Here is an 88,282-nt window from a genome sequence, read left to right on the forward strand (position 1 = left end):
TAATCTTTGAGCCATTTCAACTCCCGGAACTTCGCCTTCTTGATCAATCGAGCCTGTTTTGCTTTCTGACGGAACGACAGCTCCAACGCCAACACATCACGCAAAAACTGTTCCTTGGTCTCGTAGGCCACCTCCTCGAATCGATCCGCGATGTACGCCAAATGCAGGGCTTTACAAATCTCTTTTAAATCCATCTTCATGCCCGGCTTCCCCCTTCCCTTGACGGACAAAGACGTTGATCATACACATGTAAATCGGTTTCATAGTCGACTAAAACGGAAGGGGTATAGGCTTCTTCCCATTTCGCGGGATACTCCGAACGCTTCGCCTCCATCAACACCCCGATCTCATGGGGCGCCAAATCCCACCGTTGATACTTGTCAAGCCACTGGGTGATCTCATAGACGGTGTACCGCTCCAGCAGCTTCTGCACCCCTCGAATGCGTGATGCCGTCTGTTTCGGTTGTTCCATGAAGTATTTCCTAATGGCCTCCGGCAAGTAAACTCGAAACCGCGAATACTCCACCACCCGGGGCTTTTGCGCCCATTCCGCCAAAATGTCCTTCCAAGGGAGCTCCCGTCGCTTTTTCGTGTACGGCCTTGGCGCTTCCAGGTACACCTCCCCTTCCTGGGACAAAACCATGAAACGATCCCATTCCTTTTTGACAAGGACACGGTTGGGAACCGGGATCCCATGAACCACAAACGCCTCCCCATCCACCGTTACTTCCCCGTATTTATTGACATTAGCGTGGTGGAAGGAGAAGATCGGGAGATCTCTCTCCGGCAGGACAAGCAACTCCTTTTGTTCTTCCTGCCATAATTCCTCAATGGTTCTCCCTTTTTCATAGTGGGGGCGGGCTCGATCTTCGATCATCTTGCGATGCAGCCACTCCGCCAGTTCTTCATCCCCCTCGATCAACGGAGCAGGGACAAAGCAGTGTTGACGAGTATAGTAAACTTTCCGTTCGACATTCCCTTTTTCGTGTCCGCTATACGGATTGCACGCCTGTACGTCAAACCGGTAATGAAGCCGGAATCGCTCAAATGCTTCAGTATATTGACGTTCGCCTCCTTTTCGAATCGAAACCACCGCCGCCGCCAAATTGTCGATGCGCAGTTTTCTCGGGACGCCTCCGGCTTGGCGAAACAGCTGAGTGAGCCCGTAAAGAAAACATTCGCTGTTTTCCGCCGGCAATGGATACGCATACGCGGCGTTGCTGTACGGAAAGCTCAAAATCAGAATTGATCGGTCTTCCTCTTTTCCCTCCTTCGTCACAACGGACATGGTGCCGAAATCCACCTGCGCTTCCCCCGGAGGGTGTTCCAGCCTCTCGTAACGCTGTTCCTTCTCCAGCTTAAGCGGAGGTCTTCGTTTTTGAACGTAGGCGCAAACCGTTCGATAAGACCCTTTAAAGCCATGTTCCTGCTTTAATTGTTCGTACATCTTCTTGCTTGTCCGCCGTTGTTTTCTTGGCAGTTTGGCGTCCTCCTCCAGCCAGTCATCAATGATTTGACCGTATCCTTCTTCCTCCATCATTCCCCGTTTTCTCTTTATTTTTTGTCTGACCGAAATGTCTCCATCCGCATATTTCTTGACTGTTCTCCAGTTAAATCCCGTCCTACGGACAATTTCGGAAAGCGATAACCCTTTCTTTTCACGCAAATGTTTGATATGATGAATTTCAGGCATTGCTAGCATCCTTTCTTTACCTCCACTGTTTTGTTCTTCACAACCTTAACAGTAGAGGGAATTTTAGGAGCTGGCAAGCCTTTTTTTATGCCATGAAGCTCTGCACTTTTTTGTTGCAGAACTCTGTACTTTCATTTTGCACTAAACAAGCTAATCCGTTCTTCCATGCGAGCTGAATGAACTTATCTAGTCCCATCAACAACAAGGTCTGCTCTTTCGTGTGGTTTGTGTTTTTCAACATAAATATCTTCAGAAATCATCCAATTATTTTCCCACATATCACGAGCTTTTTCTCCGTCTCTTTGCAAACCTCTCGCAAGCCGTATTTCTCTTGGACAATCAACCCAAATTGTGAAATCATATTTTTCTGATAATTCTTTACGAATGGAGTACACACCTTCTATTATCACAATGCCACCAACAGGAACCATACGCCATTCTGCTAAACTGTCAGTTTTCCAATCATATCGTTGATAATACCCCTCTTTATCTTGGCTAATGGGTTCAAGCACTTGATTTAATACACGTTTCCAATCAAAATCTGCACCGACAGGCTTTTTTGTTGGGTGCGTATTTATAATTTGAGCAGAAGGAAGATAAAAATCATCCATATGAACAATCGTTACATTAGAACATTCTTCTTTTAATTTATCAGCTAATGTGCTTTTTCCTGAGCCCCCACAACCATCTATTCCGATTAGAAGCGTAGATTGTTTTCTGGGAATTTTGTCTATAGACCTTACCAATTGTTCGAAAGTTTTAAATTTACCTTTTTTTGTTATAAAATTCACTAAATCACCACCTTTCAATCCGCTAAAATATTACGATATTCTATGTTTAAAGCAGGATTACTCGCGTAGCATTACATTAATGTTAATAAATTAGGTAGCAGCAGTAACAAGAACTAAACTTCCCGCAAAAATATTATTGCTTCATTATGTAACAAATAGCTCTGAACGGAAATTTGGCAAAAATTTTTTGTGTTTGAAGGGCTTCCTACACAAAATACCAATCAAATTTACATCTGGTGCCAGCTTCGGCGGTTGTTTTCACTAAGCAGATCAAAACTTTTATAGTTGTCGTTCCCTATTAAATGATAAGTAATGCATCCCTTTGGATCGTTACATTCACCGGAGTTTTCATGAGAAACTCGCCATCGCTTTGTACAATAACAGGAAATTCAGAGATAACTTCTACTTGTTTTCCTTTGACCATGGTTACACCAGAATGAAAAATATGTTTGCCTTTATACGCCTTTGGAAAAGTGCGTAACAGATCCCATTTTGTCATGCTGTGTACGATACAAATGTCGAAAAGTCCATCATTATAACAAGCATCTGGACATATTCGAATACCTCCGCCATAATTGGGAATATTAGCAATAGCAATTAACCATACATTAAAAAAAACTAGATTCTCCCCATCAACCTTTAATTGAATGTTGACAGGGCGATATTTTAATAAAACATGCAAGAAACTAAGCCCATAGGAAAGACCGCCTAATCTAATGAAATTCAACCATTTTTTATATTTGGAGGCATTATTTACCTCGGCCACTTTACCATCAAAACCGATCCCCGCTACAGTGACGCAATATTCTTCGCCAATTCTTCCAATATCGATTTTTCTTTGCTTTCCCATTAAAATACGTTCTAGTGCTTTTTTATAATCCATTGGTATATCAAGAGCTCTTGCAAAATCATTTCCCGATCCTGCAGGAATAACACCTAAAGGTATATTCGAACCGATTAACCCGTTAGCAACATCATGAACTGTACCATCTCCACCTACGGCGACAATTGCATAACATTTTTCAGAAGACAGCTCCTTAGCGATTTCCACTGCATGTTTTGGACGTTCGGTAAAACGGACTTGATAATTTACCCGTTTCTCTTGAAGCAACTTCTCAACTTTTTTCCAAACTTTTAGTCCTTTTCCGTTTCCCGAGATTTTATTGACGATAAAATAATACATAAACAGATCTTTCCTTTTTATTAGAAATCGCAACAATTTCGCAGGACATGCGAAAATCGGTTTATGGTGCCATTCCATAACTAGGATTGTTTTCATTCATTTTACCATTTCACCATCTATTTTTTAATAACAATTTTTGAAAAAACCAATTGGCAATACGTCGCTGAAACAGTTCCTTCTTCGCTAAAAAATGAATTTTTCGGTTAAAGATACTGAAAAGAATAACAGGATCATAATTGCTTGTATGGTTTGCTGCTACAATGACTGGACCAGTTTTAGGGAAATTTTTGATGCCAATTACTTCAATTCGAAAAATGAAACATAAGATTATTTTGGAAATCCATTTCATGCTTGTATAGAACATGCTTCTTCACCCATTACCATAAGAAAAACGTTGTTTAAATTTGCTATTATGTATAATTTGCTGCTCCAAAGTACACATTATACTTACTAACCAAAATATTCTATACCAGGGGGTGATGTAACAATGAATTCCATTCAATTTGAATACAGCGTGCCTCGGTATGCCTTAAGTAAAATAATGGGTAAAGTTTCAAAGTCTTTTTATTGGAACTCCAAATTATCCTGCGTTCGATTACGCCGTGTTGAAGTACCCAAACTTCCAAACGATGAATGGGTAAAAGTAAAGGTAAAGTACGGAGGAATCTGTGGAAGTGACTTAAATCTCATCCTTTTAAAGGATAGTCCAGTCACTTCTCCGTTTGCGTCTTTTCCATTTACGATTGGACATGAAGTGGTAGGAACGATTGAAGAAGTTGGTGCAAAGGTGGAAAACATGAATGTCGGAGACCGTGTAGTCATTGACCCAATATTATCATGTATAACAAGAGGAATTGCAGACCCTTGTCCTAATTGCCGGCGCGGTGATTACAACCTTTGCCATTTTATGGTCGAGGGAGAAATTTCGCCGGGGTTGTTAATAGGCACTTGCCGTGATACCGGCGGAAGCTGGGGATCTTATCTTGTTGCACATAAAAGCCAAGTATTAAAGCTTCCTGATAATGTAAATGATTTAAACGGAGTGCTGGTAGAACCTTTTAGCTGTGCCCTGCATGCTGTTTTGCGAAATCCTCCGAAAAAGGGTGATACGGTACTTGTCATTGGAGCCGGTACAATAGGGATTTGCGTTGTCGCCGCGATTAGAGCGCTTGAATTTCCCTGCCGAATTGTGGTGTTGGCAAAACATGGCTTTCAAGCACAGCTTGCTTCCCACTATGGTGCAGATGAAATTATTTATCTTACAAAAAATAAAAATTATATTTACGAAACGGCCAAATCTCTTCATGCAAGCGTGTTAGAGCCGTTCTTTGGCGATCCGGTTGTACAAGGCGGAGCCGATCTTATTTTTGAATGCGTCGGCAGTAAGCAAAGCATAAACGATGCACTCCGTTTTGCTAGAAATGGAGGAAAAGTTGTTCTATTGGGATTGGCAGGGATCATGGACGGCGTCGACTGGACGGCCGTTTGGCTTAATGAGCTGGATATTAAAGGAAGCTTTGCATACAGTACGGAAGAATATAAAGGAAAGAAGATGCGGACGTTACAAATTGCCATTGAATTAATGAGCGATGAAAAGGTGGATTTATCGCCATTAGTAACACATCGTTTTCCTTTGGAAAATTACCGTGATGCCTTGCAAACCGTTATTAACAAAGGAAAAGGTCCCATCATGAAAGTAGTATTCGAACCTTAAATCCTTTTTTAATACAAAAACATTAGTTCGGAGGGGAAGATCGTGAGAATTTTCACCATTAGCGGAAACAAGCAAACGCCTTTTTTAAGTTGGCTTGCAGAAGGAATAAAAGAGGAGTTTTTGTCAAGAGGTTATACGTTTTATGACGTTTCGGAAGAAAATATTAAACTTGTTTTCCATTTTATTGATCCTGAAAAGCCGCGGCCTTACCGGAGGCAGGCTCAAGCAACGTTTGTCGTTTCCGTGATGGAAACATCGGAAAAATCGGAAAACATCCACAAATCAGCCTATCCATATTTAATCAGGTCTTTAGCCGATCATTTGATGTATATCTTACATAATGAGGATGGAACGACGGATATTTATTTTCTTACACCTGAACAAGGGTTTTACAAATTGACGTATCGAAAAGGAGAAGAAGAAACATTTTTCAAACGTATTTATGAAAGATTAGAACCGCTTGCGGCTTCGCAGCTAGTGATTGACAATGATTTTTATGATGACCTTCCAGAAGAATTATGGAACGGTGATGAGATTACGAAATCATTAAGCGAATCTGGAAAAAAGCTTGACCGTATGAATTTGCTCCCTGCTCCATTTCCCTTGGAAGAATATCTTACACCTCGCGATATGCGTCATCTAAAAAAACTTTACGGAATAGGAGGACTAAGCTATGGAAACCTCAGTGCGAGACGGGACAGCGAAAGCTTTTGGATGAGTGCAAGCGGAATTAACAAAGCAAATATGAAAACGGTTGGCGAAGATTTCCTTTTAATAAAGGGGTATGATTCTGATAAAAATGCCATGAAAGTAAGCGTTCCCCCAAATATAACACCAAAAAGGGCATCTGTTGACGCGATTGAACACTGGATGATTTATCAAGAACACCCGGAGGTAGGAGCGATTGTACATGTTCATGCTTAGATGGATGGCGTAAGAGCTACAGAGATTAATTATCCATGCGGAACGATTGAACTTGCAAAAACAGTAGCTGAACTTGTCAGAAATTCGGAGGATCCTTCTAGAGCGATTATTGGGCTTAAAAACCATGGTTTAACGATCACTGGTACGGATTTAGACGACATCTTTGCACGTATCGAAGGCAAAATTATTCCTCAAGTACCAATGTCTTAACCCATTCGTTTCTTAAGATGACGAGAAGAGAAAAAACGGTAAACATCATCTGCAAGCGAAATCATTACGACCGATTTGGGCATTTGCTTAAAGGCTTGTTTGCGATCGTGCTGAGAGAAATTTTATTACTGTAGATGAGCAATTTTCATAACAATAATTACTATACAAAAAGAGACAAACAGGGTACCCCTTATGCCACATGGAGCTGTTTTTTTGACAACATCAATGGGAATATCTTGCTTCGCTGCATGGTAAATGAACTCGACGAGACGATGCCCTTTCTTCGTTCGGAGAAGGTCAAGCCCAGTAGAGAAATCCCGGTTGGACTCGACCATACTGTACACATAAGCGAGTTGCACCAAGATCCAATACCGTTTCACCACCCGACGTTGACGAACGCAGTACCCATCGAGCTTCAGCTGGTCTTTCGCTTGTCGAAAAAAGCATTCGATCGACCAACGCTGGGCATAGTAGCGCAAGATCTCTTCATCGCTTAGCTCCCGGTCGGTGCTCAAGACGCAGTGAAGATGTTCGGGTGTCATCGGCTGATCGGCTTTCCAAGCCAACAACACAACGGCATCATCGAGACCTTTCAGCGCTCCCTCGTAGCGATACACGCGATAACGCTCTTCTCCCACCGTGACGAGGTGAGTGTCTTTCGGTTCGATGTAGCGGGCAAACTCCCTCACCTGAACCGCAATGCCTTTTGGATAAAGAAGCCGATTGGCCTTGAGCATTGCGATTACGTGGAATCCCTTTTTCAGACAAGCTTCCACGAGCGTTTGCGATGGATACCAAGAGTCCATCAGCACATAAACAGGACGGTGTACATCCAAAGAAGAAAGCATCTCGATCGCGAGTTCCCCCTTGCTTTTCCCAGCCGCCTTGTCGTAGAGGCGGAACGCAAAGGGAAAAGCCTGGGTCATCGTATGAACCATGAGCCAAACAAGAGAATGTCCCCAGATCGACTTTTTCTCTGTGTGAGAATAGTGCCAATCACACCCTTGAATGGCGTGCGTTGCCTGTGACGAAGGCTTGGTTTTTTGGCAAATCGTATCATCGATCGAAACAAAAAGGGGTTGATTCTCCTGTTTGGCGATCCGTTCGACACGACGAAGCATCCACTGCTGAAGTTTGCGAAGCAGCGTCTCTTCATCCCAAGGGCTTTTCGTGAAAAAATGGCTGAGTGTCGTGCGGTGGTTCGGATGAAAGCTCCAATGATGAAGATCGGTCAACGTTCCAGAAAATCCTTTCGTGATCATCGCATCCACGATATGAACGAGATGCTTCATGACAGGTTTTGAAAAATAAAGTGCCAACCCCAACATCGTGAAAAACTTGTGGATTCCTTGATGATGTGCTAATCTATTCATGAGACATGAACCTCCTTGTGTGAATGGTTTGTTGGCACATCTATTCTAACCAAGGAATCGGGTTCATGTCTCCTTTTTTGTTTCGATGTAAATTTATGTTAGTGATTTTGCTCATCTACAGATTTTTATTGAACAGGAACATGCCCGTAACCAATCCCTCACCGCGCCGGCCAATTTTGCCGTCCGGCCCGCTCGGCAATGGATATGGTTCCACGACCGCCCCCGGATTATTTTTCAGCGCATCTGTGATCGGCCATCCAGCAGCCCAAGGAGGAGCGGAAATAATCCCCGATTTCCCAGCGACAAAACTTTTAATCGCTGTCTGTTCGTCCAAAATGCCGACTTCTTTGTCCAAGTATCCTTTTTGATACCATTCATGAAGCTTGGCCAACGCTTTTTTCATGGATGGCTGAATAGACCCGTAGACAAGCGAGCCATCTTCGCCTTTTGACCATGAACCAGGTTCATAATTGCCATAAGCTCCGAAAATAAAGCTTCCATCAGCCAACCAAGTCGCCAAGCCATTTTTGCTGGCTAGTGTCAAACCAATCGTGTCTTTTTTGCCGTTGCCATCAGGATCTTTATTAACAAAAGCGTCCATGATTTTTTCCAGATCTTCAATCGTTTTTGGCGGCTGCAACCCCAACTTATCAAGCCAGTCTTTACGGATCCAAAGCAATGAGTCAGAACCATTCCCCCCGGAAAACCGCGGAATGCCATAACGCTTTCCATCGACAGTCGCTGGATAAAACGCTTCCGGGAATTGCTCATAAATCTTTTTCAATCTTGGCGACGCATATTTCTCAATGGCTTCATCGACCGGCATCACTTTTCCAGAACGAATTAAATCGTTGATTAATTGCCCATCAGACACCTTAAACACATCAGGTAACTCCTGACCAGACGACAGAGCAAGGCGAATTTTGTTATTAAATTGCTCGTCATTTGGCACAGTCCATAGTGTCTTCCATTTAATCCCCAATTCCTTTTCCGACCATCTCGTTACTGGGTTGTTGTTAATATCTTCCCCTTCCCGGAACTTTGTATCATCTTTTAATCCCCGCACGGTCGTAATGGTGACTTTTCCATCTTTCGATTCACTGGAGCCGCCGGATGAGGCCGGTTCATTATCCGTGCATCCCGCAAGCATTCCGACTACCAGTGTCGTTGCGGTTAAAACGGCAGAAATCTTTTTTAACACCATATACCTCTCCTCCCTTTTTTCTAATCCCCTTTAGATCATAACTGCCGTAAAGAAAAACGATAATGAACCTTCTCTAAAAACAAATCCCCCCTTTCACATTCCAAACCGTAAACGATTTCAAAAACAAACACTACAATGATGCCCTGATCAACCCCCACCGGCTTCGGGAATGCCTCACAATGCTCAATGGAATGGTTCATGTGGAGTTTTCATAGAACTTTTGACGCTACCGCCTCATCATGAATGTTCTAGTATGTTAGTCTAGAAGACTGGTAATTTAACAAGAAATGCAACTTAGCAATGGCATTTCTCAAATTGATAAAACTTATAAATGTCGCTCTTTTCTTCACTCCAAAACCATCGATTTAAGGGAAATGGTTGTTTTTCACACCCTTCTAGAAACAATGCATCTTCATCTCCTTGGAACCGCGGGATGATCCGTGTTTATTAGTAATACTAGTATACTAGTTCATCTATGATTATAAAAGAAATAAGATGGATATTCAACTATTTTTTCAAAAGTTTATGTCAATTCGCAAAGAGGAAAAAATCCCATACCCGTCAAGTTTAGTGGTGTAAAATTTTTAAGACAATACTCGTGCTCAACACCCCCGGTGAATGATAGGAGTAACATCCATAATTTTGGACATGCCAAATATCCCTCCTGAAGAGGGTTATTTGGCATTATATCCATATTTAATCCTACCATATCTCCAATTTCGTTAAGATATCCGAGGCCGTTTCCTCCCCTCTCCTTCGATCCTTCCGGGCATGTTTTCGTAACAGGGAAAGGAAAGCGGACGAATCCATTTCTGCTTTAGAAGGACTCAAAAGAAACTGATGCCAATACGATTGGAGAAGATCGAGCGCTTTCTGTTCACTGATTTGAATGTCTTCCCGTTGATGCCAATACATCCGGGCTTGGAATAGAAACGTCTGGGTGACCAAAATGGCAATTAACGTTCCGTATAAATGACATTCGAAACGTTCTTTCTTCATCTCCTTGACTTTATCCAAATCAAATACGGATTTCCAGGCTTTAAACAATAACTCGATTTGCCAGCGCAAGCAATAAAGTTCATAAACCTGTTGCCCCTCAAACGACTCTTGTGGTAAATTAAGTCAGTAAGATGTGATATTTCTTTTGTTCGAGGGTTTGGCGTGCCAGCGCCTTCCCTTTTCTTTTTTCCTTTTTTCGCACATACGCCAGCCGTTTTTGCCATTCTTCCGCTGTCAGACGGCGGAAAATCAACCGTGGAACATACACGCGTTCATGGCCGATGTACACGTGTTCCACTTCCACCGATTCCCCTTCCTTCAATTGATTTCCAAGGGATTCCCAATCCCATTCCTTCCACTGGTCCTTCTCCTTGAGGTAGACTTTTAGATCAGAACGCAACCGGGTAATATAATAGGCGCCGCGGGAATCGATCTCAGCCAACGTGGCGACAGAGAAAAAGCCCAAATCTCGGATGCACAGGTCATTCGGTAAAATGGTGTGCTGGGCATGGTAGGCAAAACGAGCGTCCGAATCATTGGCCTATTGGACGCATAGTTGAAGGCAGGCGCCGGATAACAACTCATATTCAAACTGGATTTTCGCCCCCGACGAAACAGAACCCTGATAGTCTTCCCCGTAGTCGGCAGGAACCAAAAAGCTGGTTGAGTCCAAAATCCGCAGGCGGGTAAAACAAGTTCGATAGGTCTCAATGGCCGACAAAAGCAAAGGACGTTGATGCAGGAGGAGAAGAAAAAACACTTCTCGCAAAAACGCCACAGCCCGATCGGTAAAACGCTGATTCAGGCCTTCACTCGAAAGCGAACAGCCGTGCCAGAGCGTCAAGGCCACACATAACCGCTGAAGCGATTGTCTGGCCAGCGAGCCATCGCCCCATGCACAAAGAGTCAGAAAGGCTTCCGCCGTTAACGAACGCTGCCGCCGGATGAAGCCTGTTTTCCGTGCGAGACGGGTCAATTCTTTGGGAGAAAAGAGTTGACGAATCGTTTGAATCCATGCTTGCATTTGCTTTTCCATGAAAAAAATCCTTTCTAACGAGGAGTGTTCGTTAGAAAGGATACCATGTTTTTGACGATGCACAAAGACCAAAATTCTTAACTTGATGGGTATGGGAAAAAATCCCCTCTTTGCGAATTCTCAAGCGGTTTACCCGTTGACGACCCTCCAAAAAGCCGGCTTTGGTTTGTGGTGCTCGTCGAACAAAAACGGCCAGTTTTTTCTCCCTTTCACTGGAAAGTTGTCAAGCCATGTGTAATCATCAGCGATTCCCCAAAATGTGACACTTTGAATAACATCGCGATACTCCTTAAACAAGGCGAAAATTTGCCCATATCGCTCTGCCTGCTGTTCGATCATTTCTTTCGTCGGGACAGCCAAATCGGTTCGACGATCGTGAAACTCAAACATGGATACATCGAGTTCCGTAATATGGAGAACAACGCTAAGAGATGCATATCGTTCAATGGCTGCGCGAATTTCATCGAGCGACGGACGGGTCAAGCTCCAATGCGCCTGCATGCCGATGCCGTGAACCGGGATGCCTTTGTCGCGCAACGATTTCACCAGTGAATAAATTTTCTCCCTCTTCTCTGGAAAACATTCATTATAGTCGTTATAAAACAACAATGCATCCGGATCAGCTTCATGCGCATAGAGAAATGCCTGTTCAATAAAATCGTCTCCGATGATTTGCCGCCACTTTGACGAGCGCAACAGCTCGCCCCCTTCGTCAACCACTGCTTCGTTAACAACATCCCAACAATATACCTTACCTTTGTACCGCCCTACCACGGTGGAAATGTGTTGCTTCATCCGTTCCAAAAGCACATCCCGGCTGACCATATGACCCTGGTGGTCATAAAACACCCAATCCGGAGTTTGGTTGTGCCATACAAGCGTGTGCCCACGGACTACCATCTGATGGGAATGGGCAAAATCAACGATTTGATCGGCTTGCTCAAATGTAAATTCCCCTTCTTTAGGTTGAAGGTGTTCGAACTTCATATGGTTTTCCGCTGTCACACTTTTTACATGATCGATTAGCAGTTGTTTTTGTGTTTCAATGGCAACGGGATTGACCGCCGCCCCAATGCGAAAATCGTTCGCAAATACGTCGCGGAGAGAAGGAAGCGAGCTGCTCATGTTTACTCCCCCTCCTCCAACCATAAAATGCTTGTCACGCCGCGCGGATAATATTTGCTGCCGCTGATTTCACCGGCAATGATTTGATCGCTCCAACTCCAAATCGAAAGCGTCGGGTGAGTAAGCCAAGCAACATGTGCCGCATCAGCCCGTTTTCCTTGCTCGTCCCACTCCCATCCTAAAATATGGCGAGCGATAAACTGGCATAAGTAAATTTTGCTTAACCACGAGTTGTTGCTCGTCGAGGAAATTTTCCATCCCCCGTCCGGGAACAGACAAATTCCTTCTTGCAGCACATAGCGCAAATGTTGGCGCAACGCTTGGATGTACTCCCCAAAACGTCCGTCTTCACGCAATGCCTCTTGACAGTTCGTGAAGTAAGGGAATACGAGTCCCTCGATAGCCGGAATGATTTTCGAATCGTTTCCTTCCCCCATTACGGCCGGGATATACCCGTCATTAGTCACATAACTGACGATGGTCGCTGCGCATTTTTCCGCCTGCTTCCCAGCCAACGCAGCTAATTCTTCCTTACCGACATCGCGGAACAATTTCTCGAGCGCCACATAGGCCGCCCAACACTTTCCGGCTAAATACAGATTGTTGCGGGCTTGACCGAGGGAAACATCCAAACTGTCATACGTTGTAATTTCTGCTCCACCCATCGTACGGGTGCTGTCAAGCCCCATCACGCCATTCCGTTTTTTCGGATCCGGATGATCGCGACGAACCATACTTTCGAGACATTGCTCCAAAATGGAAAGCCGCTCGTCGCGCCATGCCCAATCTTTTGTTTGTTCGATGTATACGGCGGCGCAAAGAACCCAGTTGACGAGCTGCTCATGCGTCATATGAGAGAAGCAGCCACTAATTCCATATAACTCATATGACGAGTAATGCGGGCGCGAGAACGTGTTGGCGACTCCCATGTCGTGCGTAAAGCTGATGCCCCCTGGATATTCCGTCTCTTCTCCTGGGAAGCGGACGCGATCGTCATAGCTATACCGCTCGACATATAAATCAAGCACATTTTTGACCGTCCACGGATTCATTTTCAATTCAAAAAATAGCTGGTCGACGGTCAAATCAAACGTATTCATCATCCGGTACTCTCCTTCGTTCACAACCCAAACCGGCTCCCCTTTGTGCTCAAGCAGCTGCGTATTGCCATAATAGCTGCGAATCGCATGCGCCATCATAAACTTTTGATCATCGGAGAGCCATTTTTTTTCGATGAGCGCATTCGAGCGGAATGACTGCTCCTTCAACACTTCCGCCTTCTCCAACGCATAAAGGCCAACTTCCTCAATATTGTGGAAGAAGCGGGTATAGAAATAGGAAGCATCCATCCCTGCTGTCACATAACCGCCGCGGTAAAAACACACGGCAAATTGATATGTTTTCTTTTCTCCTGCAGGCACATCGGCAATCAACGCACCGACTTTTCCAAGCCCAAACGTCCAGTTTTCTTCAAGCTGTGCTGTCAAAATATCTTCCATGCTAAAATGCAAAGCTGAGCGAACATCCTCATCTTTGGAAACGATGCCCATAATCCGGCCTTGACCGACCCCGCGCAGCCGCGGGCATGTATCATCGATTCGCCGCATCGAAGTGTACGGATCGGTGCCTTCAAATCCGAAAAACGCCCGCCGTGTTCTTGTTCCGTTTGTATTGTCAACCGTCATCTCCACGATTACTGCAGGCACGAGCGCCAATTTCAACTCTTCATCACTTGCCGTTTCTGGATCGGGCACCGCCTTCACTGGAGAATAAATCGTAAATGTTAAGTCTCCGGCTTTCCATGTATCCGTTGCAACATGGAATTCACGTTGAATCGCCTCTTTCGCAAACGGGATCAGGATGTTCGGCTTTTGCGGATTTGGATCCGGATTTTCAATGTCATACCGTTTGCTTTCATCCTCGCCTGCTGTCTCCGCGAATGGAAGGACATCATACAGCCCAAGCTCATGCGGCGATTCTACGCCAATAAATATGTTTTGCCTCGGCGGTCGGGCCAACTCGAGATCCAATCCCCCGCTTTTTCCCGGAAACCCTAACGTAAAGCTGGCAAACGCGCCGACCGGTGAATGGTGGGCGTTAAAAAACATGTTGGTTGGCATGAACATCACTCTCCCCTTTGATCACATGGACAACTGTAATTCACGAAAAACGATCGAGCATGCAGTGAGTCTCAAAACACCGCATCTATGTTGTCTGACCTTCATTCTTAACACTAAGACGCAAAATTCACCAGCTCATCAAGTCCTGTCGTCCCATCCTCATTCTATAACTTCAACTTCAATAGCTCGCTGACTGTAACCAACTCATAACCTTGCGAGTGCAGCTCGGAAACGAGTATTTTGACCGCTTCAACCGTTTGTGAACGATCCCCAAATCCGTCATGGAAAAGTAGGATGCTTCCATTTCTTATATGACGGCGAGTTTTTTGGACAATATGATCCACACCGGGCTGTTCCCAATCCAACGCATCCGTATTGAGCGCACCGATCATCTTGTAGCCCAAACGGCCGCACACAGAGACCACGGGCGCATGATAGTCCAAATAAGGCGGACGGAAGAGGGAGGCCTTCCTTCCGGTCATCGCCGCAATCATCTCATCCACTCGTTCAATTTCGCGCAAACAATCCTGTTTGTCCAAGGAAGTCAATCGAGCGTGGGAATACGTATGGTTGCCGATTTCATGCCCTCGCTCTTTCACAGTTTGGACAATTTCCGGATACTTCTCCATATGGCGCCCGATCATGAAAAAAGTCGCTTTTCCAGATGCTTCTTCAAATATGTCCAATACCTTCAGCGTATAAACCGGACTCGGTCCATCATCGAACGTGATGGCAACTGCTTTGCGAGGCGTCTCAACATGTTCAATCATTTCCAGACGAAGCATACTCTCTCCTCCATTTTATTCAATTACGCCAAACCGATAGACCGTCGTTGACACCCAATCCTTCCCGACAGGCAATACGATCGACGGAAACTGCGGATGATGAATCGCATCCGGCAACCCTTGCGTTTCAAGGCAAATGCCGAGATATTTCCGCGACGGTGTCCCGCCAAGGTCAAGTCCGTCCGGCAATTGGTTCGATGTGTACACGACCACCCCGACTTCATCCGTTTCAACCGTCAACACTCGCCCACTCTCCGAATCAGAAAGCACTATTTCCCTGTCATGATGCCGATCAAGCCAAAACGGATGGTCGTATCCCCCGCCGACCAGTTCGATTTGCGGATGTCCGGATTCGACTGCCTCCCGTATTTTCTTTCCTTGCCGCAAATCAAATGGGGTGTTGGCGACATCGAGGACATGTCCCGTCGGAATCAACTCCTCATTCAGCTCTAGCACACGCGAGCTTTGGATCGTCAACGTATGGTCCAAAATATCGCGTTTGCCGTTGCCGCTTAAGTTAAAATACGTATGGTTCGTTAAATTGAGCAATGTCGTTTTGTTCGAACGGGCCCGGTACGTAACGGTCCATTCGTTTTCATTGTTCAGCCAATATGCCACTTGAACATGAACCGTTCCGGGATACCCTTCTTCCCCATCCGGGCTCGTATAAGAAAAGATGACCCCGACCGCATCATCGCGCTGAACAGGCATCGCCTGCCAAAGCACGCGATGGAAGCCGTTCGCCCCACCATGCAAGTGGTTGTTGTTTTCGTTTTTTGCCAACGAATACGTGACGCCACCGAGTTCGAAACTTGCCCCTTGAATGCGCCCCGCCACCCGGCCGATCACCGCCCCAAAGTAAAAGGTGTTCTCTAAATACGGCTCAAACTGACCAAACCCAAGCACAATGTTCTCCATGTTTCCCTTTCGATCCGGAACGATCAGTTTCGTTACGATGCAACCGTAATTGGTCACCGATAGTTCCACGCCGTGATCGTTCGTTAACGTAAACAAAAGAACGTCTTTTCCGTTGAGTTGGGACCACGTCTTTATGGAAATCTCCAAAATACCTCATTCCTTTCCTAAAAGGCTGATGAAAAACAATCATTTCTTCATAAATTGGCGGGTCTCGAATGAAGAGAAAGACAGCATTAATGAGATTTCTCAAATTGAGAAATCTCATTGTTGGCCGTATTTTCTGTTAAATCACCAGCCTTCTAAATAATCAAGAACAAACCTTTCTAGTTTATATAATACTTTCAATATAGTTTGTATATAACACAAACAAACATTATATAAATTCTTTATAACAATCAAACGACAGGTGGAGTGTATAGAAGAGAATGATAGAAAAGAGATAAATTCGTTGTTTAGAATTTCCCCACATTGCCGTATGAATATTACCCTTTCACCGAACCAGCAACCAATCCTTCAATAATCCGATCACTCAAGAATAAATAAACAATCAAAATCGGTAAAACGCTAATAACGAGAGTGGCGCCGATGGCTCCCCAGTCCGTTAAGTACTGCCCAATAAAATTGTTCACCCCTACCGTAATCGTTTTCCATTTTTCCGAACTAATGAACGTGTTAACAAACACGAATTCATTCCAATTATAAATCATATTAATGATGGCGGTCGTGGAAAGGACTGGCGCCGTCATCGGCAATGTAATTTGGAAAAAGATTCGATGAATAGAGCAGCCATCCATAATGGCGGCTTCCTCTATTTCCCTTGGCAACGATTGATAGAAGCCCAATAAAATCATAATAGTAATAGGCAAGTTAAAGGTCGTATATGACAAAATAATAGAAATAGGATTATTAATCAAATTGATTTTATTGTAAATATTAAACAACGGAATTAATGTCGAATGCACCGGAATCATATAGGCGACCATAAACAGCGCCAAAACAATCCCCTTTAATTTCCATTCCATTCTTGTCAACGCAAAGGTCACAAAACTAGCTAAAATCAACGTTAATAACACAGCGACAACCGTATACCAAACACTATTGAAAAAGTAATGATTAATGCCGCCATCAAACCACGCATTAATATAATTTTCCCAACGCGGAGATTTAGGCAAAGCGAACGGCGACATTCCAAAAACCTCTTGGTTCGTTTTCAGCGATAACTGGAACAGCCATACTAACGGATATAGTTGAACAAGCGCTACAATAACCAATATGAAATAAAGAATCCCCATCCCAATCCGTCTTAAGGGTGAGCGATGGTCGGATGTTGAGCGGATTTGCCCTTTCATGCTCCATATCCCCCCTTTTATTTATTCGTGTTGAGCAGTTTTTGAATGATCCATGTTGTTCCCATACTGATAATCAATAATCCGAAACCGATAGCGCTTCCGTATCCGAAATTAAACTTTCCGAACGCTTCTTTATACATATAGGAGGCGATTACTTCGGTCGCATCCCCCGGTCCTCCCCCCGTCATTACGTAAATGAGGTCGAAATATTTCAAGGAACCGACAACGGCCAAAATGATCAATACTTTCAGCACTCCGGAAATGAGAGGTACCTTAATTTTATAGGCAATTTGAAACGCATTCGCGCCATCAATTCGCGCTGCTTCAATGAGTTCTTGGGGAACGTTGATTAATGCCGCATAAATGATAATGATATAAAACCCCGCATACTGCCAAACAATGGGAACAAAAATCGCATACAGCGCCATATTAGGATCTGCCAACCATAGCGGAGTATTTTTCATTCCTAGCATTGTTAACACACTATTAATTAACCCGTTCATCGGATCAAAAATTTTGACCCAAAGTTGGGCAATGGCTACAGACGACATTAGCATTGGTATAATGTAAATTTTGCGAAATATATTGGCCCCTTTGATTTTGCTAGCTAATACTAACGATACAATTAAATATCCAACTAGGCTGAGAACAGAAAATAGCGCCAGCAAGACGGAATGCCATGTACTTTTCCAAAACAGCTTGTCATGGATGAGCTTCTTATAGTTTTCCAATCCGATGAACTTCATTTGGCCTACTCCATCCCAATCCATTAAACCATAATAACCTGTTAATACAATTGGGATATAGATGAGGAACAGTACGAGAAAAAGAGCAGGGAGTACATACAGAGCAATAACGATTTTATTTGACATAACATTTTTCATGTGGCTAATAGCCCCCTTCTCGGTTACAAATTAGGGGGCATCTCTCGCACATCTATGCCCCCTAATCAAAGATTCAACTTTCTGCTTGTTTTTTGTGAACATCATTCGTCCATGAACCGTGATGTTCATCCTTGGGCGGCGAGCAAAAATTTGCTCACGGTTGTTTATTTTTTTTCGCTTCTTCAGCAAGAGCCTCATCATGCTGTTTCGCAAATTCTTCTGGAGTAATTTGCTTACCAAACAGAGCGGTGATCAAATCGTGGTGCAGCTCGGAAACGTTCGGGCTGGCTTGGGTATCAAACCAAGTCGTAATGTTTGTTGCATTGTTAATGTCATTTAATACATCTAGGTACATTTTCGGCACGTTTAAGCCTTCTGTATTGACTTTTGTAGCCGGAAGAATGCCTGCTTCTTCCACCGAACGTTTGCCCCACTCTTTCACAAGATAGGCAGCGAAATCTTTCGCTTGTTCTTTATGTTTCGAGTTTTCCGCGACAAACGCGCCTAATCCCGGACCGCCAACATAGCTGTTGATATCTGTTCCTTTTCCACCTTCATAAATCGGGAATTTAAAATAACCGACTTTCTCTTTAAATTCTTGCGGAACGTCAGGGCTTGTCGTAAAGTTCGGCAATTCCCACGTAGCCGTTAAGAACATCGCTGCTTTTTCGTTTAAGAAATAACCTTTCGCATCATCATTTGAAAATGCCGTATTCCCTTTCACAAAAAATCCCATATCAACAAGGTTTTGAATTTCTTTCGCTGCTTTCACAATCGCCGGATCAGACATTTTTACTTTTCCTTTAATGACATCGGTCAAAATCGTCGGACCGCCAATTCGATCTGCAAGATACATGAACCACATCGAGGCTGGCCACCCATCTTTCGATCCGACCGTTGCCGGGATGACACCATTTTTAATCAACGTTTTCCCTATCTTTTTCAAATCCTCAAATGTTTTTGGTACTTCGAGATTATACTTTTTAAAAATTTCTTTGTTGTAAAAGATGTACGTAATGTTCATTTCCATTGGCAATGCATACGATTTGCCATTAAACGAATACGATTCGACCGTACCAGGTACAAACTGGTCTTTAAACTCTTTTTCAATAATGTCATCTAACGGAGCGAACTGTCCTCCAGTCGCATATGGCTCGGCAAAACCGTTGGACCAAGTTAACCCAACATCTGGCAATTCATTCGAAGCAGCCAACACTTTTAATTTATCGCGATATTGATCAGGGTTTAGTACCTCCACATCAATTACAACATTTGGATTTTTAGCTTCATAGTCTTTAATAATTTCGTCTACAAGACTGTAGTAAGCGGTCGAGCTTCCTTTTGGCCAATCGTGCATAAACTTCAAATGGATTTTCCCATCTCCCGATTTGCCTTCGCTGGCCGATTTGTCGGACGAAGAACAACCAGACAATGCCAAACCAATCACAAGAGTTAATAAGACCAAATATGATAGCGCTTTCTTTTTCACTATCTTTACCCCCTTTTTAATCCTATATTGGTCAATTTGGTTACGAATACAGTCTATCATTAGAGTGGAGGGAAAAAAAGGTAACAACCATCAGGAAAAATACCAGTATTTTTAGATAATTGAAAACTCTTTAGTTTGTCGTTTTCGATAGCTGTTCGGCGTCTCCCCTTCCATTTCTTTAAACAGCTGAATAAAATATTTCGTTGTTTTGTATCCACATGCTTCGGCAATTTCCGATACGGTCATCTTCGTTGTAATTAATAATTCTTTCGCTCTTTGCATTCTTCTTCTTGTGAGATATTCGCTGAATGTCAGTTTTACCTGTTCTTTAAACAGCGTGCTAAAATAACTTGGGTTCAAATGAATATGGTCTGCTACATCTTTTAACGATATCTCTTCCTTTAAATGCTGGTCAATAAACTGAATAGCTTCGCGAATCGGTTCACGAGTTGGATAATATTGATCAAGAGCGTTTATTAGCTTATCATCGACCACTTTTTCGATTACTTTTTCCCTCTCTTTCTTATTGGAAACTTGTACGGCTTTTTCCACCGTTTCAATGAGTTCACTTTTTTTAACGGGCTTTAGCAAATAATTCAATACTCCAAGACCGATCGCTTTTTGTGCATAATCAAAATCAGGATAGGCTGAAATGATAATCACAACCGGGGAAACATCTTCTTTCATCTTTTCTAACACTTCAAGACCGGTGATTTCCGGCATTCGAATATCGGTCAATAATACATGCACCTTTTCATGTTGTAAAATCGTTAACGCCTCTTTGCCGTTGGAAGCCGTTATAATTCGATGTTGTCCAGAAGCCCACTTTTCTAGCAACCTTTTAATTCCTTCCCTCGCTCTTGGCTCATCATCCACGATCAAAATCGTTTTGTTATACATTATTGTTCACCTCCGTCAACTGGAATTTTAATGATTACTCTCGTTCCTTTGTTTTTATAGCTGCAAATCGTAATACTATCGCTCATTTCTCCCTTATAATAAAGTTGAAGACGTTTTTTCACATTGTATAGAGCCATTCCTTTTCCTTTTTTCGAAATAATATCACCGGTATCCATAGCCATTTTGACCGCCCGCAGCTGTTCCTCGTCCATCCCGACCCCGTCATCTTCTACAATGATTTGAAGGTAATGATCCGAAATCGGCTCGACCGCTACAGTAATGGTGCAAGAAGCTAATTGATTTTCCGAGCCATGTACGACTGCATTCTCTACTAATGGTTGAATTAAAAGCTTAGGGATTTTTACATTCTCTAGCGCTTGTGGCAACCGCAAGCGCCATTTGATCCGCTCGCCAAACCGAAATTTGATAATTTCCATATAATTTTCAATATGACAAAACTCCTCTCTCAATGTGACCCAGTCGTCATTCGAATTTCTGCTAATCGTGTAGCGAAATAAGTTCGACATGGATACGACGACGTCCGCTAAGTCTTCTTCCCCCGCTTCCTCCAATGACCAGCGTAACGATTCCAACGTATTGTATAAGAAATGAGGATTGATTTGTGCTTGCAACGCTTTTAACTCGCTTTGGCTGCGAATAATTTCTTTTTGGTACACCATTTTTATAAGATGGTTCGTTTCCCTAACCAATTGGTTATAAGTACTGTTCAGTTCATTGATTTCATTGACGGTGACAACTTTTGGATTAATGGCTAATAATCCTTCATTGGCAAGTCGCATCGTCTTGGTCAAATTGATAATCGGCCTCGTAATGATATTCGAAAGGAATAAAGAACACAAAAAGTAAATCAAAAGGCCAATCATGCCAGCTAAAATGATCCCGAGACGAATGCTGTTCATTCCTTTTGTGAGAGCGCTAACAGGAGTTAATATAAAAACGGTAAATCCTTTATTGGAAGATTTCTTCGTCACCATATATTCAGTCTGATTGATCATGGTGGTCGATTGATTCTTTAAGGAAAGAACATCTATAGGTTTAGGAAAGTTAGAAAAAATCGGCTTCAATTCGCTATCTAACACAAATAAATATTGCTGCGTATTCACCTCGGTAATGGAAAAGTACGTTTTATTAATCCGGACCAATAAATACCCTGCATTGTCAAAATTATGCTCCATCAAGACGATCCTTCTGATCGCTAAATAAAAGCTATCGTTTTTTGGATCTTCCCCTATCCAAACGAGCCTGCCTTTCGCTCTGTCGGCCTCATAAATCCATTTTACGTTGACACGCTGGAACATCTTGCTCGAATCGTTTAGCGGAAACACTTGCTTCAAATCTTCCGTATATAATTCTACTGAATAAATCCCTTCGGAGTTCGCTTGAATATTATTCACCACACTTTTCAACCTTTGCAATTCCCGAAACGTCACCTTCTCCCCTACATGCATTCGTTCAAATAATCTTTGAACTTCACGGTTCGTCATAATAAACTTTGTTGCTGTATTCAATTGCTCGAATAACGAATCAATTCGCCCGCTTGCCTCGGCCGCTGTCTGTCTAATTTGAGCTTCGGCATTATTTTTAATCAGCAACGATACTTGCCTAAGCGTAATCATACTGACAATGGACAAGACAATAACCATAACAAATAAGAAGATTACTAATATTTGATTGCGCAATGTATTCCATTTTTTTATATAGCTGAGCATCGCGTTACATACCTTTCTGAATAATTGTTTGAAAATCTGATCGAAACAATATTCTTTTTTGACGATATTATCATACATCCCCTTTCTTGATATATAGTATAATCATTTTTTTATTGTTTGTATATAATACAAACAAAGATGATCGAGTCAAGACTTTGTGGGAACTTTTTTGGTTCGCTGAAAACAGGTGTAAGTCATAGGTTAGCGAACCATTTTTTTGAATTTCGTGCGTAAGCGCTTTCGGACTCTCATCCCTTGCCATGACAGACGAATATGTATACCTTTTTTACCCTCCCTTGAGTTCAGACAGGGCATGATAGATCGGTGTCCCGGACGATTGCTGTAAATATGGCACGTTATTCCGCGTGATCTCCGGCCAAAGACGGCGGACATGTTGTTTCGCCTTGTTCACGATCGTCTGTTTGGTAGATGCCGTCGACACCGTTTCCTCTGCCGGATGCGACAGTTCTTCTCCTAAATGACGTCCGAAAAGACGAATCCCATCCATCCGGGCAATCATTGCCTTGAAAAACGCCCCGAGTCCCTTGTCTGTCCAACTGCGGCGGTATTTCACCCGATAACGCCAGCTGGCTCATCACCGGATACCCGACCATCTAGGCAAGCGTACGAGCCGCTTTGCGATAAGAAGAGCACGCCACCGCCAATCCCACCGCCGTTTCTTCTAGACAAGGGCTGATTGACTGTGATCCATCAAACGCTAGAAAAGAGTCAAACAAAAACGTGTAACGGTTTTGTTCTCGGTCTAGATAGTAGTTGCGTTCGATGGCGATTTCGCCAAAAAGAGTTTGAAGCGTGGTGCGCCGTTTGTCCCGATTCTCTGCCAATTGCCGGTCGATGTCCTCCAACAGAGCCTTAAACAACTCGGTGAAGGAGTTTTGCAAGGCTCGAAACAAATCAAGTTCGATCTCTTTCCATGCCAACGAATTTGTCGCAAGATGTTGTTGAATCTTCATGGACTCTCTCCTCCTGTTTGGGTGTTTTGGTCAATCATTATCATAATAGGGAGAGAGTCCTTTTTCATGTTTTGGACTTCGGATCCTACCGCGGCTTCGCTTGGTGGCCCCGATGAGAGAGATTGCGAACATATGTCCCCAACCCCTCATCAGGGAATTCTAGGAATTTCTCCCACAAAAATTTTACTCACACTTTTGGTGATGAATCTACTTTCTTAAAAAATAGAACCGTCCATCGCTTGACATAGCAATGCGCCGGCACGATGCGTGCTGGCGCATATAGAATGAATGTTAATTTCGAAATGCTTTCAACTTTTTCGTGATCTCTTTTAAACAACCGTAGATAACATTTGATAGCATGAGCTTTTTAATCATATGTTATGAATCCATTTATCTGCTCTATCGTTTCCCAGACCTCCTCCACCAACAACCTTACAATCTCCCCCGCCGGCATGTCTTTCGCCAAGCGGTATCCTTGCCCGGCCCATAATGACATCGCCTGCGGATCGTTTGCCTGAGCAGCCGCTTTGCGAAGCTGCTTGGTCATATGGTGAACGTGCGGGTATGCCGCAGGGGCCAGCTTATCATATTCGAGCATGAAGCGGTTCACCAATCCGCGGGCAGGGCGCCCTGTAAACGCGCGGGTGACAGCGGTAGATTGAAAATTCGGATCGACTAATGCGTTTTTATGAAGCGGATTGGCCCCGCTTTCCGGGCAGCGCAAAAACGCCGTGCCTAACTGAGCGGCGCACGCCCCCGCGGCAAGCACCGCGGCGATATCTCGCCCGCTCATAATTCCTCCGGCGGCAATCAACGGAATATCGACCGCTTCGCGAATTTGTTGCAATAAAACAAGCAAGCTGGCGTTTTCATGGGAAGCGGCGTTATTGCGAAATGACGCTCGATGTCCCCCCGCCTCCGGCCCTTGCACACATAATGCGTTCGCCCCCGCCTGTTTGGCGATCAACGCTTCTTCCGTTGATGTCACAGTCACAATGACAAATGAACCGTTGTCTTTCAATTTTGCGATGATGTCAGGCGAAGGACAGCCAAACGTAAAGCTTACTACTGGAACTTTTTCTTCATACAAAACAGCGAGCTTTGCTTCCCAATCATCATCATCCCATTTCGCCTCCCCAAGCTGCACGCCGAATCGTTCCGCTTCTTTCTCCAACACTTGCCGATAACGAAGCAGCGCTTTCTCGTCTACGTCTTCTTCGCTTGGGACAAAAACGTTAACGCCAAACAGCTTATCAGTCAGCTCCCGAACCGCGGCAATTTCTTTGCGCATTTCTTCCGCTTTTTTATAACCGCCTGCCAAAAAACCAAGCCCTCCTGCATTCGATACAGCCGCAGCCAGCGCTGGAGTGGAAACACCTCCAGCCATCGGCGCTTGAATAATTGGAACAGAAATGGTATTGAGCACTTTCCTCACCTTTCTCCATAAAGTGATTCATATAAAATCTTCCAAAAATGCACGCAAAATTCCTGCAAAAAAAATAATTAAATTTCGTTAGGTCCAAGACAATAAACCAAGTCCTAAACTCCCAAGCTTATGTTCCCGGAAAATAAAACCACTTTGTGCCGTTTCTTTTTCCATCATCCCTAGCTTCATCGATTCAGTTCCGGAAGCTATATAAAAAAAGCGGCAGTTTTCCAGTGATCCATGCTTAATAGACTTCATCCGTTTCCACACCATGTATGCTGATAAATTGTTTTTGCGGCCATATTTTTGAAAAATCAGTGCCAGTTCCGGAAACATAATGAAAACGAATAATCGTCGTTTATAATATAAACAAGAAGCGAAAACAAAAGAGGGAGGATGTTATTTGTGAGCCTGCCGAAAAAAAATTTTATCTCTCTCGAAGAATTTTACAAAATGAGAGAAAATACAGAGAGGATATTAGAATATGTGGACGGTGTCGTTTTTCTATCGCCATCTCCTTCTACGAGACATCAACGAGTTTCCGGAAGGCTTCACGCCAAATTATTCAATTTTTTAGAAGGAAAAGATTGCGAAGTGTTCCACGCGCCTTTTGACATCGAACTAAAAAACGATAAAATGGAAGGAACGAAAATAGTGGTTCCTGATTTATCGGTAATATGCGATAAAAACGGATTGCTGGAAAATAAATTTGTCGGAGTGCCAACACTCATTGTCGAAATATTAAGCCCTTCTAATCAATCGCACGATCTCGTTTTTAAACTGAACTTATATATGCAATATGGCGTAAATGAATACTGGATCGTCAATCCAATGTTAAACATCGTGCAAATTTATTCCCTAAACGATGAAGGGCAATATCAACAGCTGGACGCGCTGAAGGAAAAAGGAATCGCTCGATCTGAAGTGCTAAAGGGATTTCACATCAACTTAGAAGATCTTTTCAAATGAAAAACCGACCTTAACATCTGGCCGGTTTTTTTGTGCTACTATCCGCTTTAAAAGATGAAATCCTAGGTTTTGTGTAAAAAGAAACGGCAAAAAGCTGTTTAATTTTCCTAATGTCTAAATTCGCTGGACCAAGAGCGAAATTTTACACAATAATCAGGACTTGACCCTTTAAAAACTCCTGTTTTTTAGATGGTGAACTAATCTAATGCTTCGATCATGCATATCACCGCTTTTTGCAAGTCTTCTTGCGACCAGCTTGGGAGAGTTGGTTTCTGAATGGCTAATTCGTGCGAAGCAGGAAGATGAACAAACCCAGCTTTTACAGGCATGTTTTCGCTCTGCACTTTATGCAAAACGGAATACATCACATTGTTGCATAAATAGGTTCCCGCTGTATTGGAAATTTGCGCAGGGTATCCTTTTTCATTTAAAACATTGACAAAACGGCGGATCGGCAATGTCGAAAAATAGGCTGCTGGTCCATCCTCGACAATCCGCTCGTCTTGCGCCTGCATCCCCCGATTATCAGGACCCCCGTCTTTACAATTAATAGCAATTCGTTCTGGAGTAATTTTTGTACGCCCTGCCGCGAGCCCAAGGGAAATCACTACATCTGGTTGGATCTGTTCCAAGTATTCCAAGCATTTTGCCGCAGATTCCGCAAAGTCAACCGGAAGAATACGCCCATAAACTTGATAATCTCCAATGATTTTTTCATCGAGATTTTTGGCAATTCGTTCCGTCGGATTAATAGGAAATTCTAAAAACGGAACAAAACCTGTCAATAAAAGTTTTTTCATTTTCTCCTTTGCCTCCTGAAATTCTTTTTATTTAATAGTAGAAAAATAAATAAGTCAAAGACATGCATATAGAACCTGTGCCAATGCCTAGCAGAATTTTTTTGGCATTACTAAGCGTTCGGCTTCTCCATTCTTTCAGCCACGCATCATTAGCCAGCCTTTCTTCTTCACGAATTAACATTTTTGGTTTAGGCACAATCAACTGATACATTTGCCGAAATCCTTTGAAGAAAAAATGGAAGAACCCTGTTTGGTAAACAAAAATGCATGCCCCAACCGCCAATATAGTGAGTCCATATAAAAAACATTGATTAATGAAAGTAAGCGTATTCACCCCATATATCATTTTCGTCAGCAGCAAAACAACGGCAGTGCAAAAAATGGCGCTGAAATACAGCAGCATATTACTATCTCCCCTTTATGAGGTGAAAGGGAAGAATTATCTTCCAAGAAAATAATTCTTCCCTTTTTCATCAATTATTCAGCGATTTTTTTCGCCCAGCGTACATCCGGATAACGGTTGACAGGATACACAATGCCTTTGAATTTCGGCGACGTCAAGTAGTTTTGCGAGTAGAAATAAACAGGGATAAATGGCATATCTGTCATCAAGACTTTTTCTGCTTCATGGAGAAGTTCATAGCGTTTTTTATCATCTTGCTCTACTTTCGCCTGAGCCATCAAATCATCAAATTGTTTGTTTACCCAGTTAGTGCGATTGTTCGGGCTATCGCCTAAGTAGAAGTCTAAAATAACAGTTGGATCGACAAAAATTCCTACCCAACCCATACGCGCCAGTTGGAAATTCGACTGATCCGTTGTTTCCAAATATGTTTTCCATTCTTGGTTGGCCAGCTTAATTTTCACGCCAAGATTTCTTTTTAGCATTTCTTGAACTGCTTCAGCAATTTTTTTATGGTTTTCGGCCGTATTATAAATTAAAGTAACTTCTGGAAGCTTGCTCCAACCTTCTTCTTTCATTCCTTCTTGCAATAATTTTTTCGCTTCTTTAACATTTTCTTCAAAGTACGCGCCGCCTACTTCGCGGAAATCACCATCTGGAGTGTTCGCCCCATATGGAACAAACGCATACGCTGGCTTTTCTCCTGATTTCGTGATGTTTTCTACAATTGCTTTGCGATCGATGGCCATGGCAAATGCACGGCGGATTTTTGCGTTATTGAACGGCTCTTTATCTACGTTAAACATGAACATATAAGTTCCAAAGTACGGAACGACTTTGTATTCTTTATTATTTTTTTCTTGTTCAATCGCATCTGTAGGCAATGTTGCAATTAAATCGAGCTCTCCTGTTTTGTACATTTGATAATATGTCGTCGCATCATTGACCATCTTCCATGTTACTTTTTCCATATTGATCGTGTCTTTGTTCCAGTAGTGTTGGTTCTTTTCAATCACTACTTCGCTGTTATGTTTCCACTCAGTCAATCGGTAAGCTCCGTTGCTTACATATCCTTTTGCTTCGGCAGCCCATTTTGGATTCGATTCGACGAGCGATTTTTTCACTGGATAAAACGTCCACATCGTTAATAGCTTGTCAAAATAGCCTAACGGCGACTTAAGCTCCACTTGCAATGTTTTATCATCTAATGCTTTAACCCCTACCTGATCGGCGCTTCCTTTTCCTTTGTTATATTCTTCGGCTCCTTTAATGTAGTACATGTAAAAAGCAAATGGGCTTCCTGTCTTCGGATCGAGCACGCGTTTCCAAGCATATTCAAAATCTTGGGCTGTCACCGGATCGCCATCAGACCATTTTGCATCATCGCGAATCGTAAACGTATAAGTTTTTCCATCTTCAGATACTTTTACATCACTTGCGGCTCCTAATACAGGTTCCCCTTTTTGATTTTTCGTGTACAGTCCTTCAAACAAGTGATCAATCACCCATCCTGATGTTGTATCCGATGCGATAGCAGGGTCTAAGCTTGGAGGTTCGCTCATCGCGTTTAACGTAATTTCTTGCTTAATATTTTTGGCTGCCCCGTCTTCGGCATTTTCCTTGCTTCCGCAGCCAGTCAACACGGCGGAAACTAATAATAGTAATGCGAATATACTTGCAAAAGCTTTTTTCATGTTTTTATCCCCCTTTGAATGGTTTATTGATTATACAAATGGCAAGCTGTCCAATGGTTTTTCTTTACTTCTTTCCAAGCTGGCTCCACTTTGGAACAAATGTCCGTTGCATATGGACATCTCGTGCGAAATCTACAGCCGCTTGGAGGATGAACAGGACTAGGTGGATCTCCTGAAAGAACGATTCTTTCCCTTTTCCTAGCCAGTCTTGGATTTGGGATCGGAATTGCCGACAAAAGCGCTTGCGTATAAGGATGCAACGGTTCTTCAAATAAATCGGAGCTTTCTGCAATTTCCATCATTTTTCCAAGATACATCACCCCTATCCGATCGCTAATATGTTTTACCATTCCAAGGTCATGCGCAATAAACAAATAAGTCAAGTCTTCTTCTTGTTTTAAATCATCAAGCAAGTTAACTACTTGCGCTTGAATCGAAACGTCTAAAGCGGAGATCGGCTCATCGGCGACGATAAATTTCGGTTTTACCGCCAATGCGCGCGCGATGCCGATCCGCTGTCTTTGTCCCCCGCTAAATTCGTGAGGGAATCGCTCTGCATGTTCAGGACGCAATCCTACTCTTTCAAGAAGGTGATACACTAATTCTTGTCTTTCTTTTCCTTTTGCTAAATGATGGGCATCAATCCCTTCCGCAATAATGTCGCCCACTCTCATTCGCGGATTTAATGATGCATGCGGGTCTTGGAAAATCATCTGCATTTCTCGATTCAATTTTCGCTGCGTCTGTCTGTCTAAATTCCCCAATTCATGGCCGTCGAAGCGAATCTTGCCCGAAGTGGCAGGATAAAGACCAACAATCGTTTTTCCTAATGTCGATTTTCCGCTTCCACTCTCGCCAACCAATCCGAACGTTTCTCCTCTGCGGATGGCGAAGGAAATACCGTCTACTGATTTCACGGTTTGATTAGGGCCGATTTTAAAATACTTTTTTACATTTTCTACTTGAAGAATCTCCTCAGACATCCATTACTCCCTCCCTTCTGCAATGAACGCTTCCACTTTGGGAGCTCTAGGGTCATTCAACCAGCAATTTGCTGTATGCCCATTAGAAATATGGAATGGTGTCGGGTTTTTTTCTACACAAATTTCCATCGCATATGGGCAACGCGGGGCAAATGGGCATCCTTTTGGCGGCGAAAAAAGATCCGGAGGGGAGCCCTCTATCGGCACTAGACGTTTCTTCTCTTTGTCATGCAAGTTTGGAATGGAGCGCAATAGCCCCCACGTATACGGATGTTTCGGATTTTCGAATATATCGAAAACGGTGCCCGTTTCCACCACGGTTCCGCCATACATGACGATGACCCGTTGCGCCATTTCAGCCACTACACCTAGGTCATGCGTAATTAAAATAATCGACATTCCCATCTTTTTTTGCAACTCTTTCATCAAATCAAGAATTTGCGCTTGAATCGTCACATCCAGCGCCGTTGTCGGCTCATCGGCAATGAGCAGTTTCGGATTACACGCTAAAGCAATGGCAATCACTACTCTCTGCCTCATTCCCCCGCTAAATTCATGGGGATATTGATGATACCTTTCTTCCGCATTAGGGATTCCTACTAGACGCAACAATTCAATCGCCTTTTGCTTCGCTTCCGCTTTCGACAGTTTTTGATGTTTCCGTATCCCTTCTGCAATCTGTTTTCCGATTTTCATTGTCGGATTTAATGATGTCATCGGGTCTTGGAAAACCATTCCTATTTCTGAACCTTTTAATTTTCGCATTTCCTTTTTCGACAAATGCAAAATCTCTTTTCCGTTAAAGCGAACGTTTCCATCCTTAATGTTTTTCGCGGGAATTAATCCCATAATCGTTTGAACGGTTACCGTCTTGCCGCTTCCGCTTTCCCCGACAATAGCGACAACTTCCCCTTGATCGACATAAAACGAAACATCGCGAACCGCCTGAACTTCGCCGCCATATGTTGGGAATGTCACTTTTAGATGCTCTACTTCTAACAAATGGCTCATGGAGACAATCACCTCCTATTTTCTAGTTCTTGGATCTAACGCATCTTGTAATCCGTCCCCAAATACGTTAAAGGCAAACATCGTCAAAGCGATCATAAATCCTGGGAAAAATAACCTCCACCATTGACCGTTTAAAATAACGCCTAAAGCGTCATTTGCCATCGTTCCCCAGCTTGCAAACGGAGCTTGTACACCTAATCCTAAAAAACTTAAAAACGATTCAGCAAAGATGGCTTGGGGAATCGTAAAGGTTAAATTGACAATAATAATTCCTAATGCATTAGGCAACAAATGGCGGAAAATGATTTTCGCATGTGACGTTCCCAATTTTTGTGCTGCCATCACATACTCTTGCTGCTTTAGCTGGAGGATTTGGCCTCTAATAATTCGGGCCATTCCTACCCATCCTGTAATCGAAAGTGCAATAATGATCGTCCATAATCCCGGTTCCATAATGACCATGAGCAAAATCACAACTAATAGATACGGAATGCCGTACAGTATTTCCACAATCCTCATTAAAATATTGTCAATGCGATCCCCAAGTTTTCCTCGTCCTGCCATATATCCTGATATTCCGCCCACAAGAACTCCTATCACTAAATCGATCAACGCAGCGACGAGCCCGACGGTCAGCGATATACGCGCCCCATACCAAGTACGCGACCACATATCCCTTCCTAAATCATCTGTTCCGAACCAATGCTTGCTAGAAGGAGGTTGGCTGCCATTCGCCAAATTCTGATCAGAATAGCTGTATGGAACTAGATGGGGACCGACAATCGCCATAATGACAATCGCTAATAAAAGAATCGCTCCCAGCATCGCCATTTTATTTTTTACAATGTTGATAAGGACCTGTTTCCCAAAGCTGAGACTTGGTCTTTCAATGACGTCAGACGCAAGCCTGCTGCGATCAATGGGGCGAAATAAAGCATCTTCTTTTTGTGAAATCATGCTTAGTCCCCCTTATTACTCGTTAACTTAATTCTCGGATCAATCAAACGGTAAGAAATGTCGACAAGAAACAACGTAATGACTAGAATCGTGCTAAAAAACACAGTCGTTCCTAAAATAACGGGATAGTCACGGTTAAAAATGCTGTCGACAAAATATTTTCCAAGCCCTGGTATAGCAAAAATTTTCTCGATCACAAAGGTGCCTGTAATTAAAACCGCAAATAATGGACCAATAAATGTAATGACTGGCAAAATCGCATTTCGGATACCATGCTTAATAACAATGGTTGCAGGAGACAGTCCTTTTGCTTCCGCCGTTTTGATATAATTTTGCTGCATTACTTCCAGCATGCTAGAACGCATAAAACGGGCGATGACCGCCATTGGGGTAGTGGCTAAAGCGATCGATGGCAAAATCGAATGAGCCCATGTTCCCCAAGATGCTACAGGTAATAATTTCCATTCAACTGCAAAATATTTGATTAGCAAAGGCGCTAAAATAAAACTAGGAACGGAAATACCGATAATCGCCAAAAACATGGCTAGTCGATCAAGCAATCTATTGTGATTTAACGCGGCGATAATGCCTAACAATATTCCAAACAGAAGCGCAATCACCAACGATTGCAATCCGAGAACGGCAGAAACAGGGAACCCATCAGCAATCAATGTATTGACATCTCTTGTTTCCGATTGAATCGATGGCCCTAAATCAAAGGTTAATAAGTTTTTCATATATAGCACATATTGGACAGGCAACGGTTTATCCAAGTTATATTTCGCTCGAATATTTTGCAATACTTCCTCCGGCAATACGTTGGCATCTGAAGCAAACGGATCGCCAGGAATAGATTTCATGATAATAAATGTCAACGTAGCAATGAGCCAAATCGTAACAATCATTGTCAACAAGCGCTTGACAATGTACATGCCCATCCCTCCTTCTTTGAGTGTTTCACGGATCATTAAGCATTCACATGGCCTAATACTCCATTCGTCGCCGTCATCGCAATGATGACACATCCCCACATATGCTTATAAGCGGTGACAATATCATCACACGTAAATGTAATGGTCCGAGGCCCTATTAATTTAACCGTTGGAAGTGTTGTCGTCATCGTTGCTTGGTTTGGCCCTTTAAATTCAATTTGGAATGTGACAGGCCCTTCGATTTTCAACGGCGGACATTGCTTTGCTTTTTGTACGGCCTTTTTTGCTTTTTCCTTAATCAACTCATGTGCTTTGACAGGATGGAGCAATTCTGCCGCAAAACGATCAATCCCGCGTTTTACTACCGCCGCTTCGACATGTGGCAACGTTTTGCGGACTTCATTGACATACGCATCGTCTCCTGAAATAAAAATGGCAGGAACGTCGTAATAACCAGCTACGAACGCATTCATCTCCGTTTCGCCCACAACGCGGCCGTTGATCTTTATTTCGTTCACACAAATTCCCGCTAAACTGTGGCTGATGACCGTTCTTTCCGAACCATTCTCACGCCCATGGTGGCCGACAAACATAATGCCGTCAAAACTGTCGTCAAGACCTTCAAGCTGGCACATGACTCGATTGCTCCCGGAAATAAGCCGGGCTCGTGGATCCAACTCTTCAATGAGAATGTTAGACATGTTTCCATGCCCATCGGCAACTACCACTTCCGTTGCTCCTCCAAGAAACGCTCCCTCAATGGCTGCATTCACGTCTTGCGTCATAAGCTTACGGAACCGCTGGTACTCGCTATTTGTTTTTAGCTGCTGGTTAGTCGCAACTCCTGAAATTCCTTCCATATCCGCTGAGATAAAAATTTTCATAGTATTCACACCTCTTTACTTAATATTTAATTAAAAAGTTGGATGCCCATTAAACGTTAGAACAAGCGTTTACTATCGTTGTTTTCCAATCTCTTCAATCAATGACTTTCGTGAGAGAATGACCATGTCTAACACGATATTAAATGTAATCAAACGTATTTTTATACACCTCTAGTTGTATAATGGTATTCATTTCAATAATTCCTTGAATGTTATTTAGCGTCTTTACTACATCTGTAATTTCATCTTGACTCGGAACCGCGATTTGGATTAAAAGCTGATAACATCCAGAGGTTAACGTAATATAGCGGACCTCTTTCATTTCTTTTAATCGATCAATGACATCGGACAATTTTTGCGGCTCCACTTTTAATTGAATGATGGCTCCTGCTCGAATTCCTAATGCAATCGGGTTGACTACTCCGACTACTTCGAGAATGCCATGATCAATAAGATTTTTATATCTTGTGCGGACTGTTTTTTCTGTGACATTCAATTTGTTAGCAATTTCCGTAAACGACATTCTTCCATCATTAGAGAGTAACTTAATAATCTGTCTATCTAGCTCGTCGATATCGTACTTCATAATTACCCCTTTTCTATACTATTTTTTTATTTTTGTATTTTAAAAAGTTATTAAAATTGAACTTAACTACCGATTTACAATACAAAAAATATAATTTATTATCTTAATTAGGACTGTTTGATTTTTTATTATAATTACAATTATTTAAAAATTCAATAGCATTTTTTATACTTATTAGAAAAAAATTTTTTTATAGAAAAAATTTTTTTATAAAAGGAGAGATTATCGATGATGATTGTTATTCATGGCGGAACATTGTTAGTAGGGAACGGGCAAAAAATCGAAAATGCTTCCATTGTAATAGAAGATGGGAAAATTAAGGGAGTCACAACAAAACTACAAGATCCGTCTCTGTTTGATCATGCTGAGACTATTGATGCATCTGGAAAATTTATTACACCTGGATTGATTGACGTTCATACCCATCTTGGCATCCATGAAGAAGGCATTGGAAAAGAAGGACATGACTTTAATGAAATCAGCTCTCCAGCTACTCCCCACGTTAGAGCGATTGATGGAATTAATCCAAGAGATAAAGGATTTGATGATGCAAGAAGAGCGGGAGTAACCACTGTGCAAGTGATGCCGGGAAGCGCTAACGTCATTGGCGGAGAAATGGTGGTGATCAAAACGGCAGGGCAAACCGTTGATGAAATGGTTGTGAGAAATCCATCAGGAATGAAAGCCGCTTTTGGAGAAAATCCAAAACGAGTCTATGGAGACAAAGGAAAACTCCCAACAACAAGAATGGGAATTGCCGCGCTGTTTCGCGAGCAGTTTATTCAAGCACAAACGTATCTGCAAAAAATAGAGAGTGGAAAAGAAGTCGATCGTGACCTAAAAATGGAAAATCTAGCAAAAGTATTAAAAAAGGAAATACCGCTGCGCGTTCATGCACACCGTGCGGATGACATTATGACCGTGATTCGTCTGGCGAAGGAATTTGGATTTGATTATACGATTGAGCATTGCACTGAAGGACATCATATTGCCAATTATATTGCCGAAAGCAAAATACGGGTATCTGTCGGTCCAACCATGTCTACCCGTTCAAAAGTCGAGCTTGCCGATAAAAGTTGGCATACACTGCTTGCTTTACGTGACGCCGGAGTGTCTTTTTCGATTACCACTGACCACCCTGTTGTCGGTATTGAACATTTAATGACGAGCGCGATTCTCGCGGTCAAACATGGATTAGAAGAGTCTCTTGCCCTTCAGGCGATTACATTAAATGCCGCAAAGCATCTAGGTATAGAAGATCGTGTCGGCTCGGTGGAAGTCGGGAAAGATGCGGACATTGTCATTTGGAGCGGCGATCCATTCGATTTGCGGCAAAATGTAGAAATGACCATGATTAATGGCCGCATTGTGTTTCAAAAAGATTAATTCCATACCTAATGAGGAAATGGTGGATATCCAACATCTTTGGTGCAATATCTTTGTATGCGTTGAAGAAAAAAAGGAGTAACCAGATCCACGGTGCTTAAGGGATTTCAAATCGATTTAGAAGGTCTTTTCCGTAAAAAATTGACCGATTCTGCTCTAGTCTTATTTTCCACCGAAAACGGCTCTGGCCTAAAAAATTTTCTTAGGCGAGAGCCGTTTGGCATTTTCGTTTATTTTCCCTGAAACTTCGGCTTCCGTTTTTCTAAAAAGGCGCGCACTCCTTCGCGATGATCTTCCGTTTGTCGCATTTTTTGCTGTGCCTCTGTTTCGAGCTGAAGCACCTTTAACAATTCATCTTTTGTCAAATTGACGTACAACTTCTTTGTCGCGATCATCGCCTGCAGCGGTTTTGCTTGCCATTCAGCGACTTTTTCCTCAGCTTTAGCTTCATCGTCAACAACTATGTCGACAATGCCGAGTTCGTATGCTTCTTCAGCGTTCATCAGTTTTCCTTCCCAAATGATATGCTTCGCCTTGACTTGCCCGACTCGCTTCGCCAAAAGAAAATGTCCGCCTCCATCTGGAATCAGTCCGATGCCGATAAAGTTCATCGCCAGTCGCGCCGCTTTTGTCGCAATAACGTAGTCGCTAGCTAGCGCAAAACTTAGTCCCAATCCCGCCGCTGGTCCATGGACGACAGAAACGACGATTTTTGGCATGCTGTATAACGTCATAATCACTTCTTGAATGGTGTTCATGATCTCAGGAAATTTTTCTGGATCGTCTACACTTAACATCGTTTTAATATCGCCTCCGGCGGAAAATCCTCTTCCTTTTCCGCGAATGAGAACGATCAGTGCATCGCTTTGTTCAATTTGCCGCAGCGCTTCGAGCAACTCCTTTAACATTTGTTCATTCATCGCGTTTAACGAATCCGGGCGGCTCAGCTCCAATACCGCCACATTACCTGAAAACGAAAGAACGACAGTTTCCATGTCCATCCCCCTTGTTTGGCCATTATTCTTTTATTCATTTCCCCATATACCCGCCAAATTCCTGTTTTTTGATGAAAAAACACATGCATCAAATTCCTATGTTGCAACGCTTGATGTAGAACCGATTCCCCACATCTCTCAAAAAAAGGGGACTGGCCACTTCGCCAGTCCTTTCAGCGTTTATTTGTTTTTATTAAAAATGACTAGTTTTAGTTCTGTCATCTCTTCAATCGCATAACGAAGCCCTTCGCGGCCAATTCCGCTTTCTTTCACGCCGCCGTATGGCATATGGTCAACACGGAATGTCGGGATGTCGTTAATGAGCACACCGCCGACATGCAATTTTTCCACTGCTTCCCAGGCGATATGCACGTTATCCGTATAAACACCTGCTTGCAATCCGTAGCGAGAGTCGTTGACGAGCTCAATCGCCTCTTCGATCGAACGAACGCGGTTAATAAGGACGAGCGGCGCGAACACTTCTTGGCACGATACTTTCATCGTTGGTGTTGCGTCTAAAATAACAGTTGGAAGCAGAATGTTTCCGTCCCGTTCGCCACCAAGCGCGACGGTTGCTCCGCCTTGTTTGGCCTCCTCGATCCATGCAAGCGCCCGATCGACGTCTTTTGGAGTAATCATTGCTGAGACATCCGTGTTTGGATCCAATGGATCGCCCACTTTCAATTGCTTCGCAGCGGCAATAAATTTTTCGACAAACTCCTCATACCGCTTTTCATGCACGTAAATGCGCTGAAGCGAAATACATACTTGACCTTGGAATGAAAACGCACCAAACACGCAGCGCGGAATAATGCGATCCACATCGACTTGTTCATCAACTATGACTGCGGAGTTGGAACCAAGTTCGAGCGTCACCCGCTTCAATCCCGCTTTGTTGCGGATGCCGATTCCAACTTCCGGACTGCCAGTAAAAGTGATCATGCTGATGCGCGGATCGGTGACAATTTTATCGCCTACTGTTCTGCCGCTTCCCGTTACGACGTTTAACGCCCCTTTTGGAAGTCCTGCTTTTTCAAACAGCTCGGCGATAAAGTAGGCGGAAAGCGGCGTTTGGCTGGCTGGCTTTAACACGACCGTATTGCCCGAGGCAAAGGCTGGACCGAGCTTATGTGCCACCAAGTTCATCGGGAAATTAAACGGTGTAATCGCACCAATGACCCCAATCGGTTCTCTGATGGTGAATGCGACGCGGTTTTCCCCGCCCGGCGCCGCATCGAGAGGAATCGTTTCTCCGTGAATTCGTTTTGCTTCTTCCGCGGCAAATTTATACGTTTGAACCGTCCGTGCTATTTCTCCTTTTGCCGTGGTGATTGGCTTTGCCGCTTCGAGCGCAATGATTCTCGCTGCTTCTTCCGTACGCTCTTGCAGCTGTGCAGCCACTTTTTCTAAAATCTCCGCACGCTTATGTGCTGGCATGCTAGCCATTTCTTTTCTCGCTTCATACGCTGCGGAAATTGCCTGTTCGACTTCCTCTTCCGTCGCTGCAGGAATTTCCGCTAACGCCTCGCCGGAGTATGGAGAGGTCAGCGTTGTATATGATTTCGCTTCGACCCACTCACCGTTAATGTACAATTTCTTTTTATCAACAGCTGTTTTCATCTCGTTCTCTTCCTTCCTTCATGTTTTTGCTCTGTGATCCTTTGCCAATTGCCGTGTAACCATTTCCACACACTTTAAACATTGCTTTAGTCATTCTCTCATCCCCCGATGTGAAGCGCTCCACCTCCTAAATATAATTATAGGAAAAAATATATTTATCTTCATCGCAGGCGCCCTCTCATCTATAAAAATTTTTGTTTTCGTTCGGACCAAACCCTAGTTTTAAAACATTGCAAAAGCGCATGTCACTAAAACATAGACTAAACTCCATCTGATTAGGTTTATGTAAAAATTGATTTTACTGACCCGTATATTATCGCGCTTCCCCTTTATTTGCCGGAATGTGACGGCTCGCCGGTGAGAGCGGTAGCGGTGGAATTGGATTCATGATATTAAACCCGCGAAAAAATGTTTTGTTCATTGGTGAAGGAAGTCTATGAACCTCTCATGGCTTTAGTGATGAGAGGTTCACATTTCAATTTGTTTTATTATCTTTGCAGGATTTCCGGCAACTACAACATGATCCGGTACATCTTTTGTAACTACAGCACCGGAAGCTATCACGACATTGTCGCCTATTTTCACGCCAGGGTTGATCACAGCTCTCCCGCCGATCCATACATTATTACCGATGCTCACCGGCATTCCGTATTCCAGCCCTGAATTTCTTTCCTGCGGATGTAACGGATGCATAGCTGTATATATGTGCACGCCAGGACCGATAAAGCAATTATCGCCGATCCTCACTTCACATACATCCAAAATGACACAATCAAAATTCATATAAAAGTTTTCACCGACGTGAATGTTATAGCCATAATCGCAACGAAAATTCGGTTCAATATGCAGATTGTTTCCCGTCGAACCAAACAGTTCTTTTAAAAGTTCCGTTCGTTTTTCGTATTCGTTTTCTAAAGTTTGGTTATATAAACGAGTTAGTCGTCTCGCGCGTTCCCGCTCTTTTACTAATTGGGGATCTGCCGGGTTGTACAGTTCGCCATTTAACATTTTCTCTTTTTCTGTTTTCATTGATATACCTCCATTTTCTACCACAGATCTAATTGCTGTCATCACTTCAAGTGCTTCTTGCCAGCGCCCATTGCTAATGACAAACAGATGACGCTGCAGTATATGTCCGCATCCATGCACAACGCCTCAAATGAATGGCATATGGCAAGTTAACACCGTTCATTCTCTATTCGGCGCTTCGCCTTTAAAATCCTGCACCGATTTCGCCTGCCGTCGTCTTAAAATCATGTCGTCTTAAACCGTGTTTTCGTTTCCATTATCAAACAGAACATATATTCCCGTGAAATGGTGTGTCGCCCTTATATATTGTATAGGAAAAAACACGTTCTTCTTTATCACTAGCGCCATCCTGCAAATATTTTGTCGCACTGGACCATTGTTTCACGCATTGCAATCACTCACATCAGGCCTCTATCAGAGACATGAAGAAACAAAGATACCTTATCTCCTGTATGATAAAATTAAGTACAAATTACAACAAGGAGTGTCAGGAGCATGAACATTATCCCTACCCATCATCTAGACCGCATAAAAGTACAACAATTTTTTATCAATCATTGGGAAAGCCCGCAAATGGTCGTTTCGACGGGAGTGTATGATTGCAGCGAGCTGGACGGTTTTGCCGCGGTCCAAGGCAGCGGAAAAATAGTGGGCCTCATTACTTATATGATCAACGTGGAAGAATGCGAGATCGTTTCGCTAGACAGTGTAATCGAAAACCAAGGAGTCGGCAGTGCTCTTTTGCAACAAGCGGAAGCATTCGCCGAGCAGCATGGATGTAGCACGGTCCGCTTAATCACGACGAACGATAATTTGCACGCTTTGCGCTTTTATCAAAAACGAGGCTACCAGATTGTCAAAGTCTTCCCAAATGCCGTAGAAAAAGCAAGACAAATTAAACCGAGCATTCCGCACGTTAGCCCAGATGGCATTCCGATCCGGGATGAGCTGTTGCTTGTCAAACAACTACTGTAAATAACGGATGAAAGTAGTGACGTTTCTAAATGTCTACCATCATCCTTCTTCTACACAAAAATTGATCTCGCCTATTTCGAAATGGAATATATATTTCATGATATTGCGATTTGCGAAAAACACCCGTTTATGTTTGTATTTTAGCCACGATAACAAAAACCATCCCCTTCTCTCCTTTGAAAGACGGGGATGGTGCATATGTTTAAAATAACAGTCCTTCTTCTATACCAATGTGATACACATAGTATAAACCATATACTATACTAACTAGCGAAACTACTTTTACAATGAACTGATAAATCGTTTGCTTCTGTTTCATCCAGATAAACGGCAGCCCTAGAAAAGTAGTAAATAACATCATGCCAATGATCGTTCCCATGCCAAATATAAGTATAAATAGCAGTGCCTGAAATCGATTATCAACGGTTGTTAACGTTAAAAGTACCATTCCGGCACTGCCAGCTAGTCCATGAACAATACCAATGAATGTCGACTTTAAATGAAGGTGGTTTATCTTCACTTCCTTTTTAGCAGGAATTGTATAAGTCGAGCGAAAACTTGCACCCCCTAAGATGACGATCATCACTCCAACGACTAGTTCCAGCCACATTGCTGTGGTTTCTGGTATTTGTTGTTCCATCCCTATCATAACCATGCCAATGACAAATAGGGTTACGGTATGGCCGATCCCCCAAAAAACCCCTGCGAGCGACGAAAGAGAAAGCTTATTTGTTCGGCTGGCAATGGTGGATACAGCAATGACATGATCCGGTTCGGTTGCATGTTTGATACCCAAGACAAATCCAAAAAGCAAAACCGGCAATATGGCACTCACCAGCACTCCATCTCCTTATCTTTTTTAGTACTTTCGCAGAAAAATAGGTTCCTCTTGAAAACATTCTTCGCGAATAAACTGATGAATCATTTGAAAAATCGTTTCAATCACATGCGTTTCGTGAGCTAAAACACGAACAATCAATCCCGGAATCATAGGGATAGACCACCCAAGGTGAGCAGAAACAGGAAAACGCGTTGCCAGCCATTCAAATTTTTGAAGAATATCCTTTGTAATAAAAGGACTAATCACAAAAAGAGAACCAAGATGAGTATATCCTTCCATCTGAAGAATTCCCGTAATCCCTTTGCCCGGTTCTAAATAGAGATGATCAAATAACATTAAATTGCCCTCATAATATATCTTTAATTTAGAGCGGATCCAATCGTAACGAAACAACTCACCGCTTTCTGACCACCCCGGTGTAATAATATCACCATAAATGAATGTAGAACTTTCTTTCATATAAACGGTCGTTTCTTGATAAAATTGTGCTTTTTCATAAGCAATGACTGGGTCGGGAAAAAATTCGAGCACGCTTTGATCATCCAGGTAAAATGACGTATATTGTTGTACTGGCGTATTGACTGTTTTATATATTTTCGTTGCCGATTGCGTGGTGGCAATCAGATGCGCTCCTTCTTGCAGCATTATTTCCGTCTTATATCGATCTCCGTCTACATACCCTCCTCCTACATGAATCAAGTAAATCGTCGGCTGAGAAGGATGAAGGTATATCGGCCGGGTCAACTTCAACGCTCCCTCATAATAGCAATCGGAAATAACGGTACGGCCGTTTTTCTTTACGGCCGTACACCGCAACAGACCTGACCAGCTCATTCTTCCAACCCTACCAACATTACTTGCTTGTGAATCCACTCCACTACTTCCGCTAATCCAATTTCTTCTTTTAAATTGGTAAAAATAACCGGTTTTGTTCCGCGCGCCGCTTTTGCATCCCGCTCCATCACTTCTAAACGTGCACCTACATAAGGGGCGAGGTCGATCTTATTAATAACTAACAAGTCGGATTTAATCATTCCTTGCCCGCCTTTGCGCGGAATTTTTTCCCCTTGCGCTACATCAATGACATAAATAGAGAAATCAACGAGCTCCGGACTGAATGTGGCGGCCAAATTGTCGCCGCCGCTTTCGATGAAAATAATCTCTACATCAGGATGGCGTGCTTTCAGCTCATCAATTGCCGCAAAATTCATCGAAGCATCCTCGCGAATGGCGGTGTGTGGACATCCCCCCGTTTCCACACCGATAATCCGATCTTCCGGCAGCACACTATGTTTTATTAAAAACTGCGCATCTTCTTTTGTATATATATCGTTCGTGACCACCGCTAGGCTGAATTTGCCGTACAACGCCCGAGTGAGCTTTTCGACAAGCATCGTCTTTCCCGCACCGACCGGTCCGCCGATTCCGATTCTTACTGGTTCCATCTCCATTTTCTCTCCTTTCGAAAAATTAAGACATAAATAAGCGAACGGAAAGTTGTTCATGCTGCATTTGCGCGATTTCCAATCCCGGCACTGCCGCTCCCAGATCCTCTTCTGTTAACGTATCGATCTTCTGCACCGCTTTGATCAAATGCGGCCGTATCGAAACGAGCAGCCGCTGCCCATCGGTCTGTCCGAGCGGAATAGCGCGAATCGCATTTTGCACAAGAGCTTGGACAGAAGTATATAAATACGATAAAACCGTCGTCTCTTTCAGAATTTCCAAATGATAACAAACGATCGCGAAAACAAGAGCAGGATGCATATATCCTTGTTTCTTTTCATCGTCATTCCATATGTCCAAAGGATAGATTGCTTTGCAAATTTTCCACATTCGTTCCCCGATCATCCGCGTTCCTTCTCTTGTTTCCTTTGCCAAACAAAGCGCAGCCAGCATTTCATTTAACCGCCATACATCTTCTTTTGATTTTTTCTCTAAAAAATCGTACGTTAACCGGCACGCCAAGCCGTCGGTATACGTCAGTTGCGTTTGAATATAAACAGAGAGCGCATCGCGAAACGTTTCAACGTTATTGATCTTTTCGTTGAAAATATATGTTTCAAATCCGAAGGAGTGGGAAAATGCTCCGGAAGGAAAGTTCGAATCACAGAGCTGCAATAAAGGCAACAGCTTATCCATCATGGCGATGGCCGATATAACGAAACGCTTGCTTTACTTTTCGTTTTTCCCGCTGGTACGGGATATGCAATTGTTTTAGCAGCTCTTCTACTAAGTAATCATATTGAACGAGCATTTCCTCCCCTTCGAACTGGGCGGGCAGATGGCGATTCCCAAGCTGGTGCGCAATTTCTCCCATTTGTTTCATTGATGTAGGCCGAATGACAAGCAAATCATCAGGCAGCACGCTCACAACAATCATATTTTTCTCATCCATCCATAAGATATCGCCATCCGTTAATTCCTTTGCGTCTTTTAAACGAATCCCTAATTCTCTTCCATGGTCGGTGACAACGCGCTGAATTCGTTTAACTAAATCATCGCTGCTTAAATATACCCGCTCTATATGCGGAGGCAATCGATCTAACATTGCAATATTTCCGACGATTTTTTCGACAATCATTTTTATCACCTCAAAATAAAAAATATCGTTGCGCCATTGGAACCACTTCGGCTGGTTCACACGTAATAAGGGTCCCATCGACTCTTACCTCGTACGTTTGTGGGTCGACATCAATCTTTGGCATCGCATTGTTATACACCATATCGTTTTTCGACAAGCTGCGAATGCGCTCTACCGGTCGAATGATTTTTTGTAAATTCAATTTCTGCGGGATTCCAAGTTCAAAAGCTGCTTTCGATACAAATGTAATCGAAGTGTTATATAAGGCTTTTCCATAGCTTGCGAACATCGGTCGATACATGGCCGGCTGCGGAGTTGGAATGCTGGCATTTGGGTCTCCCATGACGCTGTAGGCAATCATTCCCCCTTTCAAAACAAGTTCTGGTTTTACGCCGAAAAACGCAGGATGCCAAACAACTAAATCGGCCAATTTGCCCACTTCGATCGATCCGACGTACTTCGCAATCCCATGGGTAAGCGCCGGATTAATCGTATATTTGGCAATGTACCGCTTGACGCGAAAATTATCTCCATTTCTTCCTTTATCTTCTGGTAATTTTCCAAATTGCTTTTTCATCTTATCCGCCGTTTGCCATGTGCGCAAAACCACTTCCCCGACGCGGCCCATCGCCTGCGAATCGGAACTGATCATGCTAAAAGCACCTAAATCATGGAGAATATCTTCCGCCGCAATCGTTTCTTTGCGAATGCGAGAATCCGCAAAAGCAATATCTTCGGGAACAGACGGGTCTAAATGATGACAAACCATCAACATGTCTAAATGCTCATCTAACGTATTTTTCGTATAAGGCCGCGTTGGATTTGTAGAAGAAGGCAGTATATTTGGAAAACTCGCTACTTTAATAATATCAGGCGCATGCCCTCCTCCTGCTCCTTCCGTATGATAGGTGTGAATGACGCGACCGTTAATCGCCCGCAACGTATCTTCGACAAATCCTCCTTCATTCAATGTATCGGTATGAATGGCCACTTGCACATCATATTCGTCCGCAACTTGCAAACTCGCATCAATGGCTGCTGCGGTTGTCCCCCAATCTTCATGAAGCTTTAGGCCAATGGCTCCTGCGCGGATTTGCTCCGCTAACGGCTCTTTCGCCGATGCGTTGCCTTTTCCTAAAAATCCAAGATTCATCGGAAACGCTTCGGCCGCTTCTAGCATGCGATAGATGTTCCACTCTCCAGGAGTGCACGTCGTCGCATTTGTTCCCGTTGCCGGCCCGGTTCCTCCGCCGATCATCGTCGTAATCCCCGATGACAAGGCCGTTTCGATTTGTTGCGGACAAATAAAGTGAATATGAGCGTCAATTCCTCCTGCAGTGACAATTTTTCCCTCCGCTGCAATAACTTCTGTCGCTGCTCCGATGATGATATTGACTCCATCCATTAACAGCGGATTACCCGCTTTCCCGATGGCGGCAATCTTCCCGTCTTTAATCCCGATATCTGCTTTATAAATTCCGGTATAGTCTACAATAATCGCGTTCGTCAGTACTAAATCTACCGATTCCGCACGCATGGCAAGCGGATGTTGCCCCATTCCATCGCGAATGACTTTTCCGCCGCCAAATTTCACTTCATCGCCATAAACGGTAAAATCTTTTTCAATCTCAATCCATAAATCGGTATCCGCTAAACGAACACAATCTCCTGTTGTCGGTCCAAACATGTCCGCATATTGTTTCCGTGACATTTGAAAACTCATCCATTTACTCCCCTTTCTTGTCTCGATCAAGCGGTCCGTTGACAAAATTATTCAATCCGTAAACACAACGTTCCCCAGAAAAAGGAACAAGTTCTACTTGCTTTGCATCCCCGGGTTCAAAGCGCACCGCTGTTCCTGCAGGAATATTTAAATGCTTTCCGTACGCCGCTTGGCGGTTAAATTCAAGAAACAAGTTGACTTCAAAAAAATGAAAGTGTGAACCGACTTGAATCGGACGATCCCCGCGATTTTTCACAATGATTTTTGTAGTCGGCTTATGTTGATTGCAAACAATTGCTTCTTGTTTTAACAAATATTCCCCTGGGATCATCAATTTTTCTCCCCCTTTTAGCGAATCGGATGATGAATCGTAACGAGCTTCGTGCCATCCGGAAATGTCGCTTCCACTTGTATGTCTTCGATCATTTCCGGCACTCCTTCCATCACATCATCACGAGTTAAAATCGTTGTCCCGTATTGCATTAACTCCGCCACCGTACGCCCATCGCGCGCACCTTCTAAAATTTCATATGTAATTAAAGCGACCGCTTCCGGATAATTTAGCTTTAACCCCCTCTCTTTGCGGCGACGGGCAAGATCCGCCGCTACAACAATAAGCAATTTCTCTTGTTCGCGAGCGGTTAATCTCATTGTTCTCTCCTTCCTTTTTATTTTTAAACAGTTAAGAACTGTTGAATGTCATTCATATTCGTTTCGCTAACACGCCCCTGTGCGACAACGGTGCCGCGATCGAAAATGTAAAAGTAGTCAGCGCATGAAAAAGCCAAATCTAAGCTATGCTCGACAAGCACAATGCCAACCATTTTTTCTTTGGCGATTTTGACAATAACATCACGAATGAGCTGTACGATCGATGGCTGGATTCCCTCCATCGGCTCATCAAGCAAAAGCAATTTTGGCTGCCCAATCAGCGCACGGGCAATGGCAAGCTGTTGCTGCTGCCCGCCGCTTAAATCTCCCCCTTTTCGATGCAACATTTCTTTTAATATAGGAAATAATTCATAAATTTCTGCTAAAATCTGTGCTGGATTGACTTTCTTAGAAAGTGCCTCAAACCCTAGCAATAAATTTTCTTCCACCGTTAACGTAGAAAAAATTTCCCTTCCTTGTGGAACATAGCCAATCCCCTTTCTTACTCTCTCTTCAGGCGGCAATGAGGTAATATCTTCATCTTCCCACTCGATTTTGCCGGCCATTGGTTTGATTAACCCGATGATGCTCTTGATGAGCGTCGTTTTTCCGACGCCATTTCGCCCAAGCACCGCTGTCACAGCGCCTTTTTGTGCGTTAATGCTTACGTTTTCCAACACAACGCTTTGTTCATATCCCGCCGTAACGTTTTGCACGCTTAACACGCTTTCTCCTCCCTTCCCAAATAAACTTCTACCACTTTTTCATTTTTCTGAATGTCTTCCATTGTCCCCTCGCATAATACTTTCCCTTCATGCATAACCGTTACTTGTTTGGAAAAGCGGCGCACAAAATCCATATCATGCTCGACGATGACGACGGCGCAGTTGCGAGCGATTTCGTGGATCAACTCCCCTGTTCGTTCCCGCTCCGCTTCGCTCATCCCAGCAATCGGTTCATCAAGCAACAACAGCTGAGGAAATTGGATAAGCTGCATACCAATTTCAAGCCACTGCTTTTGGCCGTGTGAAAGAGAACCAGCCTTTTGCTCAGCATAATCGAATAATTGGATGCGTTGCAGCACCGCGATAATAGTATCCCGATCTTCTCGCGACAACTTCGCCCGTAAAACAGCGAACAAGCCGCGGTCTTGCTTTAAAGCTAATTCCATATTCTCCCATACCGTCAACTGGTGAAAAATCGATGGACTTTGAAATTTTCGCGCAACGCCTAGCCGGACAATTTTGTGCTCCGGCATTTTCGTAATATCGTGTGAGTAAAATAACACTTTCCCTCTGCACGCTCTTGTTTTGCCGCAAATCACATCTAAGAGCGTCGTCTTTCCCGCTCCGTTTGGCCCGATTAAAAAGCGGACTTCGTGCGGATAAACTTCCAAATTCACCCCTTGCAATGCGTGAAATCCGTCAAAATCCACCGACACTTCGCGACACATGAGAACCGGCTTCATGTGTTTTCCCCTCCCTTTGTCCTTTTCTTTGCTTAAAAGACTGGTATACGCCTGCAAGTCCGTTTGGCAAAAACATGACCACACCGATAAATAATCCTCCTAAAAATAGCAGCCATATATCAGGATAATTTTCGCTAAAGAAGCTTTTCGCACTGTTCGTCACAATAGCACCTATCACAGCCCCAATTAATGAACTTCTTCCCCCGACAGCAACCCACAATACCATTTCAATCGAAGGAATAATTCCCATCATCGCCGGAGAAATCAGCCCGACTTGCAACACAAACATTATGCCCGCCAGCGCGGCAAAAGCCGCGGAAAGACTATAGACAAACACCTTGTACGTTGTTGGATTAAACCCTAAAAAGCGGACCCTATTTTCACCATCCCGGATAGCTACAAGCACCCGGCCGAAACGGCTCACCGTTAACCAACGGGAAAAAAGGAAAATAAGCAAAAGCAAACAAACGGTGATCCAGTAAAGAATAATTTGAGTAAAAGGAGAAGATAAAGGGAAACCGAAAACGGTCGAGAAATTCGTTAATCCATTCGTTCCCCCTGTCCATTCCTGCTTGCCGATGAACAACGTAACAAAAACAACAACTACAGCTTGTGATAATAAAGAGAAATAGACGCCTTTAATCCGATTTTTAAACGTAAAATAACTCAGAAATGCCGCTAATAGCACTGGGATGATGATGGCGGAAGAAATAGCAACTAGCGGATGTTCAAACGGTTTCCAAAACCACGGGAGTTGGTGTACACCGCTCCACTCCATAAAATCAGGCAAACGCCCATGCGAAGACTCTAACTTCAAATACATCGCCATACAGTAAGCACCTAAACCAAAGTACACGCCATGACCTAAACTTAAAATCCCGGTATAGCCCCAAATCAAAGAAATTCCAATTGCAATCATCGCAAAGCAGAGAAATTTTCCGAGCAGCGATAAACGAAATTCTGTTAAATAAAACGGCGCTGCAAACAAAGCGAGGAAAAACAGCCAATAAAGCCAGCCTTTTTTTGTCATCTTTGACACCTCTCAATCGAGCGATCTTGTTTTCACACTGACAAGCCCCGAAGGCTTCCATTGCAAAAAGGCAATAATAAGCGCAAACATCATCACTTTTGCCATCGTCGCACTTGTCGAATACTCCATCAACGTGCTAACCAATCCGATTCCGAACGCTCCCAACACCGTGCCGATGAGTTTTCCCACCCCTCCTAAAATGACAACCATAAATGCATCGACAATATAGTACGTTCCAATCGTTGGACCAATCGGACCGAGCAATGTCAACGCACATCCTGCTAAACCGGCAAAGCCGGAACCAATCGCAAAAGCATATGCATCGACTTTTCGAGTAGAAATCCCAAGACAAGAAGCCATATCTCGGTTTAACGTAACCGCTCTTATTCTGCGGCCGGCTGGCGTTTTCGTTAAATAAATATAAAGGGCAAAAATGGATAGGATGACAAATACTAAAATAAACAGCCGTTTGTACGGAAACACCACTCCCGCAATGCGAACCCCTCCATCCAACCATTCAGGAGGAAGCACCGCTACATTTGGCGCCCCAAAAATCGTGCGCGCGATTTGCTGCAAAATCAAGCTGACTCCCCATGTCGCCAACAAACTATCCAACGGCCGATGATATAAGTGCCGGATTAATATTTTTTCCAATCCCCAGCCAAGGAGAGCCGAAACAAAAAAGGCAACAGGAATGGCAATGAAGAAATAATATCCCATCGACTGCGGCGCATATTTTGCAAATATTTGTTGAACGACATATGTCATATACGCTCCCACCATAATCAATTCGCCATGGGCCATGTTGATGACACCCATTAGCCCAAAGGTAACCGCCAGCCCTATAGCAACAAAAAGCAAAATCGAACCTAAGCTGAAACCGTTAAAAACTTGCGTAATAACGACGGACAACAAAGCCCCCTCCTTTCTTGGAAATGGAAAGGAGCCTAAACTCCTTTCCGCAACGGATATTTTTCATTTAATTTAGATCTTTCGCCCATGGATAGCTTTTTAAATAAGGATCTGGCTTAATTGCCTTTCCGGAATTCCACAGCTCTTTAAACTGTCCATTTGGCTGGATTTCTCCTATTCTCACAATCTTCCACGTGTGCTGCGTTTCCCCATCGATTTTTACCGTTCCGCCAGGCGCTTTATATTCGATGCCATCCGCTGCTTTTTTCACCTTATCGACGTCAAAAGAGCCCGCTTTCTTTACTGCTTCCGCCCATAAATGGACGGCGAAATACGCTGCTTCAATCGGGTCATCGGTGACTCGATCTTTCCCGTATTTCTTTTTATATTTTTCTACAAACACTTTATTTTCCGGCGTATCCGTTGACTGGAAATAATTCCACACGGCAAGATGCCCAGCCAACACATCGCCGCCAATTCCGCGAATTTCTTCTTCTGCAATGCTGACAGACATCACCGTTACATCTTTTGCAGTAATCCCAGCATCTTTTAACTGCTTAAAGAAAGCGACATTGCTGTCTCCGTTTAATGTGTTAAACACAACATCCGGCTTCATTTCTTTAATTTTGCTAATAATCGTGCTATAATCTGTATGGCCAAGCGGTGTGTACTCTTCGCCAACCAATTGTCCGCCTTCCGCCCTTAACTGAGCTTTAATAATTTTGTTGGCTGTACGCGGAAACACATAATCCGAGCCAAGCAAGAAAAATTTCTTTCCTCTGTTTTCTAGCAGCCAGCTAACCGCTGGAACGATTTGCTGATTCGTTGTCGCACCTGTATAGAAAATATTTGGCGAAGACTCCATCCCTTCATACTGCACAGGATACCAAAGCAATCCATTATTTTGCTCTACGACAGGAAGCATCGCTTTTCGGCTTGCCGATGTCCATCCGCCAAAGATCGCCACCACTTTGTCTTTCTGTAGCAGTTTTTTCGCCTTTTCTGCAAACGTCGGCCAATCGGAGGCACCATCTTCGACGACCGGTTCAATCTTTTTGCCGAGCAGTCCTCCAGATTCATTAATCTCCTCAATCGCCATTAATTCCGCATCGCGTAATGATACCTCGCTGATTGCCATCGTGCCGCTCAATGAATGGAGAATACCTACTTTGACCGTGTCACCCGTTTCTGATGTGTTTGTTTCTTTCGTCTTTTCTTTCATCTCGTCGACTGCCGACGATGCAGCACATCCGCTTAATGCAAACACACCCCCATATAAAAGCAAAGTCAGCAGTTTAAAGGTTTTCCATTTTAATTTATGCATGTAAACACTCCTTACAAAATTATTAAGATATGATTAGATAAGGCATATAACTGCACACATCATATACTGCTTGTTTTAGCGTAAATTTCTCATGACTATGATGAAGTTTTCGTCCTCCTTTCTCTCAATATGTAATATTATATAACATAATATGTAATATTTATATACAAATATTATACATAATCTTTCCTTTATAAGCAAGTTGAAAATCAAAAAACACAATATACTTTGTCAGGAATCCTTACATATTTTTCGGATTCAAAGGTTGCAAAATGTGAAAAAACGTCAGGACTTGTTAAAACAAGCGCCTGACGTTTTTCTTCTATGCTTAAACGACTAAGTTCAGTAATACGATCAACAAAAACGCGACAACGGAAATAATCGTTTCCATTGCTGTCCATGTCATCAACGTCTCTTTGACGGTCATGCCGAAATACTCTTTGATCATCCAGAAGCCGGAGTCATTGACGTGCGATAAAATGAGCGATCCCGCTCCTGTCGCTAATACGAGCAATTCTGTGTTCGTGCCTGGAATGCTCGCAGCAATTGGAGCGACAATGCCGGCTGCGGTCATCATCGATACCGTCGCAGAACCTGTCGCGATCCGAATGAGCGCAGCGATCCCCCAACCTAACAGCAGCGGAGACATATGCGAATGTTTGGCTAAGTCGGCGATTTGATCGCCAATGCCAGAATCAAGCAACACCTTATTGAACGCTCCACCAGCGCCAATGACAAGCAAAATATTGGCGACAGGACCAAGGCATTCGTTGGCAAATTTCAACACTTTATCGCGATTGAATCCGCGCGCATAGCCAAGGCTAAAGAACGAATAAATCGTCGCGATCAACAAGGCGATGATCGGATCCCCGATAAACCGCAACACTTTGGACGCTTCCGACGCTTGATCTAGCGTGACATTGGCAATGGAAGCAATCAGCATTAAAATGACCGGAAGCAAAATCGTAAATAACGTGTTGCCAAAGCCAGGAAGGTCTTTCTCTTCTTTATGCTGCACAAGCTGCTCGGCGATTTCTTCTGGCACTTTTTTATACATGCGCGACCCGATCCATTTGCCAAACAGCGGTCCAGCGATCATAGCTGTCGGTAGCCCGACAATAAGCGAATAAAGAATCGTTGTTCCGACATCGGCTTTAAAAATGCCGACGGCGGCCATCGCTGCCGGATGCGGCGGAACAAGCCCGTGCACGACCGACAATCCGGCAACAAGCGGAATGCCAATCGTCACAAGTGACATTCCCGTTTCCATCGCAATCGTAAACACAAGCGGAATTAATAGCACGAATCCTACTTGGAAAAACACTGGGATCCCCACTAAAAATGCGACGACCATCATCGCCCAATGGACGCGTTTTTGGCCAAAACGGTCAATCAATGTTTTCGCGATGCGTTCGGCGCCCCCGGACTCCGCCATCATTTTGCCAAGCATCGTCCCGAGCGCCAATACGATCGCTAAAAAGCCAAGCGTGTTGCCAAGACCTGCTTTAATCGAATCAATAATTCCCGGCGTTTCCGGCGACGGCGCGATCAACGGCATGCCCATTGCCAGCCCGACGCCAACGGATGTCAAAATCAAAGCGACAAACGGATGCATTTTCGCAACCGTGATGAGCAGCAATAATACAACAATAGCAGCAATAACAATCGCGATTCCCATATTTCCATGCCCCCTCTGTTGTTCTTGATGTCAACTAAACCGATTTAGTTATGGCGCATAACTATGAATCCTTCCGTTGAAACGAAGCGATCACATCAAATTCATCTTTTAAACGGTCATATAAACGCGTATACATATCAAATAGTTCGGAATAAACAAGCGTATTTTTCTCATTTGGCACATGGCGCGATAAAATATGAATCCACGTTTTCACCGTATCTAATGATGGGATGTCGCCAAGTGCGTACAACGCCAATGCCGCGGCGCCTAACGCCGACGCCTCATGCGTTTCCGGTACTAATAGCTCTTTTCCCATCATATCGGCAAGCATTTGCCGCCAAAACGGGGATTTGGCAAAACCGCCCGATACGCGAATTTCCGAGAGCGGCCCCGTGACATCGCGAATCGCCAAAGCGACGGAAAAGACGCTCATGCATACCCCTTCCATCACCGCGCGAATAAAATGTTCCCGTTTATGATGGAGGCTGATGCCAAAAAACGTTCCTCTCGCGTTCGCATTCCAGTACGGCGCACGTTCTCCTGACAAAAACGGAAGAAACAACAACCCTTCCGAACCTGCCGGAACCTTTTCGGCGTATTTTGTCAGCAAATCATACGGATCAATGCCGAGCTTTTTCGCCACTTCGCGCTCCTGGCTGCCAAATTCGTCACGGAGCCATCGTAATAAAATACCGCCATTGTTCGTCGGCCCCCCGACGACCCAATGGTTTGGCGACAACGCATAACAAAACGTCCGCCCTTTTTCATCCGTTTTTTGCACAGGGGAAATCGTACGCACCGCGCCGCTTGTTCCGATCGTAATCGCCGCTTCCCCCGGCAAAACCGCCCCGACTCCGACGTTGGCGAGCACCCCGTCGCTAGCTCCGACAACGACAGGAACGTCCGGATCCAAGCCCATTCGTTCAGCCCATTCTTTCTTCATCCCCCGCAATATATGCGTCGTTGGTACTAAACTGGATAACTGCGCTCTTGTAATCCCGAGAAGTTCAAGAACATCCGCGTCCCAGTCAAGCGTATCTAAACGAAACAGACCAGTTGCCGAAGCGATCGAATAGTCAACAACGTATTGTCCATATAATTGATACAGCACATATTCTTTCATCGACACAAACTTATGCGCCTGACGGAATAAATCCGGCTGTTTTTCTTTCAGCCAAAGCAATTTTGGAAGCGGCGACATCGGATGAATCGGTGTTCCTGTTCGTTTATAAATGCTGATGCCGTTCCATTCATCGAAAAGCCGCTCCGCTTGTCCAACACTGCGGTTATCCGCCCAAATGATACAGCGAGTAAGCGGGCGACCTAATGCATCGAGCGCCATTAAAGAATGCATCGCCGCGCTGAATCCGATCGCCTTCACTTGGCTAGCATCAATATTTAATTTAGAGATGACAGCGTTTACAGTTTGGACAACAGCCGCGAAAATCTCCTCTGGGTCTTGCTCCGCCCAACCTGGATGCGGCTGGATGATTGGATAATCAATCGCGTGGGAGACAAGCGCTCGCCCTTGTTCGCCAAACGCCACCGCTTTCGTGCTTGTCGTTCCGATATCGACGCCAATTACAATCTGTTGTTTTGCTTTCATGTTACTTCCCTCTTTCTTATGACGTTTTTTTCTTTTGCCGACCCTCGTTCAATAAACGTAGGCGAAAAGCGAAAAATTTGCGGTTGATGTTCGCTTTTTTTTGCAATTTGCAAAAACAGGCGCTCGGCCGCTTTTTTCCCCATGGCAAACGTCGGCTGCGCGATCGTCGTTAGCGTCGGTGTATAAACATGGGCGAATGGAACGTCATCGATGCTGATGATCGCCAGTTCGTCAGGAATTTTAATATGATTTCCTTTAATAAAATACAAAACTTCCATCAACGTTAAGTCATTGATCGCAAACAACGCTTCCGGCAGGCGTCCAGATGCAAACAACCTCGCTAATTCGTTTTGAATATATGGAATTTCCGTCGTAATAAAATAATCGTCAACAATTGGAAGCCCCTTTTTCGCTAACGCTTGCCGAAATCCTTCAATGCGCTCCATCCTCGGAATGATATGGGAAACAGGCGGCGGTGCAACGACTCCGATGCGCTTGTAACCGCGCTCGGCGAAATATTCGACCGCCAAGGCAGCGGCTTTTTGATTATCAAGCAAAATCGCGTCCGCTTTGACCCCCGGAACCATCCGGTCAATGAACACGAGCGGAAACCGTTCTTCGACCATTTTTTGATATACATCAGCATTTTTCCCTGTCGGAAAAATAATCAAGCCATCGACTTGTTTTGCCCGCAGCATCTCAATATATTTCCTTTCTTTTTCCGGATCGTCATCGGAATTAGAGACGATGACATGGAAACCGCGCTCTTGGCACGCTTCCTCAATCGCATGCAACACCTGCGTCGTAAGCATGTGCAAAATGTTGAAGACAATCACTCCGATTGTCATCGTTGTTTTCTGTTTTAAGCTGCGGGCGATAATATTCGGTTGATATCCCAACTCTTCAATAGCCCGGGCAATTCGTTTTCTCGTTTCTTCGCTCATATATTCATAACGTTTATTTAAATATTGCGATACCGTGCTTTTCGAAACATTCGCCAACTTCGCGACGTCAGCCATCGTCACTTTTTTCAAAGGGATCCCTCTTTCATACTAAATCGATTTAGTAATTATAAACGCTTTCATAAACCGGTTTAGTGAAATTATAAAACAAAATGAAACCGTTTTACAACTATTTTTATAAAAAAATTTTTGCTTTCAAAAGATTAACATATTTTCACAAAATATTTATCTGATCGCAAAACATCGTTAATAAACCGATTTTATGATCATTATATAGATACATAACCATTTAATTTATTGATGAAGGAGGAGGCAAAATTGAAAAACATCGGCCAAAAAATTATCAGTTTTGCGTTAATCGGCTCGCTCACCGCCGGATCTTTTGCTTTCGCGGCACGCGAAGAAGCAAAGGAAAAGCAAAAATCCAAACCAATTAAAAATGTCATCATGATGGTAATGGATGGAACAAGCGCAGGAGCAACGACACTGGCAAGATGGTATAAAGGAGAACCGCTCGCTTTGGATGAAATGGCAAGCGGCGCCGTGCGCACATACTCGGCGGAATCAGCGATCACCGACTCTGCCCCGGCTGCCACCGCGATGGCAACAGGATTTAAATCCAATGACAAGTACATCGGCATTCTTCCAAGTGTAGTGAATTCTCCGGGCGTACAGTCCATTTCGAAAGAACTCGCCATGAAGCCGTCCGCAAATGTGCTCGAAGGCGCCGAATTGATGGGGAAAGCAACGGGAATTATCGCAACATCGGCGATTCAACATGCTACGCCGGCAGGCTTCTCCGCCCATGTCCATCACCGAAACTTGTTTCCGGATATCGCTGAACAACAAGTGTATCAAAATATCGAAGTCGTCTTAGGCGGCGGAAAAGAAGCGTTACTCCCGGGCAATGGAAAAAACAACCGAAAAGACAATGAAAATATGCTAGAAGTCATTAAGAAAAAAGGATATGACGTCGTGGAAACGAGAGACGAACTGCTTCGTTCAACATCCGACAAAATTTGGGGCGTGTTTGCCGATGACGCGCTTGCGCAAGATATGAACCGTCCTTATACAAGACCTAATGAGCCAACGCTGGCGGAAATGACGAAAAAAGCGATCGATACGCTTTCAAAAGATAAAGACGGATTTTTCTTATTTGTGGAAGGCAGCCAGCCGGATTGGGCGGCCCATGCCAATGACCCTGTAGGGATGATCAGCGAAGTGCTAGCCTTTGACAAAGCAGTCGCAGAAGCGCTTTCCTTCGCGAAAAAACGCAACGACACGCTTGTGATCGCCGTAGCTGACCACGGCAACAGCGGCATTACGATCGGCAACCGCAACACCGATCAATCGTACCCTGAAACTCCTGTTTCCGCATATATCGATCCGCTGAAAAAAGCGAAAATGACGCTAGAAGGAGCAATGAGCCAATTAAAAGCGGACAAATCCAATTTAGAAGAAGTTGCTCGTTTATACGGATTAGACCCATTAACAGCGGAAGAGAAGAAAAAATTAAACGAATCCAACGATCTTCGCAAAACATTGACGGAATTGCTGGCCGCGCGCGCGAATCTTGGATTTACCACTGGCGGACATACAGGGGAAGATGTATTTCTCTACAGCTACGGCCCGAACCGGCCAATCGGCACATTTGAAAATACGGATTTAGCCCGCATCATGGCAAAAGCGATGGGCTTTCAATTAAACGACTTAAATAAACGGTTATTTGTCAACGCGAAAGAAAAATTTGCAGCGATAGGAGCGACCGCCACTATCGACAATACGGACGCACAAAATCCTAAGCTGATCGTGAAAAAAGGAAAGATGGTCGCCGAATTCCCTGCAAACAAAAACATCATGATCGCCGGAAACAAAACGTATGAATTAGAAGGGCTTGTTGTTTACAGTGCAGAACAATTTTGGGTTCCAAAACAAGCGATCAAGTTGTTTAAACAAATTCAATAGCATGGCAAACGGCGCGAAACCTCTAGTTCGCGCCGTTTTCTGCATTCACAAAAAATGGATTAGAATAAAATTTTGGAGAGATAGACGATCATCGTCACCGTCACCGAACTAAACAGCGTTGACATCAATACCGCTTGCGCCGCATAATCTGGATGGTGGCCGTATTCCCACGCGTAAAGCGCCGTGTTTCTGGAACAAGGATACGAGCTTGCGATAAACAACGCTTGGGCGGTCACCCCATCAAGATGCAATGCAAAAATAATCATAGCGGCAAGCGCCGGCGAAAGAAGGAGGCGCCCGAAAACGCTAACAAACAATAGCGATGGGAACCGTTTGAAATCAATATAGGCCACTTGCGCTCCCAATGTCAGCAGCGCAACGGCCAAAAACGCATTGGCAACGTTTTGAAAAGGATTCCAAATAAACGATGGAACCGGAACATCTAACGACCGAAAAAGCAGCCCAAACAACAGCGCATAAATAATTGGGTTTTTCAAAAATTCCGCCGTCACCTTTCCTTTCTTTTCACCAGCAGATAAAAAATTCCACACGCCGTATGTATTGGTAAGGAAGTTTTGGAAAATCGTCACGACGATTTGAATCGACAGCCCTAGCGGCTGCTGATGAAACACAAGCTGGCTTACCGGAATGCCAAAATTGCCGGAATTGTTGAGAACAATCGTATTTTGAAACGTAGCGGATAGGCTCCGATCAAGCTTTAACAGTTTTGCCATGACCGTACTGATAGCGATTAACACCCCATTTTGCACCACCAAAAACCCTAACACTTTCATCAACACATCCACATCAATGTTACTTTCCTGAACCTCCCAATGGCTAAAGCCATGGGGTTCTTGTGTACTATAGAGCTTCTTCCATACCTTCGCATGGACACTGACTCTAATTCCACAAGACTTTCATGGACAAACACCTCACTGGTGCTTATCGCCCTGTGCGCCCGGTTCAAGACGCTTTTTGTTATTCAAATTCCCATACTACTTAATAATTTATTTCCTTTGCTCTTTAACCGTTCTATTTCTTTATCGTGTAGTTGCTTAAATTTTTCCCATGTCGTAAAACATTTTTCTCTATCAATTTCTTTTAGATTATCTTTAATATTCATGATCAAGAAAGCTGAATATAAATCCCGTTGAATTTTAAAATTACCAAAATCATTCCAACGTTCTGATAATTTCTTTTTATTGTATTCATCTGTAAGATGATTATATTGACTTGCTTTTACAGAAAATGTATCAACAAATTTCAATCTTTTGCCTTCATAACTTAATTTTCTATCTAATATAGTTAAAAACATGCTTGGAGCTTTGTTTCCTATACTTTTACCAAATCGCTTTTTACTTTTAAATTTTCCATTTTTATCTTTTATTGTTTCTTTAGTTCTTGCTTGTAAACCTTTATAATTCATTGTTTCCACTTTAATATCATCTCCCAATGACAATATCCAATTAGCCAATTTATTATGATCTTGTTTACGTTTTTCAGCTAATTTTCTTTGTAATTCTGCTAACTGATTTTTCGTTTTAATATAATTTTTACTCCATATCCATTTTAGATTATTTTTTTTAATTGTTCCATCTTCGTTATATTTATGTGGATTATTTGCCCGTCTTTGACGATCTAACTTACGTTGCAATATTCGTTTTTTTCGCTCAATATTTTCAACACTTGGAGCAAGTTCTAATAATTTTATTTCTTTTTCGGAACATACAGCAATCGTTTGAGTGCCAATATCAATTCCCACTTTTCCTTCATTTCTAGGATGTTTAATTTCTCCTGTTTTTGGATTAATTTTCTTTGGTGGTATTCCTTCAAGAATTAATTGAAGATAATATTTAATTTTGCCTCTAATTAATTTACGAACAATGCGGCAATATTTAATTCGATCTTGTAACGCCATATGAGCATAAATATCATTTTTCTTTATAATTACTGGAATATTTAATCCATTCCATTGTAATTTATTATTTTTAAAACGAATTCCTGTACTATTAGATTTACCTTCTAATGAATCCATTTCATTATATTTTTTAAACTTTACTTTTTCTGCATTATCAAATATTAATTTTTCTATTGCTTGCCATGCTCTTGTTGCTATCTTTTGAACTGTAAATGAATCAATATTTTTCTTGAAGTGTTGTTGCATTGGCTTAACAAATAAATGCATAGCATATTCATTTAATCCATATTCTTTATGTAAATTATTTAATAATTTATTTCTTTCTTTAGTTTTTTCTTGTTTTATAAGTTCCCTGTAATTTTTATCGTTTTGCAATTTTTTATAACGTTTTAATAATTCACGTAAACAGGCATTATATAACTGCCTACCTATTTCAAATCGTTTTTCTAAAATATGTTCTTGCCACGGTTCAGTTTTTAATTTTAATGTTAATACATAACTTGCAGATTTTGTTTTAGCCAATACAACACACCTCTTTAAACATTTTTCTGATTTTCAATATATTTCATTACTGCCTCTTCTGAAATATGACCGACTGTACAACAAAAATAACTTCTAGTCCAAAGCGAAGGAAGTCTACTCTTTAATGACGGGTATTTTTCTCTTAATATTCGACTACTTCTCCCTTTGAATGCTTGTATTAATTTATGGATATGTTGTCGTGGATCAAAAGAAATAAACATATGAACATGATCTGGCATAATTTCTAACGCTTTAATTTCAACATCATTTTCTTTCGCTACTTCATACAAAATCTCTCTTAAATCTTTTTCAATATCTCCAACTAATACTTTACGTCTATATTTCGGACAAAATATAACATGATATTGATTTAAATAAACAATTCCTTTTTTATGAGTATACTTATCGTTTGACATTAGATAATTACCTCCTATCTAATGTCTATTATACAAGTTATTAGATATATTGCAAGTATCTAATGGAAATGCTTTGAAATTTTAATATCACATTATTTCATCCCAATGACTAAAGTCATGGGCTTTCATAATGCAGTTTTCGTAACTTAACAAAGCCTATAATAAAAATGAATCCGCAACAATTCGCCTGCTTAAATACTGGATCAAGTCCGCGAAATTGTGTAAAAAAGCGATTCTATTTTCCCGTAATTCAAGTCTACTGTACTGGCAATGGAATTTTACACAATAATTTGGATTTGACCTAAATACTGCTGTACAACAAAAAAAGGACTGAGTCTGTTGATTCAGTCCTTTCCACCTAACTATCATAATTACGGCATTACGGCTTCAATATCTCGCTGTCACCATTTTTTTGCGCGTATAAAATTCGACGCCGTCGCGGCCATTTGCATGAAGGTCTCCGTAGAAAGAGTTTTTATAACCGGAGAATGGAAAGAAAGCCATCGGCGCCGGAACCGCCACGTTGACACCGAGCATGCCGGCGTCAATTTCTTCGCGGAATTGACGGATCGCTTTCGCGCTGTCGGTATAAATGCACGCACCGTTGGCAAATTCGGATTGGTTGGCGATTTGAATGGCTTCATCTAAATCGCGCACGCGAACGACCGACAAAACAGGCGCAAAAATTTCATCTTTCCAAATCGTCATGCTCGGTTTCACATGATCAAAAATCGTCGGGCCGATAAAATAGCCTTCCCCGCTTGTCGCAGCGTCACGACGTCCGTCACGGACAAGCTGCGCTCCTTCTTTTTCACCGATTTCAATATATTGGATGGTCCGTTCTTTATGAGACTGGCGAATGACGGGGCCCAAAAAAACATCTTTCTGCAATCCGTTGCCGATTTTTATCTCATCGGCTGCTTTCTTTAAACGCTCCACAAGTTCATCGGCAATATCGCCGACGGCCACTACTACTGCGCACGCCATGCAGCGTTCGCCTGCCGAGCCAAATGCAGCATTAATAATGTTTGCAACGGCATAATCCAAATCAGCATCTGGCATAACAATGGAATGGTTTTTCGCACCTGCCAAAGCTTGCACCCGTTTTCCATGAGCCGCTGCCGTTTTATATACATACTCAGCGACCGGCTGAGATCCGACGAAAGAGACCGCTTTAATATCTTTATGTTCTAAAATGCCATTGACGACATCATGCGCCCCATGAACGATGTTTAGGACACCCGCTGGGAGACCGGCTTCCGTAAATAGTTCAGCTAAGCGATTGGCTAACATTGGCGTACGTTCAGACGGTTTCAGCACAAACGTATTTCCGCAGGCAATCGCCAAAGGAAACATCCAGCATGGGACCATCATCGGAAAATTGAAAGGCGTAATTCCCGCAACGACGCCAAGCGGATAACGGTACATGCCTGATTCGATTCCCGTGGCGATGTCTGGAAGCTGCTGTCCCATCATTAAAGTAGGAACTCCCGCAGCAAACTCTACGCATTCGATCCCGCGTTGAACCTCACCATACGCTTCATCATAGCTCTTGCCGTTTTCTAATGTAACAAGACGAGCTAACTCTTCCCAATGCTCAACAAGGAGCTGCTGGTAGCGAAAAAGAATGCGGGCGCGACGCGGTACAGGCACTTTGCTCCATGTTTCGAACGCTTCTTTTGCTGCCGCAACCGCTTGATCTAATTCTTTCCGTGAAGAAATCGGAACATAAGCTAACGCTTCTCCCGTAGCCGGGTTAGGAACGAGTTCTACCTTTCCTGAAGATGAGTCTACCCATTGTCCACCTATAAAGTTTTTCAATGTTTGTACAATAGTCGCTGAAGCCATCATTCATTCCTCCTTCGATTTTGTTTTTAAACAAGTCCGGTTAAACTGTACACAGCAATCACAAAGAAACAAGCAATGCTCTTAATGATAGTGATCGCAAAAATATCACGATAAGATTGGCGGTGAGTTAACCCTGTAACTGCAAGAAGTGTAATCACTGCTCCGTTATGCGGAAGAGAATCCATGCCCCCGGAAGCCATCGCCACAACGCGATGCATCACTTCTAGCGGAATACCGTAATTTGTTGCCATTTCCACATACTTCTCTCCCATAGCACTAAGAGCGATCCCCATTCCACCGGAAGCAGAACCGGTAATCCCTGCTAAAACGTTCGTTGTTACCGCCCCATTTACCAACGGGTTTGTAAATGTGTGAGAAATCCCTTCACGAACCACGCTAAAACCCGGCAACGCTGCAATGACGCCGCCAAATCCATACTCTGAACCTGTATTCATGGCAGCCAATAAAGCGCCGCCAATGCTAGCATTTATACCGCTTTTAAACCCTTGCACGATACCTTTCCAATTATAAGCAATCGTAGCGATAATGCCGATCACCAGCGCCAGTTCGACAGACCAAATTCCAACCACTTTAGAAATTTCAACCATTCCAAATTCTTCTAAACCGATCTTGGTAAAATCAAAGCCATTAGGATACCACTTTGGAATATTTACCGTAAAAAACTTATTCATCACACCTACTAAAATAAGAGGCAAAAATGCTAACCATTGACGCGCTTTGCTTGTTGTCCCTTCTGTAGGCAAATGGACGGCAAGCGCCTCCGCTTCTGCCGCAGCAGCCATTTCTGGACGTGGATCGTCAAACCCGTCATACCCTTCGCCAGCCGCTTCTGCTTTTTTGCGCCGAGATTCCAAATACACCATGCCAAGAACGAAAATGAAAATGGAACCGATGATCCCTAACGTTGGGGCAGCATAAATATCCGTTTTGAAAAAAGATGTAGGAATCACGTTTTGAATTTGCGGTGTTCCCGGCAGAGCGTCCATCGTAAACGATAAAGCCCCTAAAGCAATTGTTCCGGGAATTAACCGTTTAGGGATATTCGCTTCACGAAAAAGGTTGGCAGCAAACGGATAAACAGCAAATGCGACAACAAACAAGCTGACCCCGCTGTAAGTTAAGATGGCGCACATTAAAACAATAGCTAAAATAGCGCGTTTTGCACCAACTAATTGAATAATGATTTTGGCAATCGATGATGCTACCCCTGACATTTCAACTAACTTTCCAAAAATAGCCCCTAATAAGAAAACAGGAAAATATAGTTTAATAAAACCAACCATCTTTTCCATAAAAATATTCGAGAAGAACGGAAGCGCGTAGCTAGGTTCAGTAAGAATGACCGCCAGCAATGCACACAGCGGTGCAAAAAGAATAACAGAAAATCCTCTGTAAGCAATTAACATTAACAACGCTAAAGCAAGAACAATAACAAGAAGATCCATCACCTTTTCTCCCCTTCCCCCTTGACCCCTTTCTTTGACTAAAACGATATAGAGTGCGTTGAACGAAAATCATAATCATAGCAAACATGATAAAGTTGAACAATTTCTTCATGGGTCGGAACTCTTGGGTTATTTCCCGGACTGCCGCTCGCTAGCGCATCGGCTGCCATTTTATCAACGGCCTTGTCAAACTGTTCTTTTTCAATTCCCCATGTTTTCATATTTGGAATATGAAGATCCAGGCAGAGCTGCTTCACTTCCAAAATAAGCGCATCGGCCGCTTCTTCATCGGAGGCGTTCTTTAATTCCGGCTTGATCAGACGGGAGATTACTGCAAGTTTTTCTACCGCGCTCTCTTTTGTAAATTCCAGCACCCCCGGCAGCAGCATCGCGTTCGACACGCCGTGCGGAACATGAAAAAGTGCGCCGATCGGCCGTGACATCCCGTGGACAAGCGTCACCGATGCGTTGGAAAATGCAGCACCTGCCACCATCGCACCGATTGCCATCTTCTCGCGCGCATCAATATCGTTGCCGTTTTCATACGCTTGGCGCAAATTCCCCATAATCGCTTCGATCGCCGATAGCGCCAACACATCGGTCACTGGATGGGCGCGCCGCGAAATATACGCTTCGATCGCATGGCATAGCGCGTCTATCCCAGTTGCCGCGGTCACAGACGGCGGACATGATGCGGTTAGAAGCGGGTCGACAATCGCCACAGCCGGCAATAGTTCGGGCTGGGAAATCATCATTTTGACGTCCGTTTGCGTGTCAATAATGACGGTAACTTTCGTGACCTCGGAACCGGTGCCTGCAGTCGTCGGAACGGCGATAAGCGGAAGCGGTTTGTTCGCAAACGGCTTGACATTGCCAACATAGTCGCTAATCGTTCCTTCATTCGTCATCATCACCGCCACCGCTTTCGCTGTATCAATGTTGCTCCCTCCACCAATAGCAACGATGACATCGCACTGCTCTTGACGGCAAACTTCGAGCGCTTCCTTTACATGAATATCGGTCGGCTCCGTATCTACCCCTGTATACTTGGCAAATGGAAGCGCTTTTTTTCGTAAATGTTCTTCACAAATCGCGACATTGCCGAGCTTCTCCATGACTGGATCACTGATAATAAGCACTTTGTTCCCAAGCAGACGCGCCTGATTCCCAATTTCGTTAAATGCACCGCGTCCATATAAAATCCGGCTCGGCATGAGAAGTTGATACACTTGTGACATCGTTCTTCCTCCTTTTTTGATAACGCTTTCAATATAATGATTATGCAAAAGTCATGCCAAGCCGGAACTACCACTATTTTTCTGCTAGTTTAAATATTCAGTTTTTTATTACTACAATGATGCACCGACAATTATCCGACATATTCCAGACATATTTGTACATTATTCCAACGTGTTTATAGATTATATTTTTTCAGTTTTTCATAAAGTGTGGACCGATGCATGCCAAGTTTTCGCGCTGCCGCTGTTTTATTTCCCTTCGCCTCAATTAATGCTTGCTTGATTCTTTCACGTTCATAATTATCGACAATATCCCGCCAATGAACATCTGTTTGTTCGATGATATGTTTTCTTTCTTCCATTTCACGACCGTTTTTCATAAACAGAGCGGAAGAAAGAATATGAGAAGGCAAGTGCTCCTTTTCGATTTTTTGCCCGTCCACCATTCCAACCAACCATTCCACTACATTGACAAGCTCGCGAATATTCCCCGGCCATGAATAATCCATAAGCGCTTGCATCGCCTCTTTTGTGAATTCTTTTTGTTTTAAGCCGAACTGCTTACAAATCCTTTCCATATGGTAGGCGAGCAAATAAGGGATATCCATTTTTCGCTCCCGCAAGGCAGGTATATGAATGCGAATAATATTGAGGCGGTAGAAAAGGTCTTCGCGAAACTCACCTTTTTGTACCATTTCCTCTAAATTTTTATTCGTAGCGGCGATGATGCGAACATCAAGTTCCATTTCCGCCACGCCGCCGACTCGCTCCACTTTTTTCTCTTCTAACACTCTCAGTATTTTCGCTTGCATATATAGCGGCATATCGCCTATTTCATCTAAAAATAACGTCCCTTTATGGGCAAGTTGAAACTTTCCCGGCTTTCCACCTTTTTTCGCTCCGGTAAACGCTCCTTCTTCATAGCCAAACAATTCTGCCTCGAGCAGCGATTCCGGAATTGCTGCACAGTTGACGCTGACAAAATTGCCATCAACATACGGACTCGATTGGTGAATCGCTTTCGCCAACACTTCTTTTCCCGTTCCGCTTTCTCCAGTAATTAACACAGTAGATGGCACACGCGCTGCTCTTCTCACCATTTGCTTAATTTTCGCGATCGCTAGGCTGCGGCCGACAATGCTATCCGCACCTGAAATTTGTTTTTTTGGAGAAGCCGCACGTTTTACTTGCTTTTCTTTTTGACTAGCTTGACGCGATAACTCTTGTACTCGCTGAAAAATTTGATACACTTCCGAAACTCCTTGAAAAATAAGCATTCCAATTGCCCCGACCACTTTTCCTTCGCGCCAAATTGGAATGCGATGCACAATCATCGGCTGATCAAAAATTTTTTGAATAAATCCTCTTTCCGGAATACCCGTTTCGATGCAAATATGTAATCTCGTATTTTCAATGACTTCTGTCACATGTTTTCCGATCGCATCTTCCCGGCGAATGCCGAGAAACTGACAATACGCCTTGTTTATTTCCCGAATAATGCCTCGCGCGTCCACGACAGCAATTCCTTCATATGCCGAATCAAGAACAGTTTTCATCATCTCCACCATGCTATGCGCCTCTTGCAATTCCAGTTTCAGCCTCTGAATCTCGGTGATCAACTCCGAAACGGACGTATGGCTTTTAGGCGGAACATCGGCCGGCTGTTCTTCTGTATGTTCCACTGTCGTTTCCTGCGCGTTCCATAACGACTCTATTGTTTCGTCATCATCCCATTTGTCCGCCAACGCTTTTAGCAGCATCCTGTATGTCAACCGACCCATTTCCCGGCGCTGACGGTCGATTACCGGAATTTCGTTTATCTCATAGCGGATAAACAGCTGCACCGCTTCTTTCAACGTCTGATCGACACGCAACACGATTTCTTCATATCCATATACGCTGCTGCACATGCAAAGTCCCTCCTTCACCTTCCTTTTTATCTATTTTCATATTTTTCGCTGCTGGCAAGAGAAATCCTTTGCATCGACCTACCGCCATAAAAAAAGAGGCAATCTTTTCGCTTGCCTCTTTTTATAAATGTGGATATATCAACGATTGTAGCCGTTTTAGGAGCGTTTTTTCGACATCCTTTCTAACATTGGAGAAAGTGTATATGATATACCATAGATCTCAAATAAAGAACTTTGTATAAAAATAAATGGCATAATGTGGCTTTATTTCCCAGATATCTAAGTTCGCTGGACAGGAGGTGGATTTTACGCAATCATTGGGCCTCGACCGATCTCCTCATCATTCTTTTATACCTATGCAAGAATTTGCTCGATTTTCTCCAGCACATCTTCCGTTAATTGGACGTCGACGGCCTTTACGTTTTCTTCGACTTGTTCCGGCCGGCTTGCGCCAATTAACGCGCTTGCGACGTTCGGCTGGCGCAATACCCAGGCAAGCGCCAATTGGGAAAGGGTGATGCCGAGTTCGGCGGCTACCTTTTCCAATTGCTCTACTTTGACGAGAACTTCCTCTTTTAATAAATCGTTCATAAACATATTCGATTTCGGATCGCTCGCCCGGCTTCCTTCCGGCGCTTTTTGCCCGCGTTTATATTTTCCGGTCAGCACCCCTTGCGCCAGCGGCGAGAAGACGATTTGGCTAATGCCGTTTTGTTCGCAGACCGGAATGATTTCTTTCTCAATGTAACGGTGAAACATGTTATATTGCGGCTGGTTGACGACGATGCGGTCCAATAAATATTTATCGGCCGTGCCAAGCGCTTCTTGAATTTGCTGGGCCGTCCATTCACTGACGCCGACATACAATACTTTTCCTTGACGGACAAGGTCATCAATCGTGCGCAATGTTTCATCAATTGGCGTTTCCTTATCATAGCGGTGGCAATAATAAATATCGACGTAATCTAACTGCAGGCGCTTCAAGCTGGCGTGAAGCTGCTCAAACACATGTTTTCGCGACAAGCCTCGGTCGTTTGGGCCATCCCCCATCGGCCAATACACTTTCGTCGCCAATACATACGATTCGCGCGGATACTTGCGCAATGCTTCTCCGACGATTTTTTCCGCTTCCCCTTTCGCGTACACGTTTGCCGTGTCAAACGAATTGATTCCCAACTCATACGCTTTATCAATAACGCGGATCGCCGTTTCTTTTTCAACCGAATTGCCGTATGTAAGCCAGCTGCCTAAACTAATTTCACTCACTTTTAACCCCGTTCTCCCAAGCTTCCGATATTTCATCTTTTTCGCTCCCCTCTTAAGACAATTCAATAACATACATAATCATTATAATACTTCTTCTATTCATATAAAAGGAAATTTTGTAAATAAATTTAAACATCTTGCCGCATCACATTGATACGCAGAAGATTTCCGTCGATTTCGGTAGATTTCAGTAGACGATATTTACAATAAATTTAGAAAAAATAAACATTTATTTACAAAAAGGAGGGGGGTTTATTGATTTATTTTCATCAAGTGAACAAATATTACGGAGATTTCCACGTGCTGAAAGATATTAACTTAACCATTCATCAAGGGGAAGTCGTCGTCATTATCGGCCCGTCCGGTTCTGGAAAAAGCACGTTAGTTCGTTGCATCAACCGCTTGGAAACAATTACAAGCGGGGAATTAATCGTCGATAACGTTAAAGTCAATGACAAAAACATCGACATTAACCAGCTGCGGCGCAACATCGGCATGGTATTCCAACATTTCAATTTATACCCTCATATGACCGTATTGCAAAACATTACGCTCGCGCCGATGAAAGTGCTTCGCATTCCGGAGAAAGAAGCGAAAGAAACGGCGATGTACTATTTAGAGAAAGTAGGGATCCCGGACAAAGCGAACGCCTACCCATCCGAATTGTCAGGCGGCCAGCAGCAGCGCGTCGCGATCGCCAGAGGATTGGCGATGAAGCCGAAAATTATGTTATTTGACGAGCCGACATCGGCGCTTGATCCGGAAACGATCGGCGAAGTGCTCGACGTCATGAAACAATTGGCAAAAGAAGGAATGACGATGGTCGTCGTCACGCACGAAATGGGATTTGCCCGTGAAGTCGCGGACCGCATCGTCTTTATGGACCAAGGGCGCATTTTGGAAGAAGCTCCTCCGGAAGAATTTTTCTCCAATCCGAAAGAAGAGCGCGCCAAAGTATTTTTGCGCCGCATTCTCAACCATTAATAAAAACGCTGCGAATCAAACAAAGGGGGTTTTTTCATGAAAAGAAAAACGGTTTGGAAAATGTGGATCACGCTTGCGCTTACCGCTCTATTAAGCATCACTGCATTAGCCGGATGCAGCAGCGAATCGTCAACGACCAACAATGGGGACGGGGCAAAATCGACGGAAACGTCGTCTGATACCAACACGTTAGAAAAAATTAAAAAACGCGGCAAACTGATTGTCGGCGTCAAATATGACTTAAACTTGTTCGGTTTAAAAAATCCAGAAACCGGAAAAGTGGAAGGATTTGATATCGATATTGCCAAAGGATTGGCGAAAAAAATTCTCGGTGACGAAAATAAAATTGAACTAAAAGAAGTAACATCCAAAACGCGGATTCCAATGCTGAATAACGGCGAAATCGACGCGATTATCGCAACGATGACCATCACCGAAGAGCGGAAAAAAGAAGTCGATTTCTCTGATGTGTATTTCATGGCCGGACAATCGTTACTTGTCAAAAAAGACAGCAAAATCAACAGCGTGAAAGATTTGAAAAAAGGAATGACCGTGCTGACGGCAAAAGGTTCTACTTCCGCGCAAAACATCCGCAAAGTAGCGCCGCAAGTCAACGTATTAGAATTTGAAAACTACGCTGAAGCGTTCACGGCGCTAAAAGCCGGGCAAGGCGACGCCCTTACGACAGATAACGCTTTGCTTTTGGGAATGGCAAAACAAGATCCAAACTACCGCGTTCTTGACGAAACGTTTACCGAAGAACCATATGGCATCGCCGTCCGCAAAGGGGACACGGAATTTTTGAAAGTCATTAACGAATACTTAAAGGAAATTAAAGAAAACGGCGAATACGACAAAATTTATGAAAAGTGGATTGGAAAAAAACCGCAACAACAATAATCGTGAAAAAACAGATGAGCGGATCCTGTTTCGCTCATCTGTTTCATCTTAAGACAGGAAAGAGGTGGAAGCATCGTGCTCAGATATTCGATTTTGTTCGATCATTGGGATATGTACATGCAAGGGTTTGTCAATACGTTAAAAGCAAGCGTCCTCGCTCTGATTGGAAGTTTAATTATTGGCATCATTATCGCTATTTTTCGGATTGCGCCGATCCGTCCGCTAAACTGGCTTGGAGCGGCCTATGTCGAATTCATCCGCAACATTCCGCTCGTTTTAATCGTCTTTGTCTTTTTTGTCGGCCTGCCCGCCGTCGGCATCCGCTTTGATCCGTTTACTGCGGGCACGTTAGGCTTGACGGTGTACACCGCCGCATTTATCGCCGAAGTCATCCGATCGGGAATCCTCGCTGTTCCAAAAGGGCAAATGGAGGCAGCACGCTCGTCCGGATTGACATATTTGCAGACGATGCGCTATATCATCTTGCCGCAGGCGATCAAAATGGTCATTCCGCCGCTTGGCAACCAATTTATTAATCTTGTGAAAAACTCGTCCGTTTTAGGCGTCATTGCCGGACTTGACCTCATGTATTTCGGTGATTTAATCTCATCGGAAACGTTTGTTACGTTTGACGTTTACATTTTCGTCGCATTGTTTTACCTTGTGCTAACAATACCGCTAAGCCTTGGCGTTGGATATTTGGAACGCCGCTTAGCAAAAAGCCGATAATTCAAGGAGGTAAGGACAAATGGACTTTATCGGCGCATACTCCCCAGCGCATCTCACTTTTTTACTGCAAGGATTTTTGGTGACATTGGAAGTTGCGTTTATCTCGATTATTTTTAGTTTTATCTTCGGAATTATCATCGGTGTGATACGCTATACAAAAATTCCTGGCATTTCGCAAATTTTCGCTATCATCGTAGAAACGATTCGCAATCTTCCACTTCTCTTAATTATTTTCTTTACGTATTTCGCGCTTCCTGAAGTAGGATTAAAGCTTGATAAATTTTACGCGGCCATTGTCGCCCTCGTTGTTTTTGAATCGGCGATGCTATCGGAAATTGTCCGCGGCGGGTTAAACTCGATTGACAAAGGACAAATCGAAGCGGCGCGCTCATCTGGACTCACCTATATCCAAACGTTATGGTATATCGTTTTGCCGCAAGCATTGCGTCGCATGGTGCCGCCGATTGTCAGCCAATTTATTTCGCTGTTAAAAGACACGTCGTTAGCGATCGTCATCGCGCTCCCAGAACTGATGAACCATGCGCAAATTATTAACGGAAGAAATGTCAATTATGTGATACCAATTTTTATCCTTGTCGCGCTCATGTATTTTGTTGTCAATTATTCGTTATCCCTTGTTTCCAGAAGGCTCGAATATAAGCAGCGCTGAACAAAAATTCATATCAACAATCTTGTTTGTTCGCCCAAAAAATAAAACCAATAAATAAAATTCCATCCCAATCTGTTATATAATAGAAAAGGGGGGATGGTGAAAGATGTGTGACAAAGGGGAAAACGACGCGCGAACAGTTTTTGATCGTAGTGTTTCTTATATTGGCTATCGCTTTCCTTGGGGAAATGAAAGTAAATCCGTTTAATAATTCGTTCCGCTTTTCGTTAGGTAGCGCTGTATTTTTTTTCGTGCTTATTTCATTCGCGACGATTTCGCCAATTTTTATTGGTGTTTGTGCAGGATTTTTCGTGGCTGCATTTCGCATCTCTCTTGACATGCTGACAGGACAAGCGGCATTGTCCGATAGCCTTCTTGTCCATATACCGGCTGCATTTTACTACATGAATTTCGCGTTGCTTGCCAGAATCATCAATTTCCGCCGTTTTATGGAGTTTCCGATTCGCGCCGGATTGCTTGGCGCCGTGCTTGATTTTACTTCCAATGCCGTCGAACTTTTCTTTCGCCATTTCTTTGGCGAGCCATTCGCATTGACATACCAAACCATTGCGATGATATTGTTGTTTAGCATCTTGCGGGGATTCTGCGTCATTGGCCTATACAATATTTTGATGATAAGGCATTTGCGAGCCTTAGGTGAAGCACGCCAACAAGAACTTGAACGTCTCGTGATGATCAATACGGGACTATATGAGGAAACGTTCTACTTGCAAAAATCAATAGCATACATCGAAGAAATTACTCGGAAAAGTTATGATCTGTACTCACTTCTCGTGGAAGGAAAAAAAGTCGAGCCACATTCCGTGCTCTATATCGCCGAGCATATTCATGAAGTAAAAAAAGATGTGCAGCGCATTTTTTCAGGCTTATCGAAGTTAATTGGACAAGAACCGTTGCGGCGTCGCCTTCCGATCAGCGAACTTTGCGGAATGGTCATGCGCGCTAACAAAAAATACGCCGAATTGTTAGGAAAAAAGATTCAGTTTACTCAAGCGTGCCATGTTGATTTATCGACAGATCACGTTTACGCCTTGCTCTCCGTATTAAACAACTTAGTCGCTAACGCCGTGGAAGCCATTCCGTCCTCTGGCTCGATTCATCTGCAAGCAAAATTGGAGCAAAGCAATCTCGTTTTTGAAGTGACAGACTCCGGAATAGGCATTGCAAAGGAAGATGCTGACTGGATTTTTCATCCTGGCTTTACAACAAAATACGATCAACACGGAAACCCATCAACAGGAATCGGTCTCACCCATGCGCGCGACATTGTGCAAAGCCTTCATGGACATATACAGCTTGTCGGCAGTAAGCCCGGACAAACCACATTTCGTCTGGTCATTCCTACTTGTCAGCTGCTGCGAAAGGAGGAACGCAAGTAATGCCACTTCGTTTTTTTCTGATTGAGGACGACGCCGTCGTACGAAAAATGCTTGAAAAAATTATTACAGAAAACGAGCTTGGGGAAGTCGTTGGACAAGCGGAAGACGGCTTGGACGTATCAGCAGACCAATTATATTCCGTTGACGTGGTGCTTATCGACTTGTTAATGCCGGGACGCGATGGCATTCAAACGATGAAAAAACTAAAAGAGGAAGGGTTTACTGGACAATTCGTCATGATTTCCCAAGTGGAAAACAAAGAGATGGTTGGACAGGCATACCTTCACGGCGTCGATACGTACATTCAAAAGCCGATTAACCGTCACGAAGTGGTGGCGGTGTTGAAGCGGGTAGCGGAACATATCTCGATCTCTCACTCGCTTGATTCGATTCGACAGCTTTTGAAAACGTTAGATCAAGCAAATACTCCCCCTTCCTCTTTACATCAAAACGAACAAACACAATTGGAACAACAAGCACAACATCTCCTTCTTCTGTTAGGTATTGCTGGGGAGGCAGGTGCGTCAGATTTATTGCTTATCATGCGCTGGCTGGCGGAAAGAGAAAAACAAGGACAGACGATTCACGAACTGCCTGCTTTAAAAGAATTATATACAGAACTTGTGCAGCAAACGCTCGATCTTCATCATGATGAATCAACAATACAAAAAGAAGTTCGCGCTATGGAACAACGCATTCGCCGCATCGTGTTGCAAGCATTCACCCATTTATCTTCCCTCGGGCTCACGGACTATACGAATCCTACTTTTGAGCACTTCGCTCCCCGGCTGTTTGATTTTGCTGAAATCCGCAAGCGTATGAAAGAGCTCGAAGCGGGAGAAAAAACGACGAAATGCCGAATTAACGTGCGAAAATTTTTAACTGCCTTTTATATGGAAATCAAAAAATAGCTGGGCCTTGAAGGCAAGTTTTGGAGGGGCCATTATCCCTCCTGTTAGAGGCACTCCAGCAATAATTCTGCGGTAGACAGTCTCCCCTCTCATCTTATTTCCTTCCATCCCCATCCTTTTTTCTAATAAAAAAAGAGGATAATCAGAACTTGATCGACAAGCTAGTTGATATTCTATTTGTTATATTCCCAAAAAAATCCTTTTTCTAATAATAGTTTTCATCATTCATTCTTTTAACAATTTTTCGATTTCCTGTTTTAGTGTTGGGATTTTATTGATTACCACATCCCATACAATGCGATAATTAATAAAAAAATAACCATGAATCATCATCGCGCATTCCAGACATTTTTCTCCATTCGATATGCGGATTTGCCTGTCTGATTTGTTCTGGAATGTTTTTTGTCGCTTCACCAATCACCAATATATTCTTAATAACTGCATCACATACAAGTTCATTATCTAGAAATGCTTCATAGCCCATGTTTTTCGTATATTTCTGTATTTTATTGGCTGCTGAAAGAATATCTTCTAAAAAGACTTTAGGATTCCTCTGCATACTTAGCACTCCTTAAAATACTCGATTTTAATGCTGGTTTAATGTCATCTAAAATGACTAAATCCACCGGCTTTTGAAAACGATCTTCGAGATGAAATTTTAAATCCATATAGTTGTCGAATGTCATAGCATTATCCACAAATTCCACTAACACATCAATGTCACTAAAATCCTTTTGTTCCCCCCGGCTATACGAGCCGAACAAACCAATACGCTTTACACCGTATTTTTCTTTCCATACTCCTAAGTTTTTGGACAATTCATCAAGTATTTCTTGTTGTGATAACATATTTATCACCGCCATTTTCTTGATATCTCCTATTTTCATTATAGCATCGTTCTTTTTCATTATTCTTCATTAAGATTTGCCAATACGGTAGAGATTCTCTTTCTTCTATCAGCTATTTTTTTACGTTTGTTTTATGAATTCCTCCGTTTAGAGGGAAGAGAGACTTCGACTTCTATGAAAAAAAGTGAAAAACCACCGATATCGGTGGTCATGCGCTTTATATGACTTGTACAAGGCGAAACCGTTGCCCTCCTCCGACGTACGCAAGGAGAGGAAGGTCTTCTGCGATAATTCGTCCAATCACATTGACTTTATCATCTGCCGGAAGATCCGTTAATGTGATTTGCAGTTCGCCAGCATATCTTCCATATCGAATATTATCCATTGTAACACTTCCCTTTTGTCTTTCGATCGTACATGCTGGCTCCATCAAATGCTTTGGCCACAAGAAAGATAAACGGGATTCGAGCGAGCGAATGACATCCCTTGCCGCATCGCGCCGATTCGTATGAACCGTTTCAATCATGGAAAGCAGTTCATGTTGTTGTATGAGCGGCCGATAGCGAAGCGGAATAACGCCATCGCGAAACTCCTTCATTCGCATAAGCGCTTCATCTGTCATGGAACCATCGCCAACAAATACTTTATTTACGCCACAATCCCGCACTAATTCCGCGTACGCGCAAAGCGGATCAATGTTCCGGTGCGCCTCCAACGTCGGGAGACCTTGATGAAGCGGACCCCGCTTTTCTTTATTTCCCGGGATAAACGCGGCAATCGTTCGAATTCCTTTTCGGCGCAACATCTTGTTTTTTCGAATGACCGTTTCTTTTGATAGCCCCGTTTCCGGACGCGGATAAAAATTGTGCCACGCTTCAAGATGATTCCAGTTGACGTCACAAGCAACAAGCTTGTCACATTCTTCCTCCGTCACCGTACTCGCATTGAAAACGACCTTGATCTGATGGGAAAGCTGCGCTGCTTCTTCAACGGAAAACCCGTCATCCAACCGGAGCCCTCGGATTCCTGAGCGAACAAGCAAATCGAGATTGTCGCCATCCATTCCTATTTTGACCAAAGAAGCCGGGGTAACGTCAGCGACGATCCCGACTTCGTACCGTTTTGCTAACTCCCCAATTTCCTGTAACCGCTTGCGATAAATGGCAAGATCATCTTCTGGAATGTGAAGCGATGTAAAAAGTTCCCGACATCCGAAACGATTTGCCTGTTCAAACCTTTTTTCAATTTGATCGATCTGTTCTGTGAAGTAAAAAGATAGATAAAACATAATAGCCTCCTGCTTTAAATGTTTTCTGCCATTTCTTCTTTGAAGCCGAAGAAATACGTAAAAATGAAGCCAAACACGTACGAAATGACTAACCCTATGAAATAAAGAATATATTTATTTCCAGCAATTAACGGAATAAGCGATAGCCCTGATACACCTATCCCAAGCGCGGCCGTTTTCATCACCGCTTGAAACGCGCCGCCGACCGCCGCGCCGAGGCACGCGGTTAAAAATGGTCTTCCCAATGGCAGCGTGACCCCGTACAACAACGGCTCGCCAATTCCTAAAAATCCAACTGGCAACGCTCCTTTAATAATGTTGCGAAGCCGCTTGTTTTTCGTTTTGACGAAAATCGCAATCGCCGCTCCCACTTGGCCTGCACCTGCCATCGCCAAAATCGGAAGAATGGGAGTAGAACCGATTTTATTAATAAATTCCATATGAATTGGTGTCAAGCCGTGATGCAGCCCAACCATCACGAGCGGTAAAAACGTTCCCGCCAATACGGCGCCAGCAACCGCACCGCCAATATCCAATACCGCTTTGATTCCGTCCGTAATTCCTAAAGACAACCATCCGGCAAGCGGTTGAACGGCAATGAGTGTAAACAAACATACGACTAACACGGTGACAAGCGGCGTTACAATAATATCCACCGCATTCGGAACAAATTTGCGGACGCGCTTTTCAATGACCGCCATCAGCCACGCTGCCAACATCACTGCAAACAATCCGCCACGCCCCGGCGTAAGCGCTTCCCCAAATAGTTTCACATCAGCAAGCGCCGGGTTAAATACTAAAATTCCGGCGATCGCTCCTAGCACAGGTGTTCCGCCAAACTCTTTTGCCGTATTGAATCCGACTAAAATGCCAAGCGAAGCGAAAATGCCACCACCAATAATCAATAATAGCTGCAGCCATGTTTCCGTTGGATCGACACCGGCGTTTTTTGCAAAGTTAGCGATTCCGTTAATGATTCCTGATGCAACAAGCCCAGGGATAAGCGGGATAAAAATGCTGCCGATTTTGCGCAACAATCGTTTAAACGGCGTTTGGTTACGCTTTTGAATCTCGGCTTTTTTCTGCGCTGCCATATCTTCTTCGATCACTTCCCCAAGCTCTAACCCCGTCAATTCGCAAAGCGCAGCGGCCACTTTGTTGACCACTCCCGGACCGACAACGATTTGCAACGTTTCATCTTCAATGACTCCCATAACACCATCAATCTTCTTAAGTCCTGCAATATCGGCCTTTTGTTGATCATATAGCGACACTCTCACTCTCGTCATGCAATGAGCAATGCGCGCAATATTTTCTTTTCCTCCAAGCCGTTCTAACATTTCAATGGCCATTTGTTGTTCCTGCTTCATTTCGACCTCTCCCTTTCATTTTTTATTGAAGCGCCCGGCGGACAAATCCATTCGCTTTTTGCAGCCGCTCTGTCGCTTCCTCATAGCTGCATTGCAATAAAATCATGATAATCGCCGTTTTCACATGCCCTTGCGCCGCTTCGTAATATCGCTCCGCCGTTTCGGCATCGACATCGGCAGCCTGCATAATGATTCGTTTGGCGCGTTCTTTTAATTTCACGTTTGTCGCCTGCACGTCAACCATTAAGTTTTTATATACTTTTCCGATTCCAATCATGGAAGCAGTGGAAATCATATTTAATACCATCTTTTGTGCCGTACCTGCTTTGAGACGGGTCGACCCTGTTAAAATTTCCGGACCTGTTTCCACTTCCACACTGATATCAGCGTATTTACTCATTTCCGCACCCTTATTGCAGGCAATGCTTCCTGTAGCTGCACCGATTTGTCTGGCGTATCGAAGCCCGCTTATTACATACGGTGTCCGTCCGCTCGCCGCGATGCCAATAACGATATCTTTCTCCGTTAATCCGATCGACTGCAAATCTTTTACTGCTAATTCTTCATTATCTTCCGCTCCTTCTACTGCGTTTGTGAACGCTTCCAAACCTCCCGCGATCAACCCTTGCACCATTTCTTTTTCCGTCCCGAATGTCGGCGGGCATTCTACCGCATCTAAAATTCCAAGCCGGCCGCTTGTGCCAGCTCCCATATAAATGAGTCGACCGCCTTTTCGAAAAGACGCAATCACTTTTTGCACAAGCTTTTCAATTTGTTCTAGCTCTTTCGAAACAGCAATCGCCACTGTTTTATCTTCTTCGTTCATCACTTGTAAAATTTCTTCTGTCGTCATTTCGTCTAAGTTCCGTGTTTTGTTGTTTCGTTGTTCGGTTGTTAAGTGTTCTAGCAATCTTGTCACCTTCTTCGTCTTTTTTTGAAATTTAATTTCTTAATTTTATTATATAATTATGAAATAAAATATCAATGTATTCTTATATTTTCAAAAAATTTTATATAAACAAAAAAACGGGCATCGACTGCCCGCTTCCATAAACGCAATTTATCTCCGCAACCGAACCACTTCTTCTCTTGTTTCATGAAATTTATCCAAAACAAGGCTTCCCATTCGGTGGAACGTAATTAAATAAAGCGCGTCAATGATATTCAGTTGCGTCATTCGTGATGCCATACTTCCGATGCGATGATCTTGCTCGACATCCGGAAGGCATAGCTTGATATTCGCCTCCTTATACAATGGTGACGACGTATCGAGTTTAGTGATGGCAATCACCGTGGCATCTTGTTTTTTGGCGAATCTCGCAATTTCCAGCACATCTTTTGTTCTTCCTGATGTGGAAATCGCGACAAACACATCCCCTTTCTCTAAATTCGCGACAAGCGGAAGCATTGTATGAAAATCGGGAGACATCGCCGACACATAGCCTAGTTTCGTAAATTTGTAACACGCATCCATCGCGGAAGCTGCCGAACCCCCGACGCCGTAAAATAAAATTTTGCCCGCCTTCGCAATCGCTTCCGCCGCTTTTTCCAACTCGCGTTTATCAATCGTCGTCGTCGTCGCTTCGACCGCCGCTTTGTTGACATAGGTCACTTTATTGAATAAGTCGTACGGAGTATCTTGCTTTTCGATGATCGAAAAATCGTTAATGTTCATATCCGCAATCGTCAATTCACGTACAAGCGCCAGTTTTAGCGCCGTAAAGCTGCCGATGCCGATCGCTTTGCAAAAGCGAACGACGCTTGCTTCACTCGCTCCCGCGTTTCTCGACAATTCCTTCGTCGTCATATTCGGCACAAGTTCCGCATGTTCCATAATATACGTTGCAATCTTTTTTTCCGCCCGTGAAAATCGTTCCATTTGATTTTCAATTTTCGCTAAAATACTCAGCTGCTTCATCATGTTTATTCTTCCTCTCTATCCGGCGTCACATTTAATTTAATGTTACCATGCATCCGCTATCAAAAGAAAGCGGAACATGATGTTTGGAAATACTTAGAAACATCGCTAAGATGAAGATGGAAAAAGAAAAGAATATACTTGTTTCCTCTGTTTCATGATTTCTTTTCGGAACTAACGCATTCTTAACTCAAAAAATTTTTATTTTAAATAAAAAATATTTGAATTCAAGATACTTTTCGGTTATGATTATATCAAAACAAAAGGAGGAAAACGAAACATGGCAAATTTTCAATTAGACAAAGTTCATAGTTCCATATCTTTTCAAGTAAAGCATATGATGGTTGCTAAAGCAAAAGGAGAGTTCAACGAATTTGATATTAAAGTGGAAGGTGATGTCAATCAGCTTGAATCTTCAAAAGTGGAAGCAACTATTCAAGCCGCTTCGATTGACACAAAAAACGAAGACAGGGACAACCACCTTCGTTCAGCTGACTTTTTCGATGTGGAAAATTATCCAACGATTACGTTTATCAGCGATTCAGTTAAAAAAGTTTCCGATCATGAGTATGAAGTAACAGGACGATTAACGATTAAAGATGTGACAAAAACAGAAACGTTCAAAGTTGAGTTCAACGGACAGTCCAAAAATCCGATGACTGGAAGCATCGTAGTTGGCTTTGATGTCGAAGGAAAAATTAATCGCGAAGATTACGGCTTAACATGGAATGCGGCTCTTGAAACAGGCGGATTTCTAGTCGGAAAAGAAGTAAAAATATTCGGAAGCTTCGAATTTATTATTAGCTAACCTCTTCTGCCAAACGCCCTTAGCCTTGACAGTCGAGCTAAGGGCGTTGATTGTTGTAAGTTCTTCCCTATTAATTCAATGTTTTAACAAACAGAACGGGCTCTTTGGCATTCGCCCATCAAAATGCATAAGCTACTCGCATAACATTTGTTTATTGCAAAAATTAAAGTGCAGAGATGTGCAAAATTTTTATACAAATGGTTATGCAGAGGAGCTTTACATGGAGGGGCAGTCGTGATAACCTGTTTGGGGTGGCTGCAGAGGCTCCATGTCAAGCCCTCAATAGCGAGAATTCAAATTGAATTTTTATGCAATATAAACGAATTTATATACTGCAATACTCTGCACTTTTTCCTTGAAAAAAAACATCCTTAGGTTCACTCCCGTTCATTCCACGCATTCTTTGTTGTTTCGCGAAATATTCCAGTTTGTCGTTAATGAATGGCGTCCGTTTTCTCCTTTTTTCTTACGAAAAATGAAGGGAGCCAGTCCAACTCCCTTCATTTTTTTCCTCTTTTTCCTTAAACGTTTGCTTCTTTCACTTTTCCCTCGTGAGGAATCCCCTCAATTGGGCATTCCGCAGTGCCAACCGTTTTTCTTGTAATTTTTTCTACATTTTCTCTTGCTTTTTCCGCATCCATCACCCATGTGCGGTAGAAATCAAACGGACATTCGGCAACCCCTTTGTCGCCTTCGCCAGATTGAATTTTTCCAGTATATCCGCGATGCAAAAGTTTGAAAAGGTGGTTTTGAGACTGGGCGTTTTTGCGAAAGTCGCGAATTTGGGAAATCGAAATCTCCGCATATTGGATGCCGTTTTCCTCTTCGCCGCACTCACCGAGAGTCCGACCATCGAAACCAATGATCGCCGAATGGCCAAAATAGGAATATACCCCGTCAAAGCCTGTGGCGTTTGCGACAGCGACATATACATTGTTTGCCCATGCCATTGTTTTGGCCATCATGATTTGCTGTTCTTTCGCCGGATACATGTATCCTTGGCATCTGACGATCAATTCCGCACCTTTCATTGCGCAATCGCGCCAGATCTCCGGATAGTTTCCATCATCGCAAATAATCAGGCTGATTTTAATCCCCTTAGGCCCTTCCGTCACATACGTTGTATCTCCTGGATACCATCCCTCGATCGGGCACCATGGGATGATCTTCCGGTATTTTTGTACGATTTCCCCTTTGTTGTTGATCAATACAAGCGTATTATAAGGGTTCTTATGCGGATGTTCTTCGTGTTGTTCGCCCGTTAGCGAGAAAACTCCCCAAGTATTAGCTTTTCTGCACGCTTCAGCAAAGATCTCCGTCTCTGGGCCAGGAATGGTCGTCGCTGTTTCAAACATTTCTTTTTTGTCGTACATGATCCCCATCGTGCTGTATTCAGGGAAAATGACGAGATCCATTCCCGGCAGTCCCTGCTTCATTCCAATGATCATATTCGCGATGTTTTTTGCATTTTCAATTACTTCTTCTCTCGTATGCAGACGCGGCATTTTATAGTTAACGACCGCTACCCCCACCGTATCGTTGCTGCTGGAAATATCTCCGTGTCTCATAATATTATTTTCCTCCTTCTTTTAGTTTTTTGATGGAATGAAATAAAAGACGTCTTTTGACGAATCTCCTTTCTTTCCCCTCGAGCATCCCCTCCCTATGATCAGCTTCTTATAAGTTATTCTTGCTGCATCTTCCATTGGGCAAGCGATGCCGATGATCATACTCTCATATTCGGTTCAACATCCTCCACAAGAACCTTTTGTAATATCTGTAATCCTAGTTGTAAATTTATGCATTTATAGCAACACGTTCATGTGTAGACTGAAAAGCATGAGCAACACGCAAAACAGTGTCATCTTCACCATGTCTTCCAACGATCATCATCCCGACAGGCAGACCTTCAGATTTTCCGCATGGGACATTCATTGCTGGGTGTCCTGTAACATTGAATGGTGCAGTATTATAAATCATTTCTAAAGCTCTCGTAATAATTTCTTCCTTTGAAGCATCTGAAGAAGGAATTTTTGTTGCTTTCATCGGTGTAGTAGGCATAATCAGCACGTCATATGTTTTTAGTGCATTATCATAAGCTTGTTTTAATTTTCGAGCTAGGTTTTGTGCAATAGCATAATATTTCCCGTTATATTGATCCTGCATATACTGTCCAAGTAAGATTGTCATTTTCACTGTATCCGAAAATTCGTTGGCTCTTACTTTTCGTGCTTTACCATAGGCATCTAAAAGTTTAGTACTATAGTGCCCCTTCCAATTCGTTCCCATGCCATTTCCCTTGACCATTAAGGAGGTAAGACCCTCTATACCAATTCCATTCCAGATGTGAATACCATCCCGATGCATTGGAATAGATACTTCTTCTACTTTTGCTCCACTATTTTCCAAAGAATATGCGGCTTCTCTCACTAAATGATCTACATCTTCTTCGGACAGCCCGTCCCAGCCAAAGCCTTCCGTTACGATTCCGATTTTAATATCCTTAGCATGACCAACAAGTGATTCTGTATATGGCTTCACTTCCAACCCCGACTGTCTTGGATCTAAGCCATCTTCACCAGCTATCACTTCAAGTAACAAAGCGACATCCTCAACAGTTCTAGCAATAGGTCCAGTGTGATCTATCGTCTGTTCAATTGGAAAAATGCCGGTATAAGGAACAAGCCCGTATGTAGGCTTTAGACCATAAACTCCACACCAAGAACTAGGAATCCGAATAGATCCTCCTTGATCGCCGCCTATGGCCATGTCAACTTCACCTGCAGCAACCAATGCTGCACATCCACTAGAAGAACCACCTGATGATCTAGCAGGATCGTGTGGATTTAAGACGGGGCCTGTTGCAGAAGTATGGCTACCGCCAGATAGGCACAAATCTTCGCAAACAGCTTTGCCTACAATTTCTCCACCAGCATCAAGTATTCTAGTTACAATGGTAGCATCTTCGTCAGGTACAAAACCCTCTAGAATAGCTGAGCCATTCATCATAGGAACACCTGCTAGACTTATATTATCTTTTAGAACAATTGTTTTTCCCGCTAATTTTCCAGTACTATTTCCTTTTATGCTAGTTTTCCAATACCATGCATTGTACGGGTTTTCTTCAGCACTTGGACGATACCCTGGAGTGCGTGGATATTTTACTGGGAGACTAGGCTCTACAAGTTGATTTAAACGATTGTAGGATTCAATCGTGCTTTCCATTAATTCTTGATATAAAGATAATTCATCGTCCGTGAGAGTGAGATTAAACTCCTCTGCAATTCTTTTTAATTGTTCAATCGTCGGTTTTTTTACAGCCATAGCTTCTCTCCTCCTTCAGTAAAGTACTTTTGCTTCACAAAAAATAGGTTCTTGATCATGCCTAACGATTGGACCAAAATCGCATTTTCCACCTAAATCATAAGGACTGTCATCACCCCTTTTAATAACTACTTTTTCAGTTCCAATCATATGACTAGCATTAGATAACCAGAACAAAGAAGAGGATATGTAAAAAAAGAAAAATCCAGCAATATTTAATTGTTATATTTTATTACATAATAATGAATTAAAATATTACATATACCCATTTATGTCATTTTTCTTAACTTAAATATAAATATAATTTGATTATATTATTTTTGTCAACAGAAAAATTAGATTTTTGCGACATTTTATGTAATAAAATATTACATAAAAACTTCTTGAGTTTTCATGACGGTAGCTACCTCCGATCACTCCTTCTCCTCCCTATAAATTACCAACCATCTTTATGTTGCAAACTAGAGCAAAAAATCGAAGCTATGCATAGTTTTTCCTCTTCCAAACTGGAAAATGTTTGCGATTCCACACTTCCCATTGATTTTACAATAACTTGTCACATCGAACTCTCTTGACCCATTGTGTAATCTAGACATCACTCTTGATTCCAAAATGTTCACGGTGCCGCCAATAAGACCATCCCTCTTCCAATTTCAAATGAACGACTTACCGTTTCAGACATTCGAAATAGGTGTTAAAAGTTTGTACTTTCTTTGCCATAAAAAATCCCTTTCCAGGCAGACTCCTAAGAACAGCATATCAAATGTCTCCGTTCTCTTTTTTTCGCTGTCTACCTGTAAGGGTTATATACTTATCCCCTCTAATTCCTTCCTCTTAAGGGATTTTATACTATGTACCTGTGGTGCGTGCTAGATAAAATCAGATAAGCATAAAAACGGCCCTTGCATGAGGATTTCCTTAAAATGAAAGTGCAAAGGAGAATTCCCATGCAAGAGCACTTTCATTAACAGATCGAGCCAAATTTCAAAAACAATATGGAGCGATTTTGTGTTTTGTATCCACTCAACTATCGAGCATCCAGATTCCTCTTCAACGCCGCAATCGTCATTGGTTGAAACAGAAGGACGAGGTCATCATCGCCGTCCATGTCCTTGGAAAGTTACTAGGCTTCATTTCCGAACGGATCTAGGAAATTTGTTTTCCAAGGCTTTGTTCCCTGAACGTTCTCACAACCGTCGCTGCCGGGCGCTTGGCTTTGCGATCAAGTGGATACGGCGCCAGCTGGCCAAGCGCGGGCAACACCGTGCGTATACGGTCATGGACAGCATGCCGATCGAACTGTGTCATTCACCCCAAATGTATCACACCAAACGGTTTCGTGGAATTGCCGATATTGGCTATTGTGCTTCGAATCAGTTGATAGAAATTTATACTAAGTTTAAATGGATGTTATTTTAAATTGCCCGGAACAGATTTTGAAAGTCTTCCTGAATTAGACGCTGTGACTGGAGATACAGCTGGACGCAAAATCTGCATATCATTCACCTCCTCCCTCTTTTTTGTCCCCGTCGCCCTTGACGTTCCTTTCGCACCTTTGGCGGGTGTTGGCCAAGGGCGAATCCGGCTCCAAGGATGCCTCAAGATGCTCCATGGGATGGCGGAGATAGAGTTTTCATAGAACTTTTGGCGCTACCCTTTGTTGGGAAATGTTTTTTATACGTTGCGCTGCTCCCGTCAAGCATGAAAGCGTTTTATAGCGCCCTAAATGGTCAAACCATGATGATTGTGTAAAAATTCGCTCTCGGTCCAGCAAATTTAGGCGTTAGGAAAATTAAACAGCTTTTTGCGCCGTTTCTTTTTACACAAAATTTCGGACTTCATCGCCCTACATCTTCACACCACTGTTACTTTGTTTTAGACTGTTGGCATAAATTAGGCGCAACACTTGTTTAATTTTCCGTTTTTCATAAGGGCAAGGACGTTTTCCTTTGCGTATGCGGTACATCGGACAATGATTCCCTTGGCATGCCGGCCGAAAAAAACAAGCTTGGCAATGTTTATCTTGTTCTTCTCCTGACGTGACCCACAAAGCTAATTTATCGAAATCAACTTCCATTGTTCCATCAGCATGAAGCCATCCAACATGGTTGTATTCCTCATGAAGGAAACAAGTGCATTTATACACTTGACCATTGGCGCCAACGACAAACGAGTGTGGCTTAGCTGCATAACAAACTGCCCCAGTAGGCATTAACATCGATTCAATGATCGAACTCATATTTAATCCACAATGAATGCCAATTTCCGTAAACTCCCATATTTTTGTCTCTGCGGTGCGATGGTCGCAGATCAGCAAATCTTCATCGTTCGCTCCACCCCATTTTCCAACAGGGCGACAAAAAATTTGAAAGCGCGAATCTCCCGCAAAATAACCAGCTAACTCTTCTAAAAAACGCGGAATGTGTGAAAGATTGTCTTCATCAAAATTAATGCGAATGTAAATTTCAAAAGAATCATCTAATGTCTGGATATCGAGCAAATGGTTTATTATCGTCTCATACGTAGGTCCTCGATTCGTAAGGGATCGGCGCGAATCGTGTACGTCTTTGCTTCCGTCAAGTGTCACCATAAAGCGGCTCACTCTATATTTCAACAAATTTTGAAATGTTTGTTTAGATAAAAAATAGCCGTTCGTAGACATTTCTGCTTGATAGGCTACGCCATGGCGATCGGTCCATTCTACGATCACTTCACTTAATTCTTCGATAATATCATACGCTAATAGCGGTTCCCCACCAAACCAACTGACAGTAAGATGCTCCAATCTAGGGATTTTATTTTTTAAAAAACGTTTTAGCCCATTCACAACATTGCGGGACATCTTTCCACGCGAAAAATCTTGATAGCAGTATGTACAGCGAAAATTGCATGCCTCTGTAGGAAGTACAATGAGATGCATCACATCCGTTCGATGTAAAGTTTGGTGCAAAAATTGAGCGCGCTTTTCTTCGTTTACTTGCTCCGGAACAAGAAATCCGCATTCCACAAGCATTTTTTCGACAGGCAATAATTCTCGATCGATGCCGCTCCGCTTTAATGCTTGCAACACTGCTTTTTTCTCTTCTTCTCTCACAACACCGATCGCGCCTGTATAACTATTATAAAGAATGAGTTCTCCACTTTCTGTTTGTGAAATGGCATTAAATCGAGATGGAAACCATTTCATGTTGCTCATTGTTCTACACCCTTTTTTGTAAAATCATAATAAAGAAATAAACCTTTTGTCTGTTACATATATCACAATATAAGCATCCTTTTGGCCATTAATGCCACGAAATTAGTGTAAAAAAATCCATCTCTTGAACGTTATATAAATATTTTTCCATGAAAATGCGCGCGCTTGGAGCGGCTATTTCATGCCAGGCGGAGAGCAAAGCGCGCTCATGGAACTTTTCTGAAATTTTACAGTGAACAAACAGAATAGAGCGCAAATAACGCGCTCCATTCCGTTACAAAAAACATTTCTCAATCATTCCCTTTACGCACGCAAGTCAATGACATTAAGGGGCTGTTCCCCAATTTTCGAGATTCAGCCCCCTGCCTCCATTTCAATTATGAAATTCGGCCAATTTGAATATGCTTCAAGAAGCCGCACCCATGTCACGGTTTAGATGGAATTGCGCGAACCATCATCGATTGTCCGAGCCTTCAGCCTCTCATGCCGTATGTTCCCTGTCTGTTTTAAAAGAAGGGTGGTCGTCATTCTTTTTTTCATTTTCTTTTTCAGCTTGTTTTATCGCTTTTAGTTTGGCGGACAGTTCCATAAACCAGCTTTCATCCTTCGTTTGCAAAGCAATATCAATTAACGCCTTAATCTGTTCCTCATCCTCAAAGGCCGATATAGGGAGTTTTTTCACCCAATGCTTTAACGTTTCAACGGTTTTTCCAACGATTTCTTTATTATCAGAATCCATCACTTTTATTTTGACGATTTCTTGCAGTGGATTTGCTGTTTCAATATAACCGTATACTAATTCTCCGTTTTTTGTTTTCCCTTTTACCCAATCCCCTACTTCTACTCTATCCATCGAATTCACCACCACTTAAAGTGTTTCTAATAAAATTTGCAAAAAATGCGCAACGATAGATAGCTCGTCTTCTGTAAGAAAAATTATTACATTTTATTTAAAGAAAATCAAACATATTTATCCGTTGATTTATGTCTGAATACTTTTGTGCCCCCCGCATCGTCCAACCAACATTTCATACACTCCCCATAATGGAATTGTACACATAAGGTTTTACAACACTTTTCTCGATTTCCACCAACATCTAACTAAAAAAATAAAGGAATCCAGCTAAAAATACGTATTTCGAAAGCGGATTCCTTCGTCCTAATTCATTATAAAACGCCAAACTGTTCGTCGCGCAAATTGGTAATAAACATATGGCCAGGCGCATGAGTGATCATCAATTCCGGCTTTACTTGCATTGCCACTGCCTGTGGTGTCACTCCACACGCCCAAAACACCGGAACTTCCCCATCTTTTATCGGAACAGGGTTGCCAAAATCCGGTTTTTGAAGATCTTGAATGCCAATGGATTCCGGATTCCCGATATGGACAGGAGCCCCATGAACAGCTGGAAAACGGCTCGTTACTTGAACGGCCCGCACGACGTCTTTTTCCGGAATCGGACGCATGCTGACAACCATAGGGCCTTCGAAGCGCCCGGCCTTGACACAAGGAATGTTCGTTTTATACATCGGTACATTAGTGCCGCATTCAATATGGCGAACCGGAATTCCGTTATCCAGCAAAGCTTTCTCGAAAGTAAAGCTGCATCCAAGCAGAAAAGCAACCATATCATCTTCCCAATAAGAAATAATATTATCGACTTCCTCCACTAATTCTCCATTTCGATAAATTCGATATTTCGGAAGATCTGTCCGCAAGTCAGCATCAGGAGCAACAAGCTGTGGAACCGGAGACCCCGGCTCTGTCACATCGATCACCGGACATGGCTTAGGATTGCGCTGGCAAAATAATAAAAATTCAAAAGCCAATTCTTTTTTTAAAATGACTAAATTCGCTTGGGTAAACCCGTTGGCAAGACCGGATGTGGGCTTTCTCCATTCATTTCTGCGAATATATTCGCGGACTTTAGCTGGATGGGCATTCGATAATTCCTTCATTTTTTATTCCTCCTTCATAGATGGAAACATTATCAGCGGACTAAATACAATTATACCATTCTTTTAAATTAAAATTATTTTCTTAACTTTCTACATACTTGTACAGCCAGCTATTTTTTTCAATACAATTTTTCGATACATGCCGCGCATCATTACATCGGAATCTTCAGTGACGCAGCATTCATGTTTGATAGCCCCATAAACCTTTTCAAATGAAACGCCTATGTCCGTTCCAAGCAGCTTTATGACAGGGCGAATGATTTTTTTCATGACCGAAAGTTCTTTATGTTTAGGCGCAAATTTGTCGAATATAATGATGGTTCCCCCTTTTTTTACTACCCTTGCCATTTCTAATATTGCTTTTTCCGGATTTGGCACAACACTGACAATTAAACTTGCGACAATCATGTCAAACGAACAAGCTGGAAATGATAAAGATTGGACATCCATTTGCATAAATTCAACCCGTGGTGCTAGATAAACTTGATCAAGCATAAAAATAGCCCTTGCCTGGCGGATCTCCTGTAGAATGAAAGTGCAACCTACCATTCGAAAGGAGAATCCCCATGCAAGAGCACTTTCATTTTACTACAGATCG

78 protein-coding genes and 11 pseudogenes are annotated in these 88,282 nt (G+C 43.1%); 16 read left to right on the forward strand and 73 right to left on the reverse strand.

Annotated elements, in window-relative coordinates:
• The 5 genes and pseudogenes from BM278_RS02765 to BM278_RS02785 all read right to left on the reverse strand — a co-directional run.
• Positions 1–200 (reverse strand): annotated as a pseudogene (locus BM278_RS02765) (ATP-binding protein); the annotation flags it as partial.
• Positions 197–1,702, reverse strand: coding sequence for an IS21 family transposase (gene istA / locus BM278_RS02770; protein WP_090947854.1), 1,506 nt, complete (start codon positions 1,700–1,702; stop codon positions 197–199). The gene istA and the pseudogene BM278_RS02765, both read right to left, overlap by 4 nt.
• Positions 1,703–1,875: 173 nt before the next feature.
• A complete protein-coding gene (locus BM278_RS02775) occupies positions 1,876–2,439 on the reverse strand; it encodes a uridine kinase family protein (RefSeq protein WP_425272957.1) in 564 nt (187 codons plus the stop codon).
• Positions 2,440–2,782: 343 nt separating this feature from the next.
• Positions 2,783–3,763 carry a diacylglycerol/lipid kinase family protein gene (locus BM278_RS02780; RefSeq protein ID WP_341871178.1) on the reverse strand — a complete coding sequence of 327 codons (981 nt, stop codon included), beginning with the start codon at positions 3,761–3,763 and terminating at the stop codon, positions 2,783–2,785.
• A 13-nt stretch (positions 3,764–3,776) separates the two neighbouring features.
• Complete coding sequence (locus BM278_RS02785) at positions 3,777–4,031, reverse strand: lysophospholipid acyltransferase family protein (protein ID WP_341871179.1); 255 nt, start codon at positions 4,029–4,031, stop codon at positions 3,777–3,779.
• Positions 4,032–4,154: 123 nt separating this feature from the next.
• On the opposite strand from BM278_RS02785, the gene BM278_RS02790 reads away from it, so the two are divergent.
• From BM278_RS02790 to BM278_RS19100, 3 genes and pseudogenes are all read left to right on the forward strand, one after another.
• A complete protein-coding gene (locus tag BM278_RS02790) occupies positions 4,155–5,381 on the forward strand; it encodes a zinc-dependent alcohol dehydrogenase (protein ID WP_090947856.1) in 1,227 nt (408 codons plus the stop codon).
• Positions 5,382–5,423: 42 nt separating this feature from the next.
• Positions 5,424–6,515, forward strand: a pseudogene (locus tag BM278_RS02795) (class II aldolase/adducin family protein).
• 53 nt (positions 6,516–6,568) lie between these two features.
• Positions 6,569–6,643, forward strand: a pseudogene (locus tag BM278_RS19100) (DUF2238 domain-containing protein); the annotation flags it as partial.
• A 62-nt stretch (positions 6,644–6,705) separates the two neighbouring features.
• On the opposite strand, the pseudogene BM278_RS02800 reads toward BM278_RS19100, so the two are convergent.
• The 18 genes and pseudogenes from BM278_RS02800 to BM278_RS18615 form a co-directional block, all read right to left on the reverse strand.
• Positions 6,706–7,941 (reverse strand): annotated as a pseudogene (locus BM278_RS02800) (IS701 family transposase).
• 68 nt (positions 7,942–8,009) lie between these two features.
• Positions 8,010–9,089, reverse strand: a pseudogene (locus BM278_RS02805) (extracellular solute-binding protein); the annotation flags it as partial.
• Between the two features lie 705 nt (positions 9,090–9,794).
• Complete coding sequence (locus BM278_RS19105; RefSeq protein ID WP_244151074.1) at positions 9,795–10,160, reverse strand: transposase; 366 nt, start codon at positions 10,158–10,160, stop codon at positions 9,795–9,797.
• A gap of 49 nt (positions 10,161–10,209) precedes the next feature.
• Positions 10,210–10,395 carry a hypothetical protein gene (locus BM278_RS19560; protein ID WP_341456106.1) on the reverse strand — a complete coding sequence of 62 codons (186 nt, stop codon included), beginning with the start codon at positions 10,393–10,395 and terminating at the stop codon, positions 10,210–10,212.
• A 6-nt stretch (positions 10,396–10,401) separates the two neighbouring features.
• A pseudogene (locus BM278_RS19565) lies at positions 10,402–10,587 on the reverse strand (IS4 family transposase); the annotation flags it as partial.
• Positions 10,588–10,632: 45 nt separating this feature from the next.
• Positions 10,633–11,127: a hypothetical protein gene (locus tag BM278_RS19115; RefSeq protein ID WP_233504708.1), complete on the reverse strand. Its 495-nt coding sequence runs from the start codon at positions 11,125–11,127 to the stop codon at positions 10,633–10,635.
• A 129-nt stretch (positions 11,128–11,256) separates the two neighbouring features.
• Complete coding sequence (locus tag BM278_RS02820; RefSeq protein WP_013877038.1) at positions 11,257–12,252, reverse strand: endo-1,4-beta-xylanase; 996 nt, start codon at positions 12,250–12,252, stop codon at positions 11,257–11,259.
• 2 nt (positions 12,253–12,254) lie between these two features.
• Positions 12,255–14,372, reverse strand: coding sequence for a glycoside hydrolase family 52 protein (locus tag BM278_RS02825; RefSeq protein ID WP_090947924.1), 2,118 nt, complete (start codon positions 14,370–14,372; stop codon positions 12,255–12,257).
• 164 nt (positions 14,373–14,536) lie between these two features.
• Positions 14,537–15,157: a polysaccharide deacetylase family protein gene (locus BM278_RS02830; RefSeq protein WP_090947857.1), complete on the reverse strand. Its 621-nt coding sequence runs from the start codon at positions 15,155–15,157 to the stop codon at positions 14,537–14,539.
• 15 nt (positions 15,158–15,172) lie between these two features.
• On the reverse strand, positions 15,173–16,222 hold the full coding sequence (locus BM278_RS02835) for an aldose epimerase family protein (RefSeq protein ID WP_090947858.1): 1,050 nt from the start codon (positions 16,220–16,222) through the stop codon (positions 15,173–15,175).
• A gap of 335 nt (positions 16,223–16,557) precedes the next feature.
• Positions 16,558–17,424 (reverse strand): carbohydrate ABC transporter permease, encoded by an 867-nt coding sequence (locus tag BM278_RS02840; protein WP_090947859.1) that lies wholly within the window; start codon positions 17,422–17,424, stop codon positions 16,558–16,560.
• 17 nt (positions 17,425–17,441) lie between these two features.
• A complete protein-coding gene (locus BM278_RS02845; RefSeq protein WP_090947860.1) occupies positions 17,442–18,308 on the reverse strand; it encodes a carbohydrate ABC transporter permease in 867 nt (288 codons plus the stop codon).
• A gap of 154 nt (positions 18,309–18,462) precedes the next feature.
• Complete coding sequence (locus tag BM278_RS02850) at positions 18,463–19,797, reverse strand: extracellular solute-binding protein (RefSeq protein WP_090947861.1); 1,335 nt, start codon at positions 19,795–19,797, stop codon at positions 18,463–18,465.
• Positions 19,798–19,908: 111 nt separating this feature from the next.
• Positions 19,909–20,697: a response regulator transcription factor gene (locus BM278_RS02855; RefSeq protein ID WP_090947862.1), complete on the reverse strand. Its 789-nt coding sequence runs from the start codon at positions 20,695–20,697 to the stop codon at positions 19,909–19,911.
• A complete protein-coding gene (locus BM278_RS02860; RefSeq protein ID WP_090947925.1) occupies positions 20,697–22,427 on the reverse strand; it encodes a cache domain-containing sensor histidine kinase in 1,731 nt (576 codons plus the stop codon). The genes BM278_RS02855 and BM278_RS02860 overlap by 1 nt, the downstream gene beginning before the upstream one ends.
• Before the next feature lie 286 nt (positions 22,428–22,713).
• Positions 22,714–23,401, reverse strand: a pseudogene (locus BM278_RS02870) (UPF0236 family transposase-like protein).
• Between the two features lie 367 nt (positions 23,402–23,768).
• Positions 23,769–24,827 carry a nitronate monooxygenase gene (locus tag BM278_RS02875; RefSeq protein WP_090947863.1) on the reverse strand — a complete coding sequence of 353 codons (1,059 nt, stop codon included), beginning with the start codon at positions 24,825–24,827 and terminating at the stop codon, positions 23,769–23,771.
• Positions 24,828–24,914: 87 nt separating this feature from the next.
• Positions 24,915–25,085 (reverse strand): hypothetical protein, encoded by a 171-nt coding sequence (locus BM278_RS18615; RefSeq protein WP_167359567.1) that lies wholly within the window; start codon positions 25,083–25,085, stop codon positions 24,915–24,917.
• A 147-nt stretch (positions 25,086–25,232) separates the two neighbouring features.
• Here BM278_RS18615 and BM278_RS02885 point away from each other — a divergent pair, with 147 nt between their 5' ends.
• Positions 25,233–25,796 (forward strand): Uma2 family endonuclease, encoded by a 564-nt coding sequence (locus BM278_RS02885; protein WP_090947926.1) that lies wholly within the window; start codon positions 25,233–25,235, stop codon positions 25,794–25,796.
• A gap of 197 nt (positions 25,797–25,993) precedes the next feature.
• Here BM278_RS02885 and pcp read toward each other — a convergent pair whose 3' ends face one another.
• The 9 genes from pcp to BM278_RS02930 form a co-directional block, all read right to left on the reverse strand.
• The gene (pcp, locus tag BM278_RS02890) at positions 25,994–26,596 is read right to left on the reverse strand and encodes a pyroglutamyl-peptidase I (protein ID WP_090947865.1); all 603 of its coding nucleotides are present in this window, start codon (positions 26,594–26,596) and stop codon (positions 25,994–25,996) included.
• 31 nt (positions 26,597–26,627) lie between these two features.
• A complete protein-coding gene (locus tag BM278_RS02895) occupies positions 26,628–26,999 on the reverse strand; it encodes a DUF3899 domain-containing protein (protein WP_090947866.1) in 372 nt (123 codons plus the stop codon).
• 74 nt (positions 27,000–27,073) lie between these two features.
• A complete protein-coding gene (locus BM278_RS02900; protein WP_090947867.1) occupies positions 27,074–28,693 on the reverse strand; it encodes a peptide ABC transporter substrate-binding protein in 1,620 nt (539 codons plus the stop codon).
• Between the two features lie 23 nt (positions 28,694–28,716).
• On the reverse strand, positions 28,717–29,676 hold the full coding sequence (locus tag BM278_RS02905; RefSeq protein ID WP_090947868.1) for an ABC transporter ATP-binding protein: 960 nt from the start codon (positions 29,674–29,676) through the stop codon (positions 28,717–28,719).
• A 3-nt stretch (positions 29,677–29,679) separates the two neighbouring features.
• Positions 29,680–30,687 carry an ABC transporter ATP-binding protein gene (locus BM278_RS02910; protein WP_090947869.1) on the reverse strand — a complete coding sequence of 336 codons (1,008 nt, stop codon included), beginning with the start codon at positions 30,685–30,687 and terminating at the stop codon, positions 29,680–29,682.
• Between the two features lie 15 nt (positions 30,688–30,702).
• Positions 30,703–31,644, reverse strand: a complete 942-nt coding sequence (locus tag BM278_RS02915; RefSeq protein ID WP_090947870.1) for an ABC transporter permease — start codon at positions 31,642–31,644, stop codon at positions 30,703–30,705.
• A 2-nt stretch (positions 31,645–31,646) separates the two neighbouring features.
• Positions 31,647–32,576, reverse strand: a complete 930-nt coding sequence (locus BM278_RS02920; RefSeq protein WP_090947871.1) for an ABC transporter permease — start codon at positions 32,574–32,576, stop codon at positions 31,647–31,649.
• A gap of 35 nt (positions 32,577–32,611) precedes the next feature.
• Positions 32,612–33,460 (reverse strand): M55 family metallopeptidase, encoded by an 849-nt coding sequence (locus BM278_RS02925; protein ID WP_090947872.1) that lies wholly within the window; start codon positions 33,458–33,460, stop codon positions 32,612–32,614.
• A gap of 139 nt (positions 33,461–33,599) precedes the next feature.
• Positions 33,600–34,046, reverse strand: a complete 447-nt coding sequence (locus BM278_RS02930) for an Lrp/AsnC family transcriptional regulator (protein WP_090947873.1) — start codon at positions 34,044–34,046, stop codon at positions 33,600–33,602.
• 231 nt (positions 34,047–34,277) lie between these two features.
• Between BM278_RS02930 and BM278_RS02935 the strand changes: the two genes are divergently transcribed.
• Positions 34,278–35,432 (forward strand): amidohydrolase, encoded by a 1,155-nt coding sequence (locus BM278_RS02935; RefSeq protein WP_090947927.1) that lies wholly within the window; start codon positions 34,278–34,280, stop codon positions 35,430–35,432.
• A 230-nt stretch (positions 35,433–35,662) separates the two neighbouring features.
• Here BM278_RS02935 and BM278_RS02940 read toward each other — a convergent pair whose 3' ends face one another.
• The gene (locus BM278_RS02940) at positions 35,663–36,427 is read right to left on the reverse strand and encodes an enoyl-CoA hydratase (protein WP_090947874.1); all 765 of its coding nucleotides are present in this window, start codon (positions 36,425–36,427) and stop codon (positions 35,663–35,665) included.
• A 180-nt stretch (positions 36,428–36,607) separates the two neighbouring features.
• On the reverse strand, positions 36,608–38,047 hold the full coding sequence (locus BM278_RS02945; RefSeq protein WP_090947875.1) for an aldehyde dehydrogenase family protein: 1,440 nt from the start codon (positions 38,045–38,047) through the stop codon (positions 36,608–36,610).
• A 288-nt stretch (positions 38,048–38,335) separates the two neighbouring features.
• On the opposite strand from BM278_RS02945, the pseudogene BM278_RS19120 reads away from it, so the two are divergent.
• Positions 38,336–38,437 (forward strand): annotated as a pseudogene (locus tag BM278_RS19120) (cyclase family protein); the annotation flags it as partial.
• A gap of 78 nt (positions 38,438–38,515) precedes the next feature.
• Here the strand turns inward: BM278_RS19120 and BM278_RS02950 are convergent.
• Entirely contained in the window at positions 38,516–39,076 is a 561-nt protein-coding gene (locus tag BM278_RS02950) for a sugar O-acetyltransferase (protein ID WP_061579562.1), read from the reverse strand.
• 495 nt (positions 39,077–39,571) lie between these two features.
• On the opposite strand from BM278_RS02950, the gene BM278_RS02955 reads away from it, so the two are divergent.
• On the forward strand, positions 39,572–40,051 hold the full coding sequence (locus tag BM278_RS02955) for a GNAT family N-acetyltransferase (RefSeq protein WP_090947876.1): 480 nt from the start codon (positions 39,572–39,574) through the stop codon (positions 40,049–40,051).
• A 202-nt stretch (positions 40,052–40,253) separates the two neighbouring features.
• Here BM278_RS02955 and BM278_RS02960 read toward each other — a convergent pair whose 3' ends face one another.
• The 16 genes from BM278_RS02960 to BM278_RS03035 all read right to left on the reverse strand — a co-directional run bounded on the left by BM278_RS02960 (position 40,254) and on the right by BM278_RS03035 (position 54,902).
• A complete protein-coding gene (locus BM278_RS02960; protein WP_090947877.1) occupies positions 40,254–40,886 on the reverse strand; it encodes an urease accessory protein UreH in 633 nt (210 codons plus the stop codon).
• Positions 40,887–40,910: 24 nt separating this feature from the next.
• Complete coding sequence (locus BM278_RS02965) at positions 40,911–41,726, reverse strand: urease accessory protein UreD (protein WP_090947878.1); 816 nt, start codon at positions 41,724–41,726, stop codon at positions 40,911–40,913.
• Positions 41,723–42,337, reverse strand: coding sequence for an urease accessory protein UreG (ureG, locus tag BM278_RS02970; protein WP_090947879.1), 615 nt, complete (start codon positions 42,335–42,337; stop codon positions 41,723–41,725). Before ureG ends, BM278_RS02965 begins: the two co-directional genes overlap by 4 nt.
• A 25-nt stretch (positions 42,338–42,362) precedes the next feature.
• Positions 42,363–43,034 (reverse strand): urease accessory protein UreF, encoded by a 672-nt coding sequence (locus tag BM278_RS02975; protein WP_090947928.1) that lies wholly within the window; start codon positions 43,032–43,034, stop codon positions 42,363–42,365.
• Positions 43,027–43,476 (reverse strand): urease accessory protein UreE, encoded by a 450-nt coding sequence (ureE, locus tag BM278_RS02980; protein WP_090947880.1) that lies wholly within the window; start codon positions 43,474–43,476, stop codon positions 43,027–43,029. The genes BM278_RS02975 and ureE overlap by 8 nt, the downstream gene beginning before the upstream one ends.
• Before the next feature lie 10 nt (positions 43,477–43,486).
• Entirely contained in the window at positions 43,487–45,199 is a 1,713-nt protein-coding gene (ureC, locus tag BM278_RS02985) for an urease subunit alpha (RefSeq protein ID WP_090947881.1), read from the reverse strand.
• 4 nt (positions 45,200–45,203) lie between these two features.
• Positions 45,204–45,530, reverse strand: a complete 327-nt coding sequence (locus BM278_RS02990; RefSeq protein WP_090947882.1) for an urease subunit beta — start codon at positions 45,528–45,530, stop codon at positions 45,204–45,206.
• Positions 45,531–45,547: 17 nt separating this feature from the next.
• Positions 45,548–45,850 (reverse strand): urease subunit gamma, encoded by a 303-nt coding sequence (locus BM278_RS02995; protein WP_013401012.1) that lies wholly within the window; start codon positions 45,848–45,850, stop codon positions 45,548–45,550.
• 23 nt (positions 45,851–45,873) lie between these two features.
• Positions 45,874–46,575, reverse strand: coding sequence for an urea ABC transporter ATP-binding subunit UrtE (gene urtE, locus BM278_RS03000; RefSeq protein WP_090947883.1), 702 nt, complete (start codon positions 46,573–46,575; stop codon positions 45,874–45,876).
• Positions 46,569–47,318, reverse strand: coding sequence for an urea ABC transporter ATP-binding protein UrtD (gene urtD, locus BM278_RS03005; RefSeq protein WP_090947884.1), 750 nt, complete (start codon positions 47,316–47,318; stop codon positions 46,569–46,571). Before urtD ends, urtE begins: the two co-directional genes overlap by 7 nt.
• A complete protein-coding gene (gene urtC, locus BM278_RS03010) occupies positions 47,275–48,348 on the reverse strand; it encodes an urea ABC transporter permease subunit UrtC (protein ID WP_090947885.1) in 1,074 nt (357 codons plus the stop codon). Before urtC ends, urtD begins: the two co-directional genes overlap by 44 nt.
• Positions 48,349–48,360: 12 nt before the next feature.
• Complete coding sequence (gene urtB / locus BM278_RS03015) at positions 48,361–49,260, reverse strand: urea ABC transporter permease subunit UrtB (RefSeq protein WP_090947886.1); 900 nt, start codon at positions 49,258–49,260, stop codon at positions 48,361–48,363.
• A gap of 67 nt (positions 49,261–49,327) precedes the next feature.
• Entirely contained in the window at positions 49,328–50,584 is a 1,257-nt protein-coding gene (gene urtA / locus BM278_RS03020) for an urea ABC transporter substrate-binding protein (protein WP_090947887.1), read from the reverse strand.
• 328 nt (positions 50,585–50,912) lie between these two features.
• Positions 50,913–52,262 (reverse strand): GntP family permease, encoded by a 1,350-nt coding sequence (locus tag BM278_RS03025; protein WP_090947888.1) that lies wholly within the window; start codon positions 52,260–52,262, stop codon positions 50,913–50,915.
• Between the two features lie 61 nt (positions 52,263–52,323).
• On the reverse strand, positions 52,324–53,868 hold the full coding sequence (gntK, locus tag BM278_RS03030) for a gluconokinase (protein WP_090947889.1): 1,545 nt from the start codon (positions 53,866–53,868) through the stop codon (positions 52,324–52,326).
• Positions 53,865–54,902 (reverse strand): LacI family DNA-binding transcriptional regulator, encoded by a 1,038-nt coding sequence (locus BM278_RS03035; RefSeq protein WP_090947890.1) that lies wholly within the window; start codon positions 54,900–54,902, stop codon positions 53,865–53,867. Before BM278_RS03035 ends, gntK begins: the two co-directional genes overlap by 4 nt.
• A 246-nt stretch (positions 54,903–55,148) precedes the next feature.
• Here BM278_RS03035 and BM278_RS03040 point away from each other — a divergent pair, with 246 nt between their 5' ends.
• Complete coding sequence (locus tag BM278_RS03040; RefSeq protein WP_090947891.1) at positions 55,149–56,795, forward strand: alkaline phosphatase; 1,647 nt, start codon at positions 55,149–55,151, stop codon at positions 56,793–56,795.
• 59 nt (positions 56,796–56,854) lie between these two features.
• On the opposite strand, the pseudogene BM278_RS03045 reads toward BM278_RS03040, so the two are convergent.
• The 8 genes and pseudogenes from BM278_RS03045 to BM278_RS03080 form a co-directional block, all read right to left on the reverse strand.
• Positions 56,855–57,622, reverse strand: a pseudogene (locus BM278_RS03045) (AEC family transporter); the annotation flags it as partial.
• Positions 57,623–57,777: 155 nt separating this feature from the next.
• Positions 57,778–59,235 (reverse strand): RNA-guided endonuclease TnpB family protein, encoded by a 1,458-nt coding sequence (locus BM278_RS03050; protein ID WP_090947893.1) that lies wholly within the window; start codon positions 59,233–59,235, stop codon positions 57,778–57,780.
• Positions 59,236–59,249: 14 nt separating this feature from the next.
• On the reverse strand, positions 59,250–59,651 hold the full coding sequence (tnpA, locus tag BM278_RS03055; RefSeq protein WP_090947894.1) for an IS200/IS605 family transposase: 402 nt from the start codon (positions 59,649–59,651) through the stop codon (positions 59,250–59,252).
• A 387-nt stretch (positions 59,652–60,038) separates the two neighbouring features.
• A complete protein-coding gene (locus tag BM278_RS03060) occupies positions 60,039–61,499 on the reverse strand; it encodes a CoA-acylating methylmalonate-semialdehyde dehydrogenase (protein WP_090947895.1) in 1,461 nt (486 codons plus the stop codon).
• A 26-nt stretch (positions 61,500–61,525) separates the two neighbouring features.
• Positions 61,526–62,965, reverse strand: coding sequence for a GntP family permease (locus BM278_RS03065; protein ID WP_090947896.1), 1,440 nt, complete (start codon positions 62,963–62,965; stop codon positions 61,526–61,528).
• A 38-nt stretch (positions 62,966–63,003) separates the two neighbouring features.
• Complete coding sequence (locus tag BM278_RS03070) at positions 63,004–64,203, reverse strand: iron-containing alcohol dehydrogenase (RefSeq protein ID WP_090947897.1); 1,200 nt, start codon at positions 64,201–64,203, stop codon at positions 63,004–63,006.
• Positions 64,204–64,379: 176 nt separating this feature from the next.
• Complete coding sequence (locus BM278_RS03075; RefSeq protein WP_090947898.1) at positions 64,380–66,113, reverse strand: sigma 54-interacting transcriptional regulator; 1,734 nt, start codon at positions 66,111–66,113, stop codon at positions 64,380–64,382.
• A 354-nt stretch (positions 66,114–66,467) separates the two neighbouring features.
• The gene (locus tag BM278_RS03080) at positions 66,468–67,415 is read right to left on the reverse strand and encodes an aldo/keto reductase family protein (protein ID WP_090947899.1); all 948 of its coding nucleotides are present in this window, start codon (positions 67,413–67,415) and stop codon (positions 66,468–66,470) included.
• A 219-nt stretch (positions 67,416–67,634) separates the two neighbouring features.
• Here BM278_RS03080 and BM278_RS03085 point away from each other — a divergent pair, with 219 nt between their 5' ends.
• The 6 genes from BM278_RS03085 to BM278_RS03110 all read left to right on the forward strand — a co-directional run bounded on the left by BM278_RS03085 (position 67,635) and on the right by BM278_RS03110 (position 72,973).
• Positions 67,635–68,363, forward strand: coding sequence for an amino acid ABC transporter ATP-binding protein (locus BM278_RS03085; protein ID WP_003251064.1), 729 nt, complete (start codon positions 67,635–67,637; stop codon positions 68,361–68,363).
• Between the two features lie 36 nt (positions 68,364–68,399).
• The gene (locus tag BM278_RS03090) at positions 68,400–69,263 is read left to right on the forward strand and encodes a glutamate ABC transporter substrate-binding protein (RefSeq protein WP_090947900.1); all 864 of its coding nucleotides are present in this window, start codon (positions 68,400–68,402) and stop codon (positions 69,261–69,263) included.
• A 75-nt stretch (positions 69,264–69,338) separates the two neighbouring features.
• Entirely contained in the window at positions 69,339–69,992 is a 654-nt protein-coding gene (locus BM278_RS03095; protein WP_090947901.1) for an amino acid ABC transporter permease, read from the forward strand.
• 19 nt (positions 69,993–70,011) lie between these two features.
• Positions 70,012–70,662, forward strand: a complete 651-nt coding sequence (locus tag BM278_RS03100) for an amino acid ABC transporter permease (protein ID WP_090947902.1) — start codon at positions 70,012–70,014, stop codon at positions 70,660–70,662.
• 188 nt (positions 70,663–70,850) lie between these two features.
• Positions 70,851–72,062, forward strand: coding sequence for an ATP-binding protein (locus tag BM278_RS03105; protein WP_090947929.1), 1,212 nt, complete (start codon positions 70,851–70,853; stop codon positions 72,060–72,062).
• Complete coding sequence (locus tag BM278_RS03110; RefSeq protein WP_090947903.1) at positions 72,062–72,973, forward strand: response regulator; 912 nt, start codon at positions 72,062–72,064, stop codon at positions 72,971–72,973. The genes BM278_RS03105 and BM278_RS03110 overlap by 1 nt, the downstream gene beginning before the upstream one ends.
• 225 nt (positions 72,974–73,198) lie before the next feature.
• On the opposite strand, the gene BM278_RS19760 is transcribed toward BM278_RS03110, so the two are convergent.
• The 7 genes from BM278_RS19760 to BM278_RS03140 all read right to left on the reverse strand — a co-directional run bounded on the left by BM278_RS19760 (position 73,199) and on the right by BM278_RS03140 (position 78,397).
• Entirely contained in the window at positions 73,199–73,306 is a 108-nt protein-coding gene (locus BM278_RS19760) for a ribonuclease HepT family protein (RefSeq protein WP_482809929.1), read from the reverse strand.
• Positions 73,278–73,532 (reverse strand): HepT-like ribonuclease domain-containing protein, encoded by a 255-nt coding sequence (locus BM278_RS19430; protein ID WP_279625734.1) that lies wholly within the window; start codon positions 73,530–73,532, stop codon positions 73,278–73,280. Before BM278_RS19430 ends, BM278_RS19760 begins: the two co-directional genes overlap by 29 nt.
• Positions 73,516–73,836, reverse strand: coding sequence for a nucleotidyltransferase family protein (locus BM278_RS03120; RefSeq protein ID WP_003251079.1), 321 nt, complete (start codon positions 73,834–73,836; stop codon positions 73,516–73,518). Before BM278_RS03120 ends, BM278_RS19430 begins: the two co-directional genes overlap by 17 nt.
• Positions 73,837–74,038: 202 nt before the next feature.
• A complete protein-coding gene (locus tag BM278_RS03125; protein WP_090947904.1) occupies positions 74,039–75,109 on the reverse strand; it encodes a DUF871 domain-containing protein in 1,071 nt (356 codons plus the stop codon).
• Positions 75,110–75,123: 14 nt separating this feature from the next.
• On the reverse strand, positions 75,124–76,479 hold the full coding sequence (locus BM278_RS03130; protein ID WP_090947905.1) for a PTS transporter subunit EIIC: 1,356 nt from the start codon (positions 76,477–76,479) through the stop codon (positions 75,124–75,126).
• Positions 76,480–76,501: 22 nt separating this feature from the next.
• On the reverse strand, positions 76,502–77,389 hold the full coding sequence (murQ, locus tag BM278_RS03135; RefSeq protein WP_090947906.1) for an N-acetylmuramic acid 6-phosphate etherase: 888 nt from the start codon (positions 77,387–77,389) through the stop codon (positions 76,502–76,504).
• 150 nt (positions 77,390–77,539) lie between these two features.
• Positions 77,540–78,397 carry a MurR/RpiR family transcriptional regulator gene (locus BM278_RS03140; RefSeq protein WP_090947930.1) on the reverse strand — a complete coding sequence of 286 codons (858 nt, stop codon included), beginning with the start codon at positions 78,395–78,397 and terminating at the stop codon, positions 77,540–77,542.
• Between the two features lie 280 nt (positions 78,398–78,677).
• Between BM278_RS03140 and BM278_RS03145 the strand changes: the two genes are divergently transcribed.
• Positions 78,678–79,205 (forward strand): YceI family protein, encoded by a 528-nt coding sequence (locus tag BM278_RS03145; RefSeq protein ID WP_090947907.1) that lies wholly within the window; start codon positions 78,678–78,680, stop codon positions 79,203–79,205.
• A gap of 521 nt (positions 79,206–79,726) precedes the next feature.
• Here BM278_RS03145 and BM278_RS03150 read toward each other — a convergent pair.
• The 3 genes and pseudogenes from BM278_RS03150 to BM278_RS19125 form a co-directional block, all read right to left on the reverse strand.
• Complete coding sequence (locus BM278_RS03150) at positions 79,727–80,773, reverse strand: aliphatic amidase (RefSeq protein ID WP_090947908.1); 1,047 nt, start codon at positions 80,771–80,773, stop codon at positions 79,727–79,729.
• A gap of 229 nt (positions 80,774–81,002) precedes the next feature.
• Entirely contained in the window at positions 81,003–82,529 is a 1,527-nt protein-coding gene (locus BM278_RS03155) for an amidase (RefSeq protein WP_090947909.1), read from the reverse strand.
• A 546-nt stretch (positions 82,530–83,075) separates the two neighbouring features.
• Positions 83,076–83,249: pseudogene (locus BM278_RS19125) on the reverse strand (IS3-like element ISBth8 family transposase); the annotation flags it as partial.
• A gap of 227 nt (positions 83,250–83,476) precedes the next feature.
• On the opposite strand from BM278_RS19125, the pseudogene BM278_RS03160 reads away from it, so the two are divergent.
• Positions 83,477–83,906 (forward strand): annotated as a pseudogene (locus tag BM278_RS03160) (transposase family protein); the annotation flags it as partial.
• A gap of 469 nt (positions 83,907–84,375) precedes the next feature.
• On the opposite strand, the gene BM278_RS03170 reads toward BM278_RS03160, so the two are convergent.
• The 4 genes from BM278_RS03170 to BM278_RS03185 all read right to left on the reverse strand — a co-directional run bounded on the left by BM278_RS03170 (position 84,376) and on the right by BM278_RS03185 (position 88,233).
• Positions 84,376–85,725 carry a radical SAM/SPASM domain-containing protein gene (locus BM278_RS03170; RefSeq protein ID WP_090947911.1) on the reverse strand — a complete coding sequence of 450 codons (1,350 nt, stop codon included), beginning with the start codon at positions 85,723–85,725 and terminating at the stop codon, positions 84,376–84,378.
• A gap of 481 nt (positions 85,726–86,206) precedes the next feature.
• Entirely contained in the window at positions 86,207–86,578 is a 372-nt protein-coding gene (locus BM278_RS03175; protein ID WP_090947912.1) for an IDEAL domain-containing protein, read from the reverse strand.
• 314 nt (positions 86,579–86,892) lie between these two features.
• The gene (locus BM278_RS03180; protein ID WP_090947913.1) at positions 86,893–87,684 is read right to left on the reverse strand and encodes a putative hydro-lyase; all 792 of its coding nucleotides are present in this window, start codon (positions 87,682–87,684) and stop codon (positions 86,893–86,895) included.
• Between the two features lie 90 nt (positions 87,685–87,774).
• Positions 87,775–88,233, reverse strand: a complete 459-nt coding sequence (locus tag BM278_RS03185) for a class I SAM-dependent methyltransferase (RefSeq protein ID WP_279625735.1) — start codon at positions 88,231–88,233, stop codon at positions 87,775–87,777.
• Positions 88,234–88,282 lie beyond the last annotated feature (49 nt).

It is taken from the genome of Parageobacillus thermantarcticus (genome assembly GCF_900111865.1).
GTDB classification, from domain to species: Bacteria; Bacillota; Bacilli; order Bacillales; family Anoxybacillaceae; genus Parageobacillus; species Parageobacillus thermantarcticus.

Coding starts and splice junctions, on each gene's coding strand:
- BM278_RS02895 (WP_090947866.1), bottom strand. CDS start 26,999: ATGCTGCTGTATTTCAGCGCCATTTTTTGCACTGCCGTTGTTTTGCTG.
- BM278_RS03185 (WP_279625735.1), bottom strand. CDS start 88,233: ATGGTAGGTTGCACTTTCATTCTACAGGAGATCCGCCAGGCAAGGGCT.
- gntK (WP_090947889.1), bottom strand. CDS start 53,868: ATGAAAGCAAAACAACAGATTGTAATTGGCGTCGATATCGGAACGACA.
- BM278_RS19760 (WP_482809929.1), bottom strand. CDS start 73,306: ATGATGATTCATGGTTATTTTTTTATTAATTATCGCATTGTATGGGAT.
- BM278_RS02825 (WP_090947924.1), bottom strand. CDS start 14,372: ATGCCAACCAACATGTTTTTTAACGCCCACCATTCACCGGTCGGCGCG.
- BM278_RS19430 (WP_279625734.1), bottom strand. CDS start 73,532: ATGCAGAGGAATCCTAAAGTCTTTTTAGAAGATATTCTTTCAGCAGCC.
- BM278_RS02935 (WP_090947927.1), top strand. CDS start 34,278: ATGATTGTTATTCATGGCGGAACATTGTTAGTAGGGAACGGGCAAAAA.
- BM278_RS02900 (WP_090947867.1), bottom strand. CDS start 28,693: ATGAAAAAAGCTTTTGCAAGTATATTCGCATTACTATTATTAGTTTCC.
- BM278_RS03175 (WP_090947912.1), bottom strand. CDS start 86,578: ATGGATAGAGTAGAAGTAGGGGATTGGGTAAAAGGGAAAACAAAAAAC.
- tnpA (WP_090947894.1), bottom strand. CDS start 59,651: ATGTCAAACGATAAGTATACTCATAAAAAAGGAATTGTTTATTTAAAT.
- BM278_RS02940 (WP_090947874.1), bottom strand. CDS start 36,427: ATGGAAACTGTCGTTCTTTCGTTTTCAGGTAATGTGGCGGTATTGGAG.
- BM278_RS03155 (WP_090947909.1), bottom strand. CDS start 82,529: ATGGCTGTAAAAAAACCGACGATTGAACAATTAAAAAGAATTGCAGAG.
- BM278_RS02780 (WP_341871178.1), bottom strand. CDS start 3,763: ATGAAAACAATCCTAGTTATGGAATGGCACCATAAACCGATTTTCGCA.
- BM278_RS18615 (WP_167359567.1), bottom strand. CDS start 25,085: ATGAAGTCTATTAAGCATGGATCACTGGAAAACTGCCGCTTTTTTTAT.
- BM278_RS02785 (WP_341871179.1), bottom strand. CDS start 4,031: ATGTTCTATACAAGCATGAAATGGATTTCCAAAATAATCTTATGTTTC.
- BM278_RS03065 (WP_090947896.1), bottom strand. CDS start 62,965: ATGGATCTTCTTGTTATTGTTCTTGCTTTAGCGTTGTTAATGTTAATT.
- BM278_RS02990 (WP_090947882.1), bottom strand. CDS start 45,530: ATGATCCCAGGGGAATATTTGTTAAAACAAGAAGCAATTGTTTGCAAT.
- BM278_RS02840 (WP_090947859.1), bottom strand. CDS start 17,424: ATGAAAGGGCAAATCCGCTCAACATCCGACCATCGCTCACCCTTAAGA.
- BM278_RS02955 (WP_090947876.1), top strand. CDS start 39,572: ATGAACATTATCCCTACCCATCATCTAGACCGCATAAAAGTACAACAA.
- BM278_RS03145 (WP_090947907.1), top strand. CDS start 78,678: ATGGCAAATTTTCAATTAGACAAAGTTCATAGTTCCATATCTTTTCAA.
- BM278_RS02925 (WP_090947872.1), bottom strand. CDS start 33,460: ATGAAAATTTTTATCTCAGCGGATATGGAAGGAATTTCAGGAGTTGCG.
- BM278_RS03080 (WP_090947899.1), bottom strand. CDS start 67,415: ATGAAATATCGGAAGCTTGGGAGAACGGGGTTAAAAGTGAGTGAAATT.
- BM278_RS03125 (WP_090947904.1), bottom strand. CDS start 75,109: ATGTTTTATCTATCTTTTTACTTCACAGAACAGATCGATCAAATTGAA.
- BM278_RS02945 (WP_090947875.1), bottom strand. CDS start 38,047: ATGAAAACAGCTGTTGATAAAAAGAAATTGTACATTAACGGTGAGTGG.
- ureE (WP_090947880.1), bottom strand. CDS start 43,476: ATGATTGTCGAAAAAATCGTCGGAAATATTGCAATGTTAGATCGATTG.
- BM278_RS02995 (WP_013401012.1), bottom strand. CDS start 45,850: ATGAGATTAACCGCTCGCGAACAAGAGAAATTGCTTATTGTTGTAGCG.
- BM278_RS03070 (WP_090947897.1), bottom strand. CDS start 64,203: ATGTCACAAGTGTATCAACTTCTCATGCCGAGCCGGATTTTATATGGA.
- BM278_RS03140 (WP_090947930.1), bottom strand. CDS start 78,397: ATGAAGCAGCTGAGTATTTTAGCGAAAATTGAAAATCAAATGGAACGA.
- BM278_RS03025 (WP_090947888.1), bottom strand. CDS start 52,262: ATGGGAATCGCGATTGTTATTGCTGCTATTGTTGTATTATTGCTGCTC.
- ureG (WP_090947879.1), bottom strand. CDS start 42,337: ATGGAACCAGTAAGAATCGGAATCGGCGGACCGGTCGGTGCGGGAAAG.
- BM278_RS03105 (WP_090947929.1), top strand. CDS start 70,851: ATGAAAGTAAATCCGTTTAATAATTCGTTCCGCTTTTCGTTAGGTAGC.
- BM278_RS02915 (WP_090947870.1), bottom strand. CDS start 31,644: ATGATTTCACAAAAAGAAGATGCTTTATTTCGCCCCATTGATCGCAGC.
- BM278_RS03150 (WP_090947908.1), bottom strand. CDS start 80,773: ATGAGACACGGAGATATTTCCAGCAGCAACGATACGGTGGGGGTAGCG.
- BM278_RS02860 (WP_090947925.1), bottom strand. CDS start 22,427: ATGCTCAGCTATATAAAAAAATGGAATACATTGCGCAATCAAATATTA.
- BM278_RS03180 (WP_090947913.1), bottom strand. CDS start 87,684: ATGAAGGAATTATCGAATGCCCATCCAGCTAAAGTCCGCGAATATATT.
- BM278_RS02845 (WP_090947860.1), bottom strand. CDS start 18,308: ATGAAAAATGTTATGTCAAATAAAATCGTTATTGCTCTGTATGTACTC.
- urtA (WP_090947887.1), bottom strand. CDS start 50,584: ATGCATAAATTAAAATGGAAAACCTTTAAACTGCTGACTTTGCTTTTA.
- BM278_RS02930 (WP_090947873.1), bottom strand. CDS start 34,046: ATGAAGTACGATATCGACGAGCTAGATAGACAGATTATTAAGTTACTC.
- BM278_RS19115 (WP_233504708.1), bottom strand. CDS start 11,127: ATGGAAAAGCAAATGCAAGCATGGATTCAAACGATTCGTCAACTCTTT.
- BM278_RS02905 (WP_090947868.1), bottom strand. CDS start 29,676: ATGTCTGAGGAGATTCTTCAAGTAGAAAATGTAAAAAAGTATTTTAAA.
- BM278_RS02855 (WP_090947862.1), bottom strand. CDS start 20,697: ATGTATAACAAAACGATTTTGATCGTGGATGATGAGCCAAGAGCGAGG.
- istA (WP_090947854.1), bottom strand. CDS start 1,702: ATGCTAGCAATGCCTGAAATTCATCATATCAAACATTTGCGTGAAAAG.
- BM278_RS02830 (WP_090947857.1), bottom strand. CDS start 15,157: ATGCTTCGTCTGGAAATGATTGAACATGTTGAGACGCCTCGCAAAGCA.
- BM278_RS03110 (WP_090947903.1), top strand. CDS start 72,062: ATGCCACTTCGTTTTTTTCTGATTGAGGACGACGCCGTCGTACGAAAA.
- ureC (WP_090947881.1), bottom strand. CDS start 45,199: ATGAGTTTTCAAATGTCACGGAAACAATATGCGGACATGTTTGGACCG.
- BM278_RS02910 (WP_090947869.1), bottom strand. CDS start 30,687: ATGAGCCATTTGTTAGAAGTAGAGCATCTAAAAGTGACATTCCCAACA.
- urtC (WP_090947885.1), bottom strand. CDS start 48,348: ATGACAAAAAAAGGCTGGCTTTATTGGCTGTTTTTCCTCGCTTTGTTT.
- BM278_RS02975 (WP_090947928.1), bottom strand. CDS start 43,034: ATGGATAAGCTGTTGCCTTTATTGCAGCTCTGTGATTCGAACTTTCCT.
- BM278_RS03060 (WP_090947895.1), bottom strand. CDS start 61,499: ATGGCTTCAGCGACTATTGTACAAACATTGAAAAACTTTATAGGTGGA.
- BM278_RS03130 (WP_090947905.1), bottom strand. CDS start 76,479: ATGAAGCAGGAACAACAAATGGCCATTGAAATGTTAGAACGGCTTGGA.
- pcp (WP_090947865.1), bottom strand. CDS start 26,596: ATGAAAAAACTTTTATTGACAGGTTTTGTTCCGTTTTTAGAATTTCCT.
- BM278_RS02920 (WP_090947871.1), bottom strand. CDS start 32,576: ATGTACATTGTCAAGCGCTTGTTGACAATGATTGTTACGATTTGGCTC.
- BM278_RS03075 (WP_090947898.1), bottom strand. CDS start 66,113: ATGTGCAGCAGCGTATATGGATATGAAGAAATCGTGTTGCGTGTCGAT.
- BM278_RS03090 (WP_090947900.1), top strand. CDS start 68,400: ATGAAAAGAAAAACGGTTTGGAAAATGTGGATCACGCTTGCGCTTACC.
- urtD (WP_090947884.1), bottom strand. CDS start 47,318: ATGAAGCCGGTTCTCATGTGTCGCGAAGTGTCGGTGGATTTTGACGGA.
- BM278_RS02790 (WP_090947856.1), top strand. CDS start 4,155: ATGAATTCCATTCAATTTGAATACAGCGTGCCTCGGTATGCCTTAAGT.
- BM278_RS03170 (WP_090947911.1), bottom strand. CDS start 85,725: ATGAGCAACATGAAATGGTTTCCATCTCGATTTAATGCCATTTCACAA.
- BM278_RS03100 (WP_090947902.1), top strand. CDS start 70,012: ATGGACTTTATCGGCGCATACTCCCCAGCGCATCTCACTTTTTTACTG.
- BM278_RS02820 (WP_013877038.1), bottom strand. CDS start 12,252: ATGAGCAGCTCGCTTCCTTCTCTCCGCGACGTATTTGCGAACGATTTT.
- BM278_RS02950 (WP_061579562.1), bottom strand. CDS start 39,076: ATGAAAACAGAAAAAGAGAAAATGTTAAATGGCGAACTGTACAACCCG.
- BM278_RS02965 (WP_090947878.1), bottom strand. CDS start 41,726: ATGAGCTGGTCAGGTCTGTTGCGGTGTACGGCCGTAAAGAAAAACGGC.
- BM278_RS03120 (WP_003251079.1), bottom strand. CDS start 73,836: ATGGCGGTGATAAATATGTTATCACAACAAGAAATACTTGATGAATTG.